The sequence below is a fragment of the Paenibacillus sp. FSL R5-0908 genome (assembly GCF_038006245.1).
Classification (GTDB): domain Bacteria; phylum Bacillota; class Bacilli; order Paenibacillales; family Paenibacillaceae; genus Paenibacillus_AQ; species Paenibacillus_AQ odorifer.
In genome coordinates this window covers 5592948-5708290 of sequence record NZ_JBBOUV010000001.1, presented here as the reverse complement: position 1 = coordinate 5708290, position 115343 = coordinate 5592948, and the positions used below count along the sequence as shown (strand labels likewise).

The following is a 115343-nucleotide window of genomic DNA, read 5'->3' as shown; positions in this document are numbered from 1 at the left end:
GCCGCTGGTTATTAAATAATAAATGGGTACTCGTAGCTGAGAGAATTTTGGAAGAAGACGGGAAGTTATATGAAGTATTGACGGCTGTACCAGAAAATACGGACGCTGGAATTACAAATGAAAGTGTATATCGTGAATTAACCTTGGGGGATTCCGCTAAGGTCCTTGGGCAAGAGGCCTTGCTTCAAATGGGACCATGGCTGCTTCAAGCGCCAAATGTTGTGTTTTTTGCTAAGTGGCAGGGTGAGATTCAGAAATTGGAAGGCATTTTAACATCGTTGTCACGTTCAGAACTAGAATCTGCTGAGAATAAACGGAAACAGATTCAAGGTCAGATCAGGGAAATCACGGAGGTGCTACAATGTTTGCCAAGGGACAAACAGTAATTCAGTATATGGAGCAGCTGGCTCCTAAGCATTTAGCTGAGGATTGGGATAAAATTGGCCTTCAACTGGGCACGCTGCAAAAAGAAATCACTAATGTATTAGTTGCTTTAGATGTGAATGATGAGGTTGTTGAAGAAGCGATTCGTCTTGGCTGCAATTTGATTATTGCGCATCATGCGATTATTTTCCGTCCCTTGCAAGGAATCCAGACAGACACACCGGCGGGCAAAATGTATGAAAAATTAATCAAGAATGACATTGCGGTGTACATCAGCCACACGAATCTGGATGTTACCGAGGGTGGAATGAATGATTGGATGGCTGAAGCTCTTGGCATAGAAAACGGAGTACCCATCAAAGACATTCACTCAGAGCAATTATCAAAGCTGGTAGTATTTGTGCCGAAGGATCATCATCAGAAGGTTCTGGACGCTATCCTGAATGCTGGAGCAGGGGCAATTGGCAACTATAGTCATTGCAGCTTCAATATCGAGGGATACGGTACTTTTATTCCAGGAGAAGGCACGGATCCTTATATCGGGGAAAAAGGTAAGATGGAACGTGCCGAGGAAATTCGTATCGAGACGATCGTCCCGCACTCCATCCGCAATAAAGTGGTGCAGGCTATGCTTAAGGCCCATCCTTATGAAGAGGTTGCCTATGATTTGTACTCAATGGATCTTAAAGGCCGCAGCTTAGGACTTGGGCGGGTAGGAAAGCTCAAAGAGCCTACAACCCTTGGACAATTCGTGGAGACGGTAAAAAAAGGTCTGAAGGTAGATCATGTACGGGTTGTGGGTGATTTGGACCGTCCGATTCGTAAAGCTGCTGTTCTCGGTGGCTCGGGTGGAAAGTATTATAACAGTGCTATTTTCCGCGGTGCGGATGTCCTGGTTACTGGGGATCTGGATTATCATACAGTACAGGATGCTGCGCTCGCCGGAATCACTCTGATTGATCCGGGACATAATGCGGAGAAGATCATGAAAGAGAAAGTAGCGGAGTGGATGGCTGGAAAATTGGCCGAGCATAAGTATGATACAGCTGTTCATGCTTCGCAGGTGAATACGGAGCCATTTAAGTTCCTATAAAATTGCCATTTAATAATGCTTGTGCCAGACATGTGATGTCTGTATAATATATAATGTTGTTCGGAAAGTTTGACAGACAATCGCCGGTGACGTGAAGACGTCACGGGAGGAAAGTCCGGGCTCCATAAGGCAGGATGCTGGATAACGTCCAGTCGGCGCGAGCTGAAGGATAGTGCCACAGAAATGGACCGCCGATGGCCGCCTTAGGGCGGCACAGGCAAGGATGGAACCGAGGTGTAAGAGACCCCGAGGAACGCTGGTGACTTCGTTCCTGGTAAACCCCATCTGGAGCAAGACCTAATGAGACGCAGCTGAATAAGCAGCCTTAGCCTGAGGCGCGTCTAGGTTGGTCGCTGGAGCTGTGCAGTAATGTATGGCCTAGATAGATGATTGTCGCTTATGGTGGGAGGGTAGTTCCCGATCGAACCACGACGAGCACAGAACCCGGCTTACGGCAAACTTTCCTAACTGCAACGTTATAATAACAACACCATACAAACGGCGACGTATCCCGATAACCCGGCTTACGGCGCCTTTTTTGTTGCAAACAAATGCGGATAAGGAAAATATATAAAGCGGTGAATGTGATAACATGCAGGGATTTGGATCGTGATATGCAGAAATGAGACTATTTAGAAGAATGGCTGATGGCTGATGGCTGATGGCTGATGGCTGATGGCTGATGGCTGATGGCTGATGGCTGATGGCTGATGGCTGATGGCTGATGGCTGATGGCTGATGGCTGATGGCTGATGGTTGATGAGCTGATGGCTGGTGGTAGATGAGCTGATGGCTGGTGGTAGATGAGCTGGTGGCTGATGAGCTGATGGCTGGTGGTAGATAGATGATGGTTGATGAGCTGACGGCTGATGGTTGATGAGCTGACGGCTGATGGTTGATGAGCTGATATGCTAACGGACCGAGATGCAGCTATTTGTGTATTTTATGCCTTTTTGGAGGAGTTTCGGACTGGAGAGCCGTTATTCGGCACAAACAGGGTGGATATCGGGCGTTTTGAATCCAATAGTGACTATGGAGTCCGATAAGCAAACCAAATGAACGGAATTGATGCAAATAAGAGCGCTGGGGTCCGATACGAACCTTCCGAACTCAGAACTCCAGAACTCCCGAACTCAGGACTCCAGAATTCAGAACTCCAGAACTCCCGAACTCCCGAACTCCCGAACTCCCGAACTCCATGGTTACTTTGACGCCAGAATTAGATTAGTAGCTAGCAAACTGCGCAATGCGGAGCTTGGCTAATCTTCTGCGGGAAGATTGGAGTTAGTAGCAAAATATCAATTGTAACCTCTGGCTGTAACTTCGCTGTGAAATCGGAGTTAGTTGAGTGGCAGATGAGTTGAGTAACTGGAGGATGTTTGGTGATGCGGAAAGCGAAATGTGGGAAATGGGATATATGACGTGCAAAGTGTAGAAATGCGAATGTGAAAATGTGAAACGAGATGTGCATAAATCGCTGAATGTGAAAATGCTAAATGAGTTGTACAGAAACGCTGATATATGACGAGCAAAAATTGCTGAATGTGGAAATAGGAAAATGTGATCTGTAGAGGCGCTGAAATGTGGAAATCAGAAATATGACGTGTGAAAATCGCTGAATGTGAAATGTGAAGATACGAAATAAGCTGAGCAGAAACGCTCAATGTGGAATTACGAAATGTGATTTGCAAAAACGCTAAAAGTAGAAATACGAAAATGTGATTTGCAGAAATGCGTAAAGGTCACATTCTGCAAATGCGCAAAAGTGAAAGCTCAGAAATCTACTCATAAAAACGGCTTTCCCGTCCAATAAAGGATGGAGAAGCCGTTTTATTTTGCCATTGTGGCTATTGATTACGAGCAGTTGTTCACGACCGAACGATGTTTTGATGTTGCTGCCACTGAGCCAATGCTTTCTCTAGACGCTGGACAGCAACTGGAACTTGCTGTGGTGGCGTGTGTGTGAAGTTAAGGCGCATTTTGTTTTTGTGAGGCTCCGCTGAATAGAATACCTCTCCGGGTACGAACGCTACTCCGTTTTCTACTGCCAGCGGGAGTAATTCCTTAGTGTTAATCTCTTCGGAAAGGGTAAGCCATAGGAACATGCCGCCTCTTGGCTCGAGGAAATGTGCTCCTTCCCAGTCATGTGATCTGAGTTCCGCGGACAGGAGCTTCATACGAGAATGATACTCTCTTGAGATGAGGCGGATATGCTGCTCAATATCAAAATGCAACAGTAGCTCATCTAAAGCACGCTGGTCGATGGTGCTGGAATGCAGATCGGCTGCTTGCTTTGCCTTGGCGATGGTTTTGATTAGTTCAGAATCGCCGATAATCCAGCCGGTGCGCAGGGCAGGGGCGACGATTTTGGAGAAGGTCCCTGTGTAGACTACACAATGATCCCCGCCGAAGCTTCTATCGATGGAGGCTAATGAGGATGGATATAGAGTTTTATCTTCATCAAAGGTTATTTCTCCATAGGGATTGTCCTCTAGAATAAGAACACCGTAACGGCGGCAGATTTCAACCACCTTCTCGCGGCGTTCTTTACTCCAGGTTGCTCCAGACGGATTGTTGAAGGTCGGAACTGCGTATAGCAGTTTTGGCCGATGTATCCGAATCTGCTCTTCCAACTGATCCGGCAAGATGCCATGTTCGTCGTTTGGTATCGAATGAATAGCAGCCCGGTAAGAACCGAGTACCTGTAGTGCTGCCAGATAGGTGGGCGCTTCCACAAAAACGGCATCGCCGGGATCCAGCAATATTTTGCATAACAGATCTATAGCTTGCTGTGAGCCTGTAGTTAATACCATCTCAGAGGCTGTAACCGGGATGCCTTGCCGGGTAAGCCTTTCAGCGATTTTGTCACGTAGTGGAGTGAAACCCTCGGTAAGCCCATATTGAAGCGCTGAGGTGTCGCTGGAGAGCACGCGATTATAGGCATCACGTACGGCCTCCAAGGGAAACAAATCCTCCCCAGGCAGCCCGCCTGCAAGTGAAATGATGTCATTGCCCTGTGTAACTTTTAGAATCTCCCGAACTGCTGATGACCCTAGATGATTGGCTGCCGTTGAGTATTTGATATCCATAAATTAGTTCTCCACCTTTCGATTTGATGCTATCATAATAGGAGCGCTGTATAACAGTAAAGCGTTGAATATAACAGTGGAGGTGAAGGGTTCATGCATATCGATTTGAATCGCAGCGGCAGCAAAACTCTACCCCATCAAATCAGTGAAACCCTCAGTCAGCGGATCTCATCAGGACTGCTTCAGCAAGGTGTCCGGCTGCCCTCTGTTAGAAGTCTAGCTATAACATTGAACGTGAGTCAGGTTACAGTAAGCAAGGCTTACGATATGCTTGAGAAACGAGGACTTATATACTGCAGACAGGGTAAAGGCTGCTTTGTAGCCAATCCAACCCATAATAGACGTCAAGAAGAGGGTTGCTGGCAGGATTTATATGATGATTATTTGCCGCGGGCTCAGCTTTGGCGGAATTTTGATATTTCGGAAGTGAAATATCCCTTTCATTTAGCCGCCATCCACAGTGAGCTGCTGCCACTTCAAGATATTGGTGACACCTACGCGTCCTTGGTCAAAGAGCAACCGGAGCTTATGGCAACCTACGGAAATTTTCAGGGAGATCTTGAACTGCGGAATGTCATGAGAGAACATTTGAAATCGCGTGGGATTTCGCTAACTTCTTCCGATTTGATGATAACCAGCGGGACCCAGCAAGGCATTGATCTGGTGGCTCGTACATTTGTTGGTCCTGGAGATACAGTCTATCTTGAGGCGCCTAGCTATACTGGTGCTATTGATGTATTTGCGGGACGAGGCGCAGAGATGATTTTTGTGCCTACGGATAGTGAAGGGATGCGAGTGGATGTTCTTACAAAAATGTGTGATCAAAGACCCCCAAAGCTAATTTATACCATCCCTACTTTTCAAAATCCAAGCGGCGTAACTATGAGCATCACAAGAAGACAACGACTGCTGGAATTAGCGCGCAGCTACCGTTGCCTCATTGTTGAGGATGACCCATTTAGTGATTTATATTTCCATACACCTCCACCCAGGGCGATTAAATCAATGGATCCCGATGGACATGTAGTCTATATGAAAAGCTTTAGCAAAGTACTTGCACCTGGTTGCCGAATTGCCTGTGTAGCCGCAGAAGGAAATATTCTGTCCCGGCTGATCGCCGCTAAATCTGCGAGTGACCTTGGAAGTCCCTTGCTGACACAGAAGGCCGTATTACCCTTCATCGCTGAAAAATACGACGCCTACGCAGCACAGCTACGAATTACACTCCGTGGTCGTATGGAAAAGGCGGCGAAGCTTCTGAAGCTGTACGCGCCGCCTGGAGTGAACTATATTCTACCAGAGGGAGGACTTAATCTCTGGCTTGAACTGCCCCCTTCTCCTGATATCGCAAGCCTGCATGACTTGGCGGAGCAGGAGAATATTTCTTTTTTACCAGGTGATGTCTGTTACTCTGCGGAAACGCCTTCCCGCCACATCCGTCTTTGCTATTCGCAAATGAAGGAACCGGAAATGGAGGAAGGGTTACTGCGGTTTCTGCGCTTACTTGGCCGGTTTTTGCAATGACACGGTTAAGGGGTGTTCTTTGTTTTTTGTTTTAATTGATTCATTTGTTGGCGTACATGCTGAGGGAAAAGCTGCAATGGGACTTGATTGCCGCTTGCCGCTTGTAGCGTTTTATAAATATCGACCTGACCCCAGCCAAAATATTTATCATGGCCGGAAGTTCCCAGATCAACAGCGTTTTTGGTCATAAGGTCCATAACTTCCTTATTCGTCAGATTAGGATTCAGTGAACGTACCAGACCCGCCAGCGCAGCGACATGAGGGCTGGCCATCGACGTGCCGGATAAAGCGGCATACTGGCTGTCCGGATAGGTGCTTGCGATGCTTTCTCCGGGTGCAGCGACATCAATATAATCGCCGTAGTTGGAGAAGGAGGCTTTTTCCCCTGAAGCATTTGTAGCAGCCACTGCAATCACTTCGGGATAAGCCGCAGGATATCCAGGCCGTTCTGTATTATCATTGCCTGCTGCAGACACAAGCACGATGTCCCGGTCGTAGGCGTATTTAATCGCATCATGGAGGAACTGAGAGTCGGCATAATTCCCTAAACTTAAGTTAATAACCTTTGCGCCATTGTCAGCTGCCCATATGATACCTTCTGCTACGGAATAAGTCGTTCCGGCACCTGAGTTATCTAGCGCTTTTACAGGGAGGATCTTATTGTACCAGCTGATGCCAGCTACGCCTTCCCCGTTGTTAACAAGTGCGCCAATGATACCAGATACATGTGTACCGTGACCTACATCATCTTCGGGTGTGGAACCATTGGTAATGGCATTGTAACCAGTCAAAAGCTTACCTTGTAAATCAGGATGATTAATCTGTACTCCCGTATCGACTACGGCTACAACCACTTCTTTGCTGCCTTTGGAAAGATTCCAACCTAGCTCAGTTTCAATCGCCGGGAGGTTCCATTGGTAAGTGGAGAATAACATGTCGTTAGGCGTGACAGTTCCTTCAGCGTTTTTAGTGATGGTATCATTGGTTAAATACATATAGTGAGGTTCCGTATACTCGGGATGCCATTTGTTGGTGAAATAGGATTTCAGCTGATAATAGGTCATCTTCTCAGAGCGAAAGATATAGGCATATCCCAGCTTGCGTGGCTGCTTGCAGTGGATATCGGCGGTTATCGTCTGGAGCTGTCCCTGAGTCGGAGCATTTCCCTTAAAACGGACTACAATTTCATTCTCATAAAAATGGCTGGCATTTTCGTTATCATGGCCGGTCTTGACTGTAATGTCCTTTAAGTTATCGGTGTGGACTGATTCCACATGGTATTTGCCTTCCTTAGGATACGGAATGAGACGCAGGTTCTTCAGCTGATGGTCTGCCACACGCCCAAGCACCTTTTGGTTAATAAGAGCAATGATCCCTACATTTTTCTGTTTGTTCCGCTGAGCGATAAAGTAATATTTTTCTTTACCGATTGTAAACGTTGGAGATTCATAGGATTGATGACCGTGGATTGCTGATTTTGCCGTATTGAGATATTTTAGAAGCTGTTTGTTCTCCTGTTCGGTTCCTTTTGGAAAAGACGACTTAAAGGTCTCAGTCTTTTGTGTGCGGAAATCGATCCACATCAGCATGGAGATAAACCCGTGGTCTTGCTGCAATCGTTTCGCATACACTGATTTATCATGAATCGAAGACATCCCGTCTGTTTCAGACAGGAGTTTAGTTAAATGTCTACTGACATCGACTCTGTTCAGATGGTCTGTCGCCTCCACATCCTGGCTTAAGGAGGTTTTCTTTAATGTTTTTTCCTGAGAGGGGTTTGGAGGTGAATGCAAAGCTGAAGTTGGAGCCGGATTCTGAACAGCGACTTTTACGACATCTCTGGTCGTCCCATTAGTGGCAGGGCGCAGGGCAAAGGTAAGTAACCCAACTGTAAAAGCTGCTGTAACCAAACCTGCAACTGTTAGATTTTTTCGTGACATGATTTCCGCTCCTCTATGCAATGTAATGTCTATAGGTTTAGAAGAGAGCGTATCTTTTATGCATCTTAGAAAAGGATACCTTCCTAACGTTTTTTATGATAATATCAGAGAGAATAAGTATCTCGAATTGTCTTCTTGATTTTGTAAGAGATACCTCATTAGATGTTGTTCTTAATAATTGTTCAGAAGGTTAGACTTCTCTGTGTTCACATCCTGATATTGCAAGAATAAAGAGATACGTCTTTAGGGCGGTTTCTTTCAGAGGATTAACTTTATTGACTACAAGAGCAGGGAATAATAAGGAGGAGCAACCGCTATGTCAGCAGCCAATGTGCAGAAATTATGTGAATCGACGAGAGATAAACTTAAAGTGGTAATCGACAAAATGGAAGTATTTCTAAATGAGCATGCATTGCCTCAGCTTGTAGTTGAGGGAGATGAGGAAACTGTACAATTTTACCAAGGTTTTCTGTCCGATCTTCGTCACCTATTAGTGTTCTCGGAAATGTCATATGAGAAATTAGGCGTTGCGCTGCGTCGTGCGACATTCGATGAATCTTTTGCACAGAAAGCGCTTTATAATGTATATCACTATGGCGTGAACAACTTCTTTTATCCGAAAAATGAAAGCTATTCTGAAGATGGCCGTTACGCTTATACAGGTCAGGATGCAATCCGTTTCCGCAAAAAGCCAGTACGTCCCGCACGTGATATCATCCTGGAAATCACCAAAACGTATGAAGATCTTCGCGATGATCTCATTTATTATGAGAACGACTATTTGACCGAGAAACGTATGCAAAATCAGGTTTAACTTCTAAATAGTGATCTATAGGGATCAGCAATTTGTCACTTTGTAATGACGATGAGCTGGTCCTTTTTTTGCGTGGATTAAAAGCCTGTCTCGATACATCAACTGGAAACCACTCTGTCGAATAGCGGGTAAATGGAGCGGACATAATGAAGCCGAGGTGATAATTATGTCAAGTGAAAAACCATTAGTAAAATGTAGCGTGAGCAATTGTCATTATTGGGGCGAGCATAATTTATGCCGGGCTGAAGAAATTGTCATCGAGATTGATAAGCACGTAGGCAATGGTTATAAGGAAGAATATGCTGAAGAAATGACAAATGAAGGTCACCGCGATCATGCCAGTACATCATCTGCAACATGTTGTCTGACGTTTAAGCCGAACGCTTAGGAGGCCGCCAGAATGGACACAGAAAAGGATAATGAATCAAGCTCATCACGAGAACAGTCCGGTCCGAGAAAAGTCATTCTTCGTCCGCGGAGAGTGGACTATCCTCGGCGGGACAGAGAGCATCGCGAAGAATACGCTGCTGAGGTAAATCCGGTTCCAATGCAGGTTCGGGATGCCCCGCGTTTAGTGGAAGAGCGCAAGGACAGTGAAGCGGAATATAGTGGAAGCCGGGTAATGGGGTATGTTGGACTGGGGATGGGGATCGCCTCATTGTTCATCTGGTCCTTTATTCTCGGACCCATCGCTGCCATAGTTGGTTATTATTCCTATGTCAAAGAGCAAAAAACGCTTGGGGCATGGGCAATGGGCTTAGGGATTGTTGCGACACTAAGTTACTTCGTGATGATTCCCTTTGCGCGCTAAAAAGAACTGAATGGCTTGATCTAAACAGGCTTTTAGACCTAAATATCAGGGTCTGAAGTCTGTTTTTTCATTCCAACATATAGCAATAATCTCAGATAAAATGTAAGATTAAGCCGTAATTCATCGAAATTTCAACGCGAAACCTTATATATGATTCGAGTAGGACAAAAAAGGAGTGCGCCAGCATGCAGATCAATCCCGCTGTAACCGACGGGTTAGGGCAGCTTAAATGGATCAACCTTAAGGCTACAACCGAAAAAACTAGCTCCGCGAATGGAAATGAACGGTCAACAGGAGTTTCAGCTTCTGGATTTGCGACAATGCTTCAGGCAATGTCAACGAGTAGTGAAAGTTCAAGCTATTTGACCTCTCTTCCGGATGCAACTTCTGTAAGCAGCTTGTTATGGCAGCAGATAGGTGGGACAACAGAAACCTTCAATAACATAATTTCCGGGGAAATAACGGGTTCCACACCTACAAGCTATGATGATCTCATTCAGAAGGCGAGTGCTAAATATGGCGTGCCGATTGATCTGATCAAAGCAGTGATTGATACTGAATCCTCGTTTAATCCTAATGTGGTCTCTTCCGCAGGGGCTAAAGGTTTAATGCAGCTTATGGATGGCACCGCGAGCGGCTTAGGTGTTACTGATTCGTTCGATCCGGCGCAAAACATTGATGGCGGCGTACGTTATTTATCTTATCAACTGAAACGCTTTGGCGGAGAGGAAAAGATGGCACTTGCAGCGTACAACGCAGGGCCGGGACGGGTAACAGATCTGGGAGTAACCAATGATCAGGAATTATTGGAGAAACTTAGCCTGCTCCCAAAAGAGACACAGTCTTATATCTTCAAAATAGAACGCGCCCGCGCTCAATACGCGGTATAATAAAAAGGATCAAACGGGAAACACCGTTTGATCCTTTTTCGATAATAAGTTCACTCAACGAAGTAAAGGAGACATTTGACATATGCTTTACTGGGATTATGCCGCCGCAACACCGCCCTATGAAGAAGTGGTGCAGACGATGGAACAAATTATGAAACTGCATTATGCGAACCCTTCCTCTTTGCACCGTGCGGGCAGTGAAGCGGGTAAGCTGATCAGACGGTCGCGTGAAGTATGCGCTGCTGCTTTATCTGTACAACCGCAGGAGATTCTATTTACTTCTGGTGCAACGGAAAGCAATAATTTGGCGATAAAAGGCGCTGCTCTGCAATATCAGACTAGAGGCCGCCATTTGGTAACTACAGAAATAGAGCATCCCTCTGTATATGAGAGTTTCCTGCAATTGCAGCGAATGGGCTGGGAGGTTACTTTTGTAGCACCCGATAGCACGGGCGTTGTTGATCCTGAGCGCATAGCTGCTGCTGTCCGGCGCGACACAGTTCTTGTTAGTGTGATGCATGTCAATAACGAGATTGGAACGATACAACCGCTTAAAGAGATGGGTAAGCTGATTAAAGCTGTGAATCCGCGAATCTTAATTCATGTAGATGGTGTTCAGGGATATGGTAAGCTTGCAGTTGATTTAAAGGATTGGCAGGTGGATCTTTATAGCCTGTCTCCTCATAAACTTCGAGGCCCACGTGGAGTGGGATTACTGTATATCAAAGATGGAATTAAGCTATTCCCATTGCTTACAGGGGGCTCTCATGAAGAAGGACAACGCGCTGGTACTGAAAATGTACCTGCGATTGTCGCATCTTCCAAAGCTATCCGTATGAGTGGTGAGCAGCGCGAAACCTTCGTTGCACAGTTGGTTCCACTCCGAGATCGATTATTACGCTTCTTGCGCACCGTTCCTGAATTTGTTATAAACAGCAGAGAGGATGGAGCTCCCCATGTTGTACATTTCTCTTACCCTGGCATGAAGGGAGAGGTATTCGCCCGCAAGCTGGAGGAACTGGGGATGGCTGTCTCCACCCGCTCGGCCTGCTCCTCACGACTGGCTGAACCTAGTCGTGTGTTATTGTCTATGGGTAAAGATGTCTCCATTGCTTCAGGTGGGATTCGTATTAGCCTTGGCGACAGTCATACAGATGAGGATGTCGCTGCGCTTGAGCAAGCATTAACCACTGCGGTACAAGCTTTAAAGATTGCTGAAGGAGGAATGAAGTAACAAATGAGCATAATGAATAAGGAATCTGCAGAAGGCAGAGCCCATAGTATAGAATACGCTGATATGCTGCTCCTGCGTTTTGGGGAGTTTACTTTAAAGGGCAAAAATCGTACCCGATTTGAAAAAACCGTACTGCGTCATGTGAAGGAATTGATTAAGCCTTATCCAAACGTAGTTCTGAGCAAGGAATTCGGAAGAATTTACGTGGAACTGAACGGGGAATCTGCGATTGAATTGGTACAAGCACTGAAGAATGTCTTTGGCATTGCTTCAGTCAGTCCAGTGAAGGTTTCTAAGTCAGAGCTTGAAGATATTGTAGCGGTCAGCCGTCAATTTTTGGAGATAATCGCGCCTGCTCCTGGCACCAGATTTAAGGTTAATGCTCGGCGGGTATGGAAAGAGTTCCCTTATGGCTCCATTGAGATGAATAAACTGATCGCGACACCACTATTGCAAGGATATCCTGGCCTCACCGTAGACGTTAAATCGCCTGAATTAGAGCTGAGGGTCGAAATTCGTCAGGGACATACTTATATTTTCTGTGAAAATATTGCCGGTGTAGGCGGATTTCCATTAGGCACTAACGGAAAAGCGATGTTATTGCTGTCCGGTGGCATTGATAGTCCCGTAGCAGGCTGGTCATCCATGCGGCGCGGACTCGAAGTGGAATGTGTGCACTTCTACAGTTATCCTTATACAAGCGAGCTTGCTAGACAAAAAGTTGTGGATCTTGCGCGGGTATTGTCACGTTATGCGGGTGTTATCAAGCTGCATCTGGTACCCTTTACAGAAGTGCAGACTTCCTTTACCGGTATTGGCCAGGATAATTTGATTATTACGCTGATGCGGCGGGCAATGCTGAGAATTACTACCCAGCTTGCTGAGCGCGAAGGTGCATTGGCGATTGTAACCGGGGATAGTCTGGGACAAGTCGCTAGCCAGACCTTGCCAAGCATGAACGTGATTGGCCGGGCGACAACCCTCCCCCTTCTGCGTCCGCTGGTAATGATGGACAAAAGTGATATCGTGGACCTGTCGAAGAACATCGGTACCTATGATTTGTCTATCCTTCCTTATGAGGATTGCTGTACTTTATTTGTTCCAAAATCACCTACAACAAATCCGAATTTACGGATTGTGGATAAGATAGAGGCTACGCTTCCGGGATATTCTGAACTTCTGGAAGCAGCGATTGAAGCCACAGAGACCGTGTTAATCACTCCCTATGGAGATGAGAAGCCTAGTGATGTTGTAAGTGTCGAGGCTGGATTACAGGAAGAATGGTTCTAAAATAATAAACCAAAAAACTGCCTTGGAGCGTAGTGAAATCTACGTTCTGAGGCAGTTTTTTTGTGGTTTAGACGATTGTGCCCTCCTGAGGCTCTTCTGGTTTTGATTGGCGTTTCCAATGTCCTGCTGCCAAGATACCTATAATGATCACGATTATAAACAGATATTTGAGCAGCGGATGATGATCAAAAAATGGCGTAAGCTGATGTTCATCCGTCATCATACTTGAAGCAGTAAAACCTAAGACAGCAGAACCAATATAAATGATCCATGGATATTTGTTGATTAATTTAATAAAAAGGGTACTTCCCCACACAACAATGGGGACACTGATCAGCAGTCCTATGATAACTAGTGAGATATTATGCTTGGCAGCTCCGGCAATGGCGATCACATTATCAAGACCCATGGCAGCATCAGCTAAAATGATTGTCCCTACAGCGGACCACAAGCTTTGACCTGCCTTGATATCTGTTGAAGTGTTCTCACTGGTTAACAGCTTATAGGCAATCAGAATGAGTAAAATCCCTCCGGCAAGCAGTAACCAGGGGATTTTCAACAGCCATACGACCAGAATCGTTGCGAAGATCCGCAACACTACAGCACCTGCTGTTCCAAATACGATAGCCTTCTTTTGCGTGTCTGACGGTAAATTACGCGCCGCAAGACCGATCACAATGGCATTATCTCCCGCCAAAATAAGATCTAGAAAAATAATGTTGAGCAGCGATAATATAAACTCCCAGATGGATGTATTCAAAGCGAAGTCACTCCCAAGTTTGTTAGATTGAGCTTCAAAATATGCTTAGTTTTGTATACGCAAAAAAAGGAGCCAACATGCGTTCACGCTCAAAAAAAGTTGGACAGGAAGCATAGCTTGTCATTTCCGAACATACAAGTAGTTACATGTGACTCGGGGAGGTAAGTGCGAATGGATTCATTATTGCTCCTTGGTGAAATATTGATGATTAATCTGGTGCTGAGCGGAGATAATGCAATGGTTATCGCAATGGCTAGCAAGGATCTTTCGGCGAAGCACCGAAAGACTGCAGTATGGTGGGGCTCAGCAGGCGCAGTTGTTCTGCGGTGTTTGCTTACTTTTGTTGCGGTATTGCTATTAAAAATCCCTTATATTCAGGCTGGAGGGGGAATGCTGCTGCTATGGATAGCGTTCAAGCTGCTTTTGGAGGAAGAGGAGGATCTCAGAGTAAGGGAATCATCCTCAGTCTGGAAAGCAATCCGAACGATTCTTGTAGCAGACTTCATTATGAGCCTGGATAATGTACTAGCCATTGCAGGAGTAGCTAAAGGAGATTTGGCTTTAATTGTCATCGGGATTGCCCTTAGCATTCCGATAGTAGTGTGGGGAAGCGGTATCATTGTAGGCTGGCTGCACCGGTTTCCAGTGCTCGTATTTATCGGTGCTTATATATTGGCGTTTACAGCAGGGGATATGTTGCTTCAGGATGCAAAATTAGGGACGATGCTTTCCTTTTTGTTCCCTTCCTCACATTCCTATTTGCCCATTGCCTTAGGAATATTAGTTGTGGTTACGGGAGCAATTAAACGCAGAAAAACATCTGCAGGTTAATAAATTGCAATAAAAGGCAATACTAAACGGACATCTCCATAAAATGGAATTGTCCGTTTTTTTTGCGTGATCAGAAGCGCTTATCGACACTGATTAATCACAGGGAGTGATGGCATTTTGTGTATGTTTCGGATAATATATGAGTAAGAATCCTGTCGCTTTCAGGCTATAAGGTGACGAGGAAATGAGGTAGACGTGAAATTGAAGGGATGGGTGAAGGATGTCTTCAAAGAAAGATATACAGCTAGGAATTTTTATTGTTGCTGCTGGCATCGTGATTTTATTAGGTAAGCTGGGCGTCTTCGGATATTTGGGCCGCGCGCTTTGGCCTCTAGTGATTTTAATTCCAGGAATAGTACTACACATGTTATTTTTCAGCCGTCGTGCTTCGGCCTCGGTATTGGTTCCTGCCGGGATATTAACGGTGTATGGTTTGTTGTTTGGTCTTTGCAATATTTGGGGATGGGGGCTTATGAGAAGCTTATGGCCTGTGCTGTTGCTTGGTCTTGCCGTGGGCTTGTATGAATACTCTATCTATGAACCAAGACGGACGGGTGGACTGTCAGCAATTGCTGTAACATTAGGCTTACTAAGCCTTGCACTTTGTATTTTCAGCCTTATGGGCACCGGCGCGATCTACCTGATCGGGATTGTATTAATAGCTGTAGGAATTTGGCTGATTACAGGACGAGGCAGAGTACGTGGCCGGAATAGATGGTATCGAAGCTAATTGCTGTAGGATCTTGTGAAAAAAAACGGAAATTGGTAACTGTTTTTTCATAAAAAGACTTGCTTTTCATAGTACTTTCACTATAATATTAATGTTATGTTGAAGCGTCGGCTTTCTGCCTGGCGCTTCTTTTGTGAGACTGCCGTGACATGCTATGAATTTTAACAGTTTTAATTTGATAAATGAGAGGATTTGGATACAAATCATGCATTCAAGAAAAGATATTCGCAACATTGCGATCATTGCCCACGTTGACCATGGCAAAACAACACTCGTCGATCAGCTCCTTCAACAATCGGGGATCTTCAGCGCCCATGAGCACTTGCAAGAACGTGCTATGGACTCTAATGATATCGAACGGGAACGTGGAATTACAATCCTAGCTAAAAATACAGCAATTACTTATAAAGAGTTTTTGATCAACATTGTGGATACACCTGGACATGCTGACTTTGGTGGCGAAGTAGAACGGATCATGAAAATGGTTGACGGTGTATTGCTGGTTGTTGATGCTTATGAAGGCTGCATGCCGCAAACGAAATTCGTTCTGCGTAAAGCATTGGAACAAAAACTTACACCGATTGTTGTCGTGAACAAGATTGACCGTCCAGCTGCTCGTCCTAAGGAAGTTATTGATGAAGTGCTCGATTTGTTCATCGAACTTGAAGCAAATGACGAACAATTGGAATTCCCTGTTGTTTATGCATCTGCTCTTAATGGTACATCAAGCATGGTTCCTGAGAAACAAGATGAAACGATGCTTTCGCTCTACGAAACCATTGTTGAACATATTCCAGCTCCAACCGAAAGTGTTGAAGAACCGCTTCAATTCCTCGTAACGTTGATGGATTATAACGAATACTTGGGTCGTATTGCGATTGGACGTGTTAACCGCGGTGTGATCAAACAAGGTCAATCTGTAACAGTTATTATGCGTGATGGTAAGAGCAAAACTGCACGTATCGAGAAATTGTTCGGCTTCCAAGGTTTGAAACGTATTGAAACAGAGCAAGCGGGCGCAGGGGATATCGTTGCTATTGCAGGGATCAAGGACATCAACATTGGTGAGACCATTGCTGATCCTGCAAACCCTGAAGCACTTCCGGTTCTGAAGATTGACGAGCCGACCATGCAAATGACATTCCTAGTGAATAACAGTCCTTTTGCTGGTAAAGAAGGTAAATGGGTAACTTCCCGTAAACTACGTGAGCGTCTATTTAAAGAACTTGAAACAGACGTGAGTTTGCGTGTGGAAGAAACTGATAGTCCTGACGCATTTATCGTTTCTGGACGCGGTGAGCTTCACCTTGGTATTCTGATCGAGAATATGCGTCGTGAAGGTTATGAAATGCAAGTTTCTAAACCACAAGTAATCATTAAAGAAATCGACGGTGTCAAAATGGAGCCGCTTGAACGTCTAATGATTGATATTCCAGAAGAGAGCATGGGCTCTGTTATGGAGAGTCTGGGTACTCGTAAAGCCGAAATGGTCAATATGATTAACAACGGTACGGGTCAAGTACGTCTGGAGTTCCTGATTCCTGCACGTGGATTGATTGGTTACAACACTTACTTCTTGACTTTGACACGCGGTTACGGCGTTATGAACCATGCTTTTGACAGCTACGCTCCACTGGTTGCTGGTCAAGTTGGCGGACGTCATCAAGGTGTGCTTGTAGCAAGTGAGACTGGATCAACAACTCAATACGGAATCGTGGGTGTTGAGGATCGTGGTATTCTCTTCTTGGATGCAGGTACAGAAATTTATGAAGGTATGATCGTAGGCGAGCATACCCGTGATAACGATATTATCGTTAACATCTGTAAGGAAAAAGCACTTACCAACATGCGTACCTCAGGCAAAGATGATACTGTAAAAATGAAGACACCACGCACCTTCTCTTTGGAAGGCGCACTTGAATATTTGAACGATGATGAATATTGTGAAATTACACCTAAATCCATTCGTTTGCGTAAAAAGATTCTGAACAAAGGCGAACGCGAACGTGTAGAGAAACAACGTAAAACAGCACAAGCCAACGCGTAAACACATGCTTATGAATAAGACCGCCGGATTATTGCATCCGGCGGCTTTTTTTAATATAAGAAACAAAAAATTCCCCTACTGATGATATAATGTAAACGTATCTTAAATTTGGGAGGAGTGCGGTTATCTATGCAGGTGTGGTTCGCTGAGCATCCAATCGTCGCTTATATTGTTATCTTTATATTGCTTACTTTTGTTTATAATCAAGTCTTTCGTGTGAATCAAAAGTTATCGATTGGCAAGGAAATCATGCTCTACATAATGATGGCGATTGGCTCTGGCATGCTCCTCATTTTCCAACATGATAAGCTTCCGATTATCCAATGTCTGTTGGTTGCTGTCGGATTAATGCTGATGGTACGGATACGTTATATAGTAGAAGCTCGACAGAAGAGAAAGGCTGCGGCAGCAGCGAAGAGATCGTAATCGCAACTTTTGTACCTTAAGGATCGTCTAATTAATGTAGCAATTCTAATTCTAAATGAAATGAAAAGGACTTTATTCTATTATGAGTACAAGAAACAGCGGTTTACCTCCAAGAGCAAACGGGCAACAACCTACTAATAGAAAACAGCCTGTGAAGGGTGTTTCTAAGAAAAAAACGAAAAAGAAAGTGAAAAAGAGAGGTTTTTTTGGCAGATTAGTTAGAGTATTGTTAACTTTGCTAATTATTGCGATCCTCGGCGTGCTGGGTTATGGCGGTTATCTGTATTGGAAGCTTGAGCATGGCGTATTTAATGCAGGGGTTGAGGGTACGGTTGCTCCAGGGCATTCCGCTTCAGAAAAACCACTGACAATGCTTATACTGGGAACGGATAACAGACCTAAACACGAGTCTTATTTGACTGACGTGATCATGGTTGCAGCACTTAATCCAAAGACTAAATCAGCGACTATTGTTTCGCTTCCTCGTGATACCTATGTGGAGCTAAGCGGCTATAAGAAAACGAAAATTAATGAATTTTATGCTCGCTTCAAGGGTAAGGAGAAATCCTCTGGTCTACTGGCTGAAGATGAGATGAAGACGATGATGGGTAAGTATTTAGATATTGATGTAGATTATACAACGATTCTTGATTTTCAGGGCTTCCGTGATGTAGTGGACGAGCTTGGGGGAGTCGAAGTAAATATCAGTGAAAATATGTGTTATACAGACACTGTGGATGGCACGAATATCAATCTGAAAAAGGGTCCGGCAGAGCTGGATGGAAAAAATGCATTGGACTATGTGCGATATCGTAAATCCAATTGCAAGCCTAAGACCAACGCATCAGATGATTTTGATCGCAACAAACGCCAGAACGAAGTTCTGAACAGTCTGGTGGATCAGATGCAATCGCTTGGTGGCGTATTAAAAATCGGCAAGGTGCTTGATGCAGTGGACAGTAACATGAAGACAGATATCGAAAATTCGCAAATCAAAGATATGATTGCGACGTATTGGAAGATTTCCAAAGAGAATATCGAATTTAAGCCGGTTACTGGAACGTGGCGAAGTCCATATGTATATATTAATGATGAGGAGTTTGAGGCCGCTAAGAAAAGCTTGCAGGATCGGATTGCAGGAATTTCCACTGGAGCTGATTCGACAGCTGCTGAGACGCCTTGAGGACCTTAATATCTTCCATAGCTAAAATTGAATGCAAGTTTCAGCCTGTGCTATAATATAATAAATCGAATGAATTAACGTCGCATAGGGGGCCAGTACTTATGTCCGAAGCCGTTGCTCAGCTGAATGAAACTTTGCTATCGATGCTGCAATCGGAAACCTTTGTTCTTCTAAACACAGTTGATGCGGAGACAGGCGGTCCTACATCCACAGCGATTTCGTGGCTTTATGCTGTTAGTCCTAGTACTGTGCGTTTGGCTATTGATCATCGTTCAAGACTTGTGAATAATATGAAGGTAAATCCATTAATAACTATAACTGTGTTTGGTGAAGGAACTGTCTATGCCATTAACGGTAGTGCTGCTGTAAAGCAGGACCCGCTAGAAGATGTTCCTTTTAAGATGTGCTGTTTTGATGTTGAAATTCAAGCGGTCCGCAACGCGCTTTTTTACGGCGCGCAGCTGGACTCCGCCCCAAGATATGCGAAAGTTTATGATGGACGTGCCGCTGAGAAGTTGGACGGACAAGTATTTGCTGCCATGAAAAAAGCCTAGTGAAAATATCACTGGGCTTTTTTTGAACTCAAAGAACATCTTTTGTTCTCAACCTCTACTGTGCATTTTTTTGCGGCTTGGTATCCTCTGGCAGCTGTGGCATGATTCTTCCGATAATATCAGCCAGCTCGGATGAGAATCCGGATATCGGATGTCCCTTGGAGATATGGCGGCTCATTTCCGCTAATCTGCTGGAGAGATCCATATCGGCAGTGACAAGCGCCCGTACACTTCTTGGGTCTTTGCGGATGGCTTCCGCTACAGAATATTTGATGCTTCCTACACGTGAACGGCCTAGAGAACCTTCTACATCAAGACCAACAATGGCAACTTTGTTCATGACTACACAGTGCGCGCCATTTACACCGGGAACTCTTTTGGCCAACTGTTCAAAATGATCCTTAAGTGCAATTTCACTTTCTCCATTAACATTGGCGGCTTGACCAGCTTTTGAGGTGGCTTTAGGATTAGACGCACCATCATTGGACAATTGCCGGACCTCATGGTTCCCCGTACCCTTTACAGCATTCGCAGATTGTTTATTCTGAGGAGAGGGTGATGTCTTTTTATTAGCGATACCGCAGCTTGTCAGTAGCAGCAGTACCAGCAACAGACATATTGATTTTCTCATATGTGATTACTCCTTTCAGCCAAAGAATCGTTTCTGTACCATATCTTTTCCCTTGGCGGAAAGAGTTATGTATGATCAATCAAACCAGGCGCTGTGGAGGGGATAATATGAACAAGATATTTGTGCTAGATACCAACGTGCTTTTGCACGACCCCAATTCAATTTTCTCTTTCAAGGAGCATGAGGTGGTTATTCCGGCCGTTGTGCTGGAAGAAATCGACTCCAAGAAGCGCAATGCTGACGAAATCGGTCGGAATGCCCGTACGGTATCCCGATTGCTTGATGGACTCCGGGAACTAGGTCATTTGCATAGTGGTGTGGAACTGGAGCATGGAGGCAAGCTGAAGGTAGAACTTAACCATCGCAGTTTTGTGAAGGTACAGGAAATGTTTGGCGAGGTGTCTAACGACAATCGGATTTTGGCTGTTGCTCTCAATTATTTGAATGAAGAGAATGAGAAGCCCGATCCGCGTCCCGTTGTGCTTGTGAGCAAGGATGTACTGGTTCGTATTAAAGCGGATGTACTGGGAATTACGCCAGAGGATTATTTGTCAGATCGTACTGGAGACTTAAATGAACTATACACTGGTTACCAATCTCTGCAGGTTCATCCCGCATTGATTGATGAATATTACAGTCACCGCTCTCTGACGGTAAAACAGCTTGCGTTGTCGTATCCGTTGTACCCTCATGAATTTGTGATTCTCAAGGATGAGATTGGCACTGGCAAATCAGCTCTTCTCAAAGTGAATAGTGATGCCACACGTCTGGAGCCACTCTATCTGGGCAATGATTCGGTTTGGGGGATTAGCGCCCGTAATGCTCAACAACGAATGGCGCTGGAGCTGCTGCTAAATGATGAAATCCCACTCGTAACGATCACGGGTAAGGCTGGGACAGGGAAGACGTTATTGGCGCTTGCAGCCGGACTATTCAAAGTGGAGGATGAACATAAATACAAAAAATTGCTTATCGCCCGTCCGGTCGTTCCTATGGGTAAAGACATTGGGTATTTGCCCGGTGAGAAGGATGAGAAGCTTAGACCCTGGATGCAGCCTATTTATGATAATCTGGAATTCCTGTTCGATACCAAAAAAGCTGGCGATATCGATAAAATCTTAATGGGGTTAGGAAGTATACAGGTAGAAGCCTTAACCTATATTCGCGGCCGTTCAATCCCCTCGCAGTTCATTATTATTGATGAGGCGCAGAACCTTTCCCGTCATGAGGTGAAGACCATTGTCTCCAGAGCGGGAGAAGGAAGTAAAGTCATTCTTATGGGCGATCCGGAGCAAATCGATCATCCATATCTGGATGCTGCGAGCAACGGACTGAGCTATATCGTCGAGAAGTTTAAGCAGCAAGGGATTAGCGGACATATTACTTTGGAAAAAGGTGAGCGTTCCCGCTTAGCGCAATTGGCCGCGGATCTACTCTAACCGTTCATCAATCCTATTTTCAGCCGGGAGAAGCAAACACTCCCGGCTTTTTCCTGCCCCCCCGGAAACGGCAGAGGAATTTAAAGTTGGTTGTGGTGATTAGAGCCATGGAAAGAAAGTTTGGAACTGTAGAAGCGAAGCGTTCGCCTTTATCCTCGGATTTTAACCGCATGATGCGGTAATTAAATCAGGAAATCTGAGGATAACAGCGATCGGAAGTCCAAAGCTTTCTTGTAATGGCGGTCAGATCACCTTCCTATTTTTAATGCCTCTGGCGTTTCACCCATATAATAGAAAGAGAACGGTTTCACAAACTAAAGACAAGCACCGGAGGGTTTGGTAAAATAGGGGAGACCAATCAAAAGGGAAGGTGGGGAATCGTGCTGAAACGCAAAAATTATTGGCTGCTTTTTGCAATTTTACTACTATCGCTGACAAGCCTGTCGCCCAGTATGGAATTGAGTACCAGTAACGATCCACGTCCTATGAAAAGACCACAAAGTCAGTCGACCCATCCCTCTTCTGGAGATGAGGGAACTATAGATAGCTTACACATAAGAGTATCGTTAAATAGCGAAGAATTTAGTGAACTGGAGCTCCTTAGCAACCGTTATACCTTAGAAAGTGGAGTAAAGGTTATTTTAAGCAATGTGGATATGGAGGATGCCGATGAGGTATTGAAGCATGATTTAACGATCGGGGACAGCCCGGATATAGTCATGGCAGATGGACGAAGCATTCTGGACTGGGCCACACGTGGATATTTATTGCCGATGGATGTGTATCAGAGCGTTCCGGGGAGCGCACCGTTAACGCAGTTGATCCCCTTGATGCAGTGGAATGGATATAATTGGGGAGTCCCGTTAGATATAGATCCTTATGTGCTCATTTATTCCCCACAACGGCTGGCGGAGCTGGGTTTTAATGCATTACCCAAAAGCCTCGAAGAGTGGAATATCCTGCTTCAGAATGTGCTTAAAGAGCAAGGGAAATATTTACTCGCGATGGATACCCGTAATCCTTATGGATTGTCAGCGGTAATGGAGAGCATGAATAGCAGCTTGTTAGCAGATAACCAAGAAGTGTTGAATTGGACTCAGAACGCCCGCAGTTATTTTTATCTCACCAGCCGTTACAATAAAGATGTCTGGGATATGCTACAAGGAGGTAGTGTCGCCGTTGCTTCATTACCGTTATCCGAGTGGCAGAAGCATGGAAATTCATCCCTCGCTGCTGTACCGGCCCTGACTGCTGATAATGGGGGTGGGTTTGAATCCTGTTACAGTCGATCTTTTGCCCTTCCAGCTCAATCTCAAAGTCCAAAGGAAGCTGTGAATTGGCTGACCTTTATCACCTCAGAGGATGCTCAGCTGGATTGGTTGGAGAATACGGGGAGCTTGCCGGCGCTTGATGTTCTTTATCGTTCGGAGCATGCTTTTAAATACAAGCTTCCTTTCGATGTTGAGCTATTGCTGACAGAAGAAACCGCCCCGGAGGATGAGTCACAGGGCGGCTGGAGTAAGGTTGTTGAAGCTGTATCGTTACTATTAACAGGGCAGATAGATGCGGAAGGCTACAAAGAATTTCTAAAAGAAGGCCTAAAATGAAATGGAAAGCTTAACATGCAAGACGCCCTCTTGGCTATCTACTGCCGTGGCACGAAGGAAAGATACTATTTTGCCTGGATAAAAGCCTAAGTCAAATTCTTCTTCCAACGTTTTTCTTGTCGTGTCAGGCAATTCAAGACCGTTAAATACAATATGATCGACTTGGAATATAAGGCCGTTGATCGGTTCCTCCTGAATGGTGTAGTGACCGGTCAGTGAAAGGGCTAGCGCTCCGCTTTTTCCAGTGGCAGTAATTGATCCGTCATTGAAATGAAAGGCGAAGTCTTTAAACAGCGAATTCTGCGATTGCAAAAATTCATTCAGATCCTCTTCCTTCAGGTTTAGCTCATAAGTCATTCCCTTTCGAGTCAGTACACCCTCTCGATTCTGAACAAACTGTGGTAGTTTATTCATTGCGGAGGATAACGCCTTGAAATAGGTTTTTACCTCGTGCAGGCCGATATTCTCCCAATATAATGTGAATTCTTTAAGTAGAGTACTCATATTTTCAGGATCGCTGCTATTTTTAATCCCACCCTCAATTTCCTTGTTGAGCGCGTTTACCCGAACTTGCTGTTCCTCCAGAGCCGTGCGCAGCCGGGCGAGCTCTTCCGAGTTTCGCTTCGCAGTCTGAAGGGTATCCTTCAAATCCTTATATTGTTCTTCATATTGTGAGAGAATATCGCGGTCATTTCCAATAATAATCTCATAATAATCGAACAGAGCCAGGAATCTGCTGATACTTTTTGCTGAAAAAAACGCGACCAGAAGATTATCTCTATCCCCCATATAATAAGAACGCACAACTGCCCCTGCCCGTTCCTGTTGGTCCGCAATGGCTGTTTTTTTCTGGGTAGCTTGTCTGTTCAGGCTTTCTACCTTTTGCTCAAGCGCTTTTTGTTCGGCTGTAATCTTGATGATTTCACGTTCAATTTCTGCAGAAGACAAGGTCTGTTCAAGTAGTTTACGGGTTTCTTCATTATCTGGTATAGCAGAATTGAAAAAATCACCGCTAGGATCGGCAGACAAGTACTTCACAGGTTGTAACGGAAACAAAGTACAGCAGAAGAGAATTAGTATGGTTGCAATCATGCGGCTTTGTAAATTGCGGGAGCGCACCACACCACCACCTTTTTTTTGAAATGATATATGTATGTACTAATAATATGTTTAACCCTTCTAAAATAGCATACAAACAAAAAAACGGAAGTGATCCTTATAAGATAAGGACCTCATCCGCTCCAAAAGAGTACTGCAATTTATAGTGGAAGACCCATTTGAAAGATCGTCCAATAACTAAATCCGGTGAAAGTCAGAATCATGTATGCCCAGAAGAGAAGAACATAAGTTTTTTCAGTAAATTTCATATAGCCAAGTATTACGAAAAATGCAGTTTGCAAAAAGAAAAGCAAGGCCATTTCTGTTAGACCTCCGGCGAAAGCCATCAATCCAATAGCTAATGTGAAAAAACCTAATACCCGAAACATGCGGTCCAAGAGAGAGTCCCCCTTCCAGTATGTATCTCACGAATATTCCTTCGATTTATTATACCCTCAACATAATTATGTGTAAACGAATTCATTGAAAAAAATGCACTAATCTTCAAAAAATGTGATTTTTATAATTGACCTGAGTGATTAGCGCTTTAAAAAAGAGAATTTATAGTTTTATGCGTATGATGTACGCAGATAATGGAAATACAAATTAGTATCAAATAGATTCTATGAACTCTATGAGAAGCATAGAAATGGAGTAAGCAGCTTTTATCCCTATTCACTACCCGGCAGAACTGCCGGTTATGGAGATGGTTATTTCATGACGTTGTTAGGAGGTTTGGCTTTATGACAGCCGTTAGACAGGACGCTTGGAGTGCAGAAGATGATCTAATATTGGCAGAAGTAACTTTGCGACACATTCGGGAGGGCAGCACACAGCTTGCCGCTTTTGAAGAGGTGGGTGAAAAAATCGGCAGAACTTCGGCCGCTTGCGGATTCCGCTGGAACAGTTGTGTTCGGAAAAGTTATGAAGGTGCAATCGGTATTGCTAAAGGGCAACGTCAAAAGCGTAGCTACCTGAAAAAGCAGCCGTCAGTAAGAGGAGCGCAAGTAGCTGGTCTGATTCTGGGTGATGTCGATGAGGAATTTGGGCGCGGTGAGGGATTAAGTGAAAACACATTATCCATTGATGCGGTCATTCGTTTCTTAAGACAATGGAAGGGTACGATCCAGGAAGCAGGACGTCAGCTGAAAATGCTGGAAAGAGATCTGCGCGAGAAGGAAGATGAATTAACAGAATTACGATCTGAGAATGAGCGGTTGTCTAAAGAGGTTAATCTTGCTCAAAGTGACTACCGGGTAGTCAACGATGATTACAAAGCTTTAATTCAGATTATGGATCGTGCTCGCAGGCTTGCTTTTTTAAATGAAGAAGAAGAAGAAATGAAGACTCGTTTCAAAATGGATGGTAACGGAAATTTAGAACGCATTGAATAAACGATAGGTTCACTAACAATCCCGCAAGTGGTCTGCTTTTTAAGCACCACTTGCGGGGTTTTTGGTATACTTAGAAAAATTGTGCTTAAGATCAGCAGGAGGGTTATATGAAAATTGATATAATTGGTGCAGGTTCACTCGGGCTGCTGCTGGCAGGGAGACTGATCCAAGCCGGGAATGATGTGAGACTGTGGTGCCGAGGGGCAGAACAATGCCAACGATTAGGGCGTGATGGCTTATCGGTTACCTACGAGGATGAACGCGAGCCGATAACAATTTCGGAAGATCAGTTTCTATCCGCGCCTATAGGGGAGTTCGCTGGTGCTTATCTGGAAGAGCCGAGTGATTGGATCATGGTAACGGTTAAACAGAATACTCTACATAATGATTTGCCTGAATTTCTATCCCTACTTAAGGAAGAGCAAGTACATATGATTTGTTTTCAGAATGGTACAGGACATATGGAGATGTTGGGAGGCTTGTTGCCGGACGCCAATTTATATGTAGCTGTGACTACGGAGGCTGCGAAGCGCAAATCATTAACTGAGGTCATTCATGCAGGAGCAGGGGAGGTTTGGATAGGGAAATGGAGCTTAGTGGATGAACAAGCTTATAGCATACATAATGATTTAAAAGCGAATAATTTAATAGAAGTTCTCATAATGGCAGGATTCGCAGCCTTTTTGTCGAATGAAGTGGATACCATGATTTACCGGAAGCTCTTGATCAATGCCGTTATTAATCCACTCACGGCGATTTGGCGTATTCCAAATGGGGAGCTGCTGTCTTCAGAGCAACGCCTCCAATTAATGAAGGAAGTTTTTGAAGAAGCAACAATGGTGTATGATTTCTGTGAAATTACTTATGATAAGGATGCTTGGGATAACATCCTTCAGGTGTGCCGGTTAACGTCTGGCAATATTTCTTCAATGCTGGCAGATGTACTTGCTTCAAGAACCACAGAAATTCGTTGGATCAATGGAAGTCTTGTAGAAATGGCAGAACGATCTGGAGTGTCGGCACCATTGAATCGCTGGCTCTGCCAATTAGTAGAAGGTATTGGGGTATGATCTCTGGGGAGAGGTGAAGCTATGGGACTGCTGATGGATTCGGTTATTACTTTAAGCGTTATTCCGATTGTGCCGTTTTTGATCGTTTTTTTCATTGGAAAAGGCTTAAAAAAAGATAAAAAGAAAACTTTTATGCTCGCTATGGACGTGACCACATTTTTTTTATTATTGTCGGTCTCCGCATTGTTTAACAACATCTTTAATTCCGGGTTTGGGTTTTACCTTATACTAATTATTGTATTAATATCCGCTGGGCTGATTGGCGGAGCTCAAAATCGGATGAAAGGAAAGGTAGATGGGAAGCGGTTATTTCGGGCAGTTTGGAGACTTTCGTTCTTTTTTATGAGCGTCGGATATTTATTATTTATGTTTGTTGGGCTAATTACCTACATATCACAAGCGATGTAACGTTCCACTGCTTCGGTGAAGCGTCAACGTCACAAAAGTTTAAAGTTTTAAAAAAAAAATATTTTCTGAAAACATTGCACTAGATTTTTTTGACCACTGGTTGTATAATCATAAACCATATACCACATTCTATTTAGGGGGAACTGCTAGATGAAGAAGAGTAAAAGTCTATTGCTAATGATTGCATTAGTACTTGTTATCGGCACAGTGCTTGCTGGCTGCGGCGGAAACAATGCAAACAGCGGCAATAAAGGTAACAATGCTAACACTGGTAACACGGCAACTGGTAATGCAGCTACAGAAGAAAAATTGGCTGCTGACCAAACATTGAGAATTAACCTTAGTTCTGAGCCTCCAACATTTGATCCAGGATTGGCTCAAGATAGCCAAGCTCACACTGTCCTGACAACAATGTACGAAGGTCTGACTCGCATGAATGCTGAATCTGGTCAAGCTGAACCAGGTGTTGCTGAAAGCTGGGATGTTTCCGCTGACGGTCTGGTATATACTTTCAAACTCCGTGATTCACAATGGAGTAATGGCGATCCTGTAACAACAGAAGACTTCGTTCGCGCTTGGAAACGCGTGCTCGATCCTGCTGCTGCATCCGCTGCGCCTTACGCTTATCAATTGTACTACATCAAAAATGCTCAAAAGTTCTACAACAAGGAAATTACTGATTTCAGTCAAGTAGGTGTCAAAGCGGTTGATGAGAAAACTCTCGAAGTTACTCTTGAAGCCCCAACTCCTTACTTCCTTGGATTGCTTTCCTTCTACACTTATTACCCTGTACACAAATCCATTGAGAGTAATCCTAAATGGGCAACAAGCAAAGATACTATGATCGTTAACGGTGCTTTCACTCTTACTGAGTGGACTACAGGTCAAACACTTGTTGTAACTAAAAACGATAAATATTGGGATAAAGATTCCATTAAACTTAACAAAATCGACTTCTCCCTTGTAAACAGCGGTGCAACTGAACTGCTCAGCTACAAGAACGGTGAATACGATCGTGCCGGTGGACCAACTGGTGAAATTCCATCAGAACAAATTCCAATCGTGCAAAAAGAACTTCCTAACGAATTCAGCCGTAAAGGTATTGCTTCCGTATACTACTACGAATTCAATATCACTGAAAAACCTTTCACAAACGCTAAAATCCGTAAAGCTCTTGCAATGTCCATCAACCGTCAAGCTTTGATTGACAATGTAGTACAAGGTGGACAATTCCCAGCATTCGGTTATGTACCACCGGGTATCGCTGGTGCTGATGGTGAATACCGTACAGCAGTTAAAGATAGCTACTTCACTGAAGATATAGAACAAGCTAAAACATTGCTTGCTGAAGGTCTGAAAGAAGAAGGTATGGATAAACTGCCTACATTCTCCCTGACTTACAACACAAGCGAAGGTCACAAGAAAATCGCTTTGGCGATTGCTGATATGTGGAAAAACAATCTTGGTATCGACGTACAAACCGTTAACCAAGAGTGGGCTGTATTTATTGAAAACCGTCAAAACCTGAACTACCAAGTTGCTCGTGCTGGTTGGACTGCGGATTACAATGATCCAATGACTTTCCTTGATATGTGGGTAACAGGTGGCGGTAACAATGATACTGGTTACGCTAACCCTGAGTATGACAAATTGATCAGCGAAGCTAAAACAAGCACTGACTTGGCAGTACGTCAAGAAAAGTTTGCTGCAGCTGAAAAATTGCTCATCGAGCAAGATATGGTTCTGATTCCTTTGTACTACTACACTAACAACTCCCTGACTAAAGAGTACCTTAAAGGTGTTACTCTTGACTTTAGTGGTGCAATTGACTTGACTCGCGGATACTTGCTTGAGCACTAAGATATTGCTTTAGTAATTACAACAGAATAGTTAGTTGACTGAAGTTGCAGAATACTTCGGGATATATATGTGGAATTCCATATATATCCCTTTTTTTTGTACTCCTGTCTATTTGTTAATTAATGTTATTAATAACATATAAAGAAAATAGACAAAAATCCGTTTTTTTCATAAAATCATTATTATGTGTATCAAAAATTGTCGGAGGAGGTGTGATGGGGATGGTTCGTTATGTCGCAAATAAGTTTTTCTATATGTTGGTTTCTTTATTTGTATTGATTTCAGCTACCTTTTTCTTGATGAAAGCTATTCCGGGGGATCCGTTTACTTCTGAAAAGAAGGTACCGCCAGAAATTAAAGCACGTCTGATGGAACAATATGGTCTGGACAAGCCGCTCTCTCATCAGTATTTTAAGTATTTAGGTGATATTATCCAAGGTGACCTAGGTGTCTCAATGAAACGCCTAAATCAAGATGTATCACATTTGATCAGTCAAACCTTTTCAGCGTCGCTGAAGCTGGGACTCGTCGCAATCGTTGTGGCGGTTATTGTCGGAGTATTTCTCGGCATGTTGGCGGCACTCTATCACAGAAAGTTTATTGACAGCGCAGCTATGGTGCTGGCAGTTCTGGGGATTGCGGTTCCGAGCTTTGTAGTCGCGTCATTACTGCAGTACGTATTTGCTTTCAAACTGGGTTGGGTACCGGTTTCAGGTTTTAAAGGGCCAATCTATTATTTCTTACCCGTGGCCGCGCTCTCGGCACAGCCGATCGCCTTTATCGCCCGCTTGACCCGTTCAAGCATGCTTGAAGTTTTGAATGCGGATTATATCAAAACGGCTAAAGCAAAGGGATTGAGCTGGATGGCTATTCTGAGCCGCCATGTACTTCGTAACGGAATTCTACCTGTTGTCACTTATATGGGTCCAATGACAGCTAACATCGTAACTGGTTCGGTTGTTATCGAGCAGATCTTTGGTGTTGGGGGTATTGGTAAACAGTTCGTGGAAGCGATTGGTGTCCGTGATTATACCGTTATTATGGGGATAACCATTTTCTATGGTGTATTACTCATGGTTGCCCGCTTTATTACGGATATTGCTTATGTATTGATTGACCCACGTATGAAATTAAGTGGAGGAAAGGAGGGCTAAATAGTGGCTACTGAAAATAACTTGCTGAATCTAAAACCGGAAGATTTTCAAAAAGTCGGTGTAGATGAAAAAGAAGCCGAAGTTATCCAGCGTGAGAGTCTCTCTGCTTGGAAAGACTCTTGGCAACGGTTGCGTCAAAATAAAATGGCGATGACTGCGCTCGGTATCCTGGGTTTGATTGTACTTGCAGCGATTTTTGCACCTTTTATCTCGAAATATAACTATTATTCTAATGATTTGATGAGCACCAATAAGCCCCCTTCCTCCGATCACTGGTTTGGAACGGATGATCTTGGTCGTGATATCTTTGTTCGTACTTGGTACGGTGCACGGATCTCCTTGATCGTTGGTCTTGCTGCGGCAGCCATCGACTTGTTCATCGGTGTTATCTACGGAGGCATTATGGGCTTCTTCGGCGGCCGTGTAGATAATATTATGAATAAATTCTCTGAAATTTTGTATTCTATTCCTTATTTGCTGGTTGTAATCTTGCTCTTGGTCGTTCTTGAGCCAAGTCTTGGAACAATCATCCTAGCTTTAACCATTACAGGCTGGATTACGATGTCGTGGATTGTGCGTGGAGAAATTATGCAGCTCAAGAATCGCGAATTCGTATTGGCGTCCCGTTCCATGGGTGCTGGTTCTGCGAGACTGTTGTTCAAGCACCTTCTGCCGAACGCAGTTGGTCCGATTATCGTAACCATTACACTGTCTGTACCAAATGCTATCTTTGCTGAGGCCTTCCTAAGCTTCTTGGGTCTTGGTGTACAAGCTCCTGTTGCTTCACTTGGATCGATGATCAATGACTCACTCACCGGCTGGCTATACTATCCATGGCGCTTCTTGTTCCCTGCGATCCTAATCAGCTTAACAATGCTTTCTTTCAACATTTTCGGTGATGGTCTTCGTGACGCGCTTGATCCTAAGCTGAAGAAATAGGAGGAATATGGATGGAACCTATTTTACAAGTCAAAGATTTGCATATTTCCTTTTTTGTTAAGGGCGGAGAAGTACAAGCTGTCCGTGGTATGAATTTTGAAATTGGCAAAGGCGAAACGGTTGCCATCGTCGGCGAGTCCGGCAGCGGTAAGAGTGTAACAGCTCAATCGATTATGCGGTTGATCCCTTCTCCACCTTCTAAAGTGAAAAAGGGAGAAATTATTTTTCAAGGACAGAATCTGCTAGACAAAAGCATGAAAGAAATGGAATCTATTCGCGGTAAAGATATTGGCATGATTTTTCAAGACCCGATGACTTCTCTGAACCCAACCATCAAAGTGGGCAAACAGATCACTGAAGTTTTGATTAAACATCAGAAAATGTCAGCGGCCGAAGCGAAAAAGCAAGGTATGGAGATGTTGAAATTAGTAGGCATCAAAAATGCGGAGGCTCGCTTTAACCAATATCCCCACGAATTCTCAGGCGGTATGCGCCAGCGTGTAATGATCGCAATCGCGTTAGCTTGCCGTCCGGCTTTGCTGATAGCAGATGAGCCTACAACAGCTCTAGATGTAACCATTCAGGCGCAGATCATGGAAGTTATGAGAGAGATGCAGCAAAAACTAGGTACCTCCATTATTCTGATTACACATGATCTGGGCGTAGTTGCTGGCATGTGTGATCGGGTGATTGTAATGTATGCAGGTGAGGTTGTGGAGACCGGAACAAGATGGGAAATCTTTAAAAATCCACAACATCCATACACCAAAGGTCTGCTGCGCTCAATGCCGCGTCTGGACCAAAAGAAAGGCGAGCCGCTTATTCCGATCATCGGCACACCGCCAGATCTGATCAAGCCGCCGATCGGCTGTCCGTTCACTGCTCGTTGCAATGAAGCGATGCATGTGTGCGAACAAATCGATCCCGGCGCCACAGAATTCAGCGAAACGCATATGGCGCGTTGCTGGAATCTGCATTCGATGGCCAAGGAGGTGCAGTACTCTTGAGTAAGAACCTAATAGAGGTAGAAGGTCTTAAGAAATATTTTAATGTAGGTAAAGGTAAGGTTCTTAAGGCTGTTGATAATATTAACTTCACGATCCGTGAGGGCGAGACACTTGGGATGGTAGGTGAGTCCGGTTGTGGTAAGACTACTGCTGGACGTACGATTCTTCGCTTGTATGAGCCAACTGCTGGAAGTGTGAAATATAATGGTACAGACATTTATAAATTGCCTGGAAATCAAATGAAGGCTATGCGTCGTGACATGCAAATGATTTTCCAAGATCCGTACGCATCGCTTAACCCGCGGTTTACGGTTTCTGATATCATCGGCGAGGCACTGGACATTCACGGAATGGCTGGCAGCCGTGCAGAACGTAAGAAACGGATTGAAGAACTGCTGGATATGGTTGGTCTTAACCATGACCATGCAACCCGTTATCCGCATGAATTCTCCGGTGGACAACGTCAACGTATCGGGATTGCCCGTTCGTTAGCGGTTAATCCTAAGTTCATCGTTTGTGATGAGCCGATTTCCGCACTTGACGTATCCATTCAAGCTCAGGTCGTTAACTTGCTTAAAGAATTGCAAGATCGCCTGGGATTGACTTATCTTTTCATCGCGCATGATCTGTCCATGGTTAAACATATCAGTGATCGCGTAGCAGTTATGTACTTGGGTAAAATGGTTGAGTTGGCGGAAAGTGAAGAGCTGTATGCAAATCCTATCCACCCTTATACTAAATCCCTATTGTCGGCTATTCCAGTTCCGGACCCGGAAATTGAAGTCAACAAAAAACGTATTCACTTGCATGATGAGCTTGGCAGCCCTATTTATTCTGCTAACGATAAGACTAATGACAGTGACTTTGAATTAGTAGAAGTATCTAAAGGCCACTTTGTCAGCAAAAAATTCGCATAATTTATACTTAGGATTTCAAAGGCGGGAGCATTATGCTCTCGCCTCTTGTATGTATTTAGGATATTATTTATTGATTTTATAGTATAATTGAACAGTTGGCTGTACCTGTGTTGCTGATATCAAGACATGTTTTACTTTGACGCGGCTCCTGACTTTGGATACAATCATAGAGAGTTTTTACGAACTTGGATTTACATATAACTGCTTAGTAGAACTGGAGGCACTAGCAAATGAATATTGTAACGGAACCGCTCAAGGGTGGATCTGCACTCTCGCGCGACTATATAGATCATTTTGAAAAGGTTAGTCATTTGTACGGTGGGGATTTCCGCAATAAAGAAAGTAGAAGTAGAAGGGCGGAGTGGCTAGATGGCAGAGAAAGCCTTCGTGCCGACCGGACTCAGATTGCTGACTGTCTACGTCAATATAATGAAAAGCATAACTCGCATGATGCGGTGATGGCTTCGCTGGCGCTCTTAGAACAGCCGGGGACATTAGTGGTGACAGGTGGACAGCAAAGCGGACTATTTACTGGACCCCTGTTAGTGGTATATAAAGCTGCAACTACCATTATGGCGGCAAAAGAAGCAGCTGAACAACTCGGCCGACCTGTAGTTCCTTTATTCTGGATTGCAGGTGAAGATCATGACTGGGATGAAGTGAATCATACGTATGTACTGAATCGTACGCAGGAGATTACTAAGATTAAGATAGAAAAGTCAGAAGAGAAACGCTCCTCAGTAAGTGATATTCGTGTAGAAGAGGAAAGCTGGCAGCAGGTAGTAGAACAGTTAGACGGTCTGCTTCAGGAAAGCGACTTTAAGCCGCAGATTATGGAATTCATTCGCACTTCTTCTTTTAGAGCAGATAGTATGACGGATGCATTTGCCAAGCTGATGGGTTCATTATTTGGTAAATTTGGTCTGATTCTGCTTGATTCTGCTGATCCCAACTTACGTAAGTTAGAACAGCCATTTTTCACTTCGCTAATTACGCAGAATGATGCACTGGAAACAGCGTATATGAATTCTGCTTCTGATATTGTGGGCGCTGGATATGAGCTTCAGGCTGATGTTACAGCTGGCAATGCCAACCTCTTTTATATTCATGAAGGTACACGGCTTCTGCTTCTCAAGAAGGACGGAAACTTTACGGATCGCAAGGGTCAGGTATCCTTTTCCCGTGATGAATTACTTGAGGAGGTGCAGGCACATCCAGAACGCTTTAGCAACAATGTGCTGACACGTCCACTTATGCAGGATTATGTGTTGCCTGTTCTGGCAACGGTGCTGGGTCAAGGTGAGATTGCTTACTGGGCTATTCCGCATCATGCGTTTGAGACCATTGGGGGAGAAATGCCGTTAATTATCCCTAGAATGTCTTTTACTGTCGTAGAAGGTACGCTGCACAAGCATATGGATAAATATCAACTTAGCTTTGAGGATGTAAGACAAGGACTGGATCATAAAAGACATGAATGGCTGGCCGCACAGGATGAGCTGGGGATTGAACGTCGTTTTGAAGAAACCAAAACCTCATTCGCCGCCATGTACGAACCGCTGATTGAGCAGCTTGGGACTGTTCAGGCAGGTCTGCTTAAGCTGGGGAATAACAATAAAGAGAAGATTCTAGATCAGATTACTTTTTTACAGGCGAAAGCCCAAGATGCAATGGCAAAACAGAACGAAGCTGCAATCCGGCAATGGGAGCGGATCGAGCTGTCGTTAATGCCACTGGGTAAACCGCAGGAAAGAGTGTACAATATCATGTATTACTTGAACCGGTACGGGCTTGCTTGGCTGGATGAGCTAATGACGGTTGAACCGGATTACAGTGGAACACATCGCATCATTTATATGTAATGGAAGTATCGCTTCATAAAACTTTTAGGAGGTTTCATAATGAGTTCATCTAAACAAAATAGTATCGTGGCTGATATGTCACTCGCACCGGAAGGGCATTTGAAAATCGACTGGGTTCGCCAGCATATGCCGGTACTAAACCGTATTCGTGAGCAGTTTGAAGCAGAACAGCCATTTAAAGGTCTGAAAGTATCGATCACATTGCATTTGGAAGCTAAAACCGCGTATTTGGCGAAGGTTGTCAAAGCTGGTGGTGCAGATGTAACCATTACAGGTTCGAATCCACTTTCTACACAGGATGATGTATGTGCAGCGCTTGTGGAGGATGGAATCACAGTATTTGCTAAATACAACCCGTCTCCTGAAGAATTTAAAGCTCTTAATATCAAAGCACTGGAGAGCAAACCGGACTTGATTATTGATGACGGTGGGGATTTTGCTACATTACTGCATTCGGAGCGTCCTGATCTGATGGAGAATATTCGCGGGGGTGCTGAAGAAACAACTACCGGAATTATTCGTCTAAAAGCTCTGCAAAAGCAAGGCGTATTGAAGTTCCCAATGGTCGCGGTTAATGATGCCTACTGCAAATATTTGTTTGATAACCGTTATGGCACTGGCCAATCGGCATGGGATGGAATTATTCGCACAACCAACCTTATCGTAGCGGGTAAAACAGTAGTTGTTGTCGGTTACGGCTGGTGTGGTAAAGGTGTTGCCATGCGCGCCAAAGGACTTGGAGCAAAAGTGGTTGTCACAGAAGTTGATGCGATTAAAGCCGTTGAAGCACATATGGACGGTTTTGAAGTAATGCCAATGCTGGAAGCAGCTAAGGTTGGTGATTTCTTCGTTACAGTAACTGGTAACCGTTATGTAGTTCGCGGTGAACATTATGATGTGATGAAGGATGGAGCAATCATGTGCAACGCGGGCCATTTCGACGTTGAAGTGAATAAGCCAGAGTTGTCGGAAAGATCCGTATCCCAACGTACCGTTCGCAAAAATATCGAAGAGTACCAGCTTCGTGACGGACGTAAATTATATCTTCTTGCCGAAGGCAGACTTGTAAATCTGGGTGCTGCTGATGGTCACCCTGCTGAAATTATGGATACAACCTTTGCACTCCAGGCGCTGTCGCTGAAATATGTAAATGATAATTATAAGAGCATTGGCGTAAAAGTTGAAAATGTTCCTTATGAGCTGGATGAGCAGGTAGCACGTTATAAGCTGGAAAGTCTGGGCATTAACATCGATAGCCTCACTCCGGCACAAGTCGATTATTTGGACAGCTGGAATTTGAACGATTAATAACTGAACGCATAACAATAAAGTGTATTAACCAGTGTACCTTGAACTGAAGCAACTTTTTTAACAAAGCCATGCAACGGACAAGATTCCGATTGTATGGCTTTTTTCTGTGGAGAAATGTTTTTCGGGAAACGATCTATCTGATTTAGGAAAAATTTCCTTGGCCAGAAAAAGGTTTTTGATTTTTAATGGCGAATCTATTATGCTTAAGTGGTGAAAAGTGGGGTAAAGTGGGGATTCGGGGATTAGGGGTGGGAAAAAGGATGTTCATGGGAGAGTATCAACACAGCATTGACGACAAAGGCCGAATCATTATTCCGGCTAAACTCCGTGAATTGCTCGGAACCTCCTTCGTGACGACCCGCGGCCTAGACTCCTGCCTGTTTGTTTATCCCATGGAAGAATGGGCAATCATGGAACAAAAGCTTAAAAGCCTTTCGCTGATGAAATCAGATGCCCGCGCATTTAGCCGCTTTTTTTTCTCAGGTGCAACTGAATGTGTTTGGGATAAGCAGGGAAGGGTAAATCTGCCGGCCAATTTACGGCAGTATGCCAAACTGGACAAAGACTGTGTCATTCTGGGCGTTTCGAACCGGGTGGAAATCTGGAACAAAGAGCTTTGGGAACAGTACTTCGAACAGTCCGAGGAATCGTTCAACGAAATCGCTGAGAAATTGGTGGATTTCAATTTTGATCTATAAAACACAATAACGAATACTGTCCTGGAGGGATGCAGCTTGTTTCACCACATCACGGTGCTTAAGGAAGAAGCGACAGAAGGGCTGCACATCAAAAAAGACGGAATCTATGTAGATTGCACTCTCGGTGGGGCGGGACACAGCTCACTTATTGCTTCCAAGCTTAGCGGCGAAGGCCGTTTAATCTGTTTGGATCAAGATGATTGGGCTTTGGAGAACGCCAAAGAAAGATTAGCGGAATACGGAGACAAGGTTGTGACTATTAAGACTAACTTCCGTGATCTGGAGAGTGTACTTAAGGATGTGCCCTTTGTGCCACAAACAGATGGTATTCCCCAAGTAGATGGAGTGCTCTTTGATCTTGGCGTATCCTCTCCCCAGTTTGACGAAGGGGAACGAGGCTTTAGTTACAATCATGATGCTCCGCTGGACATGCGCATGGATCAGTCAGCACTTTTGACGGCTGCTGAAATTGTGAATACATGGTCCGAGCAGGAGATTGCCCGTGTTCTTTTCCAATATGGAGAAGAGAAATTCTCGCGGAGAATCGCTAGAAAAATTGTTGACAGAAGAGAAGAAGCTCCTATTGAGACAACAGGAGAATTAGCAGAACTGATCAAGGAAGGTATCCCGGCAGCTGCTCGAAGAACAGGAGGGCATCCCGCTAAACGTAGCTTTCAAGGATTAAGGATTGCTGTGAATGACGAATTGGGTGCTTTTGAAGAAGGGCTACATAGTGCAGTACGTTGCCTTGCACCAGGAGGCAGAGTATCCGTCATCACCTTTCATTCGCTCGAAGACCGAATTTGCAAGCAAATTTTTAGCAGCTATTTAAGCAGATGTACATGCCCGCCTGACTTTCCGTTTTGCGTATGCGGCGCGAAAGGCACGCTTAAGTTAATCAATCGTAAACCGCTTGTGCCTTCTGAAGAAGAGCTTGAGCTTAATACCCGAGCCCGCTCAGCTAAGCTGCGCATTGCAGAAAAATTGTAATTGACGATAAAGGAGAGTCAGAGATGGCCTATACCCGCGGCAATTTAGCAGTTCAGCCCAAAAGAAAAGAAGAGGTAAACCCCCTTTACCGCGAGAAGACAAAAGTAGTTACCAGACGAAGAGTACTTCCGCTGCAAGAGAAACTTTTGTATATGCTGACGCTAGGAGTATGCGTTCTGGTGGCGATCACCCTGATTTCACGTTACGTCCAAATTTATGATTTGAACTTGCAGGCTCAGAAATTAGATCAGGATATTGCAACAGCCAAGAAGCAGATTTCTACGTATCAGATGGAAAAGCAGAATCTAGAGCAGAAAGTCGCCCAAAAAGCACGGGATCTTGGTTATGTGTCTCCGGATGAGAATGCAACAATCTATATTCCGGCAAGCTCGGCAACGACTCCAGGTGATAATTAGTGAGCGATTGGCAAGGTCGCAATAAAAAAAGTTGTGAGGTTCGCTTATGCTGAAAAGAATAAAACTTCGCACGCTGTTTATAGGAGGGTGTATTACCCTCTTTTTTCTTGTTTTGATCGTTAGAGTGTTCTGGATTCAAGTTATGCAAGGTGAGGAATGGCAGGAAAAGGCGGCCACACTTTGGGCGCATACCTCAACTATCAAAGCGGAGCGAGGTACGATTTCTGACCGTAACGGGAGTGTGCTCGCTAGTGACGTCCCTGCTTATACCGTGGTGGTGAATCCTGAAGTGATTCAACAACAAGGCATCGGGGAAGAGGTCATCACAGGATTACACGAATTGCTCGGCAAACCAGAGGATGAGCTGCGTAAGTTGGTTGAAGCCAAGGACGAAAAGACGGGTGCTTACCTCAAGAACCGTGAAATTCGTAATGAAGGCTGGAAGATTGATCAGGAGCTTGCCGATAAGGTGAAAGAATTTTATATAGCTCTAGGTAAAGAACATAAAATTCAAGAGACCGGTATTGGGCTTGTTAGAGAGCAGAAGCGATATTATCCAAAAGATGAATTAGCTGCACATATCTTAGGTTATACAGATAGGGACGGCAATGCTATCATGGGACTGGAAAAATACTTTGATACGGAGCTTAAGGGTGCCGATGGCAAGCTGCTTTATCAAAGTGACGGTCAAGGGGTAAAATTGCCGGATTCACAAGATACCTATAAGCCAGTAGTAAATGGAAGTAATTTCAAGCTTACAATCGATAGTACGATCCAGCATTATATAGAAGAGGCCATGCAAAAGGCGTATGCGCAATATAAGCCAAAAAGTATGAGTGTCATTGCTGCTGATCCGAACACGATGGAGATTTTGGGATTAGCCAATATGCCTACCTATAATCCAAATGAATTTTGGAAGACCGGGGCCGATGGGGCGGGATTCTATAATCATGCTATTAAATCTAAATACGAGCCTGGTTCCACCTTCAAAATTGTAACGCTTGCCGCCGCAGTAGAAGAGAAGCTTTTTGATCCTGTTGCGACATTTTTGTCCGGGTCCATCCGGATAAAGGGATATAGTAAGGCACTGCATGATATTAATCATGCTGGATGGGGGCAAATTAGTTTTCTTGAAGGTGTGAAACGTTCTAGTAACGTTCTATTCGTTAAGCTATATGAAATGCTCGGACAGGACAAGCTATTACAGTATATCAATGATTTTGGCTTCAATGAGAAAACGGGAATCGATCTGCCAGGAGAAGTAAGCGGGGTCGTTAACCCTAACCTTGGACGTCCTATAGAAATTGCGACACTCGCATATGGACACGGTAAAGTGCTAGTAACCCCACTTCAACAGCTAGTTGCCGTATCTGCTATAGCTAATGGGGGGAAATTGATGACTCCGTATGTAGTTAAGGAAGTCACAAACCCTAACACTGGTGAGACAAAGGTTACTCAGCCTAGTGTAGTGCGTCAGGTGATTGATGAGGAAAGCGCCAAGAAGACGGGTGAATATTTGGAGCAGGTTGTTGCTGACCAAGTAAAAGGAACAGGCCGCAACGCTTATATTGACGGCTATCGCGTGGCAGGTAAGACAGGAACGGCTATCAAGGTTGAAGGTAAGGATTATGTGAAATCCAAAGTACTTGTCTCCTTTATTGGTTATGCTCCTGTTGATGATCCAAAGATCGCTGTTATTGTCATTATTGACGAACCGAACGTTGAGGTTGGCGGCGGTAAGGCAGCTGCTCCAGTATTTAAAGAGATTGTATCCCAGTCTCTGCAATACATGGGAGTACCTAAATTGGCGTCTGAGGCTAGTGATAGCAGCAGCAAAAAGCCGGCTAAGACTGAAACAGTCGCACTTCGGACTACACCAGATCTAACAGACAAGACGATGAAGGAAGCAAGAGAAGCACTTTTGGATCAAGGCTTCGATTATGTAGTGGTTGGTGAAGGATCTACTGTAGAGAGTCAATATCCTGAGGCAGGTACGAAGCTTGCTACAGGGCAACGGATCTATTTATTAAGTCCGCAGGGGGCTCAGCCTACCATTCCAGATTTAAAAGGGGAATCCCTGCGTGATGCACTTGAAATTCTAACTCTACTAAAAGTAGAGATTGCGGTAGACGGTGAAGGTTACGTCTCAGAACAGATTGTAGGAACGCAAAATGGCAAGACCTTGGTCACCTTGAAAATGAAGCCATTAAATGATTATGGCGAAGATATTCCCGTGGCCCCGCCTGCTGATGAGGGAACAGATTCCGATAGCGGAACATAGCTTGTTCTAACCCCTGTTTGTCCCGAATAGTCATGAAGATAAGAGCTCATGTCTATTGTTGAAAGTGGGGGAGAACGGAATGAAGGTTTCCAAAGTCGTAACACGGCGGAGAATGCTGTGGACATTGCTGGGACTGGCAGTGTTATTCGGTTCGCTGGTCGTGCGTCTTGCGTATGTGCAACTATCTCAAGGCGAGGAATTGACTGCGAAGGTAGAAGATTCCTTGCGCCGCAATATTCCTTTTACCGCTAAACGTGGTGAAATTATGGATCGTGAAGGTGTGCCGCTCGTTTCTAATATCACCACACCTACAGTGTATGCAGTACCGGTGCAGGTAAAAGAGAAGCAAAAGACAGCACAGCAATTAGCTCCACTGCTTGGGATGACTGAGGAGAAGCTGATGACATTGCTGTCCAAAAAAGAAATGTCGGTGAAACTTCAGCCCGGCGGCCGCAAAATTACGATGGATCTTGCCGCGAGCATCCGTGATTTGCAGCTGCCGGGCATCGTTGTCGCTGAGGACAGCAAAAGGTATTACCCTTACGGCGATTTAGCCGCGCATATTCTAGGCTTCACAGGTATAGATAACCAGGGTATTACAGGAGTAGAGAGTATATATGACAATCTGCTCAAAGGCATAGCCGGGAATATTTCTTATTTGTCTGATGCGGGCGGAAGACTTATGCCTGGCTCATCTGAGAAATATTCTGCCCCTCAAGACGGACTTAATCTGGAGCTGACGATTGATAAACAGATCCAGTCCATTATGGAACGTGAGCTTGATCAGGCTATGGTAAAATATCAGGCGCAGGGTGCTTGGGCTATAGCTATGAATCCGAAGAATGGTGAGATACTAGCCATGGCTAGCAGACCGGGGTATGAACCAGCATCATACAAGGAATATGATGCGCAGATTTACAACCGGAATCTGCCTATCTGGATGACCTATGAACCTGGTTCAACGTTCAAAATCATCACTCTGGCTGCTGCGCTGCAGGAAGGTAAAGTAGATCTTCAGAATGATCATTTCTATGATCCGGGGTTTATCGAGGTGGCAGGCGCAAAGCTGCGCTGCTGGAAAAAGGGAGGCCACGGTAGTCAAACCTTTCTGCAGGTGGTTGAGAACTCCTGTAACCCTGGGTTTGTAGCGTTAGGGCAACGGCTGGGAAAAGAATCACTGTTCAAATATATTCGTGATTTTGGTTTTGGCAGCAAAACGGGAATTGATCTGAATGGGGAAGCTAATGGTATTCTGTTCAAGCTCAATCAAGTAGGTCCGGTAGAGCTTTCGACTACAGCCTTTGGTCAAGGGGTTTCGGTTACGCCTATTCAGCAGATTGCTGCGGTATCCGCGGCTATTAACGGCGGCAATCTCTATAAACCGCATGTAACAAAAGCATGGGTTAATCCGGTTACTGGAGAGACTGTATCAGAGGTGAAACCAGAGCTTGTGCGGCAGGTCATTTCGGAGGAAACATCAAAGAAGGTGCGGGCAGCACTTGAGAGCGTGGTTGCCAAAGGCACAGGACGGCCGGCTTTTATTGACGGCTATCGTGTAGGTGGCAAGACGGGTACTGCACAGAAGGTTGTAAATGGACGTTATTCTCCAACAGAGCACATTGTTTCTTTTATTGGCTTTGCGCCAGCGGACGATCCTCAGATCGTTGTGTACACTGCCGTGGATAATCCGAAAGGGATTCAATTTGGGGGTGTGGTTGCAGCTCCAATCGTGCAAAATATTTTGGAAGACTCGCTGCACTATATGAAGATTCCGGAGCGCGGTGATCAGCTTCCCAAAACTTATAAGTATGGCGAAACTCCGATAGTGACCGTACCTGATCTTACCGGAGCAACGGTGCAGGATATCTATGAGGATTTAAATATGAATTTTAATCTTGCACGTTCAGGCACAGGAAATACGGTCATCAATCAAGCTCCTAAGGCTGGGGCCAGAGTAGAACAGGGCTCAACCATCAGGATTTATATGGGAGCATCTAGTGAATAATGATTAAGGTATAAGGTTTCAGCTCGTATCCGAAAATGTAGAGTGAGGGATTACTATGAAAGTTAACGAATTATCTGCTTGTCTTGCTACTTCGCAACTATACGGGGATGGAGATGTGGAGATTACTGATCTTCAGACGGATTCCCGCCGTGTAGGCCCTGGAGATCTATTCATTTGTTTGCCTGGCCACACCGTGGACGGGCACAAATATGCGCCGCAAGCAGTAGCCTCCGGAGCGGCGGCTATTGTATGTGAGCACAAGCTGGAGCTTGATATCCCGCAGATTGTTGTGGATGACTGCCGGTTTGCGATGTCTGTCATGTCGAATGCTTTCTTTGGCTCACCTAGCAGCCGGATGAGAATGATCGGGGTGACGGGCACAAACGGCAAAACAACAACGACTTATCTCATTGAGCGAATTATGCAGGATCAGAATATGAAGACAGGTCTGATTGGAACAATTCAAATGCGCTATGACGGCAAAAGCTACCCTATGTCAGGCACAACTCCAGAATCGCTAGATCTGCAGCGTTCCCTTCATGATATGGCTTCCAAAGGTGTGGAATGTTGTGTAATGGAAGTATCCTCTCACGCACTTCAGCAAGGACGTGTGAAGGGTGCGGACTTCCGTACGGCAATTTTTACGAACTTAACCCAAGATCATCTGGATTATCATCATACAATGGAGGAGTATCGGGCGGTTAAAGGGCTCTTTTTCTCCAGATTGGGAAATGTGATCTCTCCGTGGAAGGAAGAACGCAAATATGCGGTGTTGAACGCGGATGATGAAGCCAGTCAATATTTTGCAGCCCAAACTGCGGCGGAAGTGATTACATATGGCATTGATAACAACGCTAATGTCCGAGCTTCGCAAATATCGATCACCGCAAAAGGAACTTTTTTCCATGTAGATACGTTTAAGGGGAAGACGGACATTTCGCTCCGTATGGTTGGTAAGTTCAATGTCTACAATGCACTCGCGGCGATTACCGCTGCTTTATTGGAAGATGTCTCTCTGGCCGATATCAAGACTAGTCTTGAGGCAATCGATGGTGTAGCTGGACGGGTGGAGTCAGTGGACGAAGGTCAGGAATTTGCTGTTATCGTTGACTACGCACATACACCAGACGGGCTAGAGAATGTATTAAAAACGGTCTGCGAATTTGCTACCGGCAAAGTGCTTACAGTGTTTGGCTGTGGCGGTGACAGAGACCGGACGAAACGTCCATTAATGGGGAAGATCGCTGCACGATATAGCGACATGGTATTCGTAACTTCTGACAACCCTCGGACGGAGGACCCTCAACTAATCTTGAAGGATATAGAAGCAGGACTAGTAGAGGATGGAGTCACCTCTGACCGGTATCATATGATTGTTGATCGCCGAGAAGCTATCGGGAAGGCTATTGAAATGGCAAGCCCTGGCGATGTAGTATTGATTGCGGGGAAAGGTCATGAGACCTATCAACTGATTGGCGGAGTGGTTCATGATTTCGATGACCGCATCGTCGCTAAAGAAGTTATAAGGGGCCGAAACTATTGATTACAAGAACGCTTGAAAATATTGCTGCCATGTGCGCAGGGGAACCTGCTGCTGTCGAAGCTATGAATACACCCCTTACGGGAGTCGTTACCGACTCCCGTAAGATCACACCCGGCTGCCTGTTTGTGCCTCTATCTGGAGACAAATTCGATGGTCACCACTATGCTGCCGCAGCACTGGCTGCTGGTGCGGGTGCAACCTTGTGGCAACGCGATAAAGGACCGGTACCTGAAGGTGGCGGAGTTATTATTGTTGAAGATACGCTGGAGGCTCTCCAGAAGTTGTCCGCTGCTTATCTGAAGGAAGTGGCTCCGCAGGTTGTCGCTGTTACGGGCAGCAACGGGAAAACAACAACAAAAGATATCATTATGTCTCTGCTTGAAGTGCAGTTCAAAGTGCACAAAACAGCGGGGAATTTCAATAATCATATCGGTCTTCCGCTTACTATTTTATCCATGGCTGAGGATACAGAGATCGCTGTACTTGAAATGGGGATGAGCTCGCGGGGAGAAATTGCTCTGCTGGCTTCTTTGGCTGAACCAGACGTAGCGGTAATTACTAATGTAGGCGAGTCGCATTTACTGCAGCTGGGGTCACGTAAAGAAATAGCCCGCGCCAAGCTGGAGATTGCTGAAGGGCTGAAGCCGAGGGGATTGCTGATTTATAATGGTGACGAACCGCTGCTGACTGAGGTAATGCAAGAGTCCACTTTTAAGGCTCCAGAAGGGATGAGAACCTTCCGATTTGGTCTAAATGAGGATAATGATGATTATCCAACAGGGATGATGTCCCATACTGGTGGCATGACGTTTACGTCAAGCCGTCATAAGGAACATGCTTTTACATTACCGCTGCCAGGTCAGCATAACGTTGTTAACGCTCTGGCTGCACTAGCGGTTGCTCGTCATTTTGGGGTTACGGAGCAGAATATGAAGGACGGTCTGAGCAAGCTCAAGTTGACGGGCATGCGGATTGAAGTGATTCGGACTTCCTCCGGACTTACGCTTTTAAACGATGCTTATAATGCCAGCCCTACTTCTATGAAGGCGGCTATAGATGTCCTGCAATCTATGAAATGCAGTGGCAATAAAATCGCTGTGCTCGGGGACATGCTGGAACTTGGGCCGGAGGAAGTAGAATTTCATCAAGAAATAGGCTACTACCTTGACCCTTCCTTAACTGATTTTGTATGTACTTACGGACCATTGTCCGTTCATATTGCCAAAGCAGCAGAAGAGAAATTCGGCAAAGAGCGCGTAAAAGCTTTTACAGATAAAGCGGAACTAACCGCTGTCCTTCTAGAGAAATGCAGCGCTAAGGATATTGTTCTATTTAAAGGATCAAGAGGGATGAAGCTTGAGGAAGTGCTTCAGAGCCTAAATAAAGATATTCAACAGACCTAAATCATTGGAGGGGGTGTACCCATGGATTATCAACTATTGTTATTGACTATTGCTGTTTCCTTTATCCTTGCGGTCATTGCCGCTCCGCTCTTCATTCCGCTTCTGCGCAGGATGAAATTCGGACAGCAGGTGCGAGATGACGGACCGCAAACCCATTTGAAGAAAGCGGGAACGCCGACTATGGGCGGTATCGTGATTATCGTAGCTTTTACCTTGTCTTATCTGAAATTTTCTGTGGTGAATACAGATTTTTATGTACTGCTTGTAGCTACGCTTGGTTTTGGATTGATCGGATTTTTGGATGACTATATCAAAATTGTGTTTAAGCGTTCCTTAGGGCTCACAGCACGTCAAAAGTTATTTGGACAGCTGCTGGTTGGTGCTTTGATGTGCGGTCTTCTGATCTATGCCGGACACAGTACAAGTATCAGCGTACCAGGTACGGATTTCAGCTTTGATTGGGGTGGCTGGTTCTATTATCCATTCATCATTATTATGATGATGGCAGTGACGAATGCTGTTAACTTTACAGATGGAGTCGATGGGCTGTTGTCTGGTGTCAGTGCCATTGCTTTGGCCGCATACGCGGTGGTGGCAATGCAGGCTACGTCTATTGCGGCAGGTGTATGTGCTGCGGCAATGATTGGGGCTGTACTTGGTTTTCTTGTGTTTAATGCCCACCCTGCTAAAGTATTTATGGGGGATACGGGTTCGTTTGGTATTGGTGGTGCGATAGGTGCAATTGCTATTGTCACGAAGAGTGAACTGCTGTTTCTCATCATTGGCGGTGTTTTTGTAATTGAAATGTTGTCCGTTGTGATTCAAGTCGTTTCATTTAAAACCCGTGGCAAACGTGTATTCAGAATGAGCCCGATTCACCATCATTTTGAGCTTGGTGGCTGGTCGGAGTGGCGTGTGGTAATTTCGTTCTGGGCGGTTAGCTTGGTGTTGGCTGCTGTGGGACTATTTATTAGCAAGGGGTTGTAGAGAATGAAACATCCAGATATGTATCGTGGCGAAGAAGTTGTGGTTCTTGGGCTGGCTAAAAGCGGTGTCCAGGTGGCTAAAGTGCTGCATGAACGCGGCGCTGTAGTTACGGTGAACGATAAAAAGGAAAGAGATCAAAGTCCCGAAGCTTCCGAATTGGAATCTTTGGGAATTTGTGTTATATGCGGTGGGCATCCGGAAGGACTTATTCATGAAGGTGTAAGTCTGGTAATCAAGAATCCAGGCATTCCCTATTCTGCGCCCCCTGTACAAAAGGCAATTGAGCTTGGAATTGAAGTGGTCACAGAGGTAGAGGTGGCTTATCGACTTTGTGCAGCGCCGATGATCGGAATCACGGGTTCCAATGGCAAGACGACAACGACGACCTGGGTTGGCCATATGCTGGAAGCTGCGGGAATGAACCCTATAGTTGCGGGCAACATTGGTACGCCTCTCTGTCAGGCTGCACAAGAGGCTACAAAGGATGATTGGATGGTAGTTGAGCTTAGCAGCTTTCAACTCAAAGGTACGGAGACCTTCCGGCCTAAGATAGGCTGTCTGCTGAATATTGCAGAGACCCATCTGGATTATCATGGAAGCATGAAAGATTATGTGGATTCTAAAACCAAGCTATTCGCTAATCAATTAGCTACAGATACAGCAGTGCTGAACTGGGATGATCCTGTCTGCCGGGAACTTGTACCCTATGTGAAGGCTTCGATTCTTCCATTCTCCTTGTTTGAGGAGCTGCCTCATGGAGTATTTGTTAGCCCGTCCTACATTACGGGGCAAGATGATGAGCTGAAGCGCCACATTATCTATCGCGAATCTGCGGACAAGGAAACGATAATCGCGGATGTGGATTCCATCGCCCTTCCGGGCCGCTTTAATGAGGGGAACGCGCTGGCTGCCTGTGGAATTGCTATTGCCGCTGGAGCTGACCCCTCTCTATTAAGCGAAGTGCTTTCTTCTTTTCGCGGTGTGGAGCACCGCCTGGAGTATGTAGCTGATAAGGCTGGAGCCGCTTATTATAACAATTCCAAAGCAACGAACTCCAAAGCGACAATTACGGCTTTGACATCGTTTCAGCGGCCGGTGGTATTGATCGCTGGCGGATTAGACCGTGGCTCCGATTATATGGAGCTGCTGCCTGTCCTGAGCGAACGCGTTAAAGCTTTGGTGGCGTTAGGACAAACCAAGGACAAGCTAATAAATGTAGCACAGCTGGCAGGATTAAAGCAGATTATCTCCGTCGATAATGGGGAGAGCGCCGCCGCCGTGCTGCAAGCAGCTGTGCGGGAAGCTTCCGCTCTGGCGGAAGAAGGAGATATCGTTCTCCTGTCTCCTGCATGTGCTAGTTGGGATATGTTTACATCCTATGAAGAGCGCGGGTGTATTTTTAAAGAGGCGGTGCATAACCTTTAAGTAGGGGGGTGGATAAGCCCCTACTACGGATGCAAGAGGTGTGCTCCTGATGAACAAAACTCGTCATGCTCCCGATATTTGGCTGCTGATTCCCATTCTTTCTTTGCTGGTGATCGGCATGGTGATGGTATACAGCGCCGGATCTGTTTTAGGCTTCCGCAATTATGGAGATTCGTTTTACTTTGTAAAGAGGCAGCTTTTGTTTGCAGGACTGGGACTTGTTGCAATGTTTGTTACAGCGAATACAGACTACAAAGTGTTAAAAAAGCTGGCTAAGCCGGCACTGATTGTCTGCTTTATCCTGCTCGTTATGGTGCTTATTCCCGGCATTGGTGTAGTTCGCGGGGGAGCGCGCAGCTGGCTCGGAATCAGCTCCTTCGGGATTCAGCCCTCCGAGTTCATGAAGATGGGGATGATTCTATTTCTGGCGAATTGGCTGGGAAAAGAAGAGTATGATATCACCTCCTTCACTCGTGGCTTACTTCCCCCGTTAGCGCTTATCGGATCAGCTTTTGCACTGATTATGCTCCAGCCGGATCTGGGTACGGGTACCGTTATGTTTGGCGCAGCCCTGATGATGGTCTTTACAGCTGGGGCAAGAATGAAACATCTACTCTCACTAGGAGTAGCTGGGGTGGCTGGGTTTGTTGCTTTGGTTGCCGCAGCACCTTACCGGTTGCAGCGGATTACCGCTTTTCTTGATCCTTGGTCCGATCCACTCGGTGCAGGCTACCAGATTATTCAGTCGCTATACGCGATTGGGCCTGGAGGGCTCGGGGGTCTCGGACTTGGAATGAGCCGGCAGAAGTACAGTTATGTACCTGAGCCGCAGACTGATTTTATTTTTTCTATATTGGCCGAGGAACTGGGGTTTATCGGTGGTTTGGCAGTGTTGATCCTGTTTCTTATTCTAATCTGGCGCGGAATGAAGGTGGCGATGAGTCTGCCTGACCGTTTTGGAAGCTATTTGGCCGTTGGCATCGTCTGTATGGTGGCTGTGCAAGTCATTATTAATATTGGTGTGGTCATTGGTCTAATGCCTGTAACAGGCATCACGCTTCCTCTGATTAGCTATGGAGGTTCTTCGCTTACACTGATGTTAACCTCCCTGGGCATTCTATTGAACTTATCCCGTTATGCGAGGTGAAAGACATGCGTATCGTATTAAGCGGCGGAGGCACAGGTGGTCATATCTATCCCGCAGTCGCTGTTGCTAGACAACTGGAATCAGAAGATAGTGAATCTACCTTCCTGTATATTGGTGGAACGCGTGGCTTAGAGAGCAAGCTCGTTCCCCAAGAGAATATCCCTTTCAAATCTATCGACATCACTGGCTTTCGGCGCAAGCTGTCCATGGACAACGTTAAGACGGTGATGCGTTTTTTAAAGGGCGTTAAGGCTTCCAAAGAAATGTTAAGAGAGTTTAAGCCTGATGTTGTAATTGGTACAGGCGGTTATGTATGTGGTCCAGTCGTTTACGCTGCATCCCGGCTGGGTATCCCAACCTTGATCCATGAGCAAAATGCTATCCCTGGTTTAACAAATCGTTTTCTAAGTCGTTACGCGAGTACAGTGGCCGTAAGCTTTGAAGGGACAGAATCTGCTTTTCCGGGGAGCAAGCACGTAATCTACACAGGTAATCCTCGGGCAACGACGGTTACTACGGCTAGTCCACAACGGGGGTTTGCCTCGCTGGGCATTCCGGATAACAGCACGGTTGTTTTGGTTGTTGGCGGCAGTCAAGGGGCTAAGGCTATTAATAAAGCCATGATTGAAATGGCCCCATTTGTGGGTAAGGGTAATGGTGTTCATTATGTTTACGTTACAGGTGAGCCTTATTTTGAGGATACCCGTGCTGAATTGCGTCAGAAGCTGGGTAGCACACCGAACTGGCTGCATGTCCTACCTTATGTTCACAATATGCCGGAGGTCTTGGCTTGTACCTCCTTAATCGTAAATCGGGCGGGGGCATCCTTTCTCGCTGAGATTACAGCGCTGGGTATTCCTTCTGTACTTATCCCTTCTCCTAATGTGACGAACAATCACCAAGAGGCGAATGCAAGACAGCTGGAACGCGAAGGGGCCGCCGTAGTGCTGCTTGAGAAGGATTTGAATGGTAAGGCGCTTTATGAAGCGGTGCAAGCAATCATTGGAACTGAAGCAGTACGCCAAAAAATGTCCGAGGCTTCCAAACGACTGGGCAAAAGGGATTCTGCTGCAATTGTCACTAACGAACTCCGAAGACTAGCCGGTAAACAGTCTTAAGCCATAAACCTTTGAGAGGTTTTTCCTTATTGGCAGCTCTCTGTCACACACTTGGAGGAACGAACATAGGATAATCCTATAATCGTGACAATCACCCAGAACACTTCCTAACCTGAAAGGTAGTGCAGGATAATCTTGTACATTTCATATGACCTTGTATCGGAAGTGTTTGTGGTGGGTGAGCGGTAATCTCGGAGGTGATACATTGGACAAATTGGTGATTGAGGGTGGAAGTCCCCTGTCAGGCACCATTCGTATCCATGGAGCAAAAAATGCGGCGCTGCCGATTCTAGCGGCAAGCCTGCTGGCCGAAGGAGTTCACTCACTGCATAATGTGCCGAAGCTGCTGGACATCGAGACTATGCTAGACATCTTGGATCGGCTGGGCTGCAGGTGCGTGCATCAAGAGGATACGGTGACGATAGATACGTCAGCCGTGGGGACATCTCATGTACCTGAGGATTTGATGCGGCAGATGAGATCTTCCATTTTTTTAATGGGACCGCTGTTATCCAGATTTGGTGAGGTAACGATCTATCAGCCTGGTGGCTGTGCGATCGGGGAGCGTAAAATCGATCTTCATTTGCAGGGTCTTAAAGCATTGGGGGCGGAGATCGAGGAAAGCAACGGACGAATATCCTGTCGGGGCTCAAAGCTTGTAGGGAGTGATATTCATCTCGACTATCCAAGTGTTGGAGCCACGGAGAATATTATGATGGCTGCCGCCAAGGCAGAGGGGACAACGACGATATCGGGAGCAGCAAGAGAGCCGGAAATACAGGATCTACAGCAATTTTTGAATAGTATGGGTGCTCAGATTATCGGTGCAGGCACGGATACCATTACGATCCAGGGTGTCAAAAACTTATATCCCTGTACGTACGAGGTAATCCCGGACCGGATAGTGGCTGGAACTGTAATGATTGCTGCGGCAGCTACACGTGGGAATGTGACCTTGACACATACGAACGCCGGGCATCTGACTTCGCTTATTCATGTGCTTAAGCGGGCTGGTGTTCAAATCACAGTATGCAATGATATAATTAATGTCAGCTGCATGGGGCGTCCGCGTGCGGTTGAGAGAATTGTAACCTCTCCTTATCCTTCTTTCCCGACGGATCTGCAATCTCAGGTCATGGTGCTGCTGTCGCTCGCCGATGGTTTTAGTGTGATCAAGGAGACGGTGTTTGAGGGAAGGTTCAAACATGTGGAAGAAATGGCCCGTATGGGTGCTGACATTTCTATTGATTTGAATCGTGCGTTTATTCGCGGCGTTCAGAGATTGTATGGTGCTACTGTGGAAGCTACTGATTTGCGGGCGGGTGCAGCTCTGGTCATTGCCGGGCTTGCTGCACAAGGGACTACGGTCGTTGAGCAAGCGCATCACATTGACCGTGGTTATGATGGAATAGAGAAGCTGTTTCAGAAGCTTGGCGCGCGTATAAGCCGTAAGGTGCCTGTAACGGATCCACTTGATTTGGCCAATTAAAGCTCCCTGTCTCCTTCCAGATCTCCCAGAGAAGGAGACAGGGCCTTATTACGGAGAATATGAGAATGACTACAACCCGATTACCTCTTCTTAAAGAGGACAAGCCTAAGAAAAAAATGAGCCGTAAGATTACGGCGATCCTGCTGCTGCTCTTCACTGCACTTCTTGCTGTGATTTTTTTCAGATCGTCTATTAGCCATATTACAGTGATAGATTTTCAAGGTAGCAAGTATTCTACTAGTGAAGAGTTACTCTCACAAAGTGGAATTAAAATAGGTGGACAATACTTTGCTGTATCAACAAAAGCTGTGGAAGAATCTCTGCTGAAGCTAAAGACGATTAAAGACGTCAGCGTGGAGAAGGATTTCCCAGGGGTGATCACAGTGAAGATTGAGGAATTCCCTGCGGTAGCCTATGAACTGGAACAGGGAGGCCTCTTAAAGGCGATTCTGTCCAGTGGAGCTGCAGTGCCTGTTAATGAGACTGGAATTGCTGTTGAGAAACCTATATTAACGAACTGGGACCCGGAAGATCCGAATAAGGCTAAGCTTTGTCAAGCATTAGCAAGCATTCCTAATGAATTGACAAGTGATATCTCCGAGATTGTTCCCTCGCCGACCTTATCTTTTCCAGACCGGATCAAGCTCTATACTAGATCCCGTTTTGAGGTGATTACAGCCATCTCTTTGCTAAAGAGCAAGGTGTCCTATTTGAATCAGATTATAGAGACTGAACAGCCTGGGCTCATTAAAATGCTAGAAGCCGATTCATATGTTCCTTTTCAGGTTGAAAGCGATGAAGAAGATGTTGCGCAAGAGTAGTGTGGAGGTAAATAGTCCCTACTAATAGAGTTAAAAAAATGCTACAATCGGAGTTACGGGCAATAAGCTATATCCCTCTTTTTTCTTCGATTTTTTTGAGATATAGTACTATATTTGGTTGAAATGACCAATTAGGCCGATATTTCTTGTGATAATTGCTATTTTTACAATAACATATGAGTAACTATTCACATTTGGGGATGTTGGAATATTATTCCGTTCAAAAAATTTGTAGAAAAAAGAGGGAAAGGATTAGGTATGTTGAATATGTACAGAGAAGTTTCCCGGGACCGGGATAAGGTAATGCAATTAATTATGATTATAACAGGAGGTGCCATAGGACTTGAGCAACAATGACATCATTGTTAGTTTGGACATCGGTACATCCAAAGTTCGGGCAATAATTGGGGAAGTTACCAATGGAACCTTTAATATTATTGGCGTTGGATCTGCCGATTCGGAAGGAATACGTAAAGGCGCGATTGTAGATATCGACCAAACTGTGCAATCGATCAAAAGTGCTATAGATCATGCAGAGCAGATGGTGGGTATTCAAATATCAGAGGTTTATGTAGGCATTTCCGGTAATCATATTGGCCTGCAATCCAGCCACGGTGTTGTGGCCGTTCAGAATGAGGATCGTGAAATCGGTGATGATGATATCGATCGCGTAATTAAAGCTGCGGAAGTCATTGCTATGCCTCCGGAGCGTGAAGTGATTGATGTTGTTCCCAAACAATTTATCGTCGATGGTCTTGAAGGAATTCAAGACCCGCGTGGAATGATTGGTGTTCGTCTGGAAGTTGAGGCAACAATCATTACGGGTGCTAAGACGCCAATACATAATCTACTACGCTGTGTTGAGAAATCAGGGCTGAAGGTAAAGGATCTTGTGCTGATGTCTCTTGGAGCTGGTGGATTGGCGCTGTCCAAGGACGAGAAATCGATGGGATCTGTTCTGGTTGATATCGGTGCGGGCTCAACAACAATAGCCATATACGAAGAGGGTTCTCTTAGTGCAACCTCCACGATTCCGATCGGAGGAGAATTCGTAACCAATGATATTGCCTACGGACTTCGGACACTTACTGATCAAGCGGAGAAGGTAAAGCTTAAATATGGTTGTGCTTGGATTGACGATGCAGCCTCAGACGTTGTCTTCAAGGTATTGCGCATTGGCAGTAACGTGGAGAAGGAATTTAACCAAGAGGATCTGGCGGCCATTATCGAGCCAAGGGTGCAAGAAATATTCCACCTGATTCGTCAAGAAGTTAAACGGCTTGGTTACAGTGAACTGCCTGGAGGTTATATACTAACAGGTGGGACTGTCTCGATGCCGGGTGTATTGAAGGCTGCTCAGACTGAGCTGGCTGCATCTGTACGCATCGCCGTGCCGGATTATATCGGTGTACGGGACCCTGGGTTTACCGGCGGTGTCGGTATTCTGCATAATGTTGTCCGTAGTTTCCGTGGAAGAAACAGTGGTGGAAGCAGCAACAAAAAGACGGTCAACCGGAGCAAGCAGAACGCCACTCCGAGTCAGGAAACTGTTCAGAAGCCCGGATTTGTGGAGCGTCTAAAAAATATGTTTAGCGAGTTTATATAAGTGTAAGTCCAGATATACTTGGACCGGCCATCCAAGCACATTGAGGGGGAGATGGAACAATATGTTAGAATTTGATTTTGAAATGGAGAGCTTGGCGCAAATAAAAGTCATCGGCGTGGGCGGCGGAGGTAGTAATGCTGTCAACCGGATGATTGAAAACGGCGTTCAGGGTGTAGAATTTATTACGGTTAATACAGACGCCCAAGCGTTGCATATGGCCAAATCGGAGCACAAGCTGCAGATTGGGGACAAGCTGACCCGCGGTTTGGGTGCAGGCGCCAACCCTGAAGTCGGTAAGAAAGCAGCGGAGGAATCCCGTGATCTGATTTCGAATACCCTTAAAGGTGCAGATATGGTATTTGTTACTGCAGGAATGGGGGGCGGTACAGGTACAGGTGCGGCACCAGTTATAGCTGAAATTGCTAGAGAGTGTGGAGCCCTGACTGTGGGTGTCGTGACTCGCCCGTTCACTTTTGAAGGAAGAAAACGTTATAACCAGGCAATGCTTGGAATCGAAGCTTTGAAAGAAAAAGTCGACACGCTAATCGTCATTCCAAATGACCGTTTGCTTGAAATTGTTGATAAGAAAACACCGATGTTGGAAGCTTTCCGTGAAGCAGATAATGTTCTCCGGCAGGCTGTTCAAGGTATCTCTGACCTAATTAAGGTTCCTGGTCTGATTAACCTTGACTTTGCGGATGTAAAGACGATCATGACAGAGCGTGGTTCTGCGCTTATGGGTATTGGTATTGCAAATGGTGAGAACCGTGCGTCTGAAGCAGCACGTAAAGCCATCATGAGCCCACTCTTGGAAACATCTATTGAAGGCGCCCGCGGTGTAATCATGAACATTACGGGAGGATCTAACCTCTCTCTATACGAAGTCAATGAAGCAGCTGAAATCGTTACATCTGCCTCTGATCCTGAAGTGAATATGATCTTTGGTGCGATAATCGATGAAGGCCTGAAGGATGATATCAAAGTAACAGTAATTGCTACTGGCTTTGAACATAAACCATCGCCTGAAGCACCAGGACGCCGTCCGGTCTCGACGAATAACGAGCCAGCGGCAGCACCGGATAAGAACGCTGCTAATCTGCGTCCGTTCGGAAATCAGAACACGTCAGATCAGTTAGATATTCCGACGTTCCTGCGTAACCGTAATCGTGGCAACAATGACTAATTAAATATTTTAATTAAGAGATATGAAGCACCGTATTTCCCAGCTAATAGAGCTAGGGCAATGCGGTGCTTTTTTTTATGTGAAATGCTGTTCAGTAGGAATAAAACCCTCCCGCGCTATAACTCGACAAAAAAACCTTCAGAATGCCCCCCAAGTTTAGACAGACTTTGAATGCGAGACTTTTTATACTAATCATATCGTCCAAAAAACAGAGCCTGATCCATTTTGGCTACAGGATAGATTCCGCCATAGTAAGCAGGTGAATGCACTGGTTGTTTATATTGACTTGATATTCGCCGCCAATCTAGTGATCGACGGAATTCTTTTGTGGCTGACAGGCTGGATGGTCAAGCTGAGGATGTCATGGTGGCGCTTAGTCCTCTCAGCTCTGGTTGGTGCGCTGTATGTGGTGATGATGTTTGTGCCGGAGTTGTCTTTCATGTATACCTTCCTCATTAAGTTTGGATTGTCGGTGGTTATGCTATGGATTGCCTTTGGTTTTGGGAGTCTGCAAAGCTACCTTCGCACTATGGGAGCTTTTTATATTATCAATTTCGCAGTTGCTGGTGGGATTGTAGGTATTCACTATTTGCTGCAGAGCTCCGGTGATATTTGGAATGGTATTATGTTCACTGCTTCAGGAGGGCATGCTTACCGCCTAAAGATTGGCTTTTGGTTTGTAATTGCAGTATTTCCCCTGGTGTTAATCTGCTTCAAGGCAGTGCACTCCTCACGAATCAGAAGGGAGCAGCTTGAAACCTATATCGGTGAGGTGGTAGTAGAAATTGATGGAGTGACTGTTTCCTGTCCCGGCCTGCTAGACACAGGTAACCGGCTTTGTGATCCTTTGACCCGCATACCGGTGATGGTTATGGAATCTTCGCTCTGGGAGGGACATCTGCCTGAAACATGGAAAGGTAGACTCACTCAGGACGGAGCGGACAAACTTTTACTAGAAACGGACGGGCAGTCGTTTGCTTGGCAGGACAGGATGCGACTGGTGCCTTACAGGGGAGTTAACCGGGGGGCATCATTTATGCTCGCACTGAAGCCTGATCAGGTGACGATAAAGCTTGGTGAAGATATCTTTTATTGTAAAAGAGTCTTGATTGGGCTGGATGGTGGGACATTGTCGGGGGATGGAGCCTATCGGGCTGTAATACATCCTGATTTGACTCAAAAAGAGAGCGCTACTGTTGCAGCACTGCCTTCCTAATCTTTAAAGCTAGCTGAACCAAACTTCTGATGGCTGAAAGCGGGATTTGAAAGCTTCACACGCGAACCGTGCACTTCTTGGAGGAGGAACAAATAATGGTCAAATGGAAAATTGCTCTGCAGCTGCAATATTACCGCATGCTGTTTCTACTAGGGCTGAAGAGTCAGGAAATCTATTATATTGGCGGGAGTGAGGCACTTCCTCCACCGCTGACACGGGAAGAAGAAGAATATCTGCTTCAGCGGCTGTCTAGCGGCGATGCAGCTGTTCGTGCGATGTTGATTGAGCGAAATCTTCGCTTGGTAGTATATATCGCTCGTAAATTTGAGAATACCGGCATCAATATCGAGGATCTGGTTTCGATTGGAGCTATTGGCTTAATTAAGGCAGTGAACACTTTTGATCCTGAGAAAAAAATAAAACTGGCTACTTATGCATCCCGCTGCATAGAGAATGAAATCTTGATGTATCTGCGGCGGAACAGCAAGACACGGAGTGAGGTTTCTTTTGATGAGCCGCTTAATATTGATTGGGATGGTAATGAATTATTACTTTCTGACGTATTAGGAACGGAAAATGATACCATTTATCGGAACATAGAAGAACAGGTTGATCGCAAGCTGCTGCAGAAAGCACTGGAAAAGCTGAGTGATCGGGAAAGACTCATTATGGAGCTGAGATTTGGCCTGCGCGGAGGCGAAGAAAAGACACAAAAAGATGTGGCTGATTTGCTTGGCATCTCCCAATCTTATATTTCGCGGCTGGAAAAAAGAATTATCAAGCGGCTGCGCAAGGAGTTTAACAAGATGGTGTAAGGTGAAATTAGCAAGGAATAAAATGGCGAGCCCGGGAGATAATGTACAGTAATGTTTCTCCTTGGGAGGTAAATCATCATGACCCGTAATAAAGTCGAGATTTGCGGTGTGGATACTGCTAAGCTGCCTGTTCTAACGAATGTGGAAATGCGGCAACTGTTCACTTCGCTGCAGCAGCAGGGCGAGCGATCCGCCAGAGAGAAATTGGTAAACGGTAATCTTAGACTTGTTCTAAGCGTTATCCAGAGGTTCAATAATAGGGGAGAATTTGTTGACGATTTGTTCCAGGTGGGTTGCATCGGTCTGATGAAAGCCATCGATAATTTCGATTTATCACAAAACGTTAAATTCTCCACATATGCGGTTCCGATGATTATCGGTGAGATTCGGCGTTACCTGCGTGATAACAACCCGATTCGGGTATCACGTTCTCTCAGAGATATCGCCTACAAAGCGCTCCAGGTACGTGATAGTCTGACTAATCAGAACTCGCGGGAACCGACGATATTCGAAATATCAGAAGCGCTGGGTGTGCCGAAGGAAGATGTTGTATTTGCTCTTGATGCCATTCAGGATCCAGTGTCCTTATTCGAGCCGATCTATCATGACGGCGGCGATCCTATTTATGTAATGGACCAGATTAGCGACGATAAGAATAAGGATGTGTCGTGGATCGAAGAAATTGCATTACGTGAAGCGATGCGTAAGTTAGGACAAAGGGAGAAACGAATTTTATCCATGCGGTTTTTCGAAGGGAAAACACAGATGGAGGTCGCAGATGAGATTGGCATTTCACAGGCACAGGTCTCACGTCTGGAGAAATCTGCGATTCAGCAAATGCAAAAACACGTGAAATCTTAGAGCAGTAGCCATGAGGAGATATTCCAGAATCCGGGTTAAGGATTTTGGACTGTCTCCTCTTTTTAATGCATGTTGACAAGCTTCCGGATCATATATTGGACTATAGGTCGGATTGTACAGGGGTGGTGAGATGAACGAGGATTATCAAGGGTCTGCCAAAAAAATGAAAATATCTGATTTTCAGACGAAGGATGTTATCAACATTGTAGATGGCAAGCGGCTGGGGCAGATAAGTGATCTGGAGCTTGATTTGCGCCGTGGTGTCATTGATGCCATCGTTATACCCGGATACACTCGGTTTATGGGATTGTTCGGAGGCGGGACAGATCTGATTATTCCTTGGCGGAATATAGTTAAGATCGGATCCGATGTCGTGCTCGTGAAGATTGAAGAGTCGCGGATGTCTCCGGGACAGGAAGAGCGGGAAACGATGTATCTGGAACGGGGAGATCGCAGCGAACGGCGCACTTATTAATTAGGTGCGTTTTTTGTTTTTTTATTTAAGAATTTAGGAGATCTGGCTTAACCGTCACTTTGTACGGGTATTTACATGTGGTACACTAAGGCGGAGGTGAGGAAATGGAACCGTTTGTGCAGGGGAAAGAAATGCTTATGCTGCTCCATCTGGAGCCTTGGCGAGTAGAGCATAACGAAATTACAGCGGGGTTTACTGGTAGACAGGGAGGGGCTAGCAAGGCGCCCTATGACAGCCTGAATTGTGCGTTTCACGTTGGGGATGCTCCTGAAGATGTCCTGAGCAATCGGAGAGCGCTTGCCGAAGCTCTTGATTTCAAGCCGGAAGCATGGACCTGTGGAGAACAAACTCATGGGGCAGAGATAGCTGTAGTAAGGGAAGTAGACCGTGGGCGGGGACAACAGGACAGAGCATCGGCATTTCAAGCTACGGATGGTCTGCTGACGGATGTGCCTGGGGTTTTGTTGACTTCTTTTTATGCGGATTGTGTGCCCCTTTATTTTTATGATCCCGTGCGTAGAGTCGTTGGTCTTGCTCATGCAGGCTGGAAAGGAACGGTGGCTCAGATTGCCGCAGCCATGGTGAGTAAGCTGCAAAAGGTATACGGCAGCCATCCACATGATATTATGGCAGCGATCGGTCCATCCATTGGCGACTGCTGTTATGAGGTGGATGATTATGTGATGGAGCATGTTCGGCAGCTGGAGGGCAGCTTGAATGAGGGGATAGAAACTTTCGATGCTGTGGAGCTTTACAGAGCCTCAGAGACTGATCAGAGTAAATACTTGCTAAACTTGAAAGAAATGAATCGACGCATTATGATAAAAGCAGGAATATTGCCGACTCATATCGAATGTACAACATGGTGTACAAGCTGTAATCGTGATTTGTTTTTTTCTTATCGCAAAGAAAACGGTATTACAGGCAGAATGACGAGCTGGATCGGAATAAAGGAGAGTTGAAAGTTGTCTTTAACACTGCAGGAGAGAATTGCTGAGGTAGAGGAACGTGTAGCACGTGCCTGCGCGGCAAGCGGCCGGGATCGTAATGACGTCAAGGTAATTGCAGTGACGAAATATGTTTCTCTGGAAATGGTATCCTCCGTATTGGAGGCAGGCCTAGAGCATGTTGCTGAGAGTCGCTGGCAGGATGCTGAGCACAAATGGAAGGTTTTAGGGGACAAAGGGACATGGCATTTTATCGGGCATTTGCAAACCAATAAGGTTAAAGACGTTATTGGCAAATTTCAATATATACACTCTTTGGACCGGATGTCTCTGGCGCAAGAATTACACAAAAAGGCGCTTGCCGCTGATCAGGAAGTGAATGTGTTTCTTCAAGTGAATATCTCTGGCGAAGATACGAAGTTTGGTCTGTCACCTGAGGCAGTACCTGGATTTTTACGTGAAATCGCTAGTTTGGACCGCGTTAAGGTAATTGGACTTATGACGATGGCACCTTTAGAAGGTGATCCAGAGCTTACCCGTCCTGTATTTCGCGGACTTCGTGAGCTGCGCGATGAGCTTAATCAACTTGCTTTGACACCTGAGCCGATTACGGAGCTGTCCATGGGAATGTCGAATGATTTTGAAGTGGCGATACAGGAAGGAGCCACCTGGGTACGCCTGGGTACGGTGTTAGTAGGCCATTAGGAGGGATCGTGATGAGCGTTATGAACCGATTTATGAGTTTTTTGGGCTTGCAGGAGGAAGAGGAAGTTGTGGAGCGGGAGCAAATCCACGAAGAGGATGAGTATGAGCCGGCCCCTGTAGAAACCCGCAAAAATCAGAGGGGCAACGTTGTCAGTATCCATTCGCAAAAAAATGTCAAGGTTGTATTATATGAACCACGTTCATATGATGAGGCACAGGAGATTGCTGATCATCTCCGTTCGCATCGGACGGTAGTAATTAACCTGCAACGTGTTCGCAATGATCAAGCAATGAGAATTATTGATTTTCTCAGCGGAACTGTTTATGCCCTTGGGGGAGGAATCTCTAAAATTGGGGGCAATATATTTATGTGCACTCCAGATACTGTTGAAATTCAAGGCTCCATTACAGAAATCCTAGGTGACGATCAAGACTATAACAGAATGAGGTGAATGGGCTTTGCTTCAAATTGATTACATTATCGATATTTTGTTTAACATTTATTTTTACATGATTATTTTTTATGTGCTAATGTCCTGGTTACCCAACGTTCGTGATAACTTCATTGGAGAACTGCTAAGCAAACTCGTAGAGCCGTATTTAACACCGTTCAGACGGTTTATTCCACCGCTCTTCGGTACACTTGATATCTCTCCAATCATTGCATTACTTGTCTTGGAATTCGCGGCAGGCGGACTTAAATCTATCCTGCATTTGATTTTTTAGGCAACTGTGATGAAGAACGAAGTTTATGGGCATTTTCATCCCGATGAACGTCAATTTGTGGACAAGGCCTTCGAATGGGTTACCAACGCTGGAGAATATCATGAGACTAAATTAACTGAATTTCTCGATCCCCGCCAAGGTTTTATTCTGCAAACTTTAGTTAACCGCCATCCTGATGTGATTGTTAAATGGGAGGGTGGACATGCTGAGGCAGAGCGGAAGCGAGCGCTTGTCGCTCCTGATTATCGTGACCTGGATCAGGAAGACATGGAGCTGAAGGTGCTTGCAATAACCTCAGGGGAGCAGAAGTTTCTGGCTCTGGAGCACGGGGACTACATGGGTTCTATTTTGGGGCTGGGTGTTAAACGAGGAAAAATCGGTGATATTCATGTTCTGGACGATGGTTGTCATGTTGTAGTCGCTGCTGATATTGCAGATTATTTAGCTATGAATTTAACTGGAGTGCACCGGATACAGGTAAGTACGGAAGTATTACCCCTTTCCGCCTTGCGTAATAGTGAGGTTAAGCTGGAATTGATGGATTTGACTGTAGCATCCCTGCGATTGGATGGCATTGCCGCAGATGTAACACGGCTTAGCCGAAGCAAAATTCTTGCTCCCATCAAGGCTGGACGCGTTCGGGTAAACTGGAAAGTGGAGGAAGACCCATCCTGCAGTCTTAAGGATGGTGACATGGTATCTATTCAAGGCTTTGGTCGCTTCAAGGTTCTAGAGGTCGGCAGTTTGACGAAAAAGGGCCGATACCGTGTTCAGATTGGTAAATTTGTATGAATCCCTTGCAGGAATACGGTCTTACTTGTCGAAATTGATTATTTCGAGGGAATCAAACATTTTTTAAGCTGGACGCCGATACTTTAAAGAAGAGGCGGACCATGAATGGCAGGCGGAACACAGGAACACCTTCTGCCTTTACTTGAAGTACAGTCTTTCTTCTTTGTCTGCCGCTTAGTTGCGATTTAGAGATAAAGAAGGTCCGAAATTTCTAGGAGGTGCACAGCATGCCATTAACACCGCTCGATATACATAACAAGGAGTTTTCTCGGAGACTTCGCGGTTATGATGAGGACGAGGTCAACGAATTTCTGGATCAAGTGATCAAGGATTACGAAAGCGTCATCCGTGAGAACAAGGAACTGCAGAATCAGCTTTTGTCTATTCAAGAGCGTCTGGATCATTTTGTGAATATTGAAGAAAGTTTATCGAAGACGATCTTAGTCGCTCAGGAAGCGGCGGATGATGTGAAGAACAACTCCAAGAAGGAATCCCAGCTCATTATCAAGGAAGCGGAGAAAAACGCCGATCGGATTATTAACGAAGCGTTATCCAAATCCCGTAAGGTTGCTATTGAGACTGAAGAATTGCGTAAGCAAGCTTCGATCTATCGCACTCGTTTCCGGACATTAGTGGAAGCTCAGCTGGAGCTGTTATCACAGGATGACTGGAATGCCTTAGAGAGCCGTGAGGCGAGCGAGAACGTAGCTTTCAAGGATGATGTCCTTCATCGCATCTAAAGGTTTCAGACGATAATTGGCTAAATAGAGGGAGCTATTCCCTCTATTTTTATTTTCCGATAAAATAGACCATAATAAAGTGAACTCCATGCGCAAGTACGCTCATAATAGCTAGATTGGACGAATGGTTGTTGACATTTAGATTCAAAAAGTCTATAAATAGAACATATCTGTATAATGTTTATATGTATTCGATGACGGGACAAGTACGACAAGGTAACGTTCTCCAGAGAGTCGGCGATTGCTGCGAGCCGATTGTTCGAACCCTGCCGGAAGATCTTCCCCTAGAAGTTAAGCTGAAGCGTTGATCGTGCGTAAGCCTAACCGTCTGCCGGACGTTACACCGGACCTGTGCACAGATTTACGCGCAGGACTGAGATTGTGCTGAATACACTCCCCTTAAGGATGTGCTCATGCGCAGAATTAGGGTGGTATCGCGAGCGTCGTCTCGCCCCTTTGGGGGTGGGATGACGCTTATTTTGTTGTTCCGGGGCGGCCATCCCCCTAAATCCCCCTTTCTAAGGGGGACCCCAAGGGCTGCTGCCCTCTGGACACCCGCAAAGTAAAGCCTCGTGCAAACTAGGTACGGTGGTGGAAACAAACGGACCCATGTGGCTGAAGGAGCGGCCCTTCTTAGGCTCCCCTGGCGGGTTCGCCTGCGGGGCCTTTACGGCAAGGGCGGTGCGACCAGCTGCGCAAGGTCGCGCATGGCACCCCGAGCGATTGCTGCCCTAACGGGATCGCGGCTCGGGAGCCAGGGCAAGAGCGGTGCGACCAGCTGCGCAAGGTCGCGGAATGGCACCCCGAGCGATTGCTGCCCTGCGGGATCACGGCTCGGGAGCCAGGGCAAGAGCGGTGCGACCAGCTGCGCAAGGTCGCGGAATGGCACCCCGAGCGATTGCTGCCCTAACGGGATCGCGGCTCGGGAGCCAGGGCAAGAGCGGTGCGACCAGCTGCGCAAGGTCGCGCATGGCACCCCGAGCGATTGCTGCCCTAACGGGATCGCGGCTCGGGAGCCAGGGCAAGAGCGGTGCGACCAGCTGCGCAAGGTCGCGGAATGGCACCCCGAGCGATTGCTGCCCTGCGGGATCACGGCTCGGGAGCCAGGGCAAGAGCGGTGCGACCAGCTGCGCAAGGTCGCGGAATGGCACCCCGAGCGATTGCTGCCCTAACGGGATCGCGGCTCGGGAGCCAGGGCAAGAGCGGTGCGACCAGCTGCGCAAGGTCGCGCATGGCACCCCGAGCGATTGCTGCCCTGCGGGATCGCGGCTCGGGAGCCCGGAAAGAAGCGGCAGCTGCTGCGCAGGATTGCCCGAAGATCGAAAAGAGCTTTATAGACTAATCCATGAAAGGATTGACCATCACATGCAAAAAGTAGATGTCAGAGAAAAGGCGCGGGCAAGAGATGTCCGCATATTGAAGAAATGGAACGAAGAGAATACGTTCCGCAAGTCCATGGAGAACCGTGAGGGACGTCCAAACTATGTATTCTATGAAGGTCCGCCAACAGCAAACGGTGCGCCGCATATCGGACACGTGCTGGGACGGGTAATCAAGGATTTCATCGGTCGTTACCAGACAATGAAAGGTTACCGCGTAGTACGTAAAGCCGGCTGGGATACACACGGTCTGCCAGTAGAACTAGGCGTACAAAAGAAGCTTGGCATCTCCGGTAAACAAGAGATTGAGGAATATGGCGTAGAAAAATTCATCCAGGAATGTAAAGACAGCGTCTTCGGTTATGAGAAGCAATGGCGTGAATTTACAGAAGCAATCGGATACTGGACGGATTTAGATAATCCTTACGTAACCTTGGATAATACCTATATCGAAAGTGTATGGAACATCTTGGCTACAGTGCATGAGAACGGGTTGCTTTACCGCGGACACCGTGTTAGCCCGTATTGCCCGAGCTGCCAGACTACACTAAGCTCACATGAAGTTGCTCAAGGCTACAAAACCGTTAAGGATCTCAGTGCAACCGCGAAGTTCAAGCTGGATGACAGCGGAGACTACGTATTGGCTTGGACGACAACACCTTGGACCTTGCCAGCCCATATGGCGCTAGCTATGAACCCGGACATGGATTATGTACGTGTGCAACAAGAAGATGGTGTGTACATCGTTGCCAAAAACTTAGTTGAAGAAGTTATGAAAGGTGAGCACACAGTCCTTTCTACACATAAAGGTTCCGAGTTTATCGGTAAAACTTATGCACCTCCATTCGGATATATTAAGGCAGAGAAAAGCAATGTTATCGTAGGCGCTTCTTTCGTTACAGATTCCAGTGGTACAGGGATCGTACACATGGCACCAGCGCATGGTGAAGATGACTACAAGACTTGCCGTGAGAATGGCATCAGCTTCGTAAATGTGGTTGATAATTCCGGTAAGTATACGGATGTAGTCTCTGATTTTGCGGGACGTTTTGTTAAGGATTGCGATCTGGATATCATTAAGGTTTTGTCTGAAAAAGGATTGCTTTACGGTAAAGAGAAATACGAGCACAGCTATCCGTTCTGCTGGCGTTGTGATACACCACTTTTGTATTACGCAACAGACAGCTGGTTCATCAACACTACAGCGATCAAAGATCAGCTGATTGCTAACAACAACAGTGTGGCTTGGTACCCTGAGCATGTACGTGAAGGTCGTTTCGGGAAGTTCTTGGATGAGCTGGTTGACTGGAATATCAGCCGTAACCGTTATTGGGGTACACCCCTCAACGTCTGGGTATGTCAAGAAACGGGCAAAGAGTTTGCACCACACAGCATTGAAGAGCTAAGAGCGATGGCGATTGGTGATGTTCCTGAAGATATCGAGCTGCATAAACCTTTCGTGGATAAGATCAAGCTGCGCAGTCCGTTTAGCGAAGGTGCAGAGATGGTTCGTACATCGGAAGTGATCGACGTATGGTTCGACAGTGGCTCAATGCCTTTTGCACAAAGCCATTATCCATTTGAGAACGAGGATAAGCTGAATGATCAGTACCCGGCAGATATGATCTGTGAAGGGATCGACCAGACCCGCGGATGGTTCTACAGCTTGCTTGCAGTATCCACCTTGTTTAAGGGTAAAGCTCCATATAAAGCAGTTATTGCTCACGGTCATATCCTCGATGAGAATGGTCAAAAAATGTCCAAATCCAAAGGCAATGTTATTGATCCTTGGGAAATCATGAACGATTACGGCACGGATGCATTCCGTTGGGCTATTTTGTCCGACAGTGCGCCGTGGAACAATAAACGTTTCTCGCGTGGTCTTGTAGGTGAGACGAAATCTAAAGTAGTGGATACGCTGGTAAATACACATGCCTTCTTGACGCTGTATGCGGGCATCGATGGTTACGATCCAGCCGATCATCCTTTTAAGGTATCAAAACATAAGCTGGACCGCTGGATTCTGTCCCGTCTAAACAGCTTGATTCTTTTGGTGGATAAAGGACTTGCGGTAAATGACTTCGTGAATACGTCTAGAGCGATTGAGAACTTTGTGGATGAGCTGAGTAACTGGTATATCCGTCGTTCCCGTGACCGCTTCTGGGGTAGTGGTCTAGGTGAAGATAAACTGGATGCTTACCGTACGTTGACTCATGTGCTTCTGACAACAGCGACTTTGATGGCTCCATTTACACCGATGTTGTCCGAAGATATCTTCACGAACCTTGGCGGCGGAGAAAGTGTGCATTTGGCAGATTACCCGGTTGCTGACGAGAACTTGATCGATAAAGAGCTGGAAGAAGATATGGAAAGTGCAAGACAAATCGTCGAGCTGGCGCGTAACGTACGTAACGAAACAGGCATTAAGAATCGTCAACCACTGTCCGAGCTGATCGTTTCGATGAACCGTGACTTCCATTTGGCTGAGTATGAAGAGATCATCAAAGACGAGATCAACATCAAGAACATCGTGCTGGAGAACAGTGACAGCGGATTTGTTGATTTCACACTCAAGCTGAATCTTAAGGTAGCCGGTAAAAAATACGGTAAAAATGTAGGCTTCCTGCAAGGCTTCCTGAAAGGCCTCGACAGTGATTCTACCCGCAAAGCGGTACAGGAGGGTAAAATTGCAATTGCGACTCCTGAAGGTGAAGAGCTTGTAATCACTTCTGAAGAACTGCTTGTTGAAAAACAAGCCAAAGCAGGTTTCGCCGCAGCTTCCGGATATGGAGTTACGGTTGCGCTCAATACCGAAATCACGCCTGAGCTTGAACAAGAAGGCTGGGTTCGTGAGATCATTCGTGCGGTTCAAGATTACCGTAAACGTCTGGATCTGCCGATCGAGAAACGGATCGCACTCACCTTGAAGTTAGACGATGAGCTGAAAGCAGCTGTTACAGCATTTGACAATGTATTGCAAGACAATGTACTTGTGACTACGGTTGATTTTGATGGAGAACATGCTTTTGAGACGGTAGAAGTCGGTGATAAATCCATCGGTATCCATATCGAAGCATAATTCTGCATTACCTGTCCCAAAACAGCATATACTAGCGGCATAAGTGTAAACGGAGATCTTCCGTTTATGCGGGAAATATAGTCTTTATATTTCGGCGCAAAACTAACGAGTCCCGAGCTTAAGGAGATGAATTCTCTTTGGCCGGGCTCGTTTACTTTGTAGCGAAGGAAAGACATATGAGAGGAGCCGTAGCTGTGGAGGGAAACAAGAGGAGAATCTCCATTAAGACATCCGGCAATAAGAATAATCCAGACAAGGAAAAGGAGAATAAGGCTTTTCCTGAAGTTAATCCTGAGTATCTAACAGCAGATCCGCGTAATCCCGAGGATATTCCGCTGGAAGAAAAAATGAATACAATGTACCGATTGACCTTTGAGTGGGCTCATATTTTGGAAAAATCCCGAATTTATCAATATACGGATCTGCTATATTCACCTTGGCGGTTGATTTGGAGAAATATTTTATTTGGAGCAGCTCGGGGAGTTGGGATCGCACTGGGTTTTACTTTTTTTGCGGCAACGATTATTTACATCCTTCAGGGACTAGGCGCGCTCAATCTACCGATCATTGGGGATTATATTGCGGATATTGTGCGGATCGTACAGCGTCAGCTAGAATTCAAATAGCCATCGAAACGTTAAGATTAAAAACAGCGAACCATTCCTTAAAACTGGAACAGTACGCCGTTTAAATGATTTTGTGTATGGGACATCTGTGTTTAGTCTTCCTCGAGAGGATCAAGACTATGGGTTGCCTCGTCACTGTCCAAATAACGCTGGTAGCTCCGTCCCGGCACTACAATCAGATTGTTGCCCGTGATATCAGTGGCGATAAAGTTCTCCCAAGGCTCCACGCAGCCTTCCAGCTCATCGGCTTCAATCTCCATATCATTATAAGAATCAATATTGTTGCCCTCCGCCATGGCGGGAGAATTCGAGGTACCCCAGCTTTCAACAATCTGCCAGGCATCCTCGCCGTCAAAACCGTTTTGATCGTCGCGCTCATCCAGACTGGTGCGTCCAAAAGGTGGAGATAACAGCTCCTCTTCCACTGGACGAGTGAAAGGTGCGTTTTGCCGCGGGTTGTGTTCTTTACAATAAAGTGTGGAAGGGATGGCAGATAAACGTTCAAAAGGGATCGGCTCACCACTAGCCTTGCATATCCCATAGGTGCCATTATCCATAGCGGATAAAGCAGCTTCAATATCGTCCAGCTCATGCTCGTCCCGCTCTAACAGTGAAATGTCCATGGAGCGATTATACAAATCGGTGGCTGCATCTCCTGGATGGTTGTCATTCTCGGAAAGCTCTCCGGAACCATCCCGCATGGATTCATCTAAGCCGTAATGTTCATTATTCTGAAGCCTGCGCTGAATCGTATCCCGATCTTTTTCCAATCGTGCACGTAGCTCTGAGAGCTGCTGTACTGTCAGGTGCGTCATAATGAGAAAGCTCCTTTCTGTACCTTTTATAAGAATCATTCCGACTTGCCGGATAACACCGGATGGTTCTTCTGTTAGGTTGACCGGAGAGCAGGGATTTTAGCGCTGGAAAATAGTCCCCAAGATTGAACTTAGCGGATGTCCCGCAATAGACGATTCTTTAAGGGCTGTGCTACAATATACAAGTCTTTAAACAGTATTCGTACCGCATTTAGCGGGAAAAATAAGAACGGAGTGACAACTTCTGTGGTGTACTATTTGATTGCTCTTATTGTATTTTTGGTGGATCAAGGGACAAAGTATCTCATTGCTACACGTCTGGAGATCGGAGAACAGATTTCTGTTATCGGAGATTTTTTCCTGATTACCTCTCATCGCAATCGCGGGGCTGCTTTTGGGATTCTCGAAGGTCAGCAATGGTTCTTCTTTCTAGTTACGGTTGTAGTGGTTAGTGGTATCGTTTGGTATTTGAACAAGACTAGACACTCGCGGAAGCTGTTATCTGTTGCCCTAGGGCTTGTACTGGGTGGAGCTATCGGGAACTTCCTGGACCGGATAATCAATGGTGAGGTTGTTGATTTCCTTCTGTTCAATTTTGGGAGCTATAGCTTCCCGATTTTTAACGTGGCGGATTCTTGTATCGTCATTGGGGTTGGACTGATTCTTCTGGATTCTTTTCGTGACCTTAAGAACGGCGAAGAAATTACGGAAATAAAAGAAGTAAAAGAAGCAAAGGAAGTAAGAGAAGGGAATGAATGATTTGAATAAAGACGTCAATCACCAAGCGGCATCTACGAGCGAAGAAGAGAGGGACGTCACGGAATGGACCGTTTCGGCAGAGAACGCGCGGGAGCGAATCGATAAATATATTACGGAATCATGGGAAGAAGAAATTTCCCGTTCTCAGGTGCAGCTGTGGATCAGCGGCGGTAACGTTACGGTTAATGGCAAGCCAGTGAAAGCCAATTATAAGCTATCGGAAGGCGACGTGGTTAGAGTCGTTGTCCCTGAAGCAGAAGTAACGGATTTGATCGCGGAGAACATTCCTCTTGAGGTTGTATATGAAGACAGCGATGTCATTGTGATTAATAAACCCCGGGGCATGGTTGTGCATCCAGCTGCGGGACATCCGTCAGGCACCTTGGTAAATGCGCTGATGTATCACTGTAAGGATCTGTCCGGCATTAACGGTGAGATTCGTCCAGGTATTGTCCATCGGATCGATAAGGATACCTCTGGTCTTATCATGGTGGCTAAGAATGATGCCAGTCATGCCTCACTTGCCGCACAGCTTAAAGAGCATAGTGTTACGCGCCGATATATAGCAGTCGTACACGGCAATTTGTCGCATGATAAGGGCACTGTTGACGCACCGATTGGCAGAGATCCACATGATCGTAAGCTATACACAGTAACCGAAAAGAACAGCAAGAAATCCGTGACTCATTTTACAGTAATGGAACGTTTCGGAGATTGTACACTACTGGAGCTGCAGCTGGAGACTGGCCGCACGCATCAGATCAGGGTACATATGAAGTTCATTGGTCATCCACTTGTAGGTGATCCGATATATGGACGCAGCAAGGGCACTACGATGAATGGACAAGCGTTGCATGCGGCGGTACTTGGATTTGTTCATCCTACCACAGGTGAATATAAAGAATTCAGCAGACCTATTCCAGAGGATATGGAAGAAGTCCTATTCACCCTACGCAGCAGATAAGTACAAATGAAGTGATAATTAGTCTATGGTATTGAACACTACTTTACGGCATATTTAAAAACATAAGGATAAAGAAAGGGTAATGCCTTATTCTTTATCCTTATTTTTATAATGAAACGGATATCCGGAAACATACGCCATCCAAGGGACGGCGAAGCCGTTTCTTTTAAAAGTAGAATAGATATTCAGGAGATGAGATGACAGTATGAGTATTGAACAATACCAAGATAGCTTCATTCAGACTAATTTTGCAGACCGCATCGGCGGTGCCAATTATGGCAAAGACACTTCGATTTATAAATTCGAGAAAATCAAACGTGCTAAAGCATCCGCAAAACAGGATTTTCCAAACATTGAACTAATTGATATGGGCGTAGGCGAGCCGGATGAGATGGCTGATGCGGGTATCGTAGCTAAGCTTGCTGAAGAAGCAGCGAAGGAAGAAAACCGCGGATATGCGGACAACGGAATTGCCGAATTCAAGACTGCTGCTGCTGAATATTTGCGGGAAGTTTTCCGGGTGGAAGGTATTGATCCAGATACGGAGGTAGTTCACTCCATCGGATCGAAGCCTGCGCTGGCTATGTTGCCATCTTGTTTCATCAATCCAGGTGATATCACGATTATGACCGTGCCGGGTTATCCAGTCTTGGGTACACATACTAAATATTTGGGTGGACAAGTATTTACGGTGGAGCTGAAGAAGGAGAACAAATTCCTTCCAGATCTGAATGAAATTCCGGAAGACATTGCTCGTAAAGCTAAGCTTCTTTATCTAAACTATCCAAACAATCCAACGGGTGCTAGTGCCACTCCTGAGTTTTTTGCTGAGGTCGTTGCATGGGCGAAAAAATACGATGTAGTGGTTATTCATGATGCTCCTTATGCTGCCTTGACCTATGACGGTTTGAAGCCACTTAGCTTCCTCTCCGTTCCAGGTGCGAAGGATGTGGGTGTAGAGCTGCATTCTCTTTCTAAGTCTTACAATATGACGGGCTGGAGAATTGGTTTTGTGGCTGGCAATCCGCTAGTGGTTAAAGCTTTCAGCGATGTGAAGGATAATAACGATTCCGGCCAATTTATCGCGATTCAAAAAGCAGCGGCTTATGGTCTTGCTCATCCGGAGATTACTGAAGCGATTGCGGATAAATACTCCCGTCGTCACAATCTGCTGGTTGATGCACTGAACAGCCTCGGCTTTAAAGCTGAGAAGCCAAAAGGCTCCTTCTTCCTGTATGTCGCTGCACCTAAGGGAATCAAAGACGGTCGTCGTTTTGAATCCGGTGAAGATTTCTCCCAATTCCTCATTCGTGAGAAGCTGATCTCCACTGTGCCTTGGGATGATGCAGGTCCGTTTGTTCGTTTCTCCGTTACCTTTATTGCTAAAGGTGAAGAGGAAGAGAGACGTGTCATCTCTGAAATTCAAAGACGTCTTAGCGATGTGGAATTTGAGTTTTAAGCATTTTTATTGAAATTAATGAGGCTGTCTCAAAAGTAGTGATTTCTACTTGGGCCAGCTTTTTTTTATGGAATAGGAAATGTTGTAGATATTACTGTGCCCTATGACTATACGCCACGTGTTGTGCATTGTAATGCATTGTAGTGCATTGTAGTGTTCTGTTTTATTCGGGTGTGGGGGTTGACTGCTATGTTTGATTTTCGTACAGCTTGCAGTAGATGATCTGTGGTAGCTGTGACGGTGGAATTTGTGCAGTAGACTTGTGTGACGGACTTGTGTGGTGAGCGTTATGCGTGCTGTGTTTGTGCGAAGTAAAGAGTGAGTTTTAAAACTAATTAGGGAAAAACTCCTTGAAATTAGCCTATATTCGCTCTAAATGAACGAAATCAGGGAAAAGTTCCCTAATAATCAGCGGGTTTTCTATATTATTTACTGAACTGGTCAATAATTAGGGAAGATTTCCCTAATTACAAGTCTGATGAAGAGAATTCACTAAATTTCAGGGAGAAATTCCCTAATTACTATATAAGTACCTCACCAATTGCATCATTGTCAGCATTACTAGGTGCGTCTCTTGAACCATTTGGACATTAAGTAGTGTTAAGAACATAAACGAGGTTGTCCCAAAAGCCATGAAACGGCTATTTGGGACCAGCCTCGTTTTTATGCAGATATATTGAGTACCGCTTTCCCCTTGTTGTTAATAGAAGTAAGGAAGAGAAGTGCAAAAGTTTAGGCAGAGAAAGTTGACATGAAGGGGTTGTTCTGTCATAATTCTTGTTAAATGAATAGCGCCTTTAATTCAGTCCTGTGAGGCTGGCAAGGTAACGTGAATCGAGGTTCGCGACTCTTAGAAAGGTATCCGTGTGTAAATACGGAACTGTCTTTTTATGCGCGCGGCCGTCATCTTCCTCATCTGCGGATTTCACTCCTTGCCTGTTATAGGCAAGGAGTTTTTTTGATTTCCGGGAACTTGAATAGGCGAACAAGCTGGAGGGTGACAAGATTATGGTTACTGAGAAAAATGTCATTATGGATGAAACGGCGATCCGCCGGGCCTTATCACGTATTGCTCATGAGATTTTGGAGAAGAACAAAGGTATCGAGAATTGTCTGCTGGTCGGTATTCGGACACGAGGTGTGTATCTGGCACAGCGTATCGCTGAGCGCATCAAGGAGATTGAAGGCGTCGAGATTCCATACGGTGAGCTGGATATCACACATTACCGGGATGACCGTGAAGTGGAAGGCAGTGAAGCGGTAGTGAAGAGTAACGTCGTTATTACTTCAGGAAGTGCTGGCATCCATGATCAAAAAGTTATTTTGTTCGATGATGTACTTTACACCGGACGCACCATCCGCGCGGCGATGGACGCTTTGATGGATTGCGGACGCCCACGAATGATTCAACTGGCAGTACTGGCTGACCGCGGACACCGCGAGCTGCCGATCCGGCCGGACTACATCGGTAAGAATGTACCTACCTCAAAGCACGAGCAGATTGAAGTGGCGCTGAAGGAATACGACGGCAAAGATGAGGTCTACATTATTTCAAACCGGGAGGAACGATAACATCATGACACTTACCAAGGTAAAGGAACGTAGTCTGCTGGGAATCAAAGAGCTTGACCGGTCGGAAATTATCCAACTGCTTGACAGAACAGCATTTTGGGACAATCAAAGTGAAAAGCTAACCCCCATCTTGAACTCCCATTTTATTTCTAACATGTTTTTTGAGAACAGTACACGCACACGCTTCTCTTTCGAGATGGCAGAGAAGCGACTAGGTGCGCAAGTACTTAATTTTACGGCTGCAGCTTCTAGTGTAGAAAAAGGGGAGTCGATCTACGATACAGTGCGCACACTGGAATCGATGGGGATCGATGCCGGAGTTGTGCGTTTGAAGCCTGCAGGTGTGCTGCAGCAGTTAGCTGAGAAGGTGTCCATACCGCTTATCAATGCGGGCGACGGCAACAATGAACATCCTACGCAGGCGCTGCTTGATTTATACACCATGACCAAAACCTTTGGGGAACTAAAGGGCCTGACAGTCTCCATCATTGGGGACATTATGCATAGCCGCGTAGCGCGCTCTAATCTCTGGGGGCTTACGAAAATGGGAGCCAAGGTGCAGTTCTGTGCACCGGATAATATGAAGGCTCCTGAGCTTATGGAGTATGCGCCTTACGTAACTATGGAAGAAGCTCTTAAAGCGGATGTAGTAATGATGCTTCGAGTACAGCTTGAGCGCCATACTTCCGGCATTAAGCTGTCTGCTGAAGATTACCGTAGCCACTATGGTCTAACAGAAGAGCGGGCAGCTAAGCTGGCCAAAGACACAATCATTATGCATCCAGCTCCGGTTAACCGGAATCTAGAAATTGATGATGCAGTAGTTGAGTGCAGTCAATCGCGGATTTTCCCGCAAATGTCTAATGGCGTACCGGTCCGGATGGCGGTTCTCGAAAGAGCTTTACTATAAGCTTACAGAATGCTAACGTATAGAGACTAATAAATATACACAAAGATGAATTTTTATTATATAATAACGAGAGGGCCCGCAGCTGTGATCTGAGGGTAAAGGTAGAATCATGACAGTGATTATTAGAAACGCCAGCGTATTGAATAAGGAAGGCTTGCTTGAGCGCAAACACATCGAACTTCAGGATGGTGTGATCTCGGCTATAATCGACGGAAAAGAAGCTATCGGAGAAGCTACGGAGATCATTGATGCTGAAGGTAAGCTGCTCATTCCGGGACTCATTGATATGCATGTGCACTTGCGTGAACCGGGATTTGAACACAAGGAAACAGTGGAAACCGGAAGTCGCTCAGCTGCTAAAGGCGGATTTACAACCATTGCATGTATGCCAAATACTCGTCCGGTGACAGATAGCCCGGAGATCGTGCAATTTGTGAAAGACAAGGCGCGTGAAGCAGGACTAGTTAAAGTGCTTCCTTATGCAGCCATTACGAAAAATGAGCTCGGACGTGAGTTGACGGATTTTGCGGCGCTCAAAGAAGCTGGAGCTATTGGTTATACAGACGACGGTGTGGGCGTACAAAGTGCTCAAATGATGAAAGATGCAATGAACATCGCAGCATCGCTCGATATGCCAGTCATTGCCCACTGCGAAGATAATTCGTTGGTCGAAGGCTGCTGTGTAGCTGAAGGTGAGTTCTCTAAGAAGCATGGCCTCAAAGGAATTCCGAATGAGTCAGAAGCGATCCATGTTGGACGCGATATTTTGCTGGCAGAAGCGACAGGCGTTCATTACCATGTATGCCATGTCAGTACTGAACAGTCGGTTCGGCTGATTCGCCAAGCAAAAGAAATCGGCATTAAAGTAACTGCTGAGGTATGTCCGCATCACTTGCTTCTTGCTGAAGACGATATTCCAGGCCTGGATGCCAATTGGAAAATGAACCCGCCGCTGCGCTCCCGCCGCGATGTTGAGGCGTGTATCGAAGGGTTGCTTGATGGCACACTAGATATGATTGTTACAGATCATGCGCCACATAGTGAGGAAGAGAAAGCAAAAGGAATGCAGCTGGCACCTTTTGGTATCGTTGGATTCGAGACAGCTTTCCCACTCTTATACACAGCGTTTGTAGAAACCGGAAAATGGGATTTATCCTTACTAGTACAAAGAATGACTGCCGATCCTGCACGGGTATTCAGATTGAACACCGGGGTTATGGAGATCGGAGCTCCTGCAGATTTGACACTGATCGATCTGGAGCAGGAAAAAGAAGTAGACCCAAGTTCCTTCGCAAGCAAAGGACGTAACACTCCTTTTGGCGGCTGGAAGCTTAAGGGTTGGCCGGTAAAAACTTGGGTGGACGGCAAAGCCGTATGGACTGAGAAAAACTAGCGGACTGGTGAGGCGAAATTGCTGATCTTTGCGGATCAGCAATTTGAGCGCGTACACTCCGGAAGGCATGCAAGGCATACGTATTAGACTACAGAACATGAAGGAGTGGAAGGGAATGCAGGCGAGATTGCTGCTTCAAGACGGAACTTTATTTACAGGTACCGCATTTGGCGCTGAAGGTGAAAAGACAGGCGAGGTTGTTTTTAACACAGGAATTACAGGATATCAAGAGGTACTGTCTGACCCTTCATATTGCGGGCAAATCGTTACCATGACGTACCCATTGATCGGGAACTACGGGATTACGCGGGATGATTTCGAATCTGTTCGTCCTTTCGTACACGGTTTTGTAGTGCGTCGTCATGAAGAAGTTCCAAGTAACTGGCGCGCAGAATACAGTGTGGACGACCTGCTGAAAGAATATGATATTCCTGGAATCAGCGAGATTGATACCCGGATGTTGACGCGGATTATTCGCCACTACGGAACAATGAAGGCGATTCTGACTACCTCTAATAAACGTGTAGAGGAATTGATGGAAATGATGGGCGACACTTCAATTGAAGAACTGCGCAATCAGGTAGCCCGCACATCTACTCCAAGCATGTACAATAGCCCGGGAACTAAAGAACGCATCGTGCTGGTTGATTACGGCGCGAAGGCTGGTATCTTACGCGAGTTGAACAATCGCGGTTGTGATGTTGTAGTTGTACCTCATGACGTAACCGCTGATGAGATTCGTCGCCTCAATCCAGATGGTATTCAACTCTCCAACGGCCCTGGGGACCCGAAAGATGTTCCACACGCAGTGAAGACGATTTCGGAATTGCTTGGTGAATATCCAATCTTCGGTATCTGCTTAGGTCACCAGCTGTTTGCACTGGCTTGTGGCGCAGATACAGAGAAGCTGAAATTCGGACACCGTGGCGGTAACCATCCGGTTAAAGAATTGGAGAGCGGACGTTGCTTCATTACTTCTCAGAACCATGGCTACACAGTGAATGAAGATTCTGTGAAGAGCACGGAGCTAGAAGTTACTCACATTAATAATAATGATAAGACCGTTGAGGGACTTAAACATACCCGTTACCCTGCATTTTCAGTACAGTATCATCCAGAAGCAGCACCGGGACCTCATGACAGCAGCTATTTATTCGATCGTTTCTTACAGATGATCGCTGATCATAAAGCTAACACACCTGTGAGCTCGCGCCAGGCGCAGCTTGCGGCAAACGCCAGAATCACGGCGCCAAAACCTACAGTAAAACAGCTTGAAGCCGTGAAAGGAGCTCTATAACATGCCTAAGAATGAAAAGCTTAAAAAAATATTAGTAATCGGTTCTGGACCGATTGTTATCGGGCAAGCCGCAGAATTTGACTATGCCGGAACGCAGGCCTGTCAGGCCCTGAAAGAAGAAGGCGTCGAAGTTGTGCTGATCAATAGTAACCCAGCGACTATCATGACTGACACCAATATGGCTGATAAAGTTTATATCGAGCCGATTACCCTTGAATTCGTAACTGGCATCATCCGCCAGGAGCGCCCGGATGGCTTGTTGCCAACTTTGGGAGGACAGACAGGTCTTAATATGGCTGTAGAATTGGCTCGTGCAGGAGTATTAGAACAAGAGAATGTTAAGCTTCTAGGTACCCAGCTTGAGTCCATCGAAAAAGCAGAGGATCGCGATTTGTTCCGCGATTTGATGCGCGAACTGGAACAGCCTGTACCAGAGAGCACTATTATTACCACAGTAGATGAAGCGATGAAATTCGCTGAGGAAATTGGTTTCCCACTGATTGTACGCCCAGCCTATACGCTTGGCGGCACCGGCGGCGGGATCTGCGACAACGAAGAAGAGCTGCTTGAGACTGTCAAAGCAGGTATTCGTTATAGTCCAATCGGACAATGTTTAGTGGAGAAAAGTATTGCCGGCATGAAGGAAGTTGAATACGAGGTTATGCGTGATGCGAACGACAACTGTATCGTTGTCTGCAACATGGAGAACTTTGACCCGGTAGGTGTGCATACGGGGGATAGTATCGTTGTGGCACCTAGCCAAACGTTATCCGATCGTGAATATCAGATGCTGCGCAGCGCCTCACTCAAAATCATTCGTGCACTGAATATCGAGGGTGGCTGCAACGTGCAGTTCGCACTGGATCCGCAAAGCTATCAATATTATGTAATCGAAGTAAATCCACGTGTCAGCCGCTCTTCGGCTTTGGCTTCGAAAGCAACCGGTTATCCGATTGCCAAAATGGCTGCCAAAATCGCACTTGGTTACACACTTGATGAAATCGTCAATCCAGTTACTGGACAGACCTATGCTTGCTTCGAGCCTACACTTGACTATATCGTAAGCAAAATCCCACGCTGGCCGTTCGATAAGTTCATTCATGCGAACCGTAAGCTGGGCACACAAATGAAAGCCACTGGAGAAGTTATGGCCATCGGTCGTACCTTCGAAGAGTCCATTCATAAAGCAATTCGTTCCCTGGAAATCGGTGTACACCGTTTCCGCCTGCCGGGCGCTGAAGATTTGGAAGAAAGCGTCCTGCGTGAACGTCTCGCAAAACCTGATGATGAGCGGTTGTTCTTGATCGCGGAAGCTTTCCGTCGCGGATTTGGCTTGCAAGAGATCCAAGACATCACTAACGTAGACTGGTGGTTCCTGTCCAAGATCGAGGGACTGATCAACTTTGAAGAGGTCATCCGTGGGGATGAAAGCTTATCAGAAGAAACCTTGTACCAAGCTAAACGCAGAGGTTTTACAGACCGTGCGATTGCTGAGATTCGGGCAGAAGGACAAGCGAACGTTAAATTCATCAAAGAAGCTGATGTACGCGCGCTTCGTTTAGAGCGAGGATTAACGCCTGTATTCAAAATGGTAGATACCTGTGCGGCTGAGTTCGAAGCTTCTACACCTTACTACTACTCTACTTATGAGACTGAAAATGAAGTCATTCATTCCGATAAACAAAAGGTTATCGTGCTTGGATCGGGTCCAATCCGGATCGGTCAAGGGATTGAGTTCGATTACTCCACTGTGCATGCAGTATGGGCGATTCAGAAGGCAGGTTATGAAGCGGTTATTATCAATAATAACCCTGAGACTGTATCTACCGACTTTAATACTTCGGACCGGTTGTATTTTGAGCCCTTGTTCTTTGAAGATGTAATGAACGTAATTGCGCAAGAGAATCCGATTGGGGTTATCGTACAATTCGGAGGCCAAACTGCCATTAACCTTGCTGCACCATTAAGTGCCGCTGGCGTTAAAATTCTCGGAACTAGCCTAGACAGTATTGACGAAGCTGAAGATCGGAAGAAATTCGAAGCTTTGCTGGCTCGTCTGGATATTGCCCAACCAAAAGGGAAGACGGTTATCAACGTAGATCAAGCAGTAGAAACTGCACAATCGCTTGGATATCCAGTCCTGGTACGTCCTTCCTATGTACTTGGTGGACGCGCAATGGAAATTGTATATAATGATGCGGAATTGCTTAGCTACATGGTAGAAGCGGTTAAGGTGAATCCGGAGCATCCGGTATTGATTGACCGTTACATGTTAGGTAAAGAGGTTGAGGTAGACGCAATTTGTGACGGTGAGACGGTAGTTATTCCAGGGATCATGGAGCATGTTGAGCGTGCAGGCGTTCACTCCGGTGACTCCATCGCTGTATATCCTCCGCAATATCTGGATGAAGGTCTGAAAGCAAAAATTGCTGAGATCACAATCAAGATTGCTAAGGAACTGAAAACGATTGGTCTGGTCAACATCCAGTTCGTTATCTATCAGAATGAAGTGTACGTAATTGAAGTAAATCCACGTTCCTCGCGTACGGTTCCATTCTTGAGTAAAGTAACTGGAATTCCAATGGCGCATCTGGCAACCAAAATCATTCTCGGCGGCAAGCTGAAAGATGACGGTTATGCAGAAGGTCTATGGCCGGAAAGTGATTATGTATCGGTTAAAGTGCCGGTGTTCTCTTTTGCCAAGCTGCGTAGAGTAGAACCAACGCTCGGACCTGAAATGAAATCGACGGGTGAAGTTATGGGCCGCGATAAATTGTATGCAAAAGCTTTGTATAAAGGTCTAATCGGAGCAGGAATGAAAATTCCAGCAACCGGCGCTATCATCGTTACAGTGGCAGATAAAGATAAAGCAGAGGCTGTAGAGCTTATGAAAGGCTTCCACTCGCTGGGTTACAAGATCATTGCTACCGGAGGCACCGCTCAAGCGCTTGAAGAAGCAGGTCTCAACGTAATGAACGTGAACAAGCTGGATGAAGGTGCGCCGAACATTCTCGACTTGATTCGTGGTGGGCAAGCCAACTTCGTCTTTAATACACTGACTAAAGGGAAAACACCAGAGCGTGATGGATTCCGTATCCGTCGTGAAGCGGTTGAGAATGGCGTCGTATGTATGACATCACTCGATACAGTAACGGCACTGCTCAGAATGCTGCAGACGATCAACTTCTCGTCACAGTCCATGCCTGCTTTTGTCGGTCAATTAAACTAATCTCATAAAGATGTATAGGGCGGTTTGCGTTTACGCAGACCGTTCCGCTATGCCTAGGGGCTAATAAATGAAGAGTGTGGATTTAAGTCTGCACTGGATAGGAGAACGGTTATGAGACAGGGAGATGCAAAGTGGAATGAAATGGCGAATCGCTTGATGATCGCCTTAGATTACCCTGATGTTGCTGGGGCAAGAACCTTGATTGACAAGCTGGAAGGGATTCCTTGTTATATGAAAGTGGGAATGCAGCTTTTTTATGCAGCGGGACCGGAATTCATTAATGAACTGAAATCTCGGGGGTATTCTGTATTTGCAGATGTCAAAATGCATGATATTCCTAACACGGTAAAAGGCGGGGCAGAAAGCCTTACGCACCTCGGTGTGGATATGTTTAACGTACATGCCGCAGGAGGCTCAGCGATGATGGCTGCAGCACGGGAAGGCGCTGCTTCAGTAGTTAATGCGAATGCTGCGCTTAAAATGCCTTTGATTATCGCAGTTACACAGCTGACCAGCACGAGCCAAGAAGTGATGAATAACGAAATTGGAATCGCAGGAGACGTAGCAGATACTGTAGTCAGATACGCTAAGCTGGCAGCCGCTGCAGGTCTGGATGGAGTGGTGGCTTCACCGCAAGAGTCTTCAGCAATCGCAGAGGCTTGTGGGCCCGCATTTTGTACAGTTACACCTGGTATCCGGCCAGCAGGTGCATCCCTAGGTGACCAGTCCCGGGTGATGACGCCGGGCAAAGCCATTCAGCAAGGTAGCCACTTCCTGGTGGTGGGCCGTCCTGTTACAACTGCAGCTGATCCACGTCAAGCAGCACTAAATATTATTGAGGAGATGACCTTAGCATGAGTACATTAAATAGAAGTGAACAAGTAGCAAGTTATCTGCTTACGATAGGAGCGGTGGCACTGCGTCCGCAGGAGCCTTTTACCTGGACCTCTGGTATTAAATCCCCGATCTATTGCGATAACCGTCTGACTATGGCTTACCCAGAGGTACGTAACTATATTGCTGATGCCTTCGCTGAGCTTATTAAAAGCCAGTATCCAGATGCAGAGGTGATCGCAGGTACAGCAACCGCAGGCATTCCTCACGCAGCTTGGGTAGCTGATAAACTTAATCTGCCAATGGCTTATATCCGCGATAAAGCTAAGGGTCACGGCAAGCAGAATCAGATCGAAGGACTGATTAAGCCGGGACAAAAGGTAGTGGTTATCGAAGACCTGATCTCCACTGGCGGAAGCTCCATCAAAGCAGCTCAAGCTGTGCAAGAAGCAGGCGCAGAAGCGTTGGCTGTATTGGCAATCTTCAGCTACGAGCTGGACCGTGCGGTCGATGCTTTTGCTGCAGCTGAAATGCCATTGCAAAGCTTGTCCAACTACAGCACATTGATTGATGTGGCTCTTACACAAGGCAAGATCGCAGGTACAGATGTGGAACTGCTGAAATCTTGGAGAAAAGATCCTTCCGCATTTGGCGTTTAAACTAAATATTTGAGTATAGATTGGACGGGCCTCTCACATTTTGGTGGGAGGCTTTTCTTTTTAACTACACTGAGAGTAATAAAAAGGAAAAGCTGCACTGACACTCTGGAATACTATACTCTGCCCCGGTGATTCCATTGCGCTGTCGTCTCAAACGCCGAATAGTTGCAGTTTGTGCACTTAAACTAACCTTCCTTAAAGGATCTGGCGATATAGTTGCACTTTGTGCAATTATATCAACCAGATATCCGCCGAAAGCACCTAATAACGTTTTTTAACTGCACATAGTGCAATTAAAAGGAGAAGCACAATGCACTCCGCTGTAATAGTTGCACAAAGTGCAATTATTCTGTCGCAGAAAGGCATTTCAGTATCCTCAGGAAACTCCCGGAACGTTTTTTATAGAAATAATATGAAGAAATCGTAGCATAACTTTAAACAGCCTGTAACTTCCCCTCCTGAATAAAGCTATATACTGTTACTAGAATTATGGGTAATTATTCATAAGGTGGATGGATTGAGTATTTTATGGGAGGGTTCAAGAATGAATCATATAAATAATAATAGAAGGCTATGGCGGCGCTGGTTAAGCTTTGGAATATGTGCAGCACTCCTATTGCCTTTAATCTCTGAAAGCAGGCACACAGCCTGGGCGGAGGCTTCTAAGCCATTTACAGAACAGCGCGTGTTACGTATTGGCAGCCTCTGGTCTGGAGAGGACGATTCTTCTTTTCGTCAGCAGTTTACAGATATGTATGAATTGCAGCATCCTGAAATCAAACTTGAGATTATTCCAGCCATCAATATGAATGAGCTTCGTTTTGACAGCACCTATCCAGAGGTTAACCCAGATAATCTGGAGAATATCCGAACAATTATGGGCGGTGCACAGCCGGTTGATGTAATCGTCGGTGATAGTACATTGGTGAAGAGTTTGGTGGAACATAATCTGGTGCAATCGCTGGAGCCGCTTATCGCACGAGATCAATATGATTTAAGCAATATGGCGCCTACGATGCTAAGTGGAGTTCGTGAGCTGGGTGGAGGAAGTCTTTACGCGTTAGCGCCGACTTTTATGTCGAGTGCGTTATATTTTAACAAAGGTATTTTTGATGCTGCTGGGGTAGGTTATCCGACAGACGGAATGACTTGGGATGAAGTGTTCGCGCTGGCCGAAAAGGTGACCAAGAAATCGACAAATAAAGATAAGCGTATATATGGCTTTTCGATGAACCGTTATATGAGCGATCCTTACTGGGATATGCAGACCTATGTCTCACCGCTTGAGCTTGCTATGTATGACAACAAGGGACATAAGATGGAGGTAAACCAAACACAGTGGAGTCAAGCTTGGACGACCTACAGCCAATTGGTGAAAAAGCAAATTACACCTGGGTTAAACGGTATGGATTTTATAGAAACAGAACGGACCACCTATAGTCCTGTCCAAGGGGATCTATTCCTTACCGGAAAAGCTGCAATGGTAATTGGAGAATACGATTATCTTAATGAGCTTGCAGGTGTGAGTCGTAATGCAGCAAAAATTAAAAATTACATTCCCGTCGATTGGGGTTTAGTTACCGTACCTACTTTTAAGGAGAAACCAGGAGTGGCTGTAGGTACCTGGGTAGGTAATATGATGGCTATCAACTCTATGGCTGCTAATAAGGAAGATGCGTGGGATTTGATCAAGTTCGTTAACAGTAACGAGGTAGCCAAAATCAAAGCCCATACCCGCGGGGAACTAACTTCCCGTAAGGATTACATTACCACGCAGGTACTTTCAGCAAAGCTGGAGTCCTTCTATACGCTCAAACCATTACCAGCCAATGATCCTTTGATGAACGTCCTACAGACACAGAAGCCTGGAATTAGCCGTATTAACGATGTTGGGCGTCAACTGTTCACAGAAGTTTATCAGGGCAAGAGAACGGTCGAGAGTGCCCTAAAAGCTTGGGAGAAGCAAGGGAATACCATGCTGGGTACGCTCGAAAAAGACCCCACATATTATTTTGACTCCATAGGGGATTGAGTTTTGGAATATGTAGCAGCCACCGGATTTCCGGTGGCTTATTTTGTGGAAGTTGGGCATGATAAGCTTCAGAGCAGCGTAAGATTAATTTGCGAAAAGGAGAAGAGGGCATCATGAATTGGATATACTTCGCGAAACTGTTCAGAACGAGATTTCAAGCAGGCTGTTTGGCAAAAAGACTTGAGCAAGATGGCTGGATTTATGGCTATCATGACCCAAGTTTTGTGGAGATTTATCGATCCCGCAAAGGAAGATATGGGGTTAGATTTTTGCCTTGAGAACTTTTACAAATTCATCCTTGACGTAGACCCATTTTGTACTGTATATTATTTATTGTCGCTGTTTGAATATTATTTCTGACGCGGGGTGGAGCAGCCCGGTAGCTCGTCGGGCTCATAACCCGAAGGTCGCAGGTTCAAATCCTGCCCCCGCAACCAATTTTATTACAACAGCAATTGTACATTCGGATATTTTTAGATCCGGGCCCTTAGCTCAGTTGGTTAGAGCGGTCGGCTCATAACCGATTGGTCGGGGGTTCGAGTCCCTCAGGGCCCACTTAGAGAAAACCCTTACTTTGTAAGGGTTTTTTGCTATCTATAGGCTCCCTTGTAAGTAGAAGTGGAAGAGTTGGAAAAGCTGCAAAATTGGAAATGGTCACATTTTGGTCACGGCGCTGTTTGATCCTTTGGTTTTATCACGGATCATCTGGAAAACGGTAAAAAGTATGTATTCTGTGGAACTGCCCTACTCTTGTAGAGGAAGGGGAGTCATTACATACAAACCATTAAGAAGCAGTACCATACGCCGTAGATTTTTGATTGGACTGAAAGCATGTCTGACACACTGGAATTTGATGATTTCTTTAAACAGGTTAATGCTGAATTTTGATAACAAGCAATAAAGGATGCCGCATATTCGCTCGGCATCCTTTATTGAAGATGGATATACTAACTTAACATCCTTTTAATTAAACATCAGAAGTTGATTAATAGCTTATTGATTATCACCGAACCAGATGTTCTCTGTACCGGTCCGCGTGTCTGTCCATACGTTCACTAGCCGGCCTGTTTGGGGGACGATGGCATTACCGATGTAGTCCCCAATTAGGGGGATACCGGTGACGTCAAAGGAAGTTGTTGTTATCCGGGTGTTTGTATACGTCATACCGCCATCTCTAGATGTTGCTAGATAAACATCAAGGTTGAGGGGATTGACTCGATTAGTGTAATAGGTAACGAATATTGCACCATCCGCAGGGGAAACGGTGATGGCTGGGAAAAAGTTTTGGGAGCCCACCGGACTACCTGTAATGGATATTGGTGACCCCCAATCCACGCCAAAATTAGTGGAGGTAGCAAGAAAAATATCAGAATAACCTTCTCGAAAATCTTGCCATACAGCATAGACATTCCCTCGCGTCGTCGGTGCATTAGAAATATCTGCTGCGAGGGAAGGGTATGTCAGACATCTAAATGTATATCCTGGCAATGGATCTGGTGGGACTACAACGCTCGCGACCATGGTTTCAGGAGTAAAAGTGACCCCACCGTCTGAGGATGTGCGAATTTTAAGATCAGTATTACCGGGAGGCTGATTGATCCATCCCACGATAACAATCCCATTTAATGTAATTGCTATACCGGGGAATTCTTCGAATTCTTCGACCGAAGACAGCAGGGAGGGACTGGAATAGGTATTACCGTTATCTAGGGAACGATTGAAAAATATCGTATTTCCCGGTATGAATTGTGTGTTGTAATCATGCGTATAACCTGTATATACATTTCCAAAAAAGGGACTTGATCCAGCTTTGTCGGTGACAACGACCACCTGGTCATCATTCACAAACTGTCCAAACCCTTGATTCACGATGATTGGCGGTCCGAATGAAGAGGCATTGTCGGCAGAGGTATAGGAAACGATCGATCCGCTGAGACCGTCTGAATCGAAGGCGTGAGCCAATACGACGAACGTATTCGGAAAAATATAATCAATATGTGGTGCTTCGATGCCTGTAAATCCCGCAGGTAACGGTAATAACGTTGTTGTCCAAGTGCTACCTGCGTCAATAGATTTGTATAACCCAATATTGGGAGGGCCTGATCGAAGATCTACAGCTACGGTGACCATAACGGACGGGTTAAGCCAGTTTACCGCGATGGTGGGCTCGAATTGAGTGCTTGCGCTCGGCGAAATTTGAATATTAACCATGCGAAGCTCCTTTCGTCATAGATTTTTCGGTACTTACGGGTTCAGCTGAGCTATGAAAGTTAGTTCGGATTGCAGCACTCTTTGATGGGGGATGACATTTCCTGACGAATCCGTTCCAAATACCGTAATAATCGTGTCTGCCGGTGCGTTTCCAGTAACGAGAAATTGGACTTCATAAGCTGAATTGCCTGCGATATTAAAACTGAGAAACTGGCTGGTGTTCGCATTAACATTTAATGAGTTGGAGTAGACTAAACCTTTACTAACCAAGGTATTCCATACGTAAACGTGATAGACTACGTTAGATGAAAAACTAAGGTTGTCATTATCGATATTAATGAGCACGTTGGATGCTGGGATAGTCCCTGTGTTCGTAATAATGCCTGTTGTTGTTGCCATGAGCTTCACCTCTTTATTAGTTTGCTATATATATATGAATTGAGATTCATTGTGTTTGGACAAGGGACTCAGAAAAATCGCGGAAATGAATACTGGAGGTTTTATTAGGTGGGGAAATACATATAAAATTTTAGCATGATCTGAAGGTAACTAGATTTTATATTGAACAGCAATTGACGATTTTTACGACTTCTCTGCCCAAGGCGCATACAGGTAACTATTCGCTATCAGCAGGTGAGATTTGAAGAATTTAAATAGAAGGTCTGACATTCATTTTAAATAAATGTTATAATTATTAAATCAGTGTGTAGAGATATTGGTCTTTTTTATTGGGCCAAAAATATATGTCTCATGATACGTCTGCCATCTGAAATATTATTTAGGAGATGACAAACATGCATGGAGACACAAGACTGCCCAGAAACGGAAAAGAAGGTATACTATTTTTACTCATTATTTCAATCATTTCAGTTAACACTATTGCCCCTATTATTGTGGGGTTGGAACGCGGCTTCAGTAAGGAAGTGTATATAGATACACTAAAGGTTATTCCGTTTATGTGGATGATCGTAGTTTTATCCGTAAGATTAGTTGCAGGACCGATTGTTGGGAAAGTGATGCCAAAATTCATGGGACAAACCGATGGATTTAATGCAAGGATTCTGTTGAATACTTTATTGAATGTCACGGTGTTATCTATTTTACTATCAATTATTGGCACATGGGTTGGGACGAGACAAATAAGCCTGGATCCACTTAAAAACTTCCTTCACATCTGGCCGAGAAACTTTGGAATAGCATTTTGGATTGAACTTTTGGTTGCGCAGCCGATAGCAAGATTTGTGATGAAAACATTACACGCAAGACAGGATCGAAAAACGGAAAGTGTAAATGCGTAACTTGCTAGAATTTTGTAGACGAATTAGAAAAAAAGGAGCGTCCATGGTGGGCGTTCCATTTTTTTGTAGCAATCGGAAGTACCGAGAGAGACCCTGCTTTCCTTTGAAATTTGATTCGATAACAATTAAGTGAACGAGGCTTCCCTATCGGACACAGCTGACCCTTAAAGCGGTTTTTTCCCTCATTTGCAATTCTAACGGACTCCATAGTCGCTATTGGTATAAAAATACCGCATTTGCGCCTCTTTCTAAGGAATAGTGTCTCTGGAGTCCGAAACCATGCTCTAAAGGCTGAAAATCAGCCAATAGCGTCATATGGGTCCGATAGCTCGAGTTGGAAGAGGTTAGTTCGCTAGTTTGTTAGTTTGTTAGTTCGTTTGTTAGTTCGTTTGTTAGTTCGTTAGCTCGTTAGTGCCGTGCTCTTCACAGATTTAGTTGCAGAATTCACAGCGAGAATCGTCCTTTAAAGTAATAATAGTAGTCTCACCTCTACAACAAGCATATCTAGTATGCGGGCTCATAAACCATACAGTAAAGTACAAAACGGCACTGCTCCAAACCATGAAATGGTTTTGAAGCAGCGCCGTTTTTGTTAGCAGCCAGCTAAATTGTTCAATGGAGAGCACGGCGACCGAAACGAGGTTCTCAATTGCTTCCGATCGCAGTCCCAACCGCAGTCCCTGGGTTTCCACCAACATCCCTAAAGTTTCATGCTGTCCCACAGCTGCTGGAATGCCCCGGATTCGACCTCGAAGAATACCGGTGCTTGACCGTAGCGTACAAGTCCTTGACCGAACAGCGTCAGCTCTACTCGGGCGTTGTCTTCCAGCTGCAAATAGATGATCTTGTGGTCTTCGCTGTCGTAGATGCCTTGCTCGATCAGCGGCTCTGCTGCCAGTGGTTTGGCAGCTTGGAGGGCTGTCAGGAAGCCATCAAGCGCCTCGTCATTGGCGATTGGCGCCTGCTGCTGGAGGCCGTTGTTCCAGCTGTTGAAGCTTTCCCATTGAGCTGAAGTAACTCGGCTTTCAAGATTCAGCTTGCCGAACAGGTCGGCGCCGCTGTTTATGGTGATGCCGTTCGTGTGCTCGTACAGTTCGGCGAATACCTCGCCGTTGATCTCCGAATAGGACATAATCAGGAAGCTGGAGTCATAGTCCTTCACGGAATAGAGATCCGTTTCACCGATGTTCGAGGCTAACTCAATATATTCGTCGTTACCGCTCCATTCATTGATGCCGCCTGTAGTGCGTCCCAACTTGTCACCGCGCAGAGCAGCAGCATCGGCAGCGTCAATGCGAGTCGCTGACTGTGTATAAATATTATTTTTATACACGACCAAGGCGATCATATCTGCCTTCACGCCAGATTCCTTATCTGGCAGTTTCAGCTTGGGAATGACAATGCTGCCCGATGTAGCTGTGCCCGAATTGCCAGCATTGCTTGCACCCGGAGTTACCTGGGCAACCTGCCCCGGGGAGCTCTGACTGTTCAACTGCTGCCATATACTAGGCCCAGCCAGGCCGATTCCTGCGGCGAGCACGACACTTGCCGCGATATAAACGGTTTTGCGTGGACGCTTACGCTCCTGCCGCTGCTCTATTTTGTCGAAAAGTTCTTTTTTCATCTCTTCACCTGGTTTCATCGAATCCACCGCTTTCTTATATGATGTTCGAAACTGATCTTCCTTCACTGTGGTTCCGCTCCTTCCAGCTCCAGTTTTAACAGTTGCCGTCCCCGCTGAAGTCTCATCTTCACGGCAGACTGACTAATCTGCAGAATCTTGCTGATCTCCTGGATGGGATAGTCCTCGTAATAATAAAGATGGATTACGGTTTTATACTTCATGGGCATCGCCATAACTAACTGCAGCAGAGCCCAATCCTCGGGGCTGTCTGCCGCAATTGGCTCAGCGCTCTCCAGCTTAACCTCGCGCTTGCGCCAGCCTCTGCCCAGTAGTGTTTTACAATGGTTGGTGATTACCCGGATCAGCCATGCCTTCTGATGTTCGGCATCTTTGAACTCCGGCGCTTTTTCTATTAGCTTGATGAAGGTATCCTGAGTGGCTTCTTCGGCATCTTGCCGGTTGCCTAGATGGACCAAAGCGATCCGGAACAGCATATCTGCGTAGATTTCGTAACTCTTCATCACATGATTTCCCGGCCGGGTCATGGATCGCTGCATGATACTGTGCCCCCCTTTACCTATAACACCATTTAGGACGGCATTAGGTCACATTTTGTTCCTGAGAAAATTTCTTTGTGTTTGGAGAGTAGAGAATGCCTATTCATAAATTATCTCCAGAGGGTTAGGGACTCAGCAGTCGCTATTTGCATATAAATAGGCTTTTGAGCAGGTTCGCGGACCCCAGTGACGCTATTCCTTAAAAAGGGGCTCTTATATGGTGTTTTTCATGCAAATAAAGGCTATAAGGTCCGCTACACTTTGAAATGGAGGGTTATACCGCGCATAAGATCAACTGTGTCCGATAGCTGCTAAGTACCACGTCAATATTGTCTACGCAAACGCTGGTTACTTATTTAGAGCAGGGAAGATCAAAAAAACGCGTTTGCCGAGGCAGCCCTGATGCTGACTGCTGGACAAACGCGTCTTTTTAATAGAGCAAATCCTTCATGGGAGATTCTCCTCGATATGTTTATATGTATAGCTAGGATCATTACCTTTAACAGGAGCCCTGCTGTATTGAAAGATCCTTCCGTTTTCTTTTCGATAAAAGTATCTTGCGTAGGGTTCGTCTGCGAAAATCACCGTGGTACTTACGAGGGGAGCTTTGGCGATCTGGGTGTATACTTTATCAAAATCTTCCTTCTTATAATTTCTCGTCTCTACTAGATAATGAATGACTTCTCTGTTCATATGATTTCGGAAGGAGTGGAAGGCTAAGGATGTTATTCAACAGATTAAAAGGATTAGAACGATGAAGATTAGTTTTGTATTTTTCTTCATTAATTCCCTCCATATAGATAATTTGTATATAGTATAAGATAATACACAGAGACTATTATGTCATTCATAGATATATGACGTAGGAAGAAGAGAAGATACTGGAGCTGGAGCAGCGAATTAAGATGCTGGAGAATCAGGCAAGTCCGAGGCTGCCGGGGGTGAAAATCTTTATAGTTTGTAATTTGGGATTGTAGGTGTATTCGTTATTCTAATTCTTATGGGTGTGAGACCGTTTGTATCTGCATAACAGATTATACAAAAAGGCAGCAAATACCGATAGTAAACCAGGCGTAGGCGAAGAATTGCCGGGACATACTATATTTGCTGCCTTTTAACTTATGAAGAATAATAATTCTCTTTTAGTCTTCTTTGGGTTCTTGCAATAAAATGGAGAAGGTCCCCGTTTCGTGATCCACCTCAATCGTCTCAATGCCCACGAAATCCGGGATTTCGGGGTGTACTGCATCTACATTATAATCCGGATGAGTCAGTAATAATTCAATTACTTTAATGGCTTCCATGTCGTTCCCCCTCACGAGAAATTCCACCATAAATGAACATGCAGAGCACTATTGCAACTAAACTTATTATCTCCGTGATCCGTTGCGAATATGTGTCAGTCGTTCTTCGTTTCTTCCCATCACGGCCAATAATTGCCCTTGGAACACACGTCTTTGGATCTGATCAATCCGCTGTAAGGCCAGCTCGGCAGGAACTTGAAATTCTGCTGCGAGATAGGAGATGGCATCCTCCCGTTGCTCAGGCAATGTCATGCGGGAGATCATGGAGTAAGGCATCGCCGCATACAAAATAAAACGCTCGGATTCATCCTCCTGTGCCCGCGTGAAATGCTCTGGCATCAAGGTCTGATTATCACTGCCATGGCGAAGGAGGTGACACAGTTCATGAAGAAACTCTAGTCGTTGAAGATTGCCTGGAAGGCGGTTGTCGATAAACAGGCTGTACATCCCTGCAGACGCTTCAATGCTCTTGCTTCTCACATCCAAATAATGAACCCAGATATTAAGCCGCTCTGCAATATACGATATTGAAATTTGTGAAGGCTGATGAAGATTTAATCGCTTGTATAAATCCTCCGTCCATTTCTCAAGCACAGTCATTTGATAATATGATTTCATGTTCTCCAACTTATTCACCTCGTTTAAAATCACTAATAAATCAATAATGGGATCGTATGTTCGTATAAATGCGCAAAAGAAAAGCCCGAAGGGCTATGTAGAGTAAAAAAAGTCTAAGGATACATAGGAACGTTCGTTCTCATGTATCCTTAGCATAAAGCAATTACACACTAATATCAAGTGTTTTTCCCAAATTCGGAGCAACGCTTTTGCCCAGCATTTCCACCATGGTTTGGCTCTGGGTTTCAGCCTGATTCTTGGCAATATTCATGACCTGTATCCCAACATTTTGAGCTAAGGATGCTTGGCTCATTGCCATTGATAATGCAGCTATATCCATATTGCACCTCCTTTGTGTATATCCTGTTTATCGACTGTCCACCTTCAATTCATTAGGTGATTGGCATTTGTTTGCCAATTCGCCCAAACGGCTTATCTCCTTTTTACATATCTTGTGCTGTAGTCATTAATCATTAGGAGGAATTGAAAATGGGAATGGAACATGGTTGTGGTTGTAACGTAGGTCCGGTAGTAAGTCCAGCATCAGTAGGTCCGGTGTGTAGTCCTTGGACTTCAACAGGAGCAATTCTGGTACTTTTCATCTTGCTGGTTATCATCACTAAAGCTTGCTTATTCTAAGTTAGCTGATGTGCAGTGTAGCCCCATCTGGCGAATGCCAGGTGGGGCTATTCTCTTGCCTGGGGCAGGTCAGACAGATCGTCATTTAAACATAAATTCTACCCGGGTTCCGTCTGCATAATCCTCCAGCTGATTGCCAACCCAGCTTCCTGCCCCGCGGTTATCGCTTGGCGTTATGTATTCAATGTCGGCACCAACGCCGCCTTCCTTACACATAGCCATTGGCCATTCATCCCGGTCATACCCCTTTTTAGTGGGGATCCCTTTTAAGGACTCTTTACGGTTCTCTTCAGCCTGCTCTCGGTTAATCGTACATGTGGCGGATTCACCTTTCGCAATGGCATCCTGAATATGCTTGGCGGTCTCAGGATAGCGGTCTGATGGGAAGGTTAGCTGAACAACACTCGAATCGGATGGAGACGAGGGGTCTGTAGGCTCTCCGTTTAGTTCAAACCAGTAACTAGCCAAAGCAAGTAATGCAACAATGATGAGACTGGAGATCCATTTTTTTACTTTCAATTCTGCTCCTCCTTTTTTGGCACTTAAAATAGTATATCTTATATCATAATTCAGTGCGATTTAATATAATTAGGTAAAATAAAGGAGGACGGAACTGGATATGGAGTACATAATTACCATTGAGGATCAGACGCTTATTACGGCTGCCGAAGATATAATTACCAGGCGTTATGAATGGGGACGGCACCATGTGGGTGCAGCGCTTCGTACTAAAACAGGAGAGATTTTTACAGCGGTACATGTGGAAGCCAGCATGGGGAGGATTACAGTCTGTGCAGAAGCGATGGTGATTGGCAAAGCGATATCCGAAGGTTATAAGGAATTTGATACGATTGTTGCGGTAAGGCATTCTGATCCAGACAGCGAGGATAAAGAGATTAAAGTAGTCTCTCCCTGCGGCATGTGCCGAGAGTTAATTGCGGATTACGGAATAGACTGCAAGATAATTGTATCGGAGGATGACCGATTAGCTAAATATGAAATCACTGAACTATTGCCTTTAAGGTACACAAGATAAGAAATAATGAGGAGCCGCGGAGCTCCTTTTTTTGTTGAGCCGTGAATTTATTCAGCAGTTCCTTATATCGTCCCAACTTATTTTACAACTTCATGTCCATTCGCTGAGTTCATGTCACTATTGTCCCCATACTATAACTTAAAAAGATTTAAAAGGATGGTGAGAATAGATGGAGCAGCGGATTATTCGTCAGATGGTTGATTCAGCATCAAGGTTCGTGGGCGATGTGCAGTGGCAGATGGCTTTTCGCAGATTACAAATGGCTCCGGCGGATTCGGGGCTGTCGTCCTCGGCTCAGCTATTGCTGAATACCCTCTATTACTTGCAGGGAAAGGGTGTGATAAGCGGCCAACATGATTATTTGGAAAGTGCAGACGAGCTCATGGAGAAGCTTAAAAATACCAGCGGGCAATATGCTGCGCTGCATGGCTACGAGCTGGGCGCAATCAATAATCAGTCACAGGCTCTAATTGACAATCAACGGAATTGGGTCGTCAGCAGTGCGATACGCTGGTCTAGGGCCGGAGGGATCGTAACGATGTGTTATCATGCTGCATTACCGGGGACAGCGCCAACTTGGGGGAATGTAAATACGAGTCTAAGCAATGCTGATTTTGATAAATATATAACCCCAGGTACCACCCAGTATAATGCTCTGTTAGCTGATCTGGATAAGATAGCCCTGTCGCTGAAAAAGCTTAATGACGCAGGGGTTCCTGTACTTTGGCGGCCGTATCATGAAATGAATGGTGGATGGTTTTGGTGGGGGCAAAAGAGCAATTACGCTGCATTGTGGAACCTTATGTTCGATCGTTTTACCAATTATCATAAGCTGCATAATTTATTGTGGGTTTGGAGTCCAAATGCAAAAAATCAGTGGTGTGATGAGCCGGCAGAATACTATCCGGGCAGTGATAAGGTAGATGTGCTGGCACTCGACATTTATGACGCGGATTTCAAGATTAGCCATTATGATAATTTATGGGATCTGGGTCGTGGCAAGCTGATTGCGATTGGTGAGAATGGAGAGCTTCCGTCTGCTGAACTGTTGTCCAAAACGCAGCCTAAATGGTCATATCAGCTGACGTGGGGGAAACTTCTCTATGAGAAGAATACCGATGCTGTGATAAAAGCTTTTATGAACGACAAAATGCTATTCACACGAGAGGAGTATGCTGCTGAGGCCGCCGCTTTCACTGCTATCGGGGATAGTGTGCTGGAGAGTGGACTCTGTGGGCAATACTACAATAACATGACGCTTAGCGGCACACCTGCACTGATGCGCACGGATGCCAATATTAACTTTTCATGGAGACAAGGTTCGCCTGATCCTGCCATTCGTGTAGATGCGTTCTCTGTGCGGTGGAGTGGGAAGCTGACGGCAGCTTTTAGCGAAGTTTATACCATTTATTCCTACTCTGATGATGGGATACGGGTATGGATGGATGGCAGGCTAGTCATTGATAGTTGGGTGAATCAGAGCGGCCAGGAACGAAAAGGGAGCATAAACCTGATAGCAGGTAAGCCGTATGAAATAAAGGTGGAGTATTATGAGAATGCGGGCGACGCCCGGGTTGTTTTGCAGTGGGAGAGTCCGAGCCAGACCAAGGGGGTTATCCCAGCGGGGGCATTTTATCTTCCTTAAAAAAGATACTTCAAGTGTACAAGCGCAAGCAAAAAGCCCCGGTTTTCCGGGGCTTTTTTACGTATGAACATCTTAAATTTGCTCGCGGTAGCTAATGTTGTTGGCGATCTTCTCGTCACGAACGGCTTTGCGCAGAACATCTTTGACGGTTTGGGCATCATGGATTTTTCGAAAAAGAAGCTGAGGCGCTGAGGCATCATCAGAAAATACAGTTAATGACCCAATGCCAAGCATCCGGTCCATGATAGACTGTTTTACGGATAAATCGCGTACGCGCAGTAATTCGATTTCTTCAACATTTTTACCGATAAGTCCGGTCTTTACCATAATACGCTGACTTGTAATGGTATATGAAGTTGTGTTAAGTCCTACGATTCCTTTGAGTCGATCCGAGATGCCGGCAGGTTTGCCTTTCCAGAGCACGACTTCTTGAATGACATGCTTATCTACTGCGGGTCGATGAGCGGTTACTGGAGCGGTACCGTCAAGGCTGGTTCCACATTCTCCACAAAATTTAGCGCCCTGCTTGTATTCCGCTCCACAGGTGGTGCAATAAGGCATAAATACTCTCCTTTCCTGATCACAATTAAAATAATTATAACATAACAGTCATTTTACATATATTTCATTTGCGCTTTACACAAACCGACATTATCCTGTTAAGTGGAGGGATAAATAATGAAAAAAGCTTTACTAATAGGAATGCTGATGATGACTGTCATCCTTAGCGCCTGCAGCAATAATTCAACTTCATCGGCACCTGCCACGAAGGAAGAAGTGCAGGAGACCGTGCAAAACTTCTACAATGAAATGTCTAAACTTGAAGAGTCGGGAAAATCTTCTTTAGCGGAGTTCAATGAAGCCATTGCGGGTTATTCAGCAGGAGAACTCACGGACAAGCAGTTGGAGAAGAAAATTAAGCAATTCCAGAGTACCGCAACTGATTTATCGAATCAAGCCGAGAAAGTAAAAATTTCCTCCAGCTTGCCTGAAGACATTCGTAAGTTGCTTGAAGAGTCTAAAATTTCCTTTGAAAGTGCTTATTCTTTAAAAAAAGAGGCTTCTCAGGGCGCAGATTCCGCAAATGTTACGGCTGAGCAATTTAATGAATTGAATCAAAAGGCTGATATAGCGATGTTGTTCGGTATCTCCAAGCTTAATGAGGCAAGAGAAGCAACTGGACTTATAGATTCCGAAGGTGAAGCTACCTCGGTATCTGGAGATGTTGTTCAAGAATAAATCAAATCAGGCGCTGTGCAGTTTATCTGTCAGCGTCTTTTTGCTGCGAATTTTAGCTTGAATAGATATACATTATTATACATCTTCTAGATAAAATAGAGATTCCGAAAAAGGTATCTTTTTCCTGATTATTGATTAATATGCGAAGATGCGGATATAATACAAACATACGTTCGTGTTCAGAGGAATAGATATATAATTAAGGAGGGGTTACCATGGGCAAAAAGCTGGAGAAAAACGGGCTGTGGGAAAGCAGCCGCATGATGCTGCCGGAGCATAAGATAAGAATTATAAGAGATGAACGGGAAACGCTGCGCCGCATCAAGCCTATTCTGGATGAGCAGAAGCTGGAGGAGATCGAATGTACACTGGCTTTGTCGTTGCGGAGTCATGTACGAGTGACAGTTGTTCTTTTTGACCCTTTTGAAAATACGATGCTAAGTGGTTTTGTGACTTCCATTCACACCCACTCGCGTGAGTTTAAGCTGCAGTGGGCGGAGGAATGGAAGTGGATCGATGTGGATGATATTGTCGAGGTCTACATCGTTTAATGCTGAGAACCGCTGCCTTCGCTTTTCTCATAAGCGATTAAGGTAACTGTAGGGTTACCGGTCAGATGTGCAATGGAAGCTTCAGCATTCCGAATAATTTCCAGTGCTTCTTCCTGTTCACTAAGGGCTGCCACTTTATAGCTATCGCTATGGATATCCATATGTCTCCCACCTTTCGTTGAATATTTTGTCCTTTTTTGTGGAAATCATCCTAAGGGGGACAGGGGTACAGGCAAATAGGGCAAAGGGATCATTGAATATACCAAAGGGGTGATTCTATGCTGACTTTGGAGCAATTGAGGGAAAAATCCGCGGCGCGTCTGGTCGGGCTTCATCCTGTCTTGGCGGCAGGTGCGAATGTTTTGATTCAGCAAAGCCATGCGAGAGGAGTCCCTATCGTTATTACTCAGGGTCTACGGACCATTGCTGAACAAAATGCTTTGTATGCGCAGGGAAGAAGTAAGCCGGGTCCGATAGTTACCAACGCTAAAGGCGGTACCAGCTATCATAATTATGGTCTTGCGTTTGATTTTGCGCTTTTGCTGCCGAATGGCACTAGCCTTTCTTGGGATATCAATCGTGATGGTGATAAGGATAAGACAGCGGATTGGCAAGAGGTTGTACAGGAGGCTAAACGGCTTGGTTTAGAATGGGGCGGAGACTGGACTTCTTTTAAAGACTATTCACATCTGCAGATGACTTTCGGTTTAAGTATAGATCAACTTCGGGCAGGTAAACGTCCAACGACGGACCAAGCCAAAGAGGCTTTAAAAAAGATTACCGGAGGGGATGATCAGGTGAACAAAGACGTTACAGTGACCATTAACCTAAACGGCCGTAAGCTTACCGATGGCGTTCTCGATACCGGAATAACCTATGTGCCCATACGTGCGCTGGCTGAGGCGCTTGGAGCAAAGGTTACTTATGATGCTGTGACCAAGACAGTTAATGTAGTAAAAGAGTAAAACCATCATGCATAGACAGTGCCGTCCAAGGGGAAATTATCAGTGATAACTAACCTTAAAGGGAGGCATAACACTGTGAACAAGCTGATAACAAGCCTTGCATGCGGTACTGTATTATCAATGAGTCTAATGGGAGCTAGCTATGCATCAAATGCCGTGGGATCAGCAGCGTTGGGCGGTATCCCAGCCGCGAATACCGGGATGGATGGTACTGCGGAACACACTCGGATGATGAACACGGAAGGCAATCTAATGAACGGCACTACCGGAACGCTGAATCAGCATGAGAGCATTATGAAAGATAAGATCCGCATCGATGATAATTACAGACCTAACAACTACAACACCAATAACTACAATGACACCCGGAACAACTACAGAACCAACAGCACTGTCAACCCGGCAACCAACACCACACAGACCGGCAAATACCGTGCAACTAGTACAACAACGAATGCTGCAACTAACAAAGGATCTAACTGGGGTTGGCTCGGTCTGCTTGGACTTTTGGGTCTTGCCGGAATGAGAAGCAGAAGTGACGAGCGCAGATAATCCACGTCAATAATAACCCGTGTCGGTTCTGGCTGAACGGGTTATTTTTATTGTGAATAATTTTTTTTCGAAAAAGGATTGCGCGTTAACGATATTCATGATATTATATTTCTTGTCGCGTTATATGTGAACAACGTATGAAGCTTCAACACATAATATGCCGGGGTGGCGGAACAGGCAGACGCACAGGACTTAAAATCCTGCGGTACGTGAGTACCGTACGGGTTCGACCCCCGTCCTCGGCATCATAAACAAACTTGAAATCCCTTTGTACATAAGGGGTTTTTTGTTTTTTTTATAGTTTTAATTTGATATCTAATTCAAAGGGAACGAGTGGATTTTTCCTCTTTGGGGACGGATTGGGGACGAACTTTAGGATCGAAGACATCGAGGTGTGCTGTTGTTTTGCGACTCAACTTCTTGGTGACATGAGCGTACGTGTCTGTGGTCACTTGGGATGTTGAGTGTCGCAATCGATGTTGGATCTCTTTAATGGATGCGCCCTGGCCTAGCAAATAGGTTGCGTTAGTATGACGCAGTCCATGTAGGGATACATTCCGGAACCCGTTCCGCTTGCACCATATTGTCCACTGCTGGGATGGCGATGTATGATAATAGGGTTTTCCCGTCCCTGAATGGAAAACAAAGTTTCGATCCCCGCCTTTCCATTTTCCCTGTGCTTTTACTTCAAAGCGTAATTTGCGCATGGCTCGAACATGAACCGCTAACTGCTCCATATACCATTGTGGCATATCTACAAAGTCATCGGATGCTTCGTTTTTTGTGTCCGTTATGTTTGCCTGTCCATTTTCTGTATGTGAAATGCTCTCATCTATACGCAACCGGTTATTTACAAAGTCGCAGTCTTCCTCATCCAAAGCGATTAGCTCTCCGCGTCTGAATCCTCCGATTATCGCTCCAAGAAAGTAAAGTCTCCAGTGTGTGTCGCTCTTGACCAACGTTTCAATTACCTCAGTGGCTTCGTCTTCCTCGAAAAAGTTCTTCCGGTCTTTTCGTGCCTTCTTATCTTCTTTAGTGATCTGTGGGCGCTGTATGCCTTCTAGTGGGTTTTTGCTAAGGACGCCCCATTCTACAGATCTTTTGAAAATACTCATGGTCACATCATAAATATACTGAATTGTGCGAGAACTAATAGTTTCTTTTCCACCTCGCTTATCAATCCGCGCACCAGGTTTACGCAAGTCATTGAATAATGTCACTAATCTCATTGTTGAGATCTCATCGAGTTGCAAGTGTCCTATAATCGGCAAAACATGATGATCTATTTTGGAGCAATGAGATAGGTATGTCGTTCGCTTTAGTCTCGGTTCGGCGTCTTTAGGCTTCCATTCATTTTCATAGAATTGTTTAAATGTAAGTTTAGAAGGTGCAATGTAACTGCCACTTAATACCTCTTGTTTAAACTTCGCGAGCTCGTCATCCAAATAATCTTTGAGTTTCTTTGTTGTTTTTAGTAATGCTTTATCTTCAACAGTAATTGTCTTGCGAGGACGGTTTCGGCTACCGTCATTGTTAAGTCCCAAATCTACAGTTAATCGCCATGTATTTTCCCCTCGTTTTTCTATACTTCCCTTTGCCATGTAATCTCCTCCTTTTCGAACACCAGTTCTATTTTTATGTATGATAAACAGCCTTGCGGCTGGAAAGTGCAAAGTTACATTTCTAAGTCGTGAAGTTGTTTCGGTATACCGCATCTCAAGAGGTACGATTCTTCTGTTTCCCCTGGCTCACGTTCAGTGAGTTGGGTTAACAGTTTTACAGCAAAAATATTAGCCTGTCGTTCGAATTTTCCTGAGTTAAAGAAAGTATGCTCATCAATCCAGAATTGACTTAAACCCGAATGAAGCCGATCGTGCCCAAGTTCATGAGCACACACTACACGCTGCCACTCTTCAGGCAAGTCGTTATGAATAATAATAAATCGTCTTCGTAAGCGCCTGTAGTACAAACCTCTTGTGCCGGGTCCGAATTCAGCGTGTCGGATTATTATGTTAAGTCCTTTAGCTATCACAAAAGGATCATTGGTCTTGAATCTGCGAACGAGCTTGCGAATGATGTCATCCAAACCGGTCACCTACTCTTTATCTTTAGGGATTGCTTTTTTCTTACGTCCATAAGTTTTCTTATTAAGCTCTTTAGCTTCCCAAAGCAACCCAGTGAGAATGTCCATAGCTCTCTGACGATTTTCGTCTGTAATTGGAACCCCATCAAACAAAACAGGCTGATCTTCTTCGAGGATTTTCTTAATGTCTGATAAATCTTTAGCTGTAGCCCATTTTGGAGCATTTTGAGTAGTGTCTTCATTCTTAGTAAAGTGGTCAAGCGGCTTGTTGAAATAATCAGCAATTATTTTAATCAAGTCGATCTTAGGGCTTTTGGTTGTTCCATTCAGAATCTTAGTGAGTGTTGTATAAGGTATACCCGTGTCTTTAGAGAGCTTATAGACGCTTAGATTGTTGGAATTCATCAATTCTTTAATTTTATCTGATAGCATTAAAATCACGACCTCCGATAGTATAACCTAAAAAGGATATAACCTAATAAGGTTATAATAAAACGGAAACAGGAGATATGTCAAGCTTGAGAGAGGATAGAAGAGAAAACTTATTATTTTATAACCTAAAACGGAGATATAGTATGTTTAGGAGGTGAACACAACATGGGGATGACAATCGGGAATAACGTTCAAAAGTTGCTTAACAAAAGAGGATGGACGCCATACAGGCTGGGTAAGGAAAGCGGTGTTTCAATGACTGTAATATATGGCTTGAAAGAAAAAAAACAGGGGCCAAATGCTGAAACACTTGTTAAACTTGCAACTGCTTTAGGTGTAACGGTTGATGAATTGGTAAAAGACAATGTATGACTCTAATATACCATACCTTAACAGAAAGGAAATATGATATGGATAACCCTTTAGTTGTTCTTGAGGATGCAATACGTTCAATAATATCCGAGCATGTAACTATTGCAGAAAATCGCCTCAGGGCAGAGTTTGCTGGAGTGAATGATAGAACTCTTGATGTAGCAGAGACAGCGGCCCACATAGGGGTTTCTGAAAAACTGATATACCGCATGTGCCAAGAAGGAAGTATTCCACATGAACGATATGGGACATCAGGTTCTAGAAGGCAAGTAATCAAATTTCGGTTCTCTGATTTAGAGGCATGGAGAGCTGCCCAGCGAGCTGCAAATTACAAGAAAGGAAGTTAAAAAGATAATATTGCTTATCAATACTTTTAGAAGGGAGAATCACAATGCTCATTGATATCAGCAAAATCAAAGTAACAGATCGTATCCGACAAGAATTCATCGGCATCGAGGAACTGGCTCAGGACATCACTGAGAACGGCCTAATTAATCCTATTGTCGTAACGTCAGATTACCAGTTAATTGCCGGAGAACGGCGCCTTAGAGCTCACCAGCATATGGGTAGAGAAAAGGTAGAAGTTAACGTTATGGAGGTGAGAGATCGAGCACATCACCTGCAACTTGAAATTAGTGAAAACGAACATCGCAGAGATTTCACTTTTTCTGAACGAATTGCTTACGGCAAGAAGATCGAGGAACTTGAGAGAATCAAGGCTAAAGAGCGAATGGCTTCGCCAGATAAGGAAAGTTTGCCTGAGGGCCATAAGGGACAAGTCAGAGACATTGTTGCGGAACAAGCTGGGTTTGGCAGTGGCCGTAACTACGACAAGGCAAAGTTCGTTGCTGAATATGCCACACCGGAAATCATTCAATCACTTGATGCTGGATTTATAAGCACTCATAAAGCTTTTTCTCAAACAAAAGAACGAATGGAAGCAGCCGAACAAGCTGCTGTGGAAGCAAATGCTAGGGCTGAAGCTGCCGAGAAGGAAAAAGAAAGCTTACGGAGGCAATACAAAGACTCTATTCCTGCTGATCAACTTGAAGATGCTGTCAATGCAGCCATAGAGCGTCAGCAAGAAGAGAATGAAGTATTTATGGCCCAGAAAGATAGAGAAGCTCAGGCGGCACTAAAAGCGCGTGATGCCAAGTGGAAAAAAGATATTGAAGCTGAATCTCAAAAGGTTCGTGACCTTGACGAAGGATATAAACGAGTTAAAGAGGAGTTAGAAACATTAAAACTCCAGCAGCCTGATGACTTCGATGAACAACAGAGCCAAACACAAATGAAGAAGCTAAGATACGAAGCTGATATAAATACAATTCAACTTAGCATTCACGTAAAACAGTTTCTCCAGAAGGCAGCTGTTTCTACTCTTAATCTTGGATCAGTAACTTCGGCATCTAGTAGTGAGAAAAAGAGATTTAACGAGAGTTTGGATATGCTACAAAACTTTATTGATCAAATGCGACCAGCAGTGAATGGTAGAAAGGTGGTTCAATAATGGAAACGGATAAAATTCTAGCAGTTGTGGGTCAGCAATTACATTGGTCAGAACAGCAGGGAGCAGCAGTGCGAATGTTGTTTGATGGAATGGTAGCAATTAAATCTGAAATGGCAGAAGACAAAGAGGAAATGAAAATGATGGTACAAGAGGTTCGCGATAGTGTCACGCTTATAGACGCAGAGTGTGATCTTATGCAACAGGCAGTAAGGTTGAAGTCTATTGAACTCACTAAACACCGTTTCAAAGACTCTGACATGAAGTTTAATGAAATGGTCGGTCGTTATCGTCGAATGATATGGAGTAAGTTGAAGGAGAGTTTCAGTGTTGCAAAGTATAGTCATTTACGCCGGATTGATTTTGAAGACGCAATTGAATTTGTTAAAAACTTTCAACCGGAGGATTACATATGACCCTTGAACGTTCAAGACAGCGACTTGATACTTGGCGTAGAATTAATGAATTACGCCGAATTAGGACAAGCCTTTTGATACTGGATGCCGCAAAAGATTGGTTGGACAAGGAAATTGAGGATCTTGAACTACTTTTGAAGATAGGACAAGCAACTTTTCGAAAAAAGAACATAAAAATGACCACGTTTTGGGGACGCGGCCATTCAATAGCTAAAATTAATATTCAACATCAGAGTAACATACCGTTCTTTCGCGGTCAATGACTTGAGGTGAGCTAATTGGCAAACCCACAGCCAGAGAATGGCTTTGTAAAGCTAGCAAATGAGATATGGAATGAAATTATACGAAGAGATTTCTCGAAGCGTCAGAAGGACATCATCCTCTTTATTTGGCGCTTATCATATGGATGTGGAAAGAAAACAGCACTTATACCTTTATTAAAAGATTTCGAATTGTGCGGTATTGGATATCAAAATATACGCAAGGAAATTGACTACTTATCTAATTGTAAAGTTGTTTTGTGGGATCAAAGCAAGAATGTTTTTTCTGTAAATAAGGATTATGACCAATGGCAAATCAGTCCTGTTAAGGGTTGGGATGAAAAGAAGTTTAAAGATTTGATTAGCAAAAACTTAGATGAAAAGAAAATTAATTCTTCTCAAAATAAGAAGCTCGAAAAGCGAGTAGTATACGGGGATTTATTATTCGCTTCTCAAAATAAGAAGTGGTTACTTCTCAAAATAAGAAGTCATAGCTTCTTAAAACGAGAAGCTATGTTACCTTCAAACCCTTGCGGCTGTAAGAAGAAAGGGGTGTCTAAAGACATTATTAAAAACAATATTAAAAACATTAGTTGTTGTTTAGGGAAATCAGATTCAGAAATAGGACAAGCCTTTACAACTCAAAACGAATCAAATTCAGAAAGCCAGGATGCCGTTCCTGCCGGGGATGCCGATTCCAACTGGGAAGCTAATGAATTAGATTATCGTAAACAGGTTGCAGATCGATACCTTACCCGTAGAGGCAAGGGCTTAGAGATAACGGCGAAGGACGAGCTTGTATTGGACGAGCTCATTGCAGATGTGGTGCCGATCCACATTGCACTTGCTGGTATAGATAAAGCTTTCAACACCTTCAAGCCTAAACATAAAAAAGATGAAATCAAAAGTCTAAGCTACTGCGAAGGAATTATATATGCACTAAACGCTGAAGCCGTTGAACAATCAGAAAAGCTGAAAGATACCAAAGCTTCAGAAACGCCAGATAATGAACCTCCAGATAACATACCAACTGAAGAAGATGTACAGAGAATGTTAGCTGAAATGAGGTCTAAACGTGGGGGTGGTTGATTGAAAGGCATGGGGGAAGAAATTAAACGTATTTTACCTGATCGTTTCTTAGAGAGAAAAGCTGCTTTGATAGATCAAATCGCAAACCACCCAGAGGTCCTGCGGTTGAAAACTGAGTACCCGGAACTAGTAGACGTTAAGAGGGACCTAAGCAGCTTAGGGAATCACATCTCATGCTTTGATCATTGTCAATCTTGCCCTGGCTTAAATGGCTGTCAGAATGAATTTCCGGGGCATTTCAGTCATGAAGAAGTTAGCGAAAAACAGCAGATTCTTATTTTCAGATTGAGAAAGTGTTCTAAATTAGTTTCATTCGAAAAGCGCGAGTTGAATCAAAAAAGGATTAAGAGTCATAACATACCGGCTCATATTGTAAATACTACCTTTGAAGAAATTGAGCATGATCAACATAGGAGATTGGCTATTGCAGAGAGCATGAACTTTTGTTTAGGGTTCGATAAAAACAATACCTACAAAGGTCTGTACTTATACGGATCTATGGGGGTAGGTAAAAGCAGATTAGCAGGTGCGATTGCAAATGAACTAGCTGGAATGGGTGTCGATGTGCTCATGGTGTACGTTCCAGATTATCTCGGAGAGGTTAAAGACTCTATCTCGACAAATGATGTACAAGCCAAAGTAGACGCCTTGAAATCGGTGGATGTTTTGATCTTGGATGATATAGGCGCTGAGACTTTATCATCTTGGACAAGGGATGAAATAATGGGTCCTATTTTGCAAAGCCGAATGGAGACCAAGAGCACAATCTATACTTCAAATCTTAGTATGAAGGAATTATACAATCACTTTGTAAATGTAAGAGACTCTAAAGGTGCAAATGATCTTAGACAGCGTGAACTAAAGGCTATGCGTATTATGGATAGGATTGAACCATTTGTTAAGGTATTGCATGTTGGCGGCAGAAACCGCCGCAGGGAGGTTTAGAACTCATGAAAATAGTTGTAGATAGCTCATTACTTGCTGAGGCTCTATCTGATGCAGAGAAAGCAGTTTCAGGTAAACCAGTTATGGAAATCTTGTCAGGTTTACTGGTCCAAACCACGGATGATGGAATAAGCGTTAGTGGAGCAAGCGAGAGAGCCACAATCCAATCTTATATCCCTGATGAACAGGTTAAAATTGTTCGCGCTGGATCGGTTGTACTTCCTAAAATTGCCCTTGATCTTATTAGGAAAATGAACGGGGAGATTGAACTTGATGTCAGTAGAAATTTTGAAATAACGATTGTCAATAAAAGCGAGGAGATTGAAATTACTGGTTTTGATCCCGATGAATTTCCTCAACCCCCAGATGTGGATTGGGGAGAAACAACAGTCTTATCAGGAAAAGATTTGAAAGAATTTATTAAGAAAACTGTCTTCTCTGTAGCTACTGAGGCGAAAGTTCCTGAAATAACTGGTGTGAACATAACGCTATTAGAAAATCAAATTAAATTGATGGCTACAGATAGAAATAGAGTTGCTTCAATACAACGACCAATGGCAGTGAAAGACTACGGCAGCGCGATAGTAGAAGCTCGTGGACTTATAGAATTGGAAAAGATCATATTCGATAAAGATGAGGTTCAGTTCGGTTTTTCTAAATTGCAGTCAGGAGAAGTGTTCGTTGTTTTCATAAAGACAGATAGGTTCACATTTTATTCTCGGGTACTTGAAGGTCGTTATCCTGATGTAGAAAGAATGCTTTCAAAAGTAGTGGGATTATCATCTGTAAGGGTGAACAAAAAAGAGTTTTCCAAGTCACTCGATCTCATATACACACTAGCAAAAGAAGAAAAGATGAATCAAGTTAGATTGGCAGCATCAAAGACAGAGTTGACTATTAAGGGCAACGGAAAGGGGATGGGTAAGGCAAAAGGAGACGTACAACCCTTGACCTTTGAGGGAGAACCTTTCGCGGTATCCTTAAACGCAAAGTACATTATCGATCTGTTAAAGGCAATTGATTCAGATGTCATCTCAATTGAGTACACAGGAAAGATGACGTCGGTTATCTTTCGGGGAGATGATTCCGAAGGTAGTAGGTTTATCGTTCAGCCTTACCGAACTCAGACATAAGGAAGTCCAACTAGGCGGTAAAAACGATGCAACATATTAACACTTAAACCAATTAAACATATAGAAAAACTAATAGAAGGGTTGATGGAAATGAGTGAAAACGTCGTCTTGAATGGTCAGGATATTAAAAGATACCTAGATGAAATCGACAAAAGTGAGTTGTCCCGTATCATCTGGAAAATGGAACAATTGAAGTCTGCTGAAAACGATCCTAATCAATTGAAGTTGGATATCGTAGATAATCAACTGGTGACAAAACTTGAAGAAGGAGCATAGAGGATTTATTCCTCTTGCTCCACTATAAATAACTCTTCAATAGTAACACCTAAAGCTTTAGCGATGGAAAACAAATGATTTGCTTCATGTCGAGAATTTTTATCAAACCGACTTATAGTTCCTTGTGGTACACCGGATTTATTTGATAATTCCATTTGAGTAAGTCCCATATCTTTTAATAATGAAGTTAAATTGGGTTTAACCATAACCATACTATCACCTCGTGAATCGATTATACGATAACGAATATTTATTAGCAAGATCTATTGACTCGTTATGCGATATCGTATATTATTTAGTTACAAAGTAAATATCCGAAATGCGATAACGTATATTGATGAAGATTGGACTTCGTTTCATTTTGAAGAAGAGTAAGGAAATTTTTCCTCAGCGATGAAAGGAGCCATCGTTAATGAATAAGAATCTCGATCTATCGAAATTAGATGAACAACCACAAGAAATCAGAGAGGCAATCGCTTTCTATGCTGCTCACACAGTATTACAAATATACTTCACATCAGCTGAACGTGAACAGCATTATAGAACACTTGAACAAGCTGGTTATTAGAGCAAATCACATAATATCCGCAGCGTTATCGTATTAGCCAAGAACTAGAACCGAGACATAGGAGGTGAGAATGAGCAATGGCACATCAGACATTTTGGAAACCTGAAAAGCAAGTTAAAGAAAAGAAATCATACAACAGTTTACATCAGCAAAAGACAAAGGCTACGAAGGAAGTTCCAGAATGGAAGAAGGGTATCCTTGCTCATCACCAAAAAGGAAAAAGTTCAAAAGATCGTGGAGAGTTTAACGACGATGTACTTGCTGAAATAATCGCCGAATCAAGTGGCATTTGTCCTATATGTAAGAGTGCTCATTCAGATACTACGCATCACGTTATGCCGAGAGGTCGGAAGGGGCGCGGCGTCAAGACTAACGGATTAAGACTGTGTTGGCCTTGCCACGACGCCGTTCAAACTAACGAAGAGGCTTTACAATACTGGATATCTGTTTTTCGAGACAAATACGGTGATCACTTTTGGTTCGATGAAAAGGATTGGGAAGAATTCAACCACAAACAGAATATACAGCAGCAGAAAGATGGTGAGAAGCAAGAACGACAAAATAAGATTAAGCCAGTTGTGGATTTACTGACCGCAGCCGCAGGACGCAGCCTTAAAGCAAAGGAAATACACCTGTTACAGTCATTCCAGGACAAAGATATGGAAACATTCGCAACTATGATGGCAGACGCTCTAGGAGCTATACAGGAGCCAGTAGTTTATGGATATGGGGAACGTTTTGAAGATTAGGAGGATAAAGATGGGCAGAAAAGCGATGGATATATCTCGCATAAGAGACAGCCACCCTACACTAGGTACTAAAGAACAATGTGTAAAGGAACACCGGAAATTAGTTTTGAAGATAGCGAATCATTACGAATCTAGAACCTTCGGTGCTATAGATATTGAGGATCTAATTAGCGAAGGGAACTGTGCATTATTAATGGCTTATGATAGGTTCGACGAGAAATCAGGCTTGAAATTTTCAACATTTGCTTATCCCTACATTCAAGGGTTCATCATTAGATATTTGGAAAGTAAGGTAAATGCAATAAGGACGCCATCGCATAGTAAAGTACCACCTAAGCTAGTGTTGTCATTAGATAGTAAGATAAAAGGATCAGACAATGATGATTTAGATTTTTTTAATCTTGTACCTACAAAACAAGACCTAAGTTTCATTGAGATTGAGTAATTCATCAATACCTTGAAAGAAACTGAAAGAACTATAGTTAACATGACAATGGATGGATACAGCAATGGCGAAACAGCCGCAGCGCTAAAAATATGCAGAAATACGGTTTCCAACATAAAGTTTAGAATTAGGAAAAAGTATCTCTTATATGTATCCTAATAATTTATATAACAACGTGATACTTGTATTTGTAGAAAACTTGATCCTACGTGGAGACAGTAAGTTGAGAGAAGGTAACTCATGAAAGTCCAGAATATTTACATCGCTCTGAGAAGTAGGCGGAAAATATTTAGCAGTATTGCTAAATATATGTTGAGTATATATTGCCTGAACATTTTTATTAATTCCATGACCTAATAAAGTTTCATAAGTATTAAAAAAATCCGGTGATGTCACCGGACAAAAATAAATTTTGAAGCTATGAGATGACCCACGTATTTGGTTCATTAAAAGAGAAATATTGGAAAACAGGAGGGGGCGGAAAGGGACCGGGACCGGGAGTCGGAGTACTAGGAGGCCAAGTAAATGCTTGATATAGCATGTAAGGTAACGGTGGGTTTGGAGGATTTGGAGTACCGGCATCAAACACTTGCGCTATCCATATCAAATAAGGTGTAAATGGTCCCGTTATTGTTGGACCATAAATTATAGTTGACCATGTGTTTTTGTACGCTTTTATCAAAACTGCACCAGGAGGAACAGGTAAAGAACGGGATTTTGGATTGGTTAAATTTTGTATCCTCCCATGAGCAATGTCTACAGCTTGTTGCATTTGTGATTGGGCTTCAGCCGGAGGAAGGCTCTTGAGATTATTCCACCAATTGATTTGATCTTGATTTGGATAATTTGCTGGACCAAAAAAGTGCTCTGTTTGTTTTGGCGAAAAAAAGGACTCATTTGAGCCGATATTAGCATTCATCCTATCGCTCCTCTTCTACAATTTCTAAATGAACTATTTAGTGAAAGTATATGCTCATGATACTAGTCTCAATTTCTTTTATTACAAATAAATTTTGAGGGGGTTCTAAATAATGAAGTTAGGATGATTACTCGAAAGAATACGGAACTTTTGGTTAATTTTAATTTGTATATCAATTAGAGATGTGGAAGTTGCAAATTGTTCAATCTCACAAATGACTCGCTAAGTATGAGAGATAGTGTCTTATTAATTCGCCTAACAATGAAGGAGTGATCTAAAGTGACTGAAGAAAAACGCAAACCATGTACACGCTGTGGACTCGATTATGGCTTCATAACGGATTGTAGGGAAGATGGTATAGAGTATGAATTCTGCCATAATTGCGGCATTCCTGTTGAGGAAGGTGAAGGAGCATGACACCAGAACGGATAGAAGAGAAGAAGCTTAAAAAGGGTGATCGTGTCGTAATGCACACTTGCATTGAATCCGAGGAAGAACCAGGAAAGATATGGACGTGCAAGACAGATCAGTTTACGCGAGGGAAGGGAGTATTTGCACAGGATTCTGTATTCCTCGAAGGGTACAGTGGATCATTCGCACCTGAATTTCTGCAAAAGGTCGCTTTACATTCCGAGGATGAACGTGTACTGGCTGCTCTAGAAGAGTCACAACAACAGGTCAAGGATCTAAAAGAAGATAAACGAAGGATATTCGCGGTACACGATGAACAATACGCAAGATCATCGGAATACTACAACGAACTGATATTTGTTAAAGGAAAGCTGGCAGAGGCACAACTCCTGATTAATGAGTATAGGATCGCCATAGGTAACTGCTACTCTCTTATGTCCAGACGCCGGAAAGAGGTATGGGAGTTAAAGCAGACCGTGAAACGGCAAGGATCAGCACTCGGAGACTGTGAGGATTACCTTAAGATACAGCATCAGGATCTGATTGAGGCACAGCAGACCATAGCCCGGCAAGGCGAGATCATTCACATGATTGACCGTGACCTTACAAAGCTAAGGCTGGCTCTTATAGCCATTGCGAGCATGGACGTTATAGGCAGCTCCGCAATAAGTATGAAGTCCATTGCACAAGAAGCGTTGCGGGAAGGAGCTAAGGAGTCATGACACAGGTAAAGGATAAGAGAAACATTTGCCCCCGAGAGAGGGCAGAGGCGGCATATATCACGATGCAGGGGGCACGAGATGATAACAGCTAAGAGTTATTTTAGTGGTGCTGGTGGAATGGACTTGGGAATGATCGAAGCCGGGATAGAAATAATTGAATCCTTTGAAATTGATAAAACGGCTTGCGACACACTTAGAAATAACTTCAATCATGTTGTAAATGAGAGCGATATAACAAAGGTTACAGTCTTAGATCAGCAGGATGCAGACGTTTATATAGGGACATTCCCATGCACAAAATACAGCACCATTGCTGACATTCACGGAACAAGAACAGGAGACGATTTATTTTTACACTTTTTCAGACATGTGGCTTTAGCCCAGCCGGAAGTATATATAGTTGAGAATGTTCCTGGTATGAAGAAGTTTCAAGTTGTAATGGAGTGTCTCACTAAATTGCCTAACTATTATGTACGTGTTGAATGCCCGGTTAACGCAAATATGTGGTTGCCACAAGAGAGAAAAAGGCTGGTTGTAATCGGTACGAAGAAACCCTTTGATTCACTACCTTACCCTGATGATAAACCAGTGAAGATGAAAGACATTATTGATATCGGCATAGAAGTTTACACTCCCGATTACGTTCAAAAACGCTTAAACGGCGAATATAGAGACTTGCCAATCATAACGAATTTGGATGGTAAAGCTCCTACGTGTGTAGCGCACTATGCAAAGGATAGGTCAACAAGGCTTGTTAATGACGGAGTATCTATCAGACCGTATTCAGTCCGTGAATATGCTAGACTACAAGGCTTCCCTGATTGGTTCGAATTTGCAGGAACTGAAAATGACGCTTACAGGCAAATCGGTAACGCTGTTGCTGTACCAATGGGTAGGTGGGCTGGAGAAGCTATTCAGAAATACTTTGCATCATAAATTCATAGCTAATTGATTGGCCGACAGGCCACCGTAACGACCGCAATACTTAGCGACAGCGGAGGCCGCAGGGCAGGATGAACTTATAAGGGGGCTGAGACACACATGTTTGGACTACGGCTAGAGGATGGTACCAAAATATGCGGCCTGTACTATAAACCGAATTTGGAAGATGTGATCCTGATAGATGCTCAAAACAAGTGGTTCAAGGTCACACAGATAGCTGGTCGGATTGCATACTGCATGCGATGGTTTGATGAACGGATAATTTAGGGGGCTGAGACCCCAATCAAAGGAGACGATACACGATGGGCAGAGAGATTAAATACAAGGCATGGTTGCCGACAATCAAAAAGATGACTTATGGTCATACACTGGAACAATGGTTGCTGGACTTCCCGCACTTGGAAGATTTTTCGGAGGACACAGTTTGGCTGCAATACACCGGATTAAAGGACAAGAACGGCGTGGAGATATATGAAGGAGATATTACGCAATGGAATAAAGGCGTAGAAGTCAATTCGGTCGTAGAGTTTGCGGATGGGATGTTTTGGGCTGGTGAGTCTCCAGTGAAAGATAGCCTCGATGAAGTGGTAATCGGCAACATCTACGAGAATCCAGAACTAATAGAGGTATAAGGGGGAAAAGAGGATATGAGCGCGGTACCGATTACTTTCGAGGAATGCTTAGCTCCTCCGTCAAAGGGTAGCAAGGCTGTCATTACTAATCGAGGTATGACTTTCGAGTGTGCTAGATGTGGTGTGATGATGCCGAAGTTATTCAAAAAGGATTTCCGCAAGGCAAAAGGGACTGTACATCAAGCATGCGAATGTGGCTGCGATAACTGCATCATTCAAGGCGCTGGCTGGGCGTGGTATGACTACGAAGCTTTTAAGGAAAGAGAACGGAAATTCGCGCAGTATCAAAAGCAGCAGTATGGTGACTCCTAGGCCGAAGGCAATCGAATAGCGAACGAATAATCCCAGTGATAACGGGGCCGGAGAGGATTTATCCCTTCTGCTCCCCATAAAGATAGGAACAAGACACTTTGATAAACTGAAAGCGAGGTAAACATAAATGAGCAACAAACTTAAACGTAAAAGAGCAGTAATTCAGATCATGGAAGAAAAAGAAGGCATCGTAACAAAACTAATTATTGGTGGAAAAACATACGTACTGCAAGAATAACAACCCTCCCCAATTGATTGTAGTAAGAAGAGGGCTGAGCGCAAAAATTAGGATGTGGTATAAAGGTCCTTATTTATTAACCTAGCCATTTCTTTATCCTGCTCAATAATTCTTGGATCATCGTCATCAAGAACATTTGAAAAATTATCTTCACCGATTTCGATGAATTTCAAAAGGTTTTTAAAATCAGCCTTCTTACCAAAACGAATGAATCTTTCATATTCAAGAGTGAACTGAACATAAACTGCGTCATCAAATCTCCCTTGAGATTTAAACATCAATTCTTCTAGTCGTCTTTGTAAATCATTACTGGCTGATACGTAGATGATATTGCGATCCTTATTTTTTAGAATTAATACTCCAGAATCGGCTGGGATTTTCGTTCCGCGTTCACTTAGTGAAATAAGTTCAGTCCACTTAAAATCTTCAATTTTTTCATATAGCTGTTCAAGTATCAGTCGGAACTCGCTTTTAGATATGAAATTCATTAAAAAACTCCTCCTTGAAATTATTAGTATCTAACTTGATTATTCCATACAAATATTCACAAATCCTCTTATAAAGGAGAAAACTTTATGTTAATAAATAAACAGATTGAACAGAATGACGCTTTCATATTGCAACAACATATAGAAACCCTCGTGGATCTGAACACATATATTATTGATTCACAAAAGCCAGCCCAATATCTAATAGATGATTATGACCTAATCGACAAAGATCCTGAAGAATTCCGACGCCGTGGTATGGTGGCTTACGGCATAACAGAAGACCAATTATCCGTAGTAAAGACGTATGAAATCCACTCTATACTGACAGTAAATATTTAAGACAGCCGTAGAGAGGAGAATTACCTATGATTGAACTATTACCTGCAATAGACAGTGACTTTAATCCTAAAAATGATGTTGAATTGATATCCCAAGTGTATCAGGTGCAGTTTTTCGAAAATGCAGATCAAGAAGATATTCGAAAAACCATTTGGTTGCTGAACAGTTACCGGACAATAAAAGGATTAGTGGATAGTTATGAATTTGTACTTAAGCAGCCGCAGGAGAATGGACTAAACGATTTTGATATGGCTGGAATAGAAGGGGCAGTAAAGCGACTAGGCTCAAGTGATTCGATTTCAAATCTGCCAGCCAATGTGCTCATAGCTAAAGAAACACGTCATCTTAACTACGTGCTGTATAAACGAATTACAGAGGCTGTGATGCACGCAGCAAATAACATCATAGATCCTCATGAGTTCAAAATCGTTGAATTACTGTTCACCGGTGAAAGGAAATTCAGATACAAAGACGCCGTAGAGTATATGAGACATGAAAGAAAAAAAGGGATTTATAGCATAGAGGCTACTACGTTCGCGGAAAAGCGCCGGAAGGTGATTGCTTCATTAGCTAACACGTTATTGTTTAATGGTACGCTGGATTATGTAACAATAGATTACGGGCGGGGCCGGAACAAAGAAGGTGAAATCGGATTAAGACAACTCAACAACCGCGAAGGGTAGATACCTGGAGCGGTTTTTTTCTATACCCCTGTACAAATTAAACATGGTGTGTAAATATTATCCAAGGTAACCTTAACGTAAAAAAATATAAAACAGAAACGAGGATTTTTATGACCCCCGAACAATTATTAGAAGTGTTTACTCAATATCATGAACTCACAGAACCAAATGGATGGACTTTGTTTTCCCAAAACTTAACAACTTTCGCCCCCCTTATAACTTTGGTATCTATTATAATCGTCTTTGTAAATGTTAATAGAACTCAAAAGAAAAATATGGAGAACGATATAGAAAAATTTAAACGCGATTTAGGTCTAAAATCAGCAGATGAAATGATAGAAGCAATCACTTCAGTAAAAGTTAGCTACTATGACATAGTAGGTTTAAAGCAGGTTTGGAACATATTTTTAGATGGCAAGACAGACCTTGGGTCAATTAAAGCACATATTGAGAAATGTATGGGTCAGTATGAAACAACATCAATGATAGCTATACAGTATCGAAAAAGAGAAATTGTTTTAAGTGAATTTGACCAGCAAATTGAGTTTGTTTATGAAATGGGAACACAAATGAGTATTGATCTAACCGAGGTGCTTGGTTATCTCACAGATAAACCGGGACATACAGATTTACATATAACGAAAGTGATCGATCGAATAGATGAAAATGCTATGAAGATGACTCTGCATTTAAATAATTTACTAAAAGATATTCAAAATAAATTCCTTAGCAAGATTTATGGGGAAGAGCTAAACTAAGAAAATATGGAAGCACCCCTTTATGTTATGGTCAAAGGGATGTTTTTGTTTTTTTAAAAGTATATCCTCAATTTCCGTAGCGTATCAGCAATAACCCCCAAATATAATAAAGATACCGAGGCGTGAGCTTCCGTACTACTCCATATCTGGTTGCGGTAAACTGTGACGGGACATCACACCGCAGCTCATACCCGAACACCTCATGGGCAACCGTGATCTCAGCGGCTAAAGATATGGATCGAGAGCATGAGCCCAACCGCGTAAGTAAGAGATGGGTGATTTTAGAAGGATATGTTAAATAAAGTGTCGAATCTCCTGAAAGAACAATTTTAGGGGGATAAAAAATGACGGAAGAAACAGAGGAAAAGAAAAAGAAAAGCGATAGGGTTTCATTCTGGCCGATGATTGTATTTGTGATACTTGTACTCGCATTATGGATCGGTAATATGTATGGGGGATTATATGGATTTAAAACAGATGAGAATGTTGGTGTTTTGGGAGATAGAGGTACATTCGGAGATATGTTTGGCGCAGTGAACGCCCTGTTCTCGGGGCTTGCATTTGCCGGACTCATTTTTACAATAATCCTTCAACGAAAAGACTTGAAACTTCAATTTAGTGAATTATCCAGACAGGCAGACGAAACAAAACGAACTGCAGATCAATTTGAAAAGCAACAACAGTTAACC

At 44.6% G+C, this 115343-nt stretch carries 119 protein-coding genes, 3 tRNA genes, 1 other RNA gene and 1 other annotated feature (2 of these 124 cut by a window edge); of the genes, 100 read left to right on the top strand and 23 right to left on the bottom strand.

Annotated elements, in window-relative coordinates; all coding sequences use genetic code 11:
- The 3 genes from MKZ09_RS26055 to rnpB all read left to right on the top strand — a co-directional run.
- Positions 1-386, top strand: the final stretch of a protein-coding gene (locus MKZ09_RS26055) for a tRNA (adenine(22)-N(1))-methyltransferase (protein WP_076136562.1). It extends 394 nt beyond the left edge of the window; the window shows 386 of its 780 coding nt (coding positions 395-780); its start codon lies beyond the left edge, outside the window; its stop codon occupies positions 384-386.
- The gene (locus tag MKZ09_RS26050) at positions 362-1477 is read left to right on the top strand and encodes a Nif3-like dinuclear metal center hexameric protein (RefSeq protein ID WP_076098536.1); all 1116 of its coding nucleotides are present in this window, start codon (positions 362-364) and stop codon (positions 1475-1477) included. Before MKZ09_RS26055 ends, MKZ09_RS26050 begins: the two co-directional genes overlap by 25 nt.
- 64 nt (positions 1478-1541) lie before the next feature.
- Positions 1542-1944: RNase P RNA component class A (gene rnpB / locus MKZ09_RS26045), an RNA gene on the top strand.
- Positions 1945-3345: 1401 nt separating this feature from the next.
- On the opposite strand, the gene MKZ09_RS26040 is transcribed toward rnpB, so the two are convergent.
- The gene (locus tag MKZ09_RS26040) at positions 3346-4566 is read right to left on the bottom strand and encodes an aminotransferase-like domain-containing protein (RefSeq protein WP_076136559.1); all 1221 of its coding nucleotides are present in this window, start codon (positions 4564-4566) and stop codon (positions 3346-3348) included.
- A 93-nt stretch (positions 4567-4659) separates the two neighbouring features.
- Between MKZ09_RS26040 and pdxR the strand changes: the two genes are divergently transcribed.
- On the top strand, positions 4660-6090 hold the full coding sequence (gene pdxR, locus MKZ09_RS26035) for a MocR-like pyridoxine biosynthesis transcription factor PdxR (RefSeq protein WP_076136557.1): 1431 nt from the start codon (positions 4660-4662) through the stop codon (positions 6088-6090).
- Between the two features lie 5 nt (positions 6091-6095).
- On the opposite strand, the gene MKZ09_RS26030 is transcribed toward pdxR, so the two are convergent.
- Positions 6096-8030 carry a S8 family peptidase gene (locus MKZ09_RS26030; protein WP_076205208.1) on the bottom strand — a complete coding sequence of 645 codons (1935 nt, stop codon included), beginning with the start codon at positions 8028-8030 and terminating at the stop codon, positions 6096-6098.
- Positions 8031-8346: 316 nt separating this feature from the next.
- Between MKZ09_RS26030 and MKZ09_RS26025 the strand changes: the two genes are divergently transcribed.
- The 6 genes from MKZ09_RS26025 (at position 8347) to thiI (ending at position 13069) form a co-directional block, all read left to right on the top strand.
- Positions 8347-8844, top strand: a complete 498-nt coding sequence (locus tag MKZ09_RS26025) for a YpuI family protein (protein ID WP_036683764.1) — start codon at positions 8347-8349, stop codon at positions 8842-8844.
- A gap of 166 nt (positions 8845-9010) precedes the next feature.
- Complete coding sequence (locus tag MKZ09_RS26020; RefSeq protein ID WP_036683762.1) at positions 9011-9232, top strand: DUF1540 domain-containing protein; 222 nt, start codon at positions 9011-9013, stop codon at positions 9230-9232.
- 12 nt (positions 9233-9244) lie between these two features.
- The gene (locus MKZ09_RS26015) at positions 9245-9655 is read left to right on the top strand and encodes a hypothetical protein (RefSeq protein WP_076136553.1); all 411 of its coding nucleotides are present in this window, start codon (positions 9245-9247) and stop codon (positions 9653-9655) included.
- A gap of 185 nt (positions 9656-9840) precedes the next feature.
- On the top strand, positions 9841-10545 hold the full coding sequence (locus MKZ09_RS26010; RefSeq protein ID WP_038572880.1) for a lytic transglycosylase domain-containing protein: 705 nt from the start codon (positions 9841-9843) through the stop codon (positions 10543-10545).
- An 82-nt stretch (positions 10546-10627) separates the two neighbouring features.
- Positions 10628-11779 carry a cysteine desulfurase family protein gene (locus tag MKZ09_RS26005; RefSeq protein ID WP_076136551.1) on the top strand — a complete coding sequence of 384 codons (1152 nt, stop codon included), beginning with the start codon at positions 10628-10630 and terminating at the stop codon, positions 11777-11779.
- Between the two features lie 3 nt (positions 11780-11782).
- Positions 11783-13069: a tRNA uracil 4-sulfurtransferase ThiI gene (gene thiI / locus MKZ09_RS26000; protein WP_256719210.1), complete on the top strand. Its 1287-nt coding sequence runs from the start codon at positions 11783-11785 to the stop codon at positions 13067-13069.
- 67 nt (positions 13070-13136) lie between these two features.
- On the opposite strand, the gene MKZ09_RS25995 is transcribed toward thiI, so the two are convergent.
- Entirely contained in the window at positions 13137-13829 is a 693-nt protein-coding gene (locus MKZ09_RS25995; protein ID WP_076205204.1) for a TerC family protein, read from the bottom strand.
- A gap of 171 nt (positions 13830-14000) precedes the next feature.
- Here MKZ09_RS25995 and MKZ09_RS25990 point away from each other — a divergent pair, with 171 nt between their 5' ends.
- The 6 genes from MKZ09_RS25990 to MKZ09_RS25965 all read left to right on the top strand — a co-directional run bounded on the left by MKZ09_RS25990 (position 14001) and on the right by MKZ09_RS25965 (position 19600).
- A complete protein-coding gene (locus MKZ09_RS25990) occupies positions 14001-14660 on the top strand; it encodes a TerC family protein (RefSeq protein WP_076136549.1) in 660 nt (219 codons plus the stop codon).
- Between the two features lie 220 nt (positions 14661-14880).
- Complete coding sequence (locus tag MKZ09_RS25985; RefSeq protein WP_076136547.1) at positions 14881-15390, top strand: hypothetical protein; 510 nt, start codon at positions 14881-14883, stop codon at positions 15388-15390.
- A 205-nt stretch (positions 15391-15595) separates the two neighbouring features.
- Positions 15596-17437 (top strand): translational GTPase TypA, encoded by a 1842-nt coding sequence (gene typA / locus MKZ09_RS25980; RefSeq protein WP_076129029.1) that lies wholly within the window; start codon positions 15596-15598, stop codon positions 17435-17437.
- 129 nt (positions 17438-17566) lie between these two features.
- Positions 17567-17863: a YlaH-like family protein gene (locus MKZ09_RS25975; protein WP_036683721.1), complete on the top strand. Its 297-nt coding sequence runs from the start codon at positions 17567-17569 to the stop codon at positions 17861-17863.
- An 82-nt stretch (positions 17864-17945) separates the two neighbouring features.
- The gene (locus MKZ09_RS25970; RefSeq protein WP_076205201.1) at positions 17946-19046 is read left to right on the top strand and encodes an LCP family protein; all 1101 of its coding nucleotides are present in this window, start codon (positions 17946-17948) and stop codon (positions 19044-19046) included.
- Between the two features lie 101 nt (positions 19047-19147).
- Complete coding sequence (locus tag MKZ09_RS25965; protein ID WP_076136543.1) at positions 19148-19600, top strand: pyridoxamine 5'-phosphate oxidase family protein; 453 nt, start codon at positions 19148-19150, stop codon at positions 19598-19600.
- Between the two features lie 55 nt (positions 19601-19655).
- Here MKZ09_RS25965 and MKZ09_RS25960 read toward each other — a convergent pair whose 3' ends face one another.
- A complete protein-coding gene (locus MKZ09_RS25960; RefSeq protein WP_076136541.1) occupies positions 19656-20231 on the bottom strand; it encodes a YhcN/YlaJ family sporulation lipoprotein in 576 nt (191 codons plus the stop codon).
- Between the two features lie 107 nt (positions 20232-20338).
- On the opposite strand from MKZ09_RS25960, the gene MKZ09_RS25955 reads away from it, so the two are divergent.
- Both MKZ09_RS25955 and MKZ09_RS25950 read left to right on the top strand, forming a co-directional pair.
- Positions 20339-21670 (top strand): PhoH family protein, encoded by a 1332-nt coding sequence (locus MKZ09_RS25955; protein WP_036683710.1) that lies wholly within the window; start codon positions 20339-20341, stop codon positions 21668-21670.
- A 380-nt stretch (positions 21671-22050) separates the two neighbouring features.
- Positions 22051-23277: an extracellular solute-binding protein gene (locus tag MKZ09_RS25950; RefSeq protein WP_076205198.1), complete on the top strand. Its 1227-nt coding sequence runs from the start codon at positions 22051-22053 to the stop codon at positions 23275-23277.
- On the opposite strand, the gene MKZ09_RS25945 is transcribed toward MKZ09_RS25950, so the two are convergent.
- Positions 23269-24396, bottom strand: coding sequence for a coiled-coil domain-containing protein (locus MKZ09_RS25945; protein WP_232061434.1), 1128 nt, complete (start codon positions 24394-24396; stop codon positions 23269-23271). The two genes, MKZ09_RS25950 and MKZ09_RS25945, sit on opposite strands and share 9 nt — an antisense overlap.
- A 140-nt stretch (positions 24397-24536) precedes the next feature.
- A complete protein-coding gene (locus MKZ09_RS25940; RefSeq protein WP_036683705.1) occupies positions 24537-24773 on the bottom strand; it encodes a DUF2626 family protein in 237 nt (78 codons plus the stop codon).
- 345 nt (positions 24774-25118) lie between these two features.
- Here MKZ09_RS25940 and MKZ09_RS25935 point away from each other — a divergent pair, with 345 nt between their 5' ends.
- The 37 genes from MKZ09_RS25935 to MKZ09_RS25755 all read left to right on the top strand — a co-directional run bounded on the left by MKZ09_RS25935 (position 25119) and on the right by MKZ09_RS25755 (position 67770).
- Positions 25119-25769, top strand: a complete 651-nt coding sequence (locus tag MKZ09_RS25935) for an RsfA family transcriptional regulator (protein WP_036683702.1) — start codon at positions 25119-25121, stop codon at positions 25767-25769.
- A gap of 107 nt (positions 25770-25876) precedes the next feature.
- Positions 25877-26839 (top strand): ketopantoate reductase family protein, encoded by a 963-nt coding sequence (locus tag MKZ09_RS25930; RefSeq protein WP_076205194.1) that lies wholly within the window; start codon positions 25877-25879, stop codon positions 26837-26839.
- A gap of 21 nt (positions 26840-26860) precedes the next feature.
- A complete protein-coding gene (locus MKZ09_RS25925) occupies positions 26861-27247 on the top strand; it encodes a DUF3397 domain-containing protein (RefSeq protein ID WP_036683696.1) in 387 nt (128 codons plus the stop codon).
- 150 nt (positions 27248-27397) lie between these two features.
- Positions 27398-29107, top strand: coding sequence for a peptide ABC transporter substrate-binding protein (locus MKZ09_RS25920; RefSeq protein WP_076136535.1), 1710 nt, complete (start codon positions 27398-27400; stop codon positions 29105-29107).
- 221 nt (positions 29108-29328) lie between these two features.
- Positions 29329-30261 (top strand): ABC transporter permease, encoded by a 933-nt coding sequence (locus tag MKZ09_RS25915; RefSeq protein ID WP_036683691.1) that lies wholly within the window; start codon positions 29329-29331, stop codon positions 30259-30261.
- 3 nt (positions 30262-30264) lie between these two features.
- A complete protein-coding gene (locus MKZ09_RS25910; RefSeq protein WP_036683689.1) occupies positions 30265-31200 on the top strand; it encodes an ABC transporter permease in 936 nt (311 codons plus the stop codon).
- Positions 31201-31211: 11 nt separating this feature from the next.
- Positions 31212-32207, top strand: a complete 996-nt coding sequence (locus MKZ09_RS25905) for an ABC transporter ATP-binding protein (RefSeq protein WP_036683686.1) — start codon at positions 31212-31214, stop codon at positions 32205-32207.
- Positions 32204-33124 carry an ABC transporter ATP-binding protein gene (locus MKZ09_RS25900; RefSeq protein ID WP_036683682.1) on the top strand — a complete coding sequence of 307 codons (921 nt, stop codon included), beginning with the start codon at positions 32204-32206 and terminating at the stop codon, positions 33122-33124. The genes MKZ09_RS25905 and MKZ09_RS25900 overlap by 4 nt, the downstream gene beginning before the upstream one ends.
- 230 nt (positions 33125-33354) lie before the next feature.
- The gene (gene bshC / locus MKZ09_RS25895; RefSeq protein ID WP_076205191.1) at positions 33355-34986 is read left to right on the top strand and encodes a bacillithiol biosynthesis cysteine-adding enzyme BshC; all 1632 of its coding nucleotides are present in this window, start codon (positions 33355-33357) and stop codon (positions 34984-34986) included.
- A 36-nt stretch (positions 34987-35022) separates the two neighbouring features.
- On the top strand, positions 35023-36294 hold the full coding sequence (locus MKZ09_RS25890) for an adenosylhomocysteinase (protein ID WP_179089565.1): 1272 nt from the start codon (positions 35023-35025) through the stop codon (positions 36292-36294).
- A gap of 263 nt (positions 36295-36557) precedes the next feature.
- Positions 36558-36995 carry a division/cell wall cluster transcriptional repressor MraZ gene (gene mraZ, locus MKZ09_RS25885; protein ID WP_036683674.1) on the top strand — a complete coding sequence of 146 codons (438 nt, stop codon included), beginning with the start codon at positions 36558-36560 and terminating at the stop codon, positions 36993-36995.
- Between the two features lie 36 nt (positions 36996-37031).
- Entirely contained in the window at positions 37032-37985 is a 954-nt protein-coding gene (gene rsmH, locus MKZ09_RS25880) for a 16S rRNA (cytosine(1402)-N(4))-methyltransferase RsmH (RefSeq protein ID WP_036683671.1), read from the top strand.
- Positions 37986-38008: 23 nt separating this feature from the next.
- A complete protein-coding gene (locus tag MKZ09_RS25875) occupies positions 38009-38401 on the top strand; it encodes a septum formation initiator family protein (protein WP_036683668.1) in 393 nt (130 codons plus the stop codon).
- 46 nt (positions 38402-38447) lie between these two features.
- Positions 38448-40682: a penicillin-binding transpeptidase domain-containing protein gene (locus tag MKZ09_RS25870; protein WP_076136532.1), complete on the top strand. Its 2235-nt coding sequence runs from the start codon at positions 38448-38450 to the stop codon at positions 40680-40682.
- A gap of 79 nt (positions 40683-40761) precedes the next feature.
- Complete coding sequence (locus MKZ09_RS25865) at positions 40762-42687, top strand: stage V sporulation protein D (RefSeq protein WP_076205183.1); 1926 nt, start codon at positions 40762-40764, stop codon at positions 42685-42687.
- 55 nt (positions 42688-42742) lie between these two features.
- On the top strand, positions 42743-44230 hold the full coding sequence (locus MKZ09_RS25860) for a UDP-N-acetylmuramoyl-L-alanyl-D-glutamate--2,6-diaminopimelate ligase (protein WP_038572864.1): 1488 nt from the start codon (positions 42743-42745) through the stop codon (positions 44228-44230).
- Positions 44227-45633, top strand: coding sequence for a UDP-N-acetylmuramoyl-tripeptide--D-alanyl-D-alanine ligase (locus MKZ09_RS25855; protein WP_076205180.1), 1407 nt, complete (start codon positions 44227-44229; stop codon positions 45631-45633). The genes MKZ09_RS25860 and MKZ09_RS25855 overlap by 4 nt, the downstream gene beginning before the upstream one ends.
- 21 nt (positions 45634-45654) lie before the next feature.
- Positions 45655-46620 carry a phospho-N-acetylmuramoyl-pentapeptide-transferase gene (gene mraY, locus MKZ09_RS25850; RefSeq protein ID WP_036683653.1) on the top strand — a complete coding sequence of 322 codons (966 nt, stop codon included), beginning with the start codon at positions 45655-45657 and terminating at the stop codon, positions 46618-46620.
- A 3-nt stretch (positions 46621-46623) separates the two neighbouring features.
- Positions 46624-48045, top strand: a complete 1422-nt coding sequence (gene murD, locus MKZ09_RS25845) for a UDP-N-acetylmuramoyl-L-alanine--D-glutamate ligase (RefSeq protein ID WP_076205177.1) — start codon at positions 46624-46626, stop codon at positions 48043-48045.
- Positions 48046-48094: 49 nt separating this feature from the next.
- On the top strand, positions 48095-49192 hold the full coding sequence (gene spoVE / locus MKZ09_RS25840) for a stage V sporulation protein E (protein ID WP_036683647.1): 1098 nt from the start codon (positions 48095-48097) through the stop codon (positions 49190-49192).
- A gap of 5 nt (positions 49193-49197) precedes the next feature.
- Positions 49198-50310, top strand: a complete 1113-nt coding sequence (gene murG / locus MKZ09_RS25835; protein WP_076136524.1) for an undecaprenyldiphospho-muramoylpentapeptide beta-N-acetylglucosaminyltransferase — start codon at positions 49198-49200, stop codon at positions 50308-50310.
- Between the two features lie 205 nt (positions 50311-50515).
- Complete coding sequence (murA, locus tag MKZ09_RS25830) at positions 50516-51799, top strand: UDP-N-acetylglucosamine 1-carboxyvinyltransferase (protein WP_036683642.1); 1284 nt, start codon at positions 50516-50518, stop codon at positions 51797-51799.
- A gap of 65 nt (positions 51800-51864) precedes the next feature.
- Positions 51865-52620, top strand: a complete 756-nt coding sequence (locus MKZ09_RS25825; RefSeq protein WP_076136522.1) for a cell division protein FtsQ/DivIB — start codon at positions 51865-51867, stop codon at positions 52618-52620.
- 343 nt (positions 52621-52963) lie between these two features.
- Positions 52964-54226 (top strand): cell division protein FtsA, encoded by a 1263-nt coding sequence (gene ftsA / locus MKZ09_RS25820; RefSeq protein WP_076136520.1) that lies wholly within the window; start codon positions 52964-52966, stop codon positions 54224-54226.
- A 61-nt stretch (positions 54227-54287) separates the two neighbouring features.
- Positions 54288-55409 carry a cell division protein FtsZ gene (gene ftsZ, locus MKZ09_RS25815; protein ID WP_076129065.1) on the top strand — a complete coding sequence of 374 codons (1122 nt, stop codon included), beginning with the start codon at positions 54288-54290 and terminating at the stop codon, positions 55407-55409.
- A gap of 268 nt (positions 55410-55677) precedes the next feature.
- Positions 55678-56625, top strand: a complete 948-nt coding sequence (gene spoIIGA, locus MKZ09_RS25810; protein WP_076205251.1) for a sigma-E processing peptidase SpoIIGA — start codon at positions 55678-55680, stop codon at positions 56623-56625.
- 92 nt (positions 56626-56717) lie between these two features.
- Positions 56718-57440, top strand: coding sequence for an RNA polymerase sporulation sigma factor SigE (gene sigE / locus MKZ09_RS25805; protein WP_036683937.1), 723 nt, complete (start codon positions 56718-56720; stop codon positions 57438-57440).
- A gap of 78 nt (positions 57441-57518) precedes the next feature.
- A complete protein-coding gene (gene sigG, locus MKZ09_RS25800) occupies positions 57519-58301 on the top strand; it encodes an RNA polymerase sporulation sigma factor SigG (RefSeq protein WP_036683631.1) in 783 nt (260 codons plus the stop codon).
- Between the two features lie 130 nt (positions 58302-58431).
- Positions 58432-58776, top strand: coding sequence for a YlmC/YmxH family sporulation protein (locus MKZ09_RS25795; protein WP_036683628.1), 345 nt, complete (start codon positions 58432-58434; stop codon positions 58774-58776).
- A gap of 104 nt (positions 58777-58880) precedes the next feature.
- Complete coding sequence (gene pgeF / locus MKZ09_RS25790; protein ID WP_076136518.1) at positions 58881-59738, top strand: peptidoglycan editing factor PgeF; 858 nt, start codon at positions 58881-58883, stop codon at positions 59736-59738.
- A gap of 3 nt (positions 59739-59741) precedes the next feature.
- A complete protein-coding gene (locus tag MKZ09_RS25785; protein ID WP_036683622.1) occupies positions 59742-60428 on the top strand; it encodes a YggS family pyridoxal phosphate-dependent enzyme in 687 nt (228 codons plus the stop codon).
- An 11-nt stretch (positions 60429-60439) separates the two neighbouring features.
- A complete protein-coding gene (locus MKZ09_RS25780; protein WP_036683619.1) occupies positions 60440-60880 on the top strand; it encodes a cell division protein SepF in 441 nt (146 codons plus the stop codon).
- Between the two features lie 7 nt (positions 60881-60887).
- Positions 60888-61154: a YggT family protein gene (locus MKZ09_RS25775; RefSeq protein WP_036683616.1), complete on the top strand. Its 267-nt coding sequence runs from the start codon at positions 60888-60890 to the stop codon at positions 61152-61154.
- 9 nt (positions 61155-61163) lie between these two features.
- Positions 61164-61946, top strand: coding sequence for a YlmH family RNA-binding protein (locus MKZ09_RS25770; RefSeq protein ID WP_076129071.1), 783 nt, complete (start codon positions 61164-61166; stop codon positions 61944-61946).
- A gap of 227 nt (positions 61947-62173) precedes the next feature.
- On the top strand, positions 62174-62686 hold the full coding sequence (locus MKZ09_RS25765) for a DivIVA domain-containing protein (RefSeq protein WP_051491297.1): 513 nt from the start codon (positions 62174-62176) through the stop codon (positions 62684-62686).
- Between the two features lie 185 nt (positions 62687-62871).
- Positions 62872-63145, top strand: a binding site (T-box leader).
- Positions 63146-64051: 906 nt separating this feature from the next.
- Entirely contained in the window at positions 64052-67144 is a 3093-nt protein-coding gene (ileS, locus tag MKZ09_RS25760; RefSeq protein ID WP_076205168.1) for an isoleucine--tRNA ligase, read from the top strand.
- A 335-nt stretch (positions 67145-67479) separates the two neighbouring features.
- Positions 67480-67770 carry a DUF5665 domain-containing protein gene (locus MKZ09_RS25755; protein WP_282579970.1) on the top strand — a complete coding sequence of 97 codons (291 nt, stop codon included), beginning with the start codon at positions 67480-67482 and terminating at the stop codon, positions 67768-67770.
- Between the two features lie 92 nt (positions 67771-67862).
- Here the strand turns inward: MKZ09_RS25755 and MKZ09_RS25750 are convergent, their stop codons facing one another.
- The gene (locus tag MKZ09_RS25750) at positions 67863-68585 is read right to left on the bottom strand and encodes a TraR/DksA C4-type zinc finger protein (RefSeq protein WP_036683605.1); all 723 of its coding nucleotides are present in this window, start codon (positions 68583-68585) and stop codon (positions 67863-67865) included.
- A 246-nt stretch (positions 68586-68831) separates the two neighbouring features.
- On the opposite strand from MKZ09_RS25750, the gene lspA reads away from it, so the two are divergent.
- From lspA to MKZ09_RS25680, 14 genes are all read left to right on the top strand, one after another.
- Positions 68832-69344 (top strand): signal peptidase II, encoded by a 513-nt coding sequence (gene lspA, locus MKZ09_RS25745; protein ID WP_036683603.1) that lies wholly within the window; start codon positions 68832-68834, stop codon positions 69342-69344.
- Positions 69337-70308 (top strand): RluA family pseudouridine synthase, encoded by a 972-nt coding sequence (locus tag MKZ09_RS25740; protein WP_076205163.1) that lies wholly within the window; start codon positions 69337-69339, stop codon positions 70306-70308. The genes lspA and MKZ09_RS25740 overlap by 8 nt, the downstream gene beginning before the upstream one ends.
- Before the next feature lie 205 nt (positions 70309-70513).
- Entirely contained in the window at positions 70514-71767 is a 1254-nt protein-coding gene (locus MKZ09_RS25735; RefSeq protein WP_076098555.1) for an LL-diaminopimelate aminotransferase, read from the top strand.
- Positions 71768-72775: 1008 nt separating this feature from the next.
- Complete coding sequence (pyrR, locus tag MKZ09_RS25730; RefSeq protein ID WP_036683379.1) at positions 72776-73339, top strand: bifunctional pyr operon transcriptional regulator/uracil phosphoribosyltransferase PyrR; 564 nt, start codon at positions 72776-72778, stop codon at positions 73337-73339.
- 4 nt (positions 73340-73343) lie between these two features.
- A complete protein-coding gene (locus MKZ09_RS25725; RefSeq protein ID WP_036683376.1) occupies positions 73344-74249 on the top strand; it encodes an aspartate carbamoyltransferase catalytic subunit in 906 nt (301 codons plus the stop codon).
- A 109-nt stretch (positions 74250-74358) separates the two neighbouring features.
- Positions 74359-75642 carry a dihydroorotase gene (locus MKZ09_RS25720; protein WP_076205159.1) on the top strand — a complete coding sequence of 428 codons (1284 nt, stop codon included), beginning with the start codon at positions 74359-74361 and terminating at the stop codon, positions 75640-75642.
- 115 nt (positions 75643-75757) lie between these two features.
- Positions 75758-76939, top strand: coding sequence for a glutamine-hydrolyzing carbamoyl-phosphate synthase small subunit (locus MKZ09_RS25715; RefSeq protein WP_076136505.1), 1182 nt, complete (start codon positions 75758-75760; stop codon positions 76937-76939).
- Position 76940: 1 nt separating this feature from the next.
- Positions 76941-80168: a carbamoyl-phosphate synthase large subunit gene (gene carB / locus MKZ09_RS25710; RefSeq protein ID WP_076205155.1), complete on the top strand. Its 3228-nt coding sequence runs from the start codon at positions 76941-76943 to the stop codon at positions 80166-80168.
- 111 nt (positions 80169-80279) lie between these two features.
- Positions 80280-81026: an orotidine-5'-phosphate decarboxylase gene (pyrF, locus tag MKZ09_RS25705; RefSeq protein ID WP_076205151.1), complete on the top strand. Its 747-nt coding sequence runs from the start codon at positions 80280-80282 to the stop codon at positions 81024-81026.
- Positions 81023-81661 (top strand): orotate phosphoribosyltransferase, encoded by a 639-nt coding sequence (gene pyrE, locus MKZ09_RS25700; RefSeq protein WP_076205146.1) that lies wholly within the window; start codon positions 81023-81025, stop codon positions 81659-81661. The genes pyrF and pyrE overlap by 4 nt, the downstream gene beginning before the upstream one ends.
- A gap of 544 nt (positions 81662-82205) precedes the next feature.
- Complete coding sequence (locus MKZ09_RS25695; protein ID WP_076205141.1) at positions 82206-83693, top strand: ABC transporter substrate-binding protein; 1488 nt, start codon at positions 82206-82208, stop codon at positions 83691-83693.
- Between the two features lie 113 nt (positions 83694-83806).
- Positions 83807-83971 (top strand): hypothetical protein, encoded by a 165-nt coding sequence (locus MKZ09_RS25690; protein WP_167347621.1) that lies wholly within the window; start codon positions 83807-83809, stop codon positions 83969-83971.
- Positions 83972-84053: 82 nt separating this feature from the next.
- A tRNA-Met gene (locus MKZ09_RS25685) sits at positions 84054-84130 on the top strand.
- Between the two features lie 44 nt (positions 84131-84174).
- Positions 84175-84248: transfer RNA gene (locus tag MKZ09_RS25680), tRNA-Ile, on the top strand.
- A gap of 438 nt (positions 84249-84686) precedes the next feature.
- Here the strand turns inward: MKZ09_RS25680 and MKZ09_RS25675 are convergent.
- Both MKZ09_RS25675 and MKZ09_RS25670 read right to left on the bottom strand, forming a co-directional pair.
- A complete protein-coding gene (locus tag MKZ09_RS25675) occupies positions 84687-85904 on the bottom strand; it encodes a sialidase family protein (protein WP_076136652.1) in 1218 nt (405 codons plus the stop codon).
- A 33-nt stretch (positions 85905-85937) separates the two neighbouring features.
- A complete protein-coding gene (locus MKZ09_RS25670; RefSeq protein ID WP_076136654.1) occupies positions 85938-86303 on the bottom strand; it encodes a hypothetical protein in 366 nt (121 codons plus the stop codon).
- A 395-nt stretch (positions 86304-86698) separates the two neighbouring features.
- Between MKZ09_RS25670 and MKZ09_RS25665 the strand changes: the two genes are divergently transcribed.
- Positions 86699-87202: a hypothetical protein gene (locus MKZ09_RS25665; RefSeq protein ID WP_076205138.1), complete on the top strand. Its 504-nt coding sequence runs from the start codon at positions 86699-86701 to the stop codon at positions 87200-87202.
- 700 nt (positions 87203-87902) lie between these two features.
- On the opposite strand, the gene MKZ09_RS25660 is transcribed toward MKZ09_RS25665, so the two are convergent.
- From MKZ09_RS25660 to MKZ09_RS25640, 5 genes are all read right to left on the bottom strand, one after another.
- Positions 87903-88892 (bottom strand): hypothetical protein, encoded by a 990-nt coding sequence (locus tag MKZ09_RS25660; RefSeq protein ID WP_081394279.1) that lies wholly within the window; start codon positions 88890-88892, stop codon positions 87903-87905.
- Positions 88889-89383 carry an RNA polymerase sigma factor gene (locus tag MKZ09_RS25655; protein ID WP_076136658.1) on the bottom strand — a complete coding sequence of 165 codons (495 nt, stop codon included), beginning with the start codon at positions 89381-89383 and terminating at the stop codon, positions 88889-88891. Before MKZ09_RS25655 ends, MKZ09_RS25660 begins: the two co-directional genes overlap by 4 nt.
- Positions 89384-90525: 1142 nt before the next feature.
- Positions 90526-90687, bottom strand: coding sequence for a hypothetical protein (locus tag MKZ09_RS25650; RefSeq protein WP_155288176.1), 162 nt, complete (start codon positions 90685-90687; stop codon positions 90526-90528).
- A 66-nt stretch (positions 90688-90753) separates the two neighbouring features.
- Entirely contained in the window at positions 90754-91305 is a 552-nt protein-coding gene (locus tag MKZ09_RS25645) for an ImmA/IrrE family metallo-endopeptidase (protein ID WP_076205245.1), read from the bottom strand.
- A gap of 163 nt (positions 91306-91468) precedes the next feature.
- The gene (locus MKZ09_RS25640; RefSeq protein ID WP_076098563.1) at positions 91469-91645 is read right to left on the bottom strand and encodes a YjfB family protein; all 177 of its coding nucleotides are present in this window, start codon (positions 91643-91645) and stop codon (positions 91469-91471) included.
- A gap of 149 nt (positions 91646-91794) precedes the next feature.
- On the opposite strand from MKZ09_RS25640, the gene MKZ09_RS25635 reads away from it, so the two are divergent.
- Positions 91795-91944, top strand: a complete 150-nt coding sequence (locus MKZ09_RS25635) for a hypothetical protein (RefSeq protein WP_155288175.1) — start codon at positions 91795-91797, stop codon at positions 91942-91944.
- 81 nt (positions 91945-92025) lie between these two features.
- Here the strand turns inward: MKZ09_RS25635 and MKZ09_RS25630 are convergent, their stop codons facing one another.
- Positions 92026-92463, bottom strand: coding sequence for a NucA/NucB deoxyribonuclease domain-containing protein (locus tag MKZ09_RS25630; RefSeq protein ID WP_076205134.1), 438 nt, complete (start codon positions 92461-92463; stop codon positions 92026-92028).
- A 100-nt stretch (positions 92464-92563) separates the two neighbouring features.
- Between MKZ09_RS25630 and MKZ09_RS25625 the strand changes: the two genes are divergently transcribed.
- Both MKZ09_RS25625 and MKZ09_RS25620 read left to right on the top strand, forming a co-directional pair.
- The gene (locus MKZ09_RS25625; protein ID WP_076205130.1) at positions 92564-92980 is read left to right on the top strand and encodes a cytidine deaminase; all 417 of its coding nucleotides are present in this window, start codon (positions 92564-92566) and stop codon (positions 92978-92980) included.
- 169 nt (positions 92981-93149) lie between these two features.
- Positions 93150-94625 carry a glycosyl hydrolase gene (locus tag MKZ09_RS25620; protein WP_076205126.1) on the top strand — a complete coding sequence of 492 codons (1476 nt, stop codon included), beginning with the start codon at positions 93150-93152 and terminating at the stop codon, positions 94623-94625.
- A 72-nt stretch (positions 94626-94697) separates the two neighbouring features.
- Here the strand turns inward: MKZ09_RS25620 and MKZ09_RS25615 are convergent, their stop codons facing one another.
- Positions 94698-95186: a PH domain-containing protein gene (locus MKZ09_RS25615; RefSeq protein WP_076205121.1), complete on the bottom strand. Its 489-nt coding sequence runs from the start codon at positions 95184-95186 to the stop codon at positions 94698-94700.
- Between the two features lie 117 nt (positions 95187-95303).
- Here MKZ09_RS25615 and MKZ09_RS25610 point away from each other — a divergent pair, with 117 nt between their 5' ends.
- The gene (locus tag MKZ09_RS25610) at positions 95304-95864 is read left to right on the top strand and encodes a hypothetical protein (protein WP_076136664.1); all 561 of its coding nucleotides are present in this window, start codon (positions 95304-95306) and stop codon (positions 95862-95864) included.
- A gap of 215 nt (positions 95865-96079) precedes the next feature.
- Positions 96080-96415, top strand: a complete 336-nt coding sequence (locus MKZ09_RS25605; RefSeq protein ID WP_076128863.1) for a YolD-like family protein — start codon at positions 96080-96082, stop codon at positions 96413-96415.
- Here the strand turns inward: MKZ09_RS25605 and MKZ09_RS25600 are convergent.
- Positions 96412-96576, bottom strand: coding sequence for a hypothetical protein (locus tag MKZ09_RS25600; RefSeq protein ID WP_172628852.1), 165 nt, complete (start codon positions 96574-96576; stop codon positions 96412-96414). The genes MKZ09_RS25605 and MKZ09_RS25600 overlap by 4 nt on opposite strands.
- 117 nt (positions 96577-96693) lie before the next feature.
- Here MKZ09_RS25600 and MKZ09_RS25595 point away from each other — a divergent pair, with 117 nt between their 5' ends.
- The 3 genes from MKZ09_RS25595 (at position 96694) to MKZ09_RS25585 (ending at position 98177) form a co-directional block, all read left to right on the top strand.
- A complete protein-coding gene (locus MKZ09_RS25595; protein WP_076136666.1) occupies positions 96694-97380 on the top strand; it encodes a M15 family metallopeptidase in 687 nt (228 codons plus the stop codon).
- A 75-nt stretch (positions 97381-97455) separates the two neighbouring features.
- A complete protein-coding gene (locus MKZ09_RS25590; RefSeq protein WP_076136668.1) occupies positions 97456-97932 on the top strand; it encodes a WGxxGxxG-CTERM domain-containing protein in 477 nt (158 codons plus the stop codon).
- A gap of 159 nt (positions 97933-98091) precedes the next feature.
- Positions 98092-98177: transfer RNA gene (locus MKZ09_RS25585), tRNA-Leu, on the top strand.
- A 75-nt stretch (positions 98178-98252) separates the two neighbouring features.
- On the opposite strand, the gene MKZ09_RS25580 is transcribed toward MKZ09_RS25585, so the two are convergent.
- The 3 genes from MKZ09_RS25580 to MKZ09_RS25570 all read right to left on the bottom strand — a co-directional run bounded on the left by MKZ09_RS25580 (position 98253) and on the right by MKZ09_RS25570 (position 100447).
- Positions 98253-99533 (bottom strand): site-specific integrase, encoded by a 1281-nt coding sequence (locus MKZ09_RS25580; RefSeq protein ID WP_076207116.1) that lies wholly within the window; start codon positions 99531-99533, stop codon positions 98253-98255.
- Positions 99534-99607: 74 nt separating this feature from the next.
- A complete protein-coding gene (locus tag MKZ09_RS25575; protein WP_076207115.1) occupies positions 99608-100018 on the bottom strand; it encodes an ImmA/IrrE family metallo-endopeptidase in 411 nt (136 codons plus the stop codon).
- Positions 100019-100027: 9 nt separating this feature from the next.
- A complete protein-coding gene (locus tag MKZ09_RS25570; protein WP_076207113.1) occupies positions 100028-100447 on the bottom strand; it encodes a helix-turn-helix domain-containing protein in 420 nt (139 codons plus the stop codon).
- A 165-nt stretch (positions 100448-100612) separates the two neighbouring features.
- On the opposite strand from MKZ09_RS25570, the gene MKZ09_RS25565 reads away from it, so the two are divergent.
- From MKZ09_RS25565 to MKZ09_RS25525, 9 genes are all read left to right on the top strand, one after another.
- Positions 100613-100819 (top strand): helix-turn-helix domain-containing protein, encoded by a 207-nt coding sequence (locus MKZ09_RS25565; protein WP_076207111.1) that lies wholly within the window; start codon positions 100613-100615, stop codon positions 100817-100819.
- 38 nt (positions 100820-100857) lie between these two features.
- Complete coding sequence (locus MKZ09_RS25560) at positions 100858-101166, top strand: helix-turn-helix transcriptional regulator (protein ID WP_076207109.1); 309 nt, start codon at positions 100858-100860, stop codon at positions 101164-101166.
- Between the two features lie 44 nt (positions 101167-101210).
- A complete protein-coding gene (locus tag MKZ09_RS25555) occupies positions 101211-102329 on the top strand; it encodes a ParB N-terminal domain-containing protein (RefSeq protein WP_076207107.1) in 1119 nt (372 codons plus the stop codon).
- A complete protein-coding gene (locus MKZ09_RS25550) occupies positions 102329-102742 on the top strand; it encodes an ORF6C domain-containing protein (protein ID WP_076207105.1) in 414 nt (137 codons plus the stop codon). The genes MKZ09_RS25555 and MKZ09_RS25550 overlap by 1 nt, the downstream gene beginning before the upstream one ends.
- Positions 102739-103005 carry a hypothetical protein gene (locus tag MKZ09_RS25545; RefSeq protein ID WP_076207103.1) on the top strand — a complete coding sequence of 89 codons (267 nt, stop codon included), beginning with the start codon at positions 102739-102741 and terminating at the stop codon, positions 103003-103005. Before MKZ09_RS25550 ends, MKZ09_RS25545 begins: the two co-directional genes overlap by 4 nt.
- Positions 103006-103020: 15 nt before the next feature.
- Positions 103021-104091, top strand: a complete 1071-nt coding sequence (locus tag MKZ09_RS25540; protein WP_076207101.1) for a replication protein — start codon at positions 103021-103023, stop codon at positions 104089-104091.
- A 9-nt stretch (positions 104092-104100) separates the two neighbouring features.
- A complete protein-coding gene (dnaI, locus tag MKZ09_RS25535) occupies positions 104101-105036 on the top strand; it encodes a primosomal protein DnaI (protein WP_256719262.1) in 936 nt (311 codons plus the stop codon).
- Positions 105037-105041: 5 nt separating this feature from the next.
- Positions 105042-106169, top strand: a complete 1128-nt coding sequence (gene dnaN, locus MKZ09_RS25530) for a DNA polymerase III subunit beta (protein ID WP_076207097.1) — start codon at positions 105042-105044, stop codon at positions 106167-106169.
- A 90-nt stretch (positions 106170-106259) separates the two neighbouring features.
- Positions 106260-106445: a hypothetical protein gene (locus MKZ09_RS25525; protein ID WP_076207095.1), complete on the top strand. Its 186-nt coding sequence runs from the start codon at positions 106260-106262 to the stop codon at positions 106443-106445.
- A 5-nt stretch (positions 106446-106450) separates the two neighbouring features.
- Here MKZ09_RS25525 and MKZ09_RS25520 read toward each other — a convergent pair whose 3' ends face one another.
- Positions 106451-106657 carry a helix-turn-helix domain-containing protein gene (locus MKZ09_RS25520; RefSeq protein WP_076207093.1) on the bottom strand — a complete coding sequence of 69 codons (207 nt, stop codon included), beginning with the start codon at positions 106655-106657 and terminating at the stop codon, positions 106451-106453.
- A 200-nt stretch (positions 106658-106857) separates the two neighbouring features.
- On the opposite strand from MKZ09_RS25520, the gene MKZ09_RS25515 reads away from it, so the two are divergent.
- From MKZ09_RS25515 to MKZ09_RS34540, 4 genes are all read left to right on the top strand, one after another.
- Positions 106858-107013 carry a hypothetical protein gene (locus MKZ09_RS25515; protein ID WP_179089611.1) on the top strand — a complete coding sequence of 52 codons (156 nt, stop codon included), beginning with the start codon at positions 106858-106860 and terminating at the stop codon, positions 107011-107013.
- Between the two features lie 77 nt (positions 107014-107090).
- The gene (locus MKZ09_RS25510; protein WP_076207091.1) at positions 107091-107762 is read left to right on the top strand and encodes an HNH endonuclease; all 672 of its coding nucleotides are present in this window, start codon (positions 107091-107093) and stop codon (positions 107760-107762) included.
- 10 nt (positions 107763-107772) lie between these two features.
- Positions 107773-108207 carry a sigma-70 family RNA polymerase sigma factor gene (locus MKZ09_RS25505; protein WP_341041451.1) on the top strand — a complete coding sequence of 145 codons (435 nt, stop codon included), beginning with the start codon at positions 107773-107775 and terminating at the stop codon, positions 108205-108207.
- A 12-nt stretch (positions 108208-108219) separates the two neighbouring features.
- Positions 108220-108366, top strand: a complete 147-nt coding sequence (locus MKZ09_RS34540) for a LuxR C-terminal-related transcriptional regulator (protein ID WP_370511196.1) — start codon at positions 108220-108222, stop codon at positions 108364-108366.
- 259 nt (positions 108367-108625) lie between these two features.
- On the opposite strand, the gene MKZ09_RS25500 is transcribed toward MKZ09_RS34540, so the two are convergent.
- Complete coding sequence (locus tag MKZ09_RS25500; protein WP_076189970.1) at positions 108626-109126, bottom strand: hypothetical protein; 501 nt, start codon at positions 109124-109126, stop codon at positions 108626-108628.
- A gap of 279 nt (positions 109127-109405) precedes the next feature.
- Between MKZ09_RS25500 and MKZ09_RS25495 the strand changes: the two genes are divergently transcribed.
- The 5 genes from MKZ09_RS25495 (at position 109406) to MKZ09_RS25475 (ending at position 112145) form a co-directional block, all read left to right on the top strand.
- Positions 109406-109543: a hypothetical protein gene (locus tag MKZ09_RS25495; protein ID WP_179089656.1), complete on the top strand. Its 138-nt coding sequence runs from the start codon at positions 109406-109408 to the stop codon at positions 109541-109543.
- Complete coding sequence (locus MKZ09_RS25490; protein ID WP_076208580.1) at positions 109540-110259, top strand: hypothetical protein; 720 nt, start codon at positions 109540-109542, stop codon at positions 110257-110259. Before MKZ09_RS25495 ends, MKZ09_RS25490 begins: the two co-directional genes overlap by 4 nt.
- A 78-nt stretch (positions 110260-110337) precedes the next feature.
- The gene (locus tag MKZ09_RS25485) at positions 110338-111195 is read left to right on the top strand and encodes a DNA cytosine methyltransferase (RefSeq protein ID WP_076208579.1); all 858 of its coding nucleotides are present in this window, start codon (positions 110338-110340) and stop codon (positions 111193-111195) included.
- Between the two features lie 308 nt (positions 111196-111503).
- Positions 111504-111833, top strand: coding sequence for a YopX family protein (locus MKZ09_RS25480; protein ID WP_076208578.1), 330 nt, complete (start codon positions 111504-111506; stop codon positions 111831-111833).
- A 15-nt stretch (positions 111834-111848) separates the two neighbouring features.
- Positions 111849-112145 (top strand): hypothetical protein, encoded by a 297-nt coding sequence (locus MKZ09_RS25475; protein WP_076208577.1) that lies wholly within the window; start codon positions 111849-111851, stop codon positions 112143-112145.
- 285 nt (positions 112146-112430) lie between these two features.
- Here the strand turns inward: MKZ09_RS25475 and MKZ09_RS25470 are convergent, their stop codons facing one another.
- The gene (locus MKZ09_RS25470; RefSeq protein WP_076208576.1) at positions 112431-112871 is read right to left on the bottom strand and encodes a hypothetical protein; all 441 of its coding nucleotides are present in this window, start codon (positions 112869-112871) and stop codon (positions 112431-112433) included.
- 87 nt (positions 112872-112958) lie between these two features.
- Between MKZ09_RS25470 and MKZ09_RS25465 the strand changes: the two genes are divergently transcribed.
- The 4 genes from MKZ09_RS25465 to MKZ09_RS25450 all read left to right on the top strand — a co-directional run.
- Complete coding sequence (locus MKZ09_RS25465) at positions 112959-113213, top strand: hypothetical protein (protein ID WP_076208575.1); 255 nt, start codon at positions 112959-112961, stop codon at positions 113211-113213.
- Positions 113214-113239: 26 nt separating this feature from the next.
- On the top strand, positions 113240-113896 hold the full coding sequence (locus MKZ09_RS25460) for a hypothetical protein (protein WP_081394448.1): 657 nt from the start codon (positions 113240-113242) through the stop codon (positions 113894-113896).
- A gap of 110 nt (positions 113897-114006) precedes the next feature.
- Positions 114007-114654 carry a hypothetical protein gene (locus MKZ09_RS25455; RefSeq protein ID WP_076208574.1) on the top strand — a complete coding sequence of 216 codons (648 nt, stop codon included), beginning with the start codon at positions 114007-114009 and terminating at the stop codon, positions 114652-114654.
- Positions 114655-114998: 344 nt separating this feature from the next.
- Positions 114999-115343, top strand: the 5' portion of a protein-coding gene (locus MKZ09_RS25450) for a hypothetical protein (RefSeq protein WP_076208573.1). It continues 411 nt past the right edge of the window; 345 of the gene's 756 nt are visible here — the first part of the coding sequence; the start codon lies at positions 114999-115001; the stop codon falls past the right edge of the window.

Excerpts from the sequence above, each read along its gene's own strand:
- MKZ09_RS26050 (WP_076098536.1), top strand. The coding sequence starts at position 362 with ATGTTTGCCAAGGGACAAACAGTAATTCAGTATATGGAGCAGCTGGCT.
- MKZ09_RS26040 (WP_076136559.1), bottom strand. The coding sequence starts at position 4,566 with ATGGATATCAAATACTCAACGGCAGCCAATCATCTAGGGTCATCAGCA.
- pdxR (WP_076136557.1), top strand. The coding sequence starts at position 4,660 with ATGCATATCGATTTGAATCGCAGCGGCAGCAAAACTCTACCCCATCAA.
- MKZ09_RS26030 (WP_076205208.1), bottom strand. The coding sequence starts at position 8,030 with ATGTCACGAAAAAATCTAACAGTTGCAGGTTTGGTTACAGCAGCTTTT.
- MKZ09_RS26025 (WP_036683764.1), top strand. The coding sequence starts at position 8,347 with ATGTCAGCAGCCAATGTGCAGAAATTATGTGAATCGACGAGAGATAAA.
- MKZ09_RS26020 (WP_036683762.1), top strand. The coding sequence starts at position 9,011 with ATGTCAAGTGAAAAACCATTAGTAAAATGTAGCGTGAGCAATTGTCAT.
- MKZ09_RS26015 (WP_076136553.1), top strand. The coding sequence starts at position 9,245 with ATGGACACAGAAAAGGATAATGAATCAAGCTCATCACGAGAACAGTCC.
- MKZ09_RS26010 (WP_038572880.1), top strand. The coding sequence starts at position 9,841 with ATGCAGATCAATCCCGCTGTAACCGACGGGTTAGGGCAGCTTAAATGG.
- MKZ09_RS26005 (WP_076136551.1), top strand. The coding sequence starts at position 10,628 with ATGCTTTACTGGGATTATGCCGCCGCAACACCGCCCTATGAAGAAGTG.
- thiI (WP_256719210.1), top strand. The coding sequence starts at position 11,783 with ATGAGCATAATGAATAAGGAATCTGCAGAAGGCAGAGCCCATAGTATA.
- MKZ09_RS25990 (WP_076136549.1), top strand. The coding sequence starts at position 14,001 with ATGGATTCATTATTGCTCCTTGGTGAAATATTGATGATTAATCTGGTG.
- MKZ09_RS25985 (WP_076136547.1), top strand. The coding sequence starts at position 14,881 with ATGTCTTCAAAGAAAGATATACAGCTAGGAATTTTTATTGTTGCTGCT.
- typA (WP_076129029.1), top strand. The coding sequence starts at position 15,596 with ATGCATTCAAGAAAAGATATTCGCAACATTGCGATCATTGCCCACGTT.
- MKZ09_RS25975 (WP_036683721.1), top strand. The coding sequence starts at position 17,567 with ATGCAGGTGTGGTTCGCTGAGCATCCAATCGTCGCTTATATTGTTATC.
- MKZ09_RS25970 (WP_076205201.1), top strand. The coding sequence starts at position 17,946 with ATGAGTACAAGAAACAGCGGTTTACCTCCAAGAGCAAACGGGCAACAA.
- MKZ09_RS25965 (WP_076136543.1), top strand. The coding sequence starts at position 19,148 with ATGTCCGAAGCCGTTGCTCAGCTGAATGAAACTTTGCTATCGATGCTG.
- MKZ09_RS25960 (WP_076136541.1), bottom strand. The coding sequence starts at position 20,231 with ATGAGAAAATCAATATGTCTGTTGCTGGTACTGCTGCTACTGACAAGC.
- MKZ09_RS25955 (WP_036683710.1), top strand. The coding sequence starts at position 20,339 with ATGAACAAGATATTTGTGCTAGATACCAACGTGCTTTTGCACGACCCC.
- MKZ09_RS25935 (WP_036683702.1), top strand. The coding sequence starts at position 25,119 with ATGACAGCCGTTAGACAGGACGCTTGGAGTGCAGAAGATGATCTAATA.
- MKZ09_RS25930 (WP_076205194.1), top strand. The coding sequence starts at position 25,877 with ATGAAAATTGATATAATTGGTGCAGGTTCACTCGGGCTGCTGCTGGCA.
- MKZ09_RS25925 (WP_036683696.1), top strand. The coding sequence starts at position 26,861 with ATGGGACTGCTGATGGATTCGGTTATTACTTTAAGCGTTATTCCGATT.
- MKZ09_RS25920 (WP_076136535.1), top strand. The coding sequence starts at position 27,398 with ATGAAGAAGAGTAAAAGTCTATTGCTAATGATTGCATTAGTACTTGTT.
- MKZ09_RS25915 (WP_036683691.1), top strand. The coding sequence starts at position 29,329 with ATGGTTCGTTATGTCGCAAATAAGTTTTTCTATATGTTGGTTTCTTTA.
- MKZ09_RS25905 (WP_036683686.1), top strand. The coding sequence starts at position 31,212 with ATGGAACCTATTTTACAAGTCAAAGATTTGCATATTTCCTTTTTTGTT.
- bshC (WP_076205191.1), top strand. The coding sequence starts at position 33,355 with ATGAATATTGTAACGGAACCGCTCAAGGGTGGATCTGCACTCTCGCGC.
- mraZ (WP_036683674.1), top strand. The coding sequence starts at position 36,558 with ATGTTCATGGGAGAGTATCAACACAGCATTGACGACAAAGGCCGAATC.
- MKZ09_RS25875 (WP_036683668.1), top strand. The coding sequence starts at position 38,009 with ATGGCCTATACCCGCGGCAATTTAGCAGTTCAGCCCAAAAGAAAAGAA.
- MKZ09_RS25870 (WP_076136532.1), top strand. The coding sequence starts at position 38,448 with ATGCTGAAAAGAATAAAACTTCGCACGCTGTTTATAGGAGGGTGTATT.
- MKZ09_RS25865 (WP_076205183.1), top strand. The coding sequence starts at position 40,762 with ATGAAGGTTTCCAAAGTCGTAACACGGCGGAGAATGCTGTGGACATTG.
- MKZ09_RS25860 (WP_038572864.1), top strand. The coding sequence starts at position 42,743 with ATGAAAGTTAACGAATTATCTGCTTGTCTTGCTACTTCGCAACTATAC.
- mraY (WP_036683653.1), top strand. The coding sequence starts at position 45,655 with ATGGATTATCAACTATTGTTATTGACTATTGCTGTTTCCTTTATCCTT.
- murD (WP_076205177.1), top strand. The coding sequence starts at position 46,624 with ATGAAACATCCAGATATGTATCGTGGCGAAGAAGTTGTGGTTCTTGGG.
- spoVE (WP_036683647.1), top strand. The coding sequence starts at position 48,095 with ATGAACAAAACTCGTCATGCTCCCGATATTTGGCTGCTGATTCCCATT.
- murG (WP_076136524.1), top strand. The coding sequence starts at position 49,198 with ATGCGTATCGTATTAAGCGGCGGAGGCACAGGTGGTCATATCTATCCC.
- MKZ09_RS25825 (WP_076136522.1), top strand. The coding sequence starts at position 51,865 with ATGACTACAACCCGATTACCTCTTCTTAAAGAGGACAAGCCTAAGAAA.
- ftsZ (WP_076129065.1), top strand. The coding sequence starts at position 54,288 with ATGTTAGAATTTGATTTTGAAATGGAGAGCTTGGCGCAAATAAAAGTC.
- sigG (WP_036683631.1), top strand. The coding sequence starts at position 57,519 with ATGACCCGTAATAAAGTCGAGATTTGCGGTGTGGATACTGCTAAGCTG.
- MKZ09_RS25795 (WP_036683628.1), top strand. The coding sequence starts at position 58,432 with ATGAACGAGGATTATCAAGGGTCTGCCAAAAAAATGAAAATATCTGAT.
- pgeF (WP_076136518.1), top strand. The coding sequence starts at position 58,881 with ATGGAACCGTTTGTGCAGGGGAAAGAAATGCTTATGCTGCTCCATCTG.
- MKZ09_RS25780 (WP_036683619.1), top strand. The coding sequence starts at position 60,440 with ATGAGCGTTATGAACCGATTTATGAGTTTTTTGGGCTTGCAGGAGGAA.
- MKZ09_RS25770 (WP_076129071.1), top strand. The coding sequence starts at position 61,164 with ATGAAGAACGAAGTTTATGGGCATTTTCATCCCGATGAACGTCAATTT.
- MKZ09_RS25765 (WP_051491297.1), top strand. The coding sequence starts at position 62,174 with ATGCCATTAACACCGCTCGATATACATAACAAGGAGTTTTCTCGGAGA.
- ileS (WP_076205168.1), top strand. The coding sequence starts at position 64,052 with ATGCAAAAAGTAGATGTCAGAGAAAAGGCGCGGGCAAGAGATGTCCGC.
- MKZ09_RS25750 (WP_036683605.1), bottom strand. The coding sequence starts at position 68,585 with ATGACGCACCTGACAGTACAGCAGCTCTCAGAGCTACGTGCACGATTG.
- MKZ09_RS25740 (WP_076205163.1), top strand. The coding sequence starts at position 69,337 with ATGAATGATTTGAATAAAGACGTCAATCACCAAGCGGCATCTACGAGC.
- MKZ09_RS25735 (WP_076098555.1), top strand. The coding sequence starts at position 70,514 with ATGAGTATTGAACAATACCAAGATAGCTTCATTCAGACTAATTTTGCA.
- pyrR (WP_036683379.1), top strand. The coding sequence starts at position 72,776 with ATGGTTACTGAGAAAAATGTCATTATGGATGAAACGGCGATCCGCCGG.
- MKZ09_RS25725 (WP_036683376.1), top strand. The coding sequence starts at position 73,344 with ATGACACTTACCAAGGTAAAGGAACGTAGTCTGCTGGGAATCAAAGAG.
- MKZ09_RS25720 (WP_076205159.1), top strand. The coding sequence starts at position 74,359 with ATGACAGTGATTATTAGAAACGCCAGCGTATTGAATAAGGAAGGCTTG.
- MKZ09_RS25715 (WP_076136505.1), top strand. The coding sequence starts at position 75,758 with ATGCAGGCGAGATTGCTGCTTCAAGACGGAACTTTATTTACAGGTACC.
- carB (WP_076205155.1), top strand. The coding sequence starts at position 76,941 with ATGCCTAAGAATGAAAAGCTTAAAAAAATATTAGTAATCGGTTCTGGA.
- pyrF (WP_076205151.1), top strand. The coding sequence starts at position 80,280 with ATGAGACAGGGAGATGCAAAGTGGAATGAAATGGCGAATCGCTTGATG.
- pyrE (WP_076205146.1), top strand. The coding sequence starts at position 81,023 with ATGAGTACATTAAATAGAAGTGAACAAGTAGCAAGTTATCTGCTTACG.
- MKZ09_RS25695 (WP_076205141.1), top strand. The coding sequence starts at position 82,206 with ATGAATCATATAAATAATAATAGAAGGCTATGGCGGCGCTGGTTAAGC.
- MKZ09_RS25690 (WP_167347621.1), top strand. The coding sequence starts at position 83,807 with ATGAATTGGATATACTTCGCGAAACTGTTCAGAACGAGATTTCAAGCA.
- MKZ09_RS25675 (WP_076136652.1), bottom strand. The coding sequence starts at position 85,904 with ATGGTTAATATTCAAATTTCGCCGAGCGCAAGCACTCAATTCGAGCCC.
- MKZ09_RS25670 (WP_076136654.1), bottom strand. The coding sequence starts at position 86,303 with ATGGCAACAACAACAGGCATTATTACGAACACAGGGACTATCCCAGCA.
- MKZ09_RS25665 (WP_076205138.1), top strand. The coding sequence starts at position 86,699 with ATGCATGGAGACACAAGACTGCCCAGAAACGGAAAAGAAGGTATACTA.
- MKZ09_RS25655 (WP_076136658.1), bottom strand. The coding sequence starts at position 89,383 with ATGCAGCGATCCATGACCCGGCCGGGAAATCATGTGATGAAGAGTTAC.
- MKZ09_RS25650 (WP_155288176.1), bottom strand. The coding sequence starts at position 90,687 with ATGGAAGCCATTAAAGTAATTGAATTATTACTGACTCATCCGGATTAT.
- MKZ09_RS25645 (WP_076205245.1), bottom strand. The coding sequence starts at position 91,305 with ATGAAATCATATTATCAAATGACTGTGCTTGAGAAATGGACGGAGGAT.
- MKZ09_RS25640 (WP_076098563.1), bottom strand. The coding sequence starts at position 91,645 with ATGGATATAGCTGCATTATCAATGGCAATGAGCCAAGCATCCTTAGCT.
- MKZ09_RS25635 (WP_155288175.1), top strand. The coding sequence starts at position 91,795 with ATGGGAATGGAACATGGTTGTGGTTGTAACGTAGGTCCGGTAGTAAGT.
- MKZ09_RS25625 (WP_076205130.1), top strand. The coding sequence starts at position 92,564 with ATGGAGTACATAATTACCATTGAGGATCAGACGCTTATTACGGCTGCC.
- MKZ09_RS25620 (WP_076205126.1), top strand. The coding sequence starts at position 93,150 with ATGGAGCAGCGGATTATTCGTCAGATGGTTGATTCAGCATCAAGGTTC.
- MKZ09_RS25615 (WP_076205121.1), bottom strand. The coding sequence starts at position 95,186 with ATGCCTTATTGCACCACCTGTGGAGCGGAATACAAGCAGGGCGCTAAA.
- MKZ09_RS25610 (WP_076136664.1), top strand. The coding sequence starts at position 95,304 with ATGAAAAAAGCTTTACTAATAGGAATGCTGATGATGACTGTCATCCTT.
- MKZ09_RS25605 (WP_076128863.1), top strand. The coding sequence starts at position 96,080 with ATGGGCAAAAAGCTGGAGAAAAACGGGCTGTGGGAAAGCAGCCGCATG.
- MKZ09_RS25600 (WP_172628852.1), bottom strand. The coding sequence starts at position 96,576 with ATGGATATCCATAGCGATAGCTATAAAGTGGCAGCCCTTAGTGAACAG.
- MKZ09_RS25595 (WP_076136666.1), top strand. The coding sequence starts at position 96,694 with ATGCTGACTTTGGAGCAATTGAGGGAAAAATCCGCGGCGCGTCTGGTC.
- MKZ09_RS25580 (WP_076207116.1), bottom strand. The coding sequence starts at position 99,533 with ATGGCAAAGGGAAGTATAGAAAAACGAGGGGAAAATACATGGCGATTA.
- MKZ09_RS25570 (WP_076207113.1), bottom strand. The coding sequence starts at position 100,447 with ATGCTATCAGATAAAATTAAAGAATTGATGAATTCCAACAATCTAAGC.
- MKZ09_RS25565 (WP_076207111.1), top strand. The coding sequence starts at position 100,613 with ATGGGGATGACAATCGGGAATAACGTTCAAAAGTTGCTTAACAAAAGA.
- MKZ09_RS25560 (WP_076207109.1), top strand. The coding sequence starts at position 100,858 with ATGGATAACCCTTTAGTTGTTCTTGAGGATGCAATACGTTCAATAATA.
- MKZ09_RS25555 (WP_076207107.1), top strand. The coding sequence starts at position 101,211 with ATGCTCATTGATATCAGCAAAATCAAAGTAACAGATCGTATCCGACAA.
- MKZ09_RS25550 (WP_076207105.1), top strand. The coding sequence starts at position 102,329 with ATGGAAACGGATAAAATTCTAGCAGTTGTGGGTCAGCAATTACATTGG.
- MKZ09_RS25545 (WP_076207103.1), top strand. The coding sequence starts at position 102,739 with ATGACCCTTGAACGTTCAAGACAGCGACTTGATACTTGGCGTAGAATT.
- dnaI (WP_256719262.1), top strand. The coding sequence starts at position 104,101 with ATGGGGGAAGAAATTAAACGTATTTTACCTGATCGTTTCTTAGAGAGA.
- dnaN (WP_076207097.1), top strand. The coding sequence starts at position 105,042 with ATGAAAATAGTTGTAGATAGCTCATTACTTGCTGAGGCTCTATCTGAT.
- MKZ09_RS25525 (WP_076207095.1), top strand. The coding sequence starts at position 106,260 with ATGAGTGAAAACGTCGTCTTGAATGGTCAGGATATTAAAAGATACCTA.
- MKZ09_RS25520 (WP_076207093.1), bottom strand. The coding sequence starts at position 106,657 with ATGGTTATGGTTAAACCCAATTTAACTTCATTATTAAAAGATATGGGA.
- MKZ09_RS25515 (WP_179089611.1), top strand. The coding sequence starts at position 106,858 with ATGAATAAGAATCTCGATCTATCGAAATTAGATGAACAACCACAAGAA.
- MKZ09_RS25510 (WP_076207091.1), top strand. The coding sequence starts at position 107,091 with ATGGCACATCAGACATTTTGGAAACCTGAAAAGCAAGTTAAAGAAAAG.
- MKZ09_RS25505 (WP_341041451.1), top strand. The coding sequence starts at position 107,773 with ATGGGCAGAAAAGCGATGGATATATCTCGCATAAGAGACAGCCACCCT.
- MKZ09_RS25500 (WP_076189970.1), bottom strand. The coding sequence starts at position 109,126 with ATGAATGCTAATATCGGCTCAAATGAGTCCTTTTTTTCGCCAAAACAA.
- MKZ09_RS25490 (WP_076208580.1), top strand. The coding sequence starts at position 109,540 with ATGACACCAGAACGGATAGAAGAGAAGAAGCTTAAAAAGGGTGATCGT.
- MKZ09_RS25485 (WP_076208579.1), top strand. The coding sequence starts at position 110,338 with ATGATAACAGCTAAGAGTTATTTTAGTGGTGCTGGTGGAATGGACTTG.
- MKZ09_RS25480 (WP_076208578.1), top strand. The coding sequence starts at position 111,504 with ATGGGCAGAGAGATTAAATACAAGGCATGGTTGCCGACAATCAAAAAG.
- MKZ09_RS25475 (WP_076208577.1), top strand. The coding sequence starts at position 111,849 with ATGAGCGCGGTACCGATTACTTTCGAGGAATGCTTAGCTCCTCCGTCA.
- MKZ09_RS25470 (WP_076208576.1), bottom strand. The coding sequence starts at position 112,871 with ATGAATTTCATATCTAAAAGCGAGTTCCGACTGATACTTGAACAGCTA.
- MKZ09_RS25465 (WP_076208575.1), top strand. The coding sequence starts at position 112,959 with ATGTTAATAAATAAACAGATTGAACAGAATGACGCTTTCATATTGCAA.
- MKZ09_RS25460 (WP_081394448.1), top strand. The coding sequence starts at position 113,240 with ATGATTGAACTATTACCTGCAATAGACAGTGACTTTAATCCTAAAAAT.
- MKZ09_RS25455 (WP_076208574.1), top strand. The coding sequence starts at position 114,007 with ATGACCCCCGAACAATTATTAGAAGTGTTTACTCAATATCATGAACTC.